Annotated in this window: 61 protein-coding genes (1 of these 61 cut by a window edge); 17 read left to right on the forward strand and 44 right to left on the reverse strand. The window is 48.8% G+C overall.

All coding sequences use genetic code 11. The annotated features are described in order from the left end of the window. The 6 genes in view from B5F34_RS05155 to B5F34_RS05180 are tightly spaced (at most 56 nt apart) and all read left to right on the forward strand, a layout consistent with a single transcriptional unit that may run on beyond the window. On the forward strand, positions 1-515 hold the 3' portion of the coding sequence (locus B5F34_RS05155; protein ID WP_239448812.1) for a hypothetical protein. Its footprint begins 67 nt before the window's first position; only the last 515 of its 582 coding nucleotides appear in the window; the start codon falls outside the window, past its left edge; the stop codon is at positions 513-515. Between the two features lie 56 nt (positions 516-571). After that, positions 572-1,897, forward strand: a complete 1,326-nt coding sequence (locus B5F34_RS05160) for a hypothetical protein (protein ID WP_140392959.1) — start codon at positions 572-574, stop codon at positions 1,895-1,897. A gap of 31 nt (positions 1,898-1,928) precedes the next feature. Further along, positions 1,929-2,678 carry a hypothetical protein gene (locus tag B5F34_RS05165; RefSeq protein ID WP_204245585.1) on the forward strand — a complete coding sequence of 250 codons (750 nt, stop codon included), beginning with the start codon at positions 1,929-1,931 and terminating at the stop codon, positions 2,676-2,678. A 14-nt stretch (positions 2,679-2,692) separates the two neighbouring features. Then, the gene (locus tag B5F34_RS05170) at positions 2,693-3,760 is read left to right on the forward strand and encodes a hypothetical protein (protein ID WP_087335777.1); all 1,068 of its coding nucleotides are present in this window, start codon (positions 2,693-2,695) and stop codon (positions 3,758-3,760) included. An 8-nt stretch (positions 3,761-3,768) separates the two neighbouring features. After that, positions 3,769-4,824 carry a DUF1848 domain-containing protein gene (locus tag B5F34_RS05175; RefSeq protein WP_087335779.1) on the forward strand — a complete coding sequence of 352 codons (1,056 nt, stop codon included), beginning with the start codon at positions 3,769-3,771 and terminating at the stop codon, positions 4,822-4,824. Positions 4,825-4,830: 6 nt separating this feature from the next. Continuing rightward, on the forward strand, positions 4,831-5,052 hold the full coding sequence (locus B5F34_RS05180) for an ADP-ribosylglycohydrolase family protein (protein ID WP_162609290.1): 222 nt from the start codon (positions 4,831-4,833) through the stop codon (positions 5,050-5,052). A gap of 126 nt (positions 5,053-5,178) precedes the next feature. On the opposite strand, the gene B5F34_RS05185 is transcribed toward B5F34_RS05180, so the two are convergent. The 29 genes from B5F34_RS05185 to dxs form a co-directional block, all read right to left on the reverse strand. After that, positions 5,179-8,562, reverse strand: coding sequence for an efflux RND transporter permease subunit (locus tag B5F34_RS05185; protein WP_087335783.1), 3,384 nt, complete (start codon positions 8,560-8,562; stop codon positions 5,179-5,181). Positions 8,563-8,583: 21 nt separating this feature from the next. Beyond that, positions 8,584-10,062 (reverse strand): TolC family protein, encoded by a 1,479-nt coding sequence (locus B5F34_RS05190; RefSeq protein WP_087335904.1) that lies wholly within the window; start codon positions 10,060-10,062, stop codon positions 8,584-8,586. Positions 10,063-10,156: 94 nt separating this feature from the next. Next, positions 10,157-13,273 carry an efflux RND transporter permease subunit gene (locus B5F34_RS05195; RefSeq protein WP_087335785.1) on the reverse strand — a complete coding sequence of 1,039 codons (3,117 nt, stop codon included), beginning with the start codon at positions 13,271-13,273 and terminating at the stop codon, positions 10,157-10,159. 63 nt (positions 13,274-13,336) lie between these two features. Beyond that, on the reverse strand, positions 13,337-14,434 hold the full coding sequence (locus B5F34_RS05200) for an efflux RND transporter periplasmic adaptor subunit (protein ID WP_087335906.1): 1,098 nt from the start codon (positions 14,432-14,434) through the stop codon (positions 13,337-13,339). Positions 14,435-14,878: 444 nt separating this feature from the next. Further along, positions 14,879-16,471 carry an O-antigen ligase family protein gene (locus tag B5F34_RS05205; RefSeq protein ID WP_087335787.1) on the reverse strand — a complete coding sequence of 531 codons (1,593 nt, stop codon included), beginning with the start codon at positions 16,469-16,471 and terminating at the stop codon, positions 14,879-14,881. Positions 16,472-16,514: 43 nt separating this feature from the next. Then, the gene (locus B5F34_RS05210; RefSeq protein ID WP_162609291.1) at positions 16,515-17,753 is read right to left on the reverse strand and encodes a 6-bladed beta-propeller; all 1,239 of its coding nucleotides are present in this window, start codon (positions 17,751-17,753) and stop codon (positions 16,515-16,517) included. A gap of 40 nt (positions 17,754-17,793) precedes the next feature. Further along, on the reverse strand, positions 17,794-18,966 hold the full coding sequence (locus B5F34_RS05215; RefSeq protein ID WP_087335791.1) for a 6-bladed beta-propeller: 1,173 nt from the start codon (positions 18,964-18,966) through the stop codon (positions 17,794-17,796). A 99-nt stretch (positions 18,967-19,065) separates the two neighbouring features. Then, entirely contained in the window at positions 19,066-19,194 is a 129-nt protein-coding gene (locus B5F34_RS18050; protein ID WP_255376948.1) for a hypothetical protein, read from the reverse strand. 38 nt (positions 19,195-19,232) lie between these two features. Beyond that, positions 19,233-20,789: a transglutaminase domain-containing protein gene (locus B5F34_RS05220; protein WP_140392961.1), complete on the reverse strand. Its 1,557-nt coding sequence runs from the start codon at positions 20,787-20,789 to the stop codon at positions 19,233-19,235. Positions 20,790-21,250: 461 nt separating this feature from the next. Beyond that, a complete protein-coding gene (locus tag B5F34_RS05225) occupies positions 21,251-22,132 on the reverse strand; it encodes a DUF1573 domain-containing protein (RefSeq protein ID WP_087335795.1) in 882 nt (293 codons plus the stop codon). A 38-nt stretch (positions 22,133-22,170) separates the two neighbouring features. Next, positions 22,171-23,265 carry a 6-bladed beta-propeller gene (locus B5F34_RS05230; RefSeq protein ID WP_087335797.1) on the reverse strand — a complete coding sequence of 365 codons (1,095 nt, stop codon included), beginning with the start codon at positions 23,263-23,265 and terminating at the stop codon, positions 22,171-22,173. Positions 23,266-23,296: 31 nt separating this feature from the next. Further along, positions 23,297-24,373: a hypothetical protein gene (locus tag B5F34_RS05235; protein WP_140392962.1), complete on the reverse strand. Its 1,077-nt coding sequence runs from the start codon at positions 24,371-24,373 to the stop codon at positions 23,297-23,299. Between the two features lie 81 nt (positions 24,374-24,454). Further along, complete coding sequence (locus B5F34_RS05240; protein WP_239448813.1) at positions 24,455-24,823, reverse strand: NVEALA domain-containing protein; 369 nt, start codon at positions 24,821-24,823, stop codon at positions 24,455-24,457. A gap of 228 nt (positions 24,824-25,051) precedes the next feature. After that, the gene (locus B5F34_RS05245) at positions 25,052-26,014 is read right to left on the reverse strand and encodes a BF3164 family lipoprotein (protein WP_162609292.1); all 963 of its coding nucleotides are present in this window, start codon (positions 26,012-26,014) and stop codon (positions 25,052-25,054) included. An 80-nt stretch (positions 26,015-26,094) separates the two neighbouring features. Then, positions 26,095-26,343, reverse strand: coding sequence for an NVEALA domain-containing protein (locus B5F34_RS05250; protein ID WP_239448814.1), 249 nt, complete (start codon positions 26,341-26,343; stop codon positions 26,095-26,097). Positions 26,344-27,955: 1,612 nt separating this feature from the next. Next, a complete protein-coding gene (locus tag B5F34_RS05255) occupies positions 27,956-29,128 on the reverse strand; it encodes a hypothetical protein (protein ID WP_087335805.1) in 1,173 nt (390 codons plus the stop codon). Between the two features lie 46 nt (positions 29,129-29,174). Then, positions 29,175-31,874: a TonB-dependent receptor gene (locus B5F34_RS05260; protein WP_087335808.1), complete on the reverse strand. Its 2,700-nt coding sequence runs from the start codon at positions 31,872-31,874 to the stop codon at positions 29,175-29,177. A gap of 200 nt (positions 31,875-32,074) precedes the next feature. Then, the gene (locus B5F34_RS05265) at positions 32,075-33,514 is read right to left on the reverse strand and encodes an NADH-quinone oxidoreductase subunit N (RefSeq protein WP_087335809.1); all 1,440 of its coding nucleotides are present in this window, start codon (positions 33,512-33,514) and stop codon (positions 32,075-32,077) included. Positions 33,515-33,541: 27 nt separating this feature from the next. Beyond that, positions 33,542-35,032 carry an NADH-quinone oxidoreductase subunit M gene (locus tag B5F34_RS05270; protein ID WP_087335811.1) on the reverse strand — a complete coding sequence of 497 codons (1,491 nt, stop codon included), beginning with the start codon at positions 35,030-35,032 and terminating at the stop codon, positions 33,542-33,544. Between the two features lie 52 nt (positions 35,033-35,084). Next, positions 35,085-36,983 carry an NADH-quinone oxidoreductase subunit L gene (nuoL, locus tag B5F34_RS05275; protein ID WP_087335813.1) on the reverse strand — a complete coding sequence of 633 codons (1,899 nt, stop codon included), beginning with the start codon at positions 36,981-36,983 and terminating at the stop codon, positions 35,085-35,087. Between the two features lie 39 nt (positions 36,984-37,022). Next, on the reverse strand, positions 37,023-37,331 hold the full coding sequence (gene nuoK, locus B5F34_RS05280; protein WP_087335815.1) for an NADH-quinone oxidoreductase subunit NuoK: 309 nt from the start codon (positions 37,329-37,331) through the stop codon (positions 37,023-37,025). 5 nt (positions 37,332-37,336) lie between these two features. Continuing rightward, positions 37,337-37,849, reverse strand: a complete 513-nt coding sequence (locus B5F34_RS05285) for an NADH-quinone oxidoreductase subunit J (RefSeq protein ID WP_087335817.1) — start codon at positions 37,847-37,849, stop codon at positions 37,337-37,339. Between the two features lie 29 nt (positions 37,850-37,878). Continuing rightward, positions 37,879-38,355: an NADH-quinone oxidoreductase subunit I gene (locus tag B5F34_RS05290; protein WP_087335820.1), complete on the reverse strand. Its 477-nt coding sequence runs from the start codon at positions 38,353-38,355 to the stop codon at positions 37,879-37,881. Positions 38,356-38,376: 21 nt separating this feature from the next. Next, positions 38,377-39,453: an NADH-quinone oxidoreductase subunit NuoH gene (gene nuoH, locus B5F34_RS05295; RefSeq protein WP_087335823.1), complete on the reverse strand. Its 1,077-nt coding sequence runs from the start codon at positions 39,451-39,453 to the stop codon at positions 38,377-38,379. Between the two features lie 40 nt (positions 39,454-39,493). Beyond that, on the reverse strand, positions 39,494-41,086 hold the full coding sequence (locus tag B5F34_RS05300) for an NADH-quinone oxidoreductase subunit D (RefSeq protein WP_087335826.1): 1,593 nt from the start codon (positions 41,084-41,086) through the stop codon (positions 39,494-39,496). Between the two features lie 3 nt (positions 41,087-41,089). Beyond that, positions 41,090-41,677, reverse strand: coding sequence for an NADH-quinone oxidoreductase subunit B (locus B5F34_RS05305; protein ID WP_087335827.1), 588 nt, complete (start codon positions 41,675-41,677; stop codon positions 41,090-41,092). Next, positions 41,668-42,018, reverse strand: a complete 351-nt coding sequence (locus B5F34_RS05310) for an NADH-quinone oxidoreductase subunit A (RefSeq protein ID WP_087335829.1) — start codon at positions 42,016-42,018, stop codon at positions 41,668-41,670. The genes B5F34_RS05305 and B5F34_RS05310 overlap by 10 nt, the downstream gene beginning before the upstream one ends. 131 nt (positions 42,019-42,149) lie before the next feature. Further along, complete coding sequence (trkA, locus tag B5F34_RS05315) at positions 42,150-43,490, reverse strand: Trk system potassium transporter TrkA (RefSeq protein WP_087335831.1); 1,341 nt, start codon at positions 43,488-43,490, stop codon at positions 42,150-42,152. 6 nt (positions 43,491-43,496) lie between these two features. After that, positions 43,497-45,392 (reverse strand): 1-deoxy-D-xylulose-5-phosphate synthase, encoded by a 1,896-nt coding sequence (gene dxs, locus B5F34_RS05320; protein WP_087335833.1) that lies wholly within the window; start codon positions 45,390-45,392, stop codon positions 43,497-43,499. Positions 45,393-45,831: 439 nt separating this feature from the next. Here dxs and B5F34_RS05325 point away from each other — a divergent pair, with 439 nt between their 5' ends. The 5 genes from B5F34_RS05325 (at position 45,832) to B5F34_RS05345 (ending at position 53,878) form a co-directional block, all read left to right on the forward strand. Next, the gene (locus B5F34_RS05325) at positions 45,832-46,839 is read left to right on the forward strand and encodes a GSCFA domain-containing protein (RefSeq protein WP_087335835.1); all 1,008 of its coding nucleotides are present in this window, start codon (positions 45,832-45,834) and stop codon (positions 46,837-46,839) included. Then, the gene (locus B5F34_RS05330) at positions 46,803-49,298 is read left to right on the forward strand and encodes a bifunctional UDP-N-acetylmuramoyl-tripeptide:D-alanyl-D-alanine ligase/alanine racemase (protein WP_087335837.1); all 2,496 of its coding nucleotides are present in this window, start codon (positions 46,803-46,805) and stop codon (positions 49,296-49,298) included. The genes B5F34_RS05325 and B5F34_RS05330 overlap by 37 nt, the downstream gene beginning before the upstream one ends. Before the next feature lie 144 nt (positions 49,299-49,442). After that, on the forward strand, positions 49,443-49,658 hold the full coding sequence (gene tatA, locus B5F34_RS05335; RefSeq protein WP_087335839.1) for a twin-arginine translocase TatA/TatE family subunit: 216 nt from the start codon (positions 49,443-49,445) through the stop codon (positions 49,656-49,658). A gap of 10 nt (positions 49,659-49,668) precedes the next feature. Then, positions 49,669-50,490, forward strand: coding sequence for a twin-arginine translocase subunit TatC (tatC, locus tag B5F34_RS05340; protein WP_087335842.1), 822 nt, complete (start codon positions 49,669-49,671; stop codon positions 50,488-50,490). Further along, positions 50,477-53,878 carry an AAA domain-containing protein gene (locus B5F34_RS05345; RefSeq protein ID WP_087335846.1) on the forward strand — a complete coding sequence of 1,134 codons (3,402 nt, stop codon included), beginning with the start codon at positions 50,477-50,479 and terminating at the stop codon, positions 53,876-53,878. The genes tatC and B5F34_RS05345 overlap by 14 nt, the downstream gene beginning before the upstream one ends. 203 nt (positions 53,879-54,081) lie before the next feature. On the opposite strand, the gene dinB is transcribed toward B5F34_RS05345, so the two are convergent. Beyond that, positions 54,082-55,164 carry a DNA polymerase IV gene (dinB, locus tag B5F34_RS05350; RefSeq protein WP_087335910.1) on the reverse strand — a complete coding sequence of 361 codons (1,083 nt, stop codon included), beginning with the start codon at positions 55,162-55,164 and terminating at the stop codon, positions 54,082-54,084. A gap of 14 nt (positions 55,165-55,178) precedes the next feature. Further along, complete coding sequence (locus tag B5F34_RS05355) at positions 55,179-56,522, reverse strand: MATE family efflux transporter (protein WP_087335848.1); 1,344 nt, start codon at positions 56,520-56,522, stop codon at positions 55,179-55,181. 632 nt (positions 56,523-57,154) lie between these two features. Here B5F34_RS05355 and B5F34_RS05360 point away from each other — a divergent pair. Both B5F34_RS05360 and nhaD read left to right on the forward strand, forming a co-directional pair. Next, on the forward strand, positions 57,155-58,108 hold the full coding sequence (locus B5F34_RS05360; RefSeq protein ID WP_087335850.1) for an acetylornithine carbamoyltransferase: 954 nt from the start codon (positions 57,155-57,157) through the stop codon (positions 58,106-58,108). A gap of 246 nt (positions 58,109-58,354) precedes the next feature. Next, positions 58,355-59,701 carry a sodium:proton antiporter NhaD gene (gene nhaD / locus B5F34_RS05365; RefSeq protein WP_087335853.1) on the forward strand — a complete coding sequence of 449 codons (1,347 nt, stop codon included), beginning with the start codon at positions 58,355-58,357 and terminating at the stop codon, positions 59,699-59,701. 68 nt (positions 59,702-59,769) lie between these two features. Here nhaD and B5F34_RS05370 read toward each other — a convergent pair whose 3' ends face one another. From B5F34_RS05370 to B5F34_RS05380, 3 genes are all read right to left on the reverse strand, one after another. Further along, positions 59,770-60,198, reverse strand: a complete 429-nt coding sequence (locus tag B5F34_RS05370; RefSeq protein WP_087335855.1) for a transcriptional repressor — start codon at positions 60,196-60,198, stop codon at positions 59,770-59,772. Positions 60,199-60,203: 5 nt separating this feature from the next. Next, the gene (locus B5F34_RS05375; RefSeq protein WP_239448820.1) at positions 60,204-62,063 is read right to left on the reverse strand and encodes a heavy metal translocating P-type ATPase; all 1,860 of its coding nucleotides are present in this window, start codon (positions 62,061-62,063) and stop codon (positions 60,204-60,206) included. Positions 62,064-62,426: 363 nt separating this feature from the next. Next, a complete protein-coding gene (locus B5F34_RS05380) occupies positions 62,427-63,308 on the reverse strand; it encodes a hypothetical protein (protein WP_087335858.1) in 882 nt (293 codons plus the stop codon). Between the two features lie 204 nt (positions 63,309-63,512). Between B5F34_RS05380 and phnX the strand changes: the two genes are divergently transcribed. Further along, complete coding sequence (phnX, locus tag B5F34_RS05385; protein ID WP_087335860.1) at positions 63,513-64,307, forward strand: phosphonoacetaldehyde hydrolase; 795 nt, start codon at positions 63,513-63,515, stop codon at positions 64,305-64,307. A gap of 12 nt (positions 64,308-64,319) precedes the next feature. After that, on the forward strand, positions 64,320-65,405 hold the full coding sequence (phnW, locus tag B5F34_RS05390; protein ID WP_087335863.1) for a 2-aminoethylphosphonate--pyruvate transaminase: 1,086 nt from the start codon (positions 64,320-64,322) through the stop codon (positions 65,403-65,405). A 132-nt stretch (positions 65,406-65,537) separates the two neighbouring features. Here phnW and B5F34_RS05395 read toward each other — a convergent pair whose 3' ends face one another. From B5F34_RS05395 to B5F34_RS05435, 9 genes are all read right to left on the reverse strand, one after another. Beyond that, on the reverse strand, positions 65,538-66,290 hold the full coding sequence (locus B5F34_RS05395) for an EFR1 family ferrodoxin (RefSeq protein ID WP_087335865.1): 753 nt from the start codon (positions 66,288-66,290) through the stop codon (positions 65,538-65,540). Positions 66,291-66,341: 51 nt separating this feature from the next. Then, positions 66,342-66,500, reverse strand: a complete 159-nt coding sequence (locus tag B5F34_RS17715; protein WP_204245586.1) for a hypothetical protein — start codon at positions 66,498-66,500, stop codon at positions 66,342-66,344. Between the two features lie 139 nt (positions 66,501-66,639). Beyond that, the gene (gene hisS / locus B5F34_RS05400) at positions 66,640-68,004 is read right to left on the reverse strand and encodes a histidine--tRNA ligase (protein WP_087335867.1); all 1,365 of its coding nucleotides are present in this window, start codon (positions 68,002-68,004) and stop codon (positions 66,640-66,642) included. A 287-nt stretch (positions 68,005-68,291) separates the two neighbouring features. Beyond that, positions 68,292-69,110, reverse strand: coding sequence for a carboxymuconolactone decarboxylase family protein (locus tag B5F34_RS05405; protein WP_087335869.1), 819 nt, complete (start codon positions 69,108-69,110; stop codon positions 68,292-68,294). Positions 69,111-69,610: 500 nt separating this feature from the next. Further along, positions 69,611-71,317, reverse strand: a complete 1,707-nt coding sequence (locus tag B5F34_RS05410) for an acyl-CoA dehydrogenase family protein (RefSeq protein ID WP_087335871.1) — start codon at positions 71,315-71,317, stop codon at positions 69,611-69,613. 19 nt (positions 71,318-71,336) lie between these two features. Beyond that, positions 71,337-72,191 (reverse strand): hypothetical protein, encoded by an 855-nt coding sequence (locus B5F34_RS05415; RefSeq protein WP_087335872.1) that lies wholly within the window; start codon positions 72,189-72,191, stop codon positions 71,337-71,339. An 18-nt stretch (positions 72,192-72,209) separates the two neighbouring features. Further along, positions 72,210-73,229: an electron transfer flavoprotein subunit alpha/FixB family protein gene (locus B5F34_RS05420; protein ID WP_087335873.1), complete on the reverse strand. Its 1,020-nt coding sequence runs from the start codon at positions 73,227-73,229 to the stop codon at positions 72,210-72,212. Between the two features lie 90 nt (positions 73,230-73,319). Continuing rightward, complete coding sequence (locus B5F34_RS05425; protein WP_087335875.1) at positions 73,320-74,213, reverse strand: electron transfer flavoprotein subunit beta/FixA family protein; 894 nt, start codon at positions 74,211-74,213, stop codon at positions 73,320-73,322. 410 nt (positions 74,214-74,623) lie between these two features. Then, complete coding sequence (locus tag B5F34_RS05435; RefSeq protein WP_087335912.1) at positions 74,624-75,808, reverse strand: C1 family peptidase; 1,185 nt, start codon at positions 75,806-75,808, stop codon at positions 74,624-74,626. A 569-nt stretch (positions 75,809-76,377) separates the two neighbouring features. Between B5F34_RS05435 and B5F34_RS05440 the strand changes: the two genes are divergently transcribed. After that, positions 76,378-77,259, forward strand: a complete 882-nt coding sequence (locus B5F34_RS05440; RefSeq protein WP_087335879.1) for a carbohydrate kinase — start codon at positions 76,378-76,380, stop codon at positions 77,257-77,259. A 24-nt stretch (positions 77,260-77,283) separates the two neighbouring features. Here B5F34_RS05440 and B5F34_RS05445 read toward each other — a convergent pair whose 3' ends face one another. After that, positions 77,284-80,256, reverse strand: coding sequence for an AsmA-like C-terminal region-containing protein (locus B5F34_RS05445; RefSeq protein WP_087335882.1), 2,973 nt, complete (start codon positions 80,254-80,256; stop codon positions 77,284-77,286). 261 nt (positions 80,257-80,517) lie between these two features. On the opposite strand from B5F34_RS05445, the gene galE reads away from it, so the two are divergent. After that, the gene (gene galE, locus B5F34_RS05450; RefSeq protein WP_087335885.1) at positions 80,518-81,552 is read left to right on the forward strand and encodes a UDP-glucose 4-epimerase GalE; all 1,035 of its coding nucleotides are present in this window, start codon (positions 80,518-80,520) and stop codon (positions 81,550-81,552) included. The last annotated feature ends 699 nt before the right edge of the window (positions 81,553-82,251 follow it).

Here is an 82,251-nt window from a genome sequence, read left to right on the forward strand (position 1 = left end):
ATCAGTTGAAGAAACAGAATAAAGCCTATCAGGCTATTCAGACTATGAGATATGATTCTAAGATGTTGAGAGGGTGGGGGGATTATCAAATTACGGCTTTTTTCAACCGGGTGGATAAAATGCAGGCTGTTGTTGATGTATATGAAGAGTTGTTAAGAACGATTGCAGGATATAATTCGGCAGGAATAGAGGGACCTGAAATGGAAATATTATTAGAACCTTTGCTTTTAGATAGCGGCTGGTATAAAAAGAAATTGGATGTTGCTTGTGAACATGCTTATTTTGTGGAATATGGATTCGGCGATTTCAAAATGATGTTCATTAAAAGCATACTTCCCGCTAACGATTATCGAAATATGAAATATAACAATATTGAGGTGACGTTCACATATGAAGGCTATGCAGGTGGAGGTAGCTGGTATGTAGGAGGAAATAAATATCGGATGATACAGTTTAAGGATGATGAGAACACTCAATATTATCGTGTGGTAAAAGCGAAATCTGAGAAAAAATAGTTGTTAATGTTGCATGCTGTTTTTACGGTAGTCAATGATCTTATATATTTACTATCATGAAGAAGATTCCATTTAATTTTGCTTTATTTTATGTCTCCTTATTATCAGTTATTTCGACTGCCTGTGAGAATCAATCCATTGAAAAAATGAATTTTGAAGAAGATGGTCTGAAAGTTGTGTATAAGGGTAAACAATCAGGTGCTTCTATAGATTATATTATTAGCTATGAAGGGATAATATTACATTCAGAAAATGTCTTTTTAGTGAGTGAGGAGGAAAAAACCTTGCCTTTGCTGAAAAAGCAAGAAGCTTTTGATAAAGTAGATACAATAGCATATACTTGTGCTTATACAGGTGTTTTAGATTTTCATTATATATTGAAGTCTAAGGATGGAATTTTGGCTGATAGTGCTAAGGTATTAGCTATTCCTAATTTGTTCAGTAAGAATGATTCAAATTCAAAGTTTGCACAGCTTCTAACAAATGGATATGGAACGATTAAGCATGGGGATTATTTTCAATATTTCCCACGAGCTAAGTCTTTTTTAGTTCGCAATAAGATTAGGAAAGACGATGATTTCATAGAACGAATGGCTTATATAATGTATATAATTTTAAATAATGGCCATGAAAATCTTTATGAGTTGAGTGAAGTTAGAAAAGTAAAAGAGATGCCTAATGAGCCTATTGTAGTTCATACAAATATGGATTATGACTATTTTTATTTATTGGCAGTGGATAAAGAAAATAACTTGAAGACTTTTGCTGAATCAGAAATTGTGAATGGTTTTAAACAAGGTAAAAGAAATCAAGCTGTTGGTGATAAATATCTTACTCTTGTTCCTATATTGCATAATCCTTATGCTTCTGGAGAGATTTCTTTGTTCCTGTTAGGGATAAATGAAAACTGGGATTATGATTATTATCCAGTAGGAGGAATCGTTATTGATAATGTAGCGCCTATATTATTGTGGGAAAATCCTGCTCTGCAATTATTTTCTGTTAATGCATATCCAGTACATGGTGCCCTTGAAAAGTTTAAAGACTATTATGTCAAATTTCCAGTGAGTTTATATCAATCTCAAATTAAAAATGTAACATGGGGGAACTTTGAGGGGAATAATTATTGGGGGTATCCAATAGTGTTTACTGTTAATATAGCAGAGATCGGAGATTTGAGTTCTGTGATTTTGCAAGGGAATCGGTATAGAATAGATTTGTCAGAGGCATTTCGTAAAAATGCTTTTGTTTTTGAGCATCGTTTGCCACGGTTAAATGTGGGCGATAATTATATAACAATTCAGTTTGAAGATAGAATGGGAAATGTTTCTTCTGGAGAAATTAATATAAGAACCGAGTCTATTCGCAATGAAGAAATGTAAACTAAAAATACATTTAGCAAAAGCACAAGAGATGAAAAGAATTGATAATATGAAGTTTATAAAGATGGAGGAACTTGCTTGTATTATGTTGTTTCTATTATGTAGCAATGGAGGACAGGCGAAAGTATTTGAGAAAAGTAGGATAGATGTTTGTTGTTTCAATAATACGTTTGAAGATGACGTAAGAAGCAATACAAGAGAATATTCAGTTAAAGAGTGGATAAATTATGAGCTTGCTAATGCTTTTACTTTAAGTGTCCCTAATACAGTAGAGCTTAGAAATAAGAATGATTTATATTCGCAGGAGGTAAGGGATATTAGATGGCATGGTTATAGAATCAACTTGGATAATATTGTATTTCAACAAAAAGGGCTTGCTATGAATTCGCCTGAAGCATTTGAAACGTATTGTAGGATTTTGGTGAATTATGAAAAAGGAAATACAGGAGATTTTTATAAGGCAACAGAATATGAAGAATTTGGGGCAGAAGGAATTTTTTATTTACAGAAGTCTGTAAAGCAAGGTAATGAAGCTGCAGGAAATAAGATTATAGGAGAACCAGGGGTTTGTTGGATAAAGATTGGTAATATCTATGCACTGGAAATTGAATATGTGAGGAGTGGGACAGAAGATAATCCTGTTCAAGTATATACATATTCTTTTTTCAATAATGATGAAACTGTCACCTTAACATTGTCTTATTGGGTGGAGGATAGAGAGAAATGGGAAAAGGATTTTCAGAACCTTGTTCGTACATTCGCTTGGAATAAATTGAAATGAAAAATGAGTGACTGATGATGGATAATACGATTTTATTATACAACAATGCTTTGAATCTGAATTTGAAGCAGGCAATGAATGACACCAATGACGTGCTTTATAATATGCAAAGCTTAAAGCAGTTTCAATGGAATATAAATCAGATTCAGAAGATGAAAGATGGAGCACAAATGCAGGTTAATATGGCGGCATTGGCTTTATGGAGGAATTTTGTATTAGGTGAAGGTAGCATTGGAATAACATTATTTCGGAATATTGTTAGGAAATATTATAGTCTAAAAGATAGTGATATAATTAAATATGAAACTTTTCGCGAATGGATTAATAATAAAAAGCAATGGTTTTATATTACTAACTTGAATGTTATAAAGCGAAAAGGAGAATGTTTCTCAATAGAGGGTGTAAGTGTGCCATATTGTATTGATTATGATTCTAGGCGCATAAGAAATGTTAAGGATATACCAGAGTTAAAAGATGTTTTTTACGATGCAATGGCATTTAACGATATATCATATTTTGAAAGATGCTCTGCTTATGTTTATCAATATTCCTGCTATATTGATTTCTTAAAAGAAGCTGATCGTCCTAATTTCATTTATGTAGTACAAAATGAATTCACGACCTGGAGTTGGAATTTAGTGAATTTATTGAATGGGCGGCAAATAAATAAGTTGTTGCAAAATGATGGTTTCTTTGCACAAATGGGAATCAACAACATTAGAGAGACGTTGAATCACCTGCAAGAAATAGTCGGCACATCTTTTGAAATAACAGAGGAAATGAGAAATGAAGTGATAACGAGATTGGAACGGAAAGGCATCTCTTTGTATTCGTACCTTCCTATGACAAAAGATTTCATTTTTCAACACCAAAATGAATTGGATTGGAAAGTTATCCAAAAAAATCCGCGTATTCAATGGGATTGGGAACTGATTAATTTGTATCTTCGTAAAGTGAAAGAAACCGTCAGTGAGGATAGGAGAAACGAATACTTGTTGGGCTCAAAGGCTATGTATGAGGCAGTTGAGGGTTATCTGAATGACGAGATTTTAAGCGACATAGAAAAATTGTACGATATCTGACAGTATATGTGATAAGCAATAAACTGCAAATATGGACAGATAGAAACGAGTGTGTAGAAGCCACCGCTCCCGTCATCATCTCTGCCAGTCGTTCTACGGACATCCCGGCCTTTTACGCCAAATGGTTCTTCAACCGGCTGGAGAAAGGCTATTGCGTCTGGTACAATCCTTTTAATCGGCAGCAGAAGATGTATGTATCGTTTGCCCGATGCAAAGTCATTGTCTTTTGGACAAAGAATCCGAAGCCGATACTTCCTTATCTGCGTGAGTTGGACGAGCGGGGCATTCATTATTATTTCCAAGTGACGCTGAACGACTATGTACAGGAGGGCTTTGAACCAAATGTGCCTGGTGTGGAGGAAAGGATAGAGACATTCCGTGCGCTGTCGGAGAGGATAGGGCATGAGCGGGTGATTTGGCGGTTTGACCCGTTGATGCTGGCGCCCGGCATGACACCGCGCACCTTGCTTAGCCGCATCTGGAAGATTGGCAACCGGTTGAAGGGCTGCACGGACAAACTGGTGTTCAGCTTTGTGGATGTAAGAGCCTACCGCAAAGTGCAAAGCAATCTGGTGAAGGAAACCGGGGTGTTTACGAAAGAAGATGTGGAATCGGCAGAGATGGATGCAGTGCAGAGGGTGGAAATCGTAGATGGTTTGGCGAAGATGCGGGATATCTGGGCTTCGGAAGGATGGAATATCCGTCTGGCTACTTGCGCGGAAGAAATAGACCTTGACAGATATGATATAGAGCACAACCGTTGCATAGACGGTGAACTGATGGAGCGTATTTGGAGCGATGACCGGGAGCTGGTGTACTACCTGCATACGGGCAAGCTGCCCGAACCGGATTTGTTTGGTGGGATTCCGGATATACCGATTGAAAGGAAGAACCTGAAGGACAAAGGGCAACGCAAGGCCTGCGGTTGCATGGTGAGCAAAGACATCGGTATGTATGATACTTGTCGGCATTTTTGTGTGTATTGCTATGCTAACACAAGCAGGGAGTGTGTGAAGAAGAATGCTGCAAGACATTCGGATGAAAGTGAAAGTTTAATAGATTGATGTATTTTGGATAAGAACCTATTTAAAAATTGCTTTAAGAACCGTTTGAAAGGTGTGCTCTTCGGCCAAGTTGTTGGGGATGCTTTGGGTCTGGGTACAGAATTTATGTCCCGTAAAGATTTGTCTGAAGAAACAGGTGACGGGGATAGAAGTAAAGGAAGAGAAGGTACTGCTGAAGTATCATTGTGGAATTCGGTATTAAAGACGGTTGGGAGAGTGAAGGCTTGATAGATTAATGTATCATTCTGTCTTCTTCCTTTGCTTTTTCCGTTGTCGGAAGAGTACAAGGTTGGGATGACAGAATGATACCGTATTCCTGATATATATCCTTCTTAGTTGGCTGACAAACTTCTGTTAACGGGGCGTAGTGGAGGATTTTCTTATCCGGGCGAATTTGGGAAGCAGACGTTTCCTTTTCTGCTTTTTCTTTTCTCCTACGTCCTTGCGTCTCAGCACTAACAAAGGCAGGAAGAAGAAGATACCCACTACCGACATGAGCAGTCCTCCGATGGTACCTGCGGCCAATGGGAACCAGAAAGCTTCTTTGTCTGTGCCCATCATGAAGGGAATAAAGCCCAAGATGGTAGATACTACCGTCAGGAAGATAGGCACTACCTTTCCATTCCAAGCTTTGGTGTAGGCATGGAGAGGAGTGAGTTTCGGGAAACGGCGGCGCAGACTGTTGTATTCGTTCATGATGTATATGCTGGCGTTTACAGTGATTCCACATAACAGAACGAACGAAGCAAAGCCTCCCTGATCGAAATTAAGCCGGAAAAGGTAGAACGTGAGGAACACTCCGATATAGGAAACCGGTATGACGGAAATAATGGCCAGCGGCTGTTTCAGTGAGTTGAACAGTATGCCGGTGATAAGAAAGATGATGGCAATGACCAGTAGCAACAACAGGTATTGCTTGCTGTTGTCTTTGCCCCAATACCAATAACTCCTTTCCGACTTGGCGGTGTAGCCCATAGGCAACAGTTTGTTGAACTCTTCCAGGTCTTTTTCCAGCAGGCGGCGTCCCATTTCGCCCGAACCGATGTATTCATACTGCAGGCAGAGGCGGTATTGTTGGTCTTCTTTGGCTATCTGCTGGGGCATCTGTCCCTTTTCTACCTCAGCCAAGTCGGACAACTTGTAATGTTTGTCATTGTCTGTGCCATAGGGATAGAATTGCATGGCCCAGATGTCGTATTCGTTGGACTGGCGCGAGGATAGTTTGATGTTTTCTGTCCCGTCTTTTGTTACTACTGTACCTATATTTATATCACGTCCGAAAATGGGCTGGACAGCAGCAAAAAGGGGAGTGGCACTAATGTCCTCTTGTGCCATACGTTGTTTGTTCAGGTTGAAATAATATTCCTGATAATCGTCTTTCCAATACGAGAATTCTGAGTTGATAAGAACCTCTTTAATACGGCGGTGGGTTAAGAGCTTGGATTTCAACCGTTCGGCCCATTCATACAGTTCGTCGTAGTTGTAGCCGAACATGACCACACGGTAAGAACCGGCACTTTCGCGTACATCGTTGCTGAACCCTTGGTCTTGCAAGCCGTAAACCCCCCAGCTGCCTCCACCTAACTGCAGAGCCTTGCTGATGATGTTGGCCTTCAAGGTATAGGGGAAACTGGTGTGTTGGTATTCTTTCTTGAAGTACACATTTATGCCGCCTCGGCGGGCGTTGTAGACTGATGTATGGAACTGACGTATTTCTTTGAATTGGCTTAAATAAGTCTCCATGCGTTTCATCAGTGTGTTCATTTGCTCCAGCGTACTGCCATTGGGTAAGGTGGCAGTGGCAATCAGCACCACTTCTTCGTTGCGGGTGAAATAGCTGCCGTTGTACACTTTTTCCACAAAGAGGCGGAGTGTTCCTCCTAAGGCTTTGTCTATGATGGGCTTGATGTTTTCTTTGTAAGTTGAGGTTCCCACAGTCTTGTTGTAAAGTTCTGCCCACCGGCTGTCGTCTTCTATTTTCTCCGGCAGCAGGAAGACCGGCAGTCCGAAGGCCAGTATCAGCACTACCCATACCGCCCAGCGGCGACGGCGCAACAAACATATCAGCCGTTCATAGAAACGGGTGAAATATACGGTGGGACGTTTGCCTGATAGGTAACGTGAACGGAACTGTTGCCAACGGGCATGCCGATAATTTTCCTTATCAGAGCCGAGGCTTTTTCTTTTGTGTCGGCGCAGCACCTTCCAGATACCTTTCAGGGAGAAGGGACGGCTTTTTACCAATCCTAATTTTTCGATAAGAGAGGGTACGAAAAATAGCGAAACAAACAGTGATACTCCCAAGTTGATGATAACCACGGCAGCAAAATCCTGCAGGTTCAGTCTGATTTCTTCTTTCAGGAAGAAGATAATGACCAATGCTCCCATTGTGGTAAGCGTGGCGGCAAGCACAGAAAGATAGGCTTTGAGATTGTGGCGGTGCAGAATATGGTCAGTCATTACGATGGTGGCATCGATGACCAGATTGAGTGACACCGTGATACCTGCCAGCGAGTAAAGCTGCATTTCAAGTCCGAAAAGGTAGTAAAAGATACCTGCCACACAGATATTCACCGCAAGGCTGACAACAATAAGAAACAGATAACGCAAACGTCGTGTGATGAGCCAAACAAATGCCAGCAGAATGAGTACGGTGAGTCCTGTACGATAATATATTTTATCAAGTTCTTCGCTGATATACTCCGTCGCATCGTAGCTGATGTGGATTTCATAGCCTACCGGCAGTATTGATTTCATGGCTTCCATTTCATCCATTACGGTTGTAGCCAGGCGCAATTGGTTGGCAGTTTCCTCGGCTGTAACAGACAGGTAAATTGAATTCAACCCGTTTATGCGGTAATAGCTTTGTGGAGCGGCTTCTATATGGGTTACCTTGACCAGTTCGTCCAGCCGGAGAATCTTACCATCAGCAGTGGTGACAGGAATAGTGGCCGCATCAAAGTGAGAGGCACTGCCTTCGGGCACCAGGGCAAGGCGAATCCATTGTCTGCCACCTTTCCCGTCGCTGACATCGTTGGTTCCTAAAAATTCCCGTCGGTAATGATTCTCTACAGCTTGGGTAATGTCCTGGATGGTGACCCCTAAACGACGTAATTGTTCGCTGTCGTATTCCAGTTGCCATTCCATAGGAGTAGCACCGTTAATCTCTACTTTATAGACTCCATCTAAGCGGGCTAAACGGGGCTTGATATGTTCTTCGGCATATTGCTGGATAAGGATAGGTGTAGAAGGTGCATTGAGAGTAAAAGAAAGGAAAGGCCGTTGCGCGTCTCTTTCGGGCACTTTCATTTGAATAACCGGATAAGACACACCATCGGGCAGCTCAGACCATGTCTGGCGTATGATGGTGGAAGCTTCGAAACGTACGGCATCCACGTCAGTATGTTTGTCCAGGTCGATGGTAATGCTCCCATAACCGTTGCCCGATGTAGAACTCATCTTCTCTACCCCCCGGATGCGGGCCAGCATGGCTTCCAGTCGGCTGGTTACCTCCATCTCAATCACGCGTGATGAGGCATTAGGCATCGAATAGCTCACAGTGAATCCCGGTAAACTGCGCGAAGGATTCAGTTTGACAGGCAGCATGGGAATCAGTGCCAGTCCGACTAAAGCCAGGCAGATAAAGGATACGATGAGTGTGAACGACGACAGCCCGCCTACTACTACACGCTGATGGTCGGTCTGGATGGCAGATGGATGAGGACGTTTTTGGGTCATAATAAGTCTACATTCCTTTGTTTACATATCACTCACATTCCAATCGAACTTATCAGACAGCGAGAATCCGCTGGCAAAATCGAATAAAGTCAGACGACGTATCTTGTAATAGTTCAGCCAGTAACTCTGTAGGGCAGAGATGTAATTGCGTTGCGCCTCTTGTTGCCGGTTGAGTGAAAGGGTCAGGCTGTTGATGTCGGCCTGCCCTATGATGTATCGCTGGCGTGTCTCTTCGTAGGCCATGTCGGCCAGGTCGAGTGCGCGCGAAGCACTTTGCACCAGGCTTTGCTGGATATTAAAGTCGTTTACTGTCATGATGACTTCTTCTTCTATGCTGATTTCGCTTTGTCTGGAAGAGATTTTGACTACGTTCAGATTGTTGCGTGCCATATTATACTTTCCTTTGCGCACTCCCCAGTCTACGAGTGGAATGCTGACAGAAACGGATACCATGTCCTGCTGCTGAGGATGACGGTAGGCCCCGCCCAAATCTTCGGCCACCTGGTTGAAACCTATACTGGCATTGATACTGGCATTGAAGCGCGATTCTTTCTTAGTCCGGTCCACTTCTTGCTCAGCTTCCAGAATATCCTGGCGCACTTGTAGGAAGTCCGGGTTGTTTTCGCGTGCCATGGTTAGGGCTTTATCTACTGGAATATTGAAGTTTTGTGGCGGACCGGGCAGGACGAGACGGATTTGTGTGTCTTTGGGCAAATCGAGGAATGATGCCAAAGTAAACATGGCGCGTTTCAGACTGCTGGCGGCTGTCTGAAGGGTATTGCCTGCATTGACGTGGTCCAGTTCCAATGTCAGCAAGTCGGCACGGCTGATGCCTGCAATTTTAAAGCGTTCTTGTCCGATGCGGTAAAGGGTGTCAGTGCTGGCTGCATTGTCCCGTGCCAAGTCGTATTCGGCTTGCGCCATGGCCAGTTCGAAGAAGTATGTAGTGGCTTGTTCGGCTACCTGTTCTGTGTTGTAAAGATATTGTTTCTTTACTTTTTCATATTTCAGAGGCTCAATTTTACGTTCCCAGCGGAAGGCGTTGTAGCCAATCAGTTCTTGCGTATAACCTATCTGAAAAGGTACGCTGGTGTACTGTGTGTATTTGTTGGAACCAAAGTTACGCATATATCCCAACGATGTATTGGCATAGAATGTACCGCCTGTCAGGTCTAAATTCTGTTGGATGGACAAGCTGCCATACGCGTAGAATGATTGCTGTGAGCGGTAGACATCAATGTCTGCTTCTGAGTCGTATCGGCGTGTAATATCGCGATAATATTGTGCGGGCGTCAGGTCCAGTGTCAGGCTGGGCAGGCGGTTGGCACGGTAGCTGCGATATTCCCAATATCCGCTGAGGTACATGTTTTGTGCGCGGAAAGATTCCAGCGAACTGTCGTTTGCCAGGCGGATTGTCTGTTGGAGGTCCAAGGTTAGCTTTTGTTGGGCATGTAGGACCGTTGGCAGAAGCAGAAGTGTAAGTATCAGTATCTTTTTCATTATATTATTTGTCTTTACAAGGTGGATAATGTAGATAGAGGCTTTTTCATTGTTTGACAATATCTTGTATTTAGTAAATATGTCGGTAAGCTTTTCATGATGCATGGTCAGCCTCCTTTCCCAACATAGACAAGCGCTTGGCTTCTCCCTTGCGATAGATATACCAGTAGATGAGTGGTATGATGAAGAGACTGACAGCCGTACCAATGACCATAGCTCCAATCATGCCGATGACAAAGGGATGCTGCAGTTCAGAACCCATATCAAAGGCAAACAATAAAGGAATCATACCGCACATGGAGGTTAGAGCTGTCATGATAATGGGGCGCAGGCGTCGTCTTCCGGCTTCATGGATAGCTTCTATCAAAGGCCATCCTTGCTTTCGCAATTCGTTGATGGCATCCAACTTCAGGATGGAGTCGTTGATAATGACGCCGCAGGTTACAATAAGACCGATGGCTGACATCAGATTCAGGGTATGCCCGCACACCCAAAGCAGCACCAGGGCAAAAGCGATGTCGATAGGTATCTCAAGCAGCACGATGAGCGGCTGCAGAAAACTTTCGAATTGGGCTGCCAGAATGAAGTACATCAGCAAGATGGAGATAAATAGGATTACCACCAGCGAATTAAGCATCTCGCGGTTGGAGAAGAAGCTGCCGCTGAAGGATGTGTCCCAGTGCCCGTCGGAGTCTGCTTCCTGTTTCACATTTTTCATCAGCGTTTCGGGATGTGGCACGTGATAGAAGCTGAAAGGAATGTATTCACCGTTTCTACCGGCTGTGATAGTCTTCAGGTCTTCGGCCGGTGATATGCGGATAAGTTGACTCAGAGGGAGGTATTCTATTTCACCTTGCTCGTCGGGTAGGGTACGGACCAGCGTATTCTGCAGTATTTCATTTACCGTACGATCCTGTCCTACGATACTGATAGGCAGGTATTGTTGATAAGAATGCAGCATTGCCACTTCATTCTCCTTGAAAGCAGTGCGAAGAGTCCGGTAAACTTCATCGTAGCTGACGTTGTAGAGCAGCAGCCGTTCTTGCAGGATGAGAATGTTCAGCTGGTCTTCAAAAGCCAGTCCCACAGGCGCTGTTTCTGCCACATCGGTCAGGCGTTGTTCCAGCGTGCGTAATTCCTCAGGAGAAGGTGTAGCCTGCTTGTTGCGGGCATAAAGTTCGGCCACGATGTCTGCCTCGCCCGTGTTGAACAGCTTTTCAAATACGGTTTCAGGCGGTGAGAAAGACACGACAGCCAAAGGATAACCGGTCTTCAGCAAATTATATATTTTATCCTGCAAAGGAGCGATTTCTTCGGGACTTTCGGTTTTGAAGTACAGTTCGGCTTCCGATGAAGACAGCGGTTGTTCGCGGTTCAGCAGGTAGTCTTGTTGTGCCACATCGGCAGTTTGTTCCACCACGTCGTCTTTCAGTTGTCGCATCAGGTTGTCTATGCGGTTGCGGTTTTCGTCCACATGGATGTTTTCATTCCATTCTACGCGCACCAGCAGTTCGTTTTGGTCTATCTGAGGCATACGCTCTTTGTCGATGAAGTAGAACATGAATACGCACAAAGGTACAGAAATGATGCAGAAAATGATGCTTGTTTTCTTGTGTGCAAATACCCAGTCTACACCGGCATCATAAAAGCGGTCCATCGTGTGCGCTTTCAGCGGGTTGTTGATGCGGATTCGGGAAATCCATGACTTCTTCCGGCGGATGCCTGTGCGGTAAACCAAGTAATAGAGCACGGGCAACAGCATGATGCCGGTGAAGTAGGAGGTGATTTGTCCGACTGTCACCGAGAAAGCTTCGTCGTAAAACAAGGCACCGCCGATACCGCTCATGAAAATCAGGGGGACGAACACGGCGATGGTGGTGAGTGAAGAGCTTATCATGGGGGTAAGCACTTCGTTGGTGCCTGCCACACATGCCCGTCGCAAGGAGTAGCCCCGTTCGCGATATTGCGAGATATTTTCCGTCACAATGATGCTGTTGTCTATCATCATACCCAGTGCCATGATAAGACCGGACAGGGAGATGATATTCATTGACATGTCAAGCAGGTAGAAGAATATGAAGCCTGTCACGAGTGACACTACCATGCTCAGTCCGATGATGAACGGCGATTTCAGGTCACCCAAAAACAGCATGGCCACTATGCAGATAAAGAGAAAACCTTGCGAAAGGTTCTGCTGCAGGTTTGTGATGGTATAGTCCAGAAGTTCTGTTTGATTGCGGCTGATATTGAAGTCGATATCTGGATACATTTGCCGGAAGTAGTCCATCGTTTCGTTTACGGCCTGCTTCAGGTCGTCCATCGTTTCATCCGCTTGCTTGATGACAGCCAAGGCTATGGCTCGTTTGCCGTTGCTCAGCACGACACCCCGTTCTTCGGCGGGTACTACATTGATGTGGCAGAAATCTCCCAGCCGGATAATGCGGTCTTCTTTGCGCAGCAGGATGTTGCGTACATCATCTTCGGTGCGCAGCAGGGTAGAGAACTTGATGTTGTATTCATAATATCCGTCGCGCACGGTCATGCTGCCAGGTTCCACATTGTTCTGTGTCAGTGTATTTTCAATATCTTCCACAGACAGCCCCAGCACGGCCAGTTTATCCGGGTCAGGCACAATCTGTACTTCCCGGTCCAGCAGACCTGTTACGTCCACCATGGCTACTTCGGGCAGCTGCTCGATGCGTCTTTTGATAACGTTCTCGCCAAACTCACATAAATTCAGGAAGGCTTTCTCGTCTGTGGCGGCATAAGCACTGTCGTTTTTCAAGGTCAGGTAGAGGTAGAACACCGGTATGTCTGTCGCACTGGCTTTTACTACCTTGGGACGGTCGGCCTCCTTGGGCAGGTAGTTCATGGCGGCATCAATTTTTTCGTTCACTTCAATGAACGCCAGGTCTGTATTGGTGCCATAGTCGAAATTCAGGCGGATAAGTCCGGCACCGTCGCGTGTTTCGCTGTGCATGTCCTCCAGTTTGGCCACTTGGATGAGCTGCTGGCGCAGAGGCTTTATCATTGTATTCTCCAATTCACGTGCCGACGTGTTTTCTGCTGTCACCTGTACCGTTATTTCCGGGATGGCAATGTCCGGTAACAGCGATACGGGCAATGTGAAATATGTCACCAAGCCTATGATGAAACAGGCAGTGAATGCCATCAGCACGGCAATGGGCCGTTGTATGAGGAAACGAATCATAGATACTGGTTGATGATTAATGATAGATGCTGGGTGAAAAGCGTAAGTAGTAATGTCTCATGCTCAATTCTCGATTACTTTGACTGGTGCTTCATGGGCCAGGTTTACGTTGCCTGTCACAATCACTACGTCACCTTCTTTCAGTCCGTCTGCGGTTTCTACCAGGCTGTAGCTGTCGGAATTTTCCAATCCGGTTTGAACGTAGTGCCACATAGCTTTGCCGTCTTGCAGGGTGAAGACCACCTGTTTGCCCGACCGTAGTACCACGGCACTTTTAGGAATAACCAGTTGCTTGCCCAAAGAACGGTGTACGCTTATCCGGACATTCATGCCGCTGAACAGTTTGCCTTGGCCGTTGACTATAGCCTTGACGCGCACCATCCCTTTGTCGTCTACCAGCGGATTGATTTCGCTGATGCGTCCCGTATAATGCGAGGTAGCATCCGAATAAGGGGTGACTTCCACCCGGTCACCCGCCTTAATCAAAGGCAATTCGTTTTCCAGTACCGTGAAGTCTGCCTCCATGCCTTGTGTACCTACCACCGTGCAGAACGGCTCGGAAGAATCTGGCTCATTGAATGGTTTGCTGAACAAGTTGGCTATTACGCCATCGAACGGAGCTTTCAGAGTGGCGTTTTCTTCTTCGCGTTTGGCCAGTTCATAGTCGGCCACACTGCGGTCGTATCCGCTCTTTACCCGTGCCAGGCGCACGATGTCGGCCGGTGCGTGGGTTGTATCGCCTGCGGCATATCCTTGTCCTATCAGCACATCCTGCATTTGCAGCCGTGCTTCTTCCATGGCGTCGCGTGCCTGTATGGTTTTGCGTGTCAGGCTGTATTTGTCCAGTTCGGCCAGCTTTTGCCCTTTACGTACCAATTGGCCGTTCTTTACATAGACAGCGGCCACTACTCCTTGTGTTTCAAACTTCAGGTTTGCCTGCTGGCCTGCGGTCAGTTTGCCGTTACTTACCAGTTCGTGTTCAAAGTCTTTGCGTTCCAGCACTTGCACGGTCACTTCGTTTTGTTCATCAGGCAGTACGGTGTTTACCCCTTCTTCTTCGCCGACGGTGTCTGTTTTGCTTTCAGAGCAGGCTACGGTCAGCACTGCCAATGCCACACAAAACCATTGGCAGAGTCTTTTCGGATTCTTTCTTATAAACATATCGTGGTGCTTATGTTTTTTCTTCATGGCTGTTTTTTTTCTTTTTGGAAATATGTGACAAAGTAAGGAAATAAAAATGAGAATTGCTATATTGGCTCTGTTAAAAACTTTAAATTGGTAATTCGTTAATATCATTAATTTTAGTTCTCATCATATAGGGGGATAAAGGAGGAGATGGCATATATGTGTTATTTATTGTAAAAGACAGCGCCTCCCCATTCTTTTTGTTGCTTTCAGAATATCAGCCTGTTTGTTCCAAGCGATAAGAAGGATACTGCCGAGCGCTACGGAGCCGCCTTCTTAGCTATAAGGAATTTGCTTCTATCGTATAAGCATTTAGAGGGGGCTGCCTGGCATTGCGGGCTTATCGGTATTCTTACTTATCTTGGGGGGAAAATACAGGGTTATCCGGCACGAAACATAAAACTCATTCTTGCCGTTTGTCTATTCTAAGCGATTCACCTCTTCACGCATTTGCCGGATAGCTGTGGAGTTCACCTTGGGTTCTTTGGTCAGTACGATGTGTTTCATTTCCTTTAGCTTCTCCGGGTTCCGGTATGTTGCGGAGGCATAAAGCTTGGCCAAGAGATAATAAGGATAAATCCGTCCGGGCAACAAATGTACGGCATGCAGGAAATAAGTCTCCGCGCGTGTTCCGTCACCCAAAGCCTGGTAATTCTTTCCCATGATGTTCCATATCATCGGGTCGCAACTGTGCAATGCAGCTTCTTCCAATATCTGGTTGGATTCCGAGTATTTCTCTTGACGGTGCAGTCCGTGCCCGTATTCAAACAGAAACGCTGCCCGGTCTTTCAGCACCGGATACAATTGCCTGTATGCCTTTCCGGCGCTGTCATAGGCACCATTTTGGTATAACAGGCGGGCATTCATCCACTCTTTGCATGCCTTTACGGCTTCCCGGTCTGCTGCAAACTGCCCGATACCGATGCCTCCTGTCAGCACTGCCACCGCTATCCATCCTTTCCGGCTGTTGCCTGTCACGCTTGCCGCCAAGAGGCAGCAGCCCGTCACCACAAACACCGGCAATTGCAACGGATAGGAAGAGAAGGCGAAGATACCCAGCGACAGCAGGGCACCACAGCACCCGTAACGTTTTTTCTTCCGTCCGGCCTGCCAGCATACTGTCACTCCTGCCAGCAACAGCAGGGTCGTTGGTATGCCATATTCCACCGTGGCCTGCAGGTATTCGTTGAACGCATATTCCGGACTGCCCGCCACGCGCTCTTCCCATGCTTCATAGTCTCCTGCCGCAAAGTAGGTTTCCTGCGCCTTGCCGTAGGCCGCGGCAAAATTGCCGGTTCCGTGTCCGGTCCAAGGCTTTTCGCAGATTGCCCGTCCGGTCATCCGCCACATAAAGAGACGGCCCCTGGCAGAATCCGGCTTTAGCCAGAACAGTCCCGCGCCTGCCAGACACACCACGCAGATGGATATTCCCGCCACAGCCAGCACTTTGTTCCGTTTCGTCTGCCACGCCTGCTGCAACCGCTGCCCCCAGCCTGCATGGCAACCATATACCCACAGGCACGACACACCGGCTGCCAGCCATGCCGAGCGGCTCATGGCGGCAGGCAGCACGCACAACATCAGCAGAGCGGCTCCACCTGCTACGTAGCGAACCGGTGTTTTCAGTCTCAGGTATTCGTGCAGGCATACCGGCAGAACCATACCCAAATAGCCGGAGTAGGGGCCGGGGTTGAAGAAACTGCCTGTCAGTGCATATAGGGCATGTCCCGATGCCGAGAAACCATACAGTTGACGCAGGCCCATGACTGCCTGTACCACAGCCCAGCCTATCAATGACCAAGACACGGCAGCAGAGAAGTCCGGACAAGCTGTTTTCCGGAATAGCACGGTTCCTACGACGATGCACATCGCTGCGCACAAGGCAGAGCGGTCGAACCACCACCATTGTCCCACTGTCTCTCCGGCAGGCAAATGGTTGTCAGAGGCACATACCAGGCTCAGCAGCAGTGCTGTTGCCAGTCCACCTATCGCTATGACAATCCATTTCTTCATCCCCGACTTTCAATGTTCAATTCTTTATTTTCTAACAGCAACCCTATTCGTCGTCTTTTATTGTTTTCAGCGCGAACGACACCAATACGGGATTGTCATCTTCCTGCAGTTGCAAGAGGGCGCGTTTCTCTTCTGCCGAAAGCAAAGGGCTGGCCTGCAGACACGAATCATTCGGATTCGGATAATGTAGTGAGACAAAACAATCTCCATATACAGCTGTCGGAAAAGCAATGGGTGGGATTACGTTTTTGTCAAAGTTGGCATTCGAGCCGCCGGTCATCTCGCCGGTACGCTTGTCACGGTAAATCACTGTACGCTGATTCCGATAGTCGTTACGCAGGAAAAACACCTGGTGCGTATTGTTTTCTAAGTATTCACCGACAAAATAGTAATAATCGTTTTGGGTAATTGCATCCATGAACTTGTTGCTGTTTGTATCCAAACAATAGGAATACGGCAGCTTCTTGTCCGAATAGTCCAGCGCATAAGCTGCTTCCAACTCTCCGCGCAAGGGTTTGTATGTGTACACTGTGTCGCAGAATTTGGCCGTCACCTGCACCTCCGACGTTTTATACAGATAGTGATACCCTCCGAAACCTACCAGCCTGGGAGAGGGGAGTGCCGCCTGTTTCAACCGGAAGGTCGTGTCCGTCACCAGCAACGTATAATCCTTTTTCGTACCCAGATGTTCGTTCCCGTATCCGTCCATAGTCTTAAAGGCATAGCCGCCGGGTATGGCGCAGAAATTATAGAAGCCGAACGGCAGTTTCTTCTGGCGCAGGTATTGGCCGTCTGGTGTATAATACATCAGGTACGGATGCTGGTAAGCCAGCAGGTACTGATTTTCGCGGTCAAAATCAATATCATACAGACGATAAAGTTCACCCGGTCCTCCTCCATGCGAGATTCTCCGTACAAATTTGCCATCGGCTGTAAAGATAATGAGACCGCCTCTCTTGAAATCATCATGGATGTAGATATACTTGTCGGTCAACAGGACTTTATAGATATTGGCTACTAAACTGTTGTCGTTCGTTTCCAAAGGGATGAGGCGCATGGAATTCACCAGACTGCCGAAATCAAATTCCCGGTTTCCCAAAAACGGATTCAAATTGACGCGTACTACAGCCGAATCGATTGCCGGTAAGACTTGGGTCGAATCCAAATGCAACGAGGCTATATCCGCTTCCGTGAATCTGACATCTCCGCGGAAAGCACCGCCACAGGCAGATAAACAGCAGCAGCTTGCCGCCCCCACACCTATTTTAGTCAAATAGTTCATGATTCCTTTTGTAAAAACTCTCATTGGTAACTTCATTCAATCAGTTTTTCATTTTAAGAAGCATCAGCACCGGATTGTCGTCTTCCGCAAGGGTTGCAGCGATCTGTTTCAGTTTCTCGCCTACAATATCTCCGTTGCGGTAGGCCTCCACCAAGTTTGCTGGGTTGAGCAGGACCAAAGCATAGCCATAAGGCACGGAAGACAGGTCAATGTATGAAACGTCCTGCGTATCGGTAGCCAGGTCCCGGTTGCGGTAGACCGGCTCACACCACGTCCTACTGTTCCGGTCATACATATACACCGGATTTCTCTCCCTCATCCCGGCCTGCATGTCGCTCATGCGGACAGTCACATTACGCGGTGTCCAACTGAGCCAGACAAAGCGGTCACTCATGCCTCGAAAATACAACAGCGGCGTTTCATCATCCGTTGTCGGAGCATGGCGGGGAACGAGTACAGGTTCGGTCCTTTGGTCGGGATGAAGTCGGAAAACGGTGTCCAGTGCCACAGCAGTCAACCATACCCTGTCTTCACACCCGGACAGCAATGGCATGAAGCCATAGGCCATGTTCATGCTTCCATCGTCCCACAGCACTTTCCGGTTGCTTGCCAGGAAGCGGGGAACTGTCACGGTCAGTGTATCTGCTTTGCCGTCTTCCTTGGAGAGTCTGAAATAAGGGCGATAAGGCTGCGTAGCATCTTTCTGTTCGCGGGCGCAAAGTAAGTGGCGGGAGTCCAAGTCGTGCAAAATCAGTGCCGTCATGTCCGCATCGCGCAGCAGCGTACGTCGGTAAGTTCCGTCAAAGCCATAAACTTTCAGAGAGGTAAAGTCGGCAATGAACACTTCGCGCCGCTGCCAGTCCATTATGCAAGATACGATTGAAGTGTACTCCTCCGGCCCTTGTCCGCAGCGGTTGATGTATCCCTGCAACTGCTGTCCCGTACGATCGAACAGGTAAATGTCTTTGAATTGGCTGCCCTTCACCGCAATGCCTTCATCGGACACGGATTCGGGAAGCATGTCTCCAAGCAATACCGAGTCGGAAGTCATCAGCGGAACATATTCCACTTCAGCAATGTCTTGTAAACAGATTTCACGTTTCGGAAAGCTGGTGTCATCATCGACCGTCAGCACAGACGTTTCCGGTTGCCTGCTTTCTCCGCAGGACATGCAAAACACAGCTGGCAATAGCCAGCAAACCAGTCGTTTCATATAAGTTTTTTTGTAGAATGCGGCATGGTGCGCCGCATCCCCGTTACACTTCGCAAATTTAGATAAAAAATCCGGATTTTGCCTCGGCAGAATAAAAAATTAGGTCGAAGCCTTGTTCCCGGCTTCCTCCGGAATTTCATCAAGCAGCTGTCTTCCAACTGCATCTACCGACTCCCACCCCCGCCAGGTACGGCCCACCACTGCAGCCCAATGGATAAGTGTCTTCATCTGAAACGGTAGCTTCAACACAAATGGAACCTTCCTCATCAAAACTCATTACTCTTTTTGAATGTCCCCTCCACAATCATCCCGATGCGGTCGTCTTGGACAGTCTTTTCATGCACATACCACAGCAGGGCATTCCGGGGAATGTTGTCATACTCCTGTGTGGAATCGGTCAGTGACCGGTAGGGCAGAAACCTGAAAGTTCCCTCTCCGCTGTCCCAATAATAAAGCGAATAAGGAGATCCATCGGTTTCCCGTCGGAAAATCTGGCAAACAGGCTGCCCGGCATCTTCCAACAAACGATGATAGGTGCCGTCACCGCGGGTCAGAAAAGGGGCTCCGACATACCTCAGCCGATGCTTACCTTCCGCTACTGCCAGCAAAAAGAAATTTCTGCCTGCCACGTTGGTGAAGCGGCAAGTGTCTCCCTCGCATCGCCCCATAGCGACCGGCAGCCACTTGCCTGCATTATAAGCACACAGATAAGCCAATCTTCCGGAGCTTGCCTCCTTATGGCTTACTGGGATATACAAGTCATATACAGGCAATTCCCCCTCATCTGTCACATCGCTGAAAAGGGGATTCTTCAATACGGTCACATAGCCGTCATCATCGACCGGGAAGCCGGACAAGTCAGCATCAAAATGCAGTTGATACATCTTGGCTGGCTGCAGGTAACGTACCGTTGCCAGCCGGTGCCTGTATGCACCGAACGGCATCTCGCCTGGTCCGAAGTCGCAAGACTTTCCATCCTGCCGGACAGCACACCAGACATGTCCCCGCGCCATGCGTGTCCAGGTGGTACGACGCACCGCCACCGGGATACCCGCTGCCCGCATCACTAAGGTGACATAGTTGCACAACGCCTCACACGTCCCGATACCTGCCCGATACGTTTCCTCAATGGTGGGCCGTAGCGGATTGCCGGTCTCTCGATAAGTAATCTCTCCATGCAGGCAGTCGTTCAGCAGGCGGCAGGCATCCAACGGATGCTGTACGCGGGCAGAGTCCAGCAGCGGCACATACTTCCGCATCAGTTCTTCCCGCAAACCGGTCAGGGGTTCGTTCTGCACCCGGTAGGGCAACACGTAGCGGCAAAAGTCCGCCCACGTCACTTCCTTTGCCCAAGGTTTCTTTTTCACCTCGAAGGCAAGGTCGATATTCCGAATCAGGAAATCGGCACGCACCGTATTCAAATCCCACTGTTTCTCTTGCCGGATGCTCCAACCACTGGCGCGCAGGGAATCGCAATGGCGACTTACGTCTTCTTGATCCGCAAAGTGGGTAATGTCCGGATAATAATGTTCGCCCGTACCTGTATGGACAAAGTAGTCTTCGATGGAGAAGTGATACATCATGTTCCGTATCAGGAAACTGGCAGCCTCCAACTTTTCAGGTTCACCGGCATAATGCTTCAACACCTGTTCCAGTTCCGCACGGTTGTCACCCGCCCGCTCCAAGGCCTGCTCCAGTTGGCTATCGTCTGCCCGGCCGCACGAAACCATTCCACAGACAATGATGCTTATCCAAAAGATGATGAAGATTGATTTTGCCGACAGGAAATGAATGCCGGTACCTCTTGATAGCAAGTAGCTCATAAGCAATAAGTAATTAATTTTGCACATTTACTTATCATAAGTAAACAGATATACGGATTCTTCTTGCCCTGTAGCATGTCCGATAGCCAATAACAAGTCATCGTCGGGCATTACAGTCATAGCAGAAATTCTACGGTCCAACTGATAGAGGCACAAAGGCCGTCCTTCCATGTCGAACGAGCAAACCGTGCAGGTTTCCTTCGCCTGCTATCCACAGCGAATCATCGCCTGCAGCCAGATATAGCGGAGAGAGTACCCCGTAAGTTTCCAGATTTACAGAATCGCAAGCCGTGACTTGTCGTGATTCCGGGAAATCCTTTGCCAAACTCTTGTCGGCTGTGTGATTCCGACAGGAATATAATACAAGCGGAATCATCCCAATGAGTAAAAGATTATGAAGATTCATTATTGACCAGGGTATTGATTTTTGCGTTTGTCTACTAATTGTCTATTGCCTACTTTCATCTTACCGCATTGCCCCGCACCCGCAGTTTCATCGGTGCATCCCCTGCATTGGTGTACACCGTGATGCTTTTGTTGAAGTAGCCGGGATTGTCGGCTTTGTAGGTGGCGTGCACCTCAGCCTCGTTGCCCGGGAGTACCGGCTGTTGCGTGAAACTCACGTGCAGACAGCCGCACGAGGTCACCGCGTCCTGAATCACCAAGGGCTTGTCGCCCGTGTTCTTCAGTGTAAAGACTGCAGTCTGTTCTTCCTGCCAGGGGAAGTCACCCATCGAAATTTCTGTGGATGGGATGGAAACGGTGGTCTGTACCGCTTTCTCGGTTTCGTCAACGTTCAAAGGCTTGCCACGGATGATTCTCAGGTACAGCTCTTTCACTTTGGGGTTAAGAACAGGACTGCCTATGGCGAGTACTTTGTTGTCTTTGTCCAATAAAAAAGTTTGTAGCGACATATCGGTAGGGAATCCATTCAATGAGTTGAGGGAGTCGCCTGGATCCATACAAACGGGATGCCTGAAATGGGACATGCGTATGGTTCGATAGACGTCTTTCTCTTTCGGGGTGCCGAAAACAAACAGATAAGCATAGGGAGAAGATGCCACAGAATCGACCGTCTGGATAAAGGCATTCCATTCCGGTAATTTCAACTTGCAGCTGATGCACCCCACGGAATCGACATAGACGAGGATTTTAGGCTGATTCCGGTAATCAAGATCCACCGTGTCTCCTTCATAATCGATAAACACCATCTTTTCCGGAAAAGTGATTTCCTTGCCTACCCAAGCATTCACCAATTCATACTGATCTTCTCTTGAGTTGGAGTGGCAGGCAGTGAATGCCAATGCCACTGACAACAATACATAAGGATAGAATCTTCTCATCTCATACGAATTAAAAATCGTTTTCCCCCCTTCCTCTCTTACTTTAAAAGAGCCTTGCCTACCGTATATTCTCCATCCTTGCCGCGTAGAATAGCATATAGGCACGAATCGTCGGCAGTTACACAAATATTCAGGATGGTGGGATCCACCTCGTAAACTGTGTCCAATTCTCCCTTGGCTGTAAAGCGTATTACATAAATATGATTGCCTTTGACCAGTTCTTCTCCGACTCTTCCTTCTTGGGTAACAGAGAACGCACGCCCTTCATATAGAATGTAAAAGTATTGGTCGGATGCGCAGGCATCGATGCTGCGATGGATATCATCCTTTTTAAGTTCCCAATTACCTTCCATTCCCCTTTGTTCGATTCTTTTATCACCCAGAGTGAAAGAACTAACCTCTTTCCAATGGCCGTTTTCAAGCCCGAAGCATAGGAAATCTGAGGCAAAAATTGGAGCATACATCACATAGCCGCTGCTTTCGTTGAAGGCGATATGACCTTGTAATAAACGGTACTTTCCGATAGGGTCCTGGGGCCACTCCGGATGCAAGTCAATAGAATCAGTCATTTCCCCGCTTTCCTTATAGAAGTGCAGGATGCCATCCTGATAATGCCCGGAGAGTACATAGCCTTCGGACGTGCATGAGGCACGGTCTCCTCCAAATTTATCCTTGAGTCTCCGAGGTGTCTTTATAGAATCATTCCATAAATCCTGCAAATAGTATGACCTCAATTCACCGGTCCTACGTTGGAGAATGATGATGCGCTTATCAGAGTGCGACACGCTGATATCAAGTGGTGTACTTTGTATGTCATCAGGTCCGGGACCCATGCGTAGCACCCGACGGTAAGAACCATTGTTCAAATTATAAAGCAGAAGCGCCATCCCGTCTATTTCGTCTGCACATATCAATATGCTGTCCACAACGGCAATCTGGTGTGGCATGCCAATAAAAGGTTCCGACTCTTCATGTTCAGCAGGGTGGAAGATGTTCACAAACTCCAAAGGGGTGGATGGATAGTCTTGAACGTCCTTGGCTTTCTCTCCACCCGTACAAGAAAACAGGATGAATGCTGAAAAGGAAAGTGCCAACTTGGAGGCATGCACAAAATGGAAAATGTTTTTTTTCATAACCGGTTGGATTTATAAAAATACAATTTTCTCATCTCAAACCTTCCGGCATGTCAAATTCCACAATCGTAGGTTCCGGCAGGTTTGCGATGCCATACAGTGTGCGGCTGTCCTTGGATAATGCCATATTACTAAGCCGACAATCCAGATTCAAGACGGCCACTCCGTTTCCTTCATAGTCAAATACCAGTATCTTGTTGGCCAATGATTTCTCTGTCTTCGTCCCGTCATATTCACTCAGCAGTTGGTCTAAGTACAACAGATAAACATACTGCCCATCCGTGTCCAAATCTTTCACTCGACCAAACGTTTTATCCCGGTCATAAAGCAGGTCATTGTTTCTTACCGCGTAATGGGCTTCGTTATAATAGAAACTCCATTGTTCCTGCATCTGTCCGGACTCCAAACGGTAACAGGCCAGATAAGGCAAGTTGTTGAGCGCGTAAAACATCGTTCCCTCATGGGCAACAATTCGGCCAACTAAACGACTTGACGCAGCAAAAGGTGGGAGCTTCTCCGGAATAGGTGGTTCGCCAAACCGGACAACAGGCTGCAAGGAATCGTCAAGCAACGTATAGAAATCATTATTAAGTCCCCGATGCGGAGAAACGTAGTGCTTGTCATCCAAGCGGTAATATTCGTAATCCGGTAACACCAACTCCCCTTTTTTCATTTTATAAGGTGTTTTCAAACGCTTCCTTTCGGAAACGGACAAATTCCCGTTTTCATAAGAAATATCCAAACGTACCAGTTCATGCTTGTTTACCTCGCTCAACCCGATAGTGCTGCCATAAACATAAGTTAATGAAGGTTGAAGAAATTCCCCCGGTCCATTTCCGAAACTGCCGTAGCCGCCTATTTCTTTCATTCCGTCCGGTATGGAATAGAACGTGCAGAGTGATTCGCTGTTGTAAGAAAACACCCCCAACAAGGTATCTATCACAAATAGAGCCCCCCCATCTGTCATTATTTCCGTGTTGTTCCCCTTGTGTCTCAAGTCGTAAGATTGTTTAAAATCCACAGTCCCCACTTGATGAACCATATCACTACAGCTTGTAACTAAAAGCAAGCCGATAATCCAACCGACACACCAATTTAAACATTTCATATTTCTTAATCTTTCTATTAAACAGTCAAACGGTGGCTGACCTGAAACAAAGCAGGCAGCCACCCATGTCATCAGGATTTGTTATCCCCAACCGTCTTTCTTTCTATGGTTCTTAAGAACATCCAATCCCCAATTCCCGTCCGCATAAATTACGAACATCTGACAGTCTTCATTTACTTCGTACTCACAATCAGGGCGGTCTACTTCATAAGAGGCTAACGCTTCCACGTTTTCCATGATGAGATCCGACACATAGTTTACTTCTCTCGCTTGGCTGGTGTAAATACCATAACCCGCTGCAGCTACCACTGTGGATGCCAACAGCATCTTGATTTGTTTTTTCATTTTGTATTTTTTTAGTTCCGGTTGTTTGATTTCACCGTCCTTCCCCAGAAACCGGCACAGGTCAGAACGTTTTTCTTCGCTATTCGACTTTGTAGTCAATGCCACTCTGTTTGTTGTTACGTGTTCTTTCTACTACAAATAATACCGATTCATAATTTTGTTATTGTATCTCCGTAACTCAACAGATTGGGCAATCAATCGCATTGCCCCATCAAAAATTTTTCGTACCTTTGGCGCACCTCCTTTCTTTTTTAGGTGGGTCACGGAGCACCCGGTTGTCATTTGCGTCCAAACAAATAAACAGCTGCCGGGTGTCTCCTTCTTTCGCCTACTTTACTCATTGATATCATAAGTAAACAGATATACGGATTCTTCTTGCTCTGTAGCATGTCCGATAGCCAATAACAAGTCTTCGTCGGGCATTACAGTCATAGCAGAAATTCTACGGTCCAACTGATAGAGGCACAAAGGCCGTCCTTCCATGTCGAACGAGCAAACCGTGCAGGTTTCCTTCGTCGGGTTGTCAACAGCCAGTTCTTCCGAATACAGAACATAATACCGCCGTGTGGAGACAGCCGGATCTGAAAAGCCTACACGGGTTGTAGGTGACAGGGTAGGGACCTGTTGGCCGACATCCAGCACGTCATAATCCATGCCGAACCGTTCATACCGGGAAATATGGCACAAGCGCCCATTGTCTACGCCAAAGAAGTCTATTCCGCCGTCATAAGCCAATGCTCGGGCAAAATGTTTTCCGTTTTCTTCCACTGCCAACGTGCCGACACAAGCTAAGGCATGGGTAAAATCGGACACGCCGTCCGGCTTGGCAGGATAATAAGAAAGCGAATCGGTCAGTTTCCCGTTTTTATCTGCCAGGGCGTAACTGTATGCTTGAGTCACAGGAAGCACAAGGTAGGCATTGTCTGACAAAGGAATCAGATCGTCACACAGACGTTTCTGCATATCGAGCGGCACCGCATAGAGCACGGTATCCCTGCGCTGCACCTCGCAGACCTTCCCACCTCTGCCGTCATAAAGATAAGTCCGGTTCCTCACCCGGTGCAGTGAAGTAACTTCCAACACTTCGCCTGGACCGTTCCCAATATGCACGCCTTTAGCCACAAGTTCTCCCCGGTCCGTCAGTAAGAAAAGCATGGACGACGAAGTTCCTTCGCCTGCTATCCACAGCGAATCATCGCCTGCAGCCAGATACAGCGGAGAGAGTATCCCGTAGGTTTCCAGATTTACAGAATCGCAAGCCGTGACTTGTCGTGATTCCGGGGAATCCTTTGCCAAACTCTTGTCGGCTGTGTGATTCCGACAAGAATATAATACAAGCGGAATCATCCCAATGAGTAAAAGATTATGAAGATTCATTATTGACCAGGGTATTGGTTTTTGCGTTTGTCGACTAATTGGCCATTACCGTCGAAAATATAGCATGTAGCCCCATCATAAGGTTTGCAACCCAATGAGGTAGGTCCTTCTCCTGTTGCCAATGCTTCTACATTAGCCAATGTCATTTCCGACAGAGCAATCTCATTTGCCTGAGTTTGATAAACTCCATATCCTGCCACTGCTGCAACTACGGCAAACAAGGCCATTATTAAATGTTTCTTATGCATATAATTTCTTTTTTATTGTTGTTTTTATTATTCCTGTATTTATCCTTTCAAAGGAACGGACAATCGCATTGCCCCATCAAAAACTTTTCGTACCTTTGGTGCACCTCCTTTCTTTTTTAAGTGGGTCACGGAGCACCCGGTTGTCATTTGCGTCCAAACAAATAAACAACTGCCGGGTGTCTCCCTTTCCCATTGATTGTTATTACGGTATGGTTCACAGTGAAAACGCTCCTTCGTAGGTTGCCGTTTTCGTTTCTATTCTTAATTCGACAATGCAAAAATAGGGAAAATGATAGAGATACTACTATTTTTTATCTTACAATTCATAACCATTCTGTAAGATGCATATAATCAACTGAATATGCTATCAATTGTAAGACTCTGTAAGATCATTGTAAGATGTTGTAAGGTAATTGTAAGGTTCTGTAAGGCCATTGTAAGATGCTGTAAGGTCATTGTAAGATGTTGTAAGTTCAATATTATATCCTGGGCATACCAGACATAGCGTTTCGTAAGGTTGTTGTAAGATACGGTCAGGACACCATTTGTAACCCTTCATATTAGCGGCGTAACCCTTTATTTTATACTTTGCGCGGGTTAGAATTGTGCATTTCCACATTCCTGCCCTGCATGCACTCGGCAACCTCTTCGAGGTTGCCGAGTGTGCGGGGCAGGAAAGGGTCAGACGTGCGAGGTTCAACCTCTATGAGATTGTCAACGCAAGCAAAAATGTGGCGATATGCACCATTCTAACCCGCGCAAAATATAGCACCATAACCCTTCATATTAGCGGCGTAACTTTCTATTTTAGCGACGTAACTCTTCATATTAGCATCGTAATCCTTCATTTGAGCGCCGTAACCTTGTATTTGAGGGGAACTTTCAGTTTTTTATCAGTCATTGATGCCGGAAATTTGTGTTTCACCCGGGGCAATCTGTGTCGGCAGATGTTTCATCTTCCTCCTCCATGTTCTTTTCAGAAAAATGCTTTCACGCCTTCACCGGGTTTCAACCTGTTGTTAATAAACGATTTGCTGTGAAACATAGAGCCTTCACGCATCTTTCACACACCGTTCACGCATCATGATTTGCTTCCTATAGAGGGGAAGCCTCTCTCTAAGCGATAAGGACTTTACTTCTACGGGCAGACCACGTTGCTTTCAAACTATTAGGAATAACCGGGTTGGTACCTGCCGGACCGTCTGCTCTGTGGGGCAGAATCTTTTGCGCGCGTGATGTGTGAAAGATGCGTGAAGACTGTATCTTTCACAATATCTTATTTATATACAGCGGTTTAAACGAGGGTGAAAGCGTGAAGGATGTTTGGAGAAGAAATAACAGGTAGCGGTTTGCTTTCACAGAAAAGTCCGGAATCATGTCATTCCCCGTTTATAAAAAATGGAAGGTTTTAATTTGTCAAACTACTGTATAATAGCATATTGCTGTGAAACATGCCGATTTTTCATTTATATTTTTTGCCTGAATGCACGATTGGACGCATCTGAGGTTACGGATTGTTATTTCACCTTAATTGCGTGTGCGAAAAGAGGGTGTGTCAAAATAGGTAATATCTATTTCGGCACACCCTCCCGGAAAATATAAGTCAGCTAAATTAGTCAACCTTCACCCAGCTGCCTTCAATCCAGGTGCAGGCATTGATGACATCGTCGAGCGAAGCGAAGCTCAAAGTGGCATCGACTGTATTGCCTTCGCCTGCCAGGAAGCTGTCGTTGGTGTAGATGCCTTCGTTGCTCACCAGGTCGGCGCTGATGGTGATGTTGGTCAATACAGAAGTACCATCGGTCAGCGCATTTTCAGTCAGCTCAGTTTCCACAGTCAGCGGCATGGTCTTTCCGCAGATTTGGGCATTGTCCATGCTTACCTCGGTACCTTCACGCAGACGCACGCCACGGCCTTCGGCACCGTTGCCCACGAGCACCAGGTTGCTCAGGTCGGGGTGTGCCACCGGTGTTGCGGCATTGTTGTCGCCGTTGTTGTCGGCCTCGATGAGGCAGTCGCAGGCATAGCCCAGGGTACTTTCCGCTTCCTGGTAGGCCATCAGGTTGGTGCCGGTGCCGTTCCAGCCTTCCGTCCAGTCGAAAGAGTCGTCGCTGCAGCTTACCACCACCATGTTGCTTACGTTGACCGAACCGCCGAAGAACTCAAAACCATCGTCCGAGCCTTTGTAGGCCTGGCAGTGGTCCACGGTCGTACCGTTTCCTACGCCATAGAAGGAGATGCCGTTTGCCTCGTGTTCCTCGTCGAAGGCATAGCCCGTGTATTCCACACGTACATAGCGCAGTGTGCCGGAGTTGTCGGCATCGTCGTTGCCGCCGTAGGTGGCATTGCCGATTTCCGAGCTGCCCGTGCCGCCCTCGGCATTGGTGTGTGCGCGGCCGCAGATGTGTATGCCGCCCCATGCGCCCGGCTCTTCGTGGTCAGAGGTCATCACGATGGGGTTGGAGGCTGTGCCTTCTGCATTGATGCGTGCGCCCTGTTCCACCAGGATGTAGTCCACCTGGTCGTCATACTGTGCGATGATGGTCACGCCCGGTTCGATGTTCAGCGTGGCGCCTTCTTTCACTCTATAGACACCGTTCAGGGTGTAGGTCTGTCCGCTGGCCAGGGTCACGTCTTCTGTGATTTCACCGGTCAGCAGGTTTTCCTGATTGTTGTTGTCACCGTTGTCGCCGTTGTTGCCGTTTTCATCGTCGCTGCATGCAGCAAAAAGTGTCATGCCTGCCAAAAAGGCCATCGAAAAAAGAGTTCTGTTCATTGTTTTCATAATTCTCAGTTTTTTGATTAAATGAATGGTTATTAGTTAGTATAATTTACAGTTTGTAGCTGAATCCCACCTCGAAGCTGGTCCCCTTGCGGTATCTCTCCACTTCCACGGTTTCGCCGGTTTGGGGCACATCCTGTTTGAACAGGACATCGCGGTTCAGCAGGTCGTTGACCTGCAGCTTCAGGGCGAAATGCCTGTTCAGGTCGAAACTGGCGTTGAAGTTGAGCGTGTGCACAGCCTGTTGCATGATGTCGCCCAGTTGCGATACTCCCACGGCATGTATGCGTTTGCCTTGCAAGTTGTAGAGCAGTGCTAGGTTCAGGGCACGTTCTTCGCCGAAGCGGGGCGAATAAGTGATGTCTGCGTTGAGCAATATGGGCGAAGCGCCTTGCAGGGAACGTTCCTTGTTGGTGTAGGCACCGCTTTCGGGCAGCTTCACGTTGGTGTACATGTAAGATACGTTGGCGCCTAAGCGGAAATCCTTGAACAGGAGTTTCCTGAATTCTGCCTCGATGCCGGCTGCCATGCCCTGGTCGGCATTCTGGAACGAGTGCAGGGTGGCGCCGCCCTGCAGGCGCTGGATGCGCTCGATGGGCTTGTCCAGGTGCTTGTAGTAGCCGGTGATGGAGAACATGTCGCCGTTCTCGCCGAAGCGTTCGTAGCGCAGGTCAAAGTTATAGTTGTAACTGTTCTGCAAGTCTTCGTTACCGCGGATTTGTGCCGAGCCATAGGATTCCTGGTAGAGGAACGGAGCCATTTCGATGAACGACGGGCGGGTGATGGTGCGCGAGAGCGAGAAGCGCAGGTTGTTCCGTTCGTTGAAGCTGTACTTCAGGTTCACGGTGGGGAAGAGGTCGTGCTTGTTCAGGTCGCGTCGGCGCTGGTACTTGCTTTCGCCCTCTATGGCATATTCCACCCACTGCTTGGCATACTCGTAGCGCAGGCCCACATTGACCAGGAGGGAAGGCAGCGGGTAGAAGTCGGTCTGCGCATAGGCGGCATAGATGTTCATGCCGGCGCGGTAGGTGTCGTGGGGCTGCATGCGCCGTTCCACCACGATGTTGCCGTTGGCAATGTTCTCCTGGTTGAGGTAGCCGCTGGTCTGGTAGATGTCGTCGATGACGGGGTTCAGCCGGTTCACGTTGTAGTAGAAGCGGGTACCCATATAGTCGCGGTTCTTGTCTTTGTAGCTGAATCCGATGCGGGCATTGTTCTGTTCGCTCCACTTGTATTTCAGGGCGAGGTTGCCCACCCATTCGTCTTCGTTCAGTTCACCGTAGTAGCGCATGGTTTCCTGCCGGTTCAGCTTGAAGAGGCTGAGTGAACCGTCGTCGGCTTTCTGGAACATCACCTGGCGGCGGTCGGGTTCCTCACTGCCGGTTTTGCCGTAGGAGCCTCCCCAGGCCAGTTCCCACTGCGTGCCGAAGTGGTGCATCCCGTTCAGCTGGTGGTTCTGCAGGGTATAGATGTGTGTGATGTCGTTGCTGCCGATGAGCCGGTGGTCTTCGGCGTCCACGCCTTCGCGGCGCTGGTAGGAGTCGCTGGCGTTGCGTGCATAGAAGAAGGTGTAGCCGATGCGGTCTTCCTTGCGCAGGGTGATGCCTGCCGAGGCGAGTGCCGCTATCTTCAGCGTGGCGGTGTATTCGTCGTAATCGAAGTCATTCTGTATGTTGCCTGTGGCCTCCATCGTTTTATAGAAAGCATCGTTCAGGATTTCCGTTTCGTTGCTGAGGCTGAACGAGCCCAGCAGGCTGAGTGTCTGGTTGCCGATGGCGATGTTGCGCCCGACGCCGATGTTTCCGCCAAATTCGGGCAGGGCAGTTTTACGTTCCACGTCGAAAGTGGTGTGGAAGATGTTGTTCTGCAGCACGTAGTCTTCAAAATCTCCTAAGCTCATGTTGTAGATGCTCTGGTCCATGGAGGGCGTCTTGAAGAGCGAGCCGCGGTCCATCTGGTAGAAGTCCTTGCCCAGGGCATTGAAGTGTCCGCCTGCATTGAAGCTGACGTTGAAGAAGTTGTCTGTGGTATTCTCTTTGGTGCTGATGTCGATGTGGGCACCGCTGTAGTCGGCAAAGGTGGCGGCATCGTACACCTTGCTGACGGTGATGTTCTGTACGGTGCTCGAAGGGAAGAGGTCGAGGGGGATAAGCTTGTTGTCCGGGTTGGGTGACGCGATGGGCAGTCCGTTCAGCGTGGTGGTGCTGTAGCGGTCGCCCAGTCCGCGCACGATGAGCTGTCCGGCGTCGGCAATGGAGATACCGGTGATTTGCTTCACACCTTCCTGCACGCTGCTGATGCCTTTCAGGCTCATTTCCTTGGCGCCTAAGTTCTCGATGGCCAGGGTTGCTTTCCGGCGTTCCATCTGCAGGGCGCGTTCGCCCTCCAGGTTCTTGCGTGCCACCACCTGTACTTCGCCCAGTACCTCGGCGTCCGGGGCCAGTTCGAAGTTCATGACCATGTCTGTATCGCCTATCCGGAGGTTTTCCACCGTTTCGGTCTTATATCCTATGTACGACACTTGCAGGGAATACGTTCCCGGCTTCAGATTCAGCTGGTAATTGCCGTCCAGGTCGGTTATGGCGCCCTGGGTGGTTCCAGTCACTTGCACCGTGGCGCCGGTCAGCGGTTCACGGGTCTCTTTGTCAATGATGTTGCCTTTGAGATTTCCTGCCATGACAGCCATGCAGGAAAGGGAGAGCAGTAAAATAAGGAAGAGAATCCTTCCCAAATCAAGTCTTGTACTCATCTTTTTTGCTTGTTTCTTTTTCCGTTGCAAAGATGAGGCTTTCGTGTTACATCGTGGCTACAAAGGAGGTACGTTCGTTTTGCAGGTGTGTTAAGAATGTGTTGCAAGTTTGTGGGTCGTGTGAACGGGAAGAGCTAAAAAAAGATGCCAAGACGCTCACGCGTCCTGGCATCAAAGTTGTCCATAATATTAATTGCCATTTACAAGCCAAAACTAAATTGGTCGATGCTCTCGTACACTACGCTTGCGATGCTCAACACAATGATGCCTGCCGTGCAGATGAGCAGGCTGGCCCGTGTGTAGTTATCGCTGCGGAAGGCAGCAATCGGTTCGTCGCTCTTGTTGATGTACATGGATTTCACCACGCGCAGGTAGTAGTAGAGCGAGAGTACCGTGTTGACCAAGGCGATGAACACCAGCAGGTGGAAGCCGCTGTGGAAGGCTGCCGCGAAGATGAAGAACTTCGAGAAGAAGCCTGCGAACGGAGGGATACCTGCCAGTGAGAACAGGGCCAGCGTCATCAGGAAAGCCAGACGCGGGTTGGTGGTGTACAGACCGTTGTAGTCGGTCAGCGTCACCTTGCCCGAACGCTGCATGACAATGTTGATGACAGTGAAGACACCTAAATTGGCGAACAGGTAAATCAGTACGTAGTAAATCAGCGAAGTCATACCCATCGGCGTGCCGGCAATGACACCCAGCATGATGTAGCCTGCCTGCGAGATGCTGGAGAATGCCATCAGGCGCTGCAGGTTCTGCTGGCGCAGGGCAAACAGGTTGGCCAAGGTGATGGACAGGATGATAATCCAGTAGAGCACCGTCTGCCATTCTGTCACCATCGGAGCAAACACCTTGATGAGGACAATCATCAGCACGAAGGCTGCCGAGCCTTTGGAGATGACGCTCAGATAAGCCGTCACGGTGCTGGGCGAACCTTCATAAACATCGGCTGTCCACAAGTGGAACGGAACCAGCGAAATCTTGAAGCCCATGCCCGAGAAGAAGAACACGAAAGCCATCACCTGCAAGGCATTGCCGTCGAGGGCGGCGGGTATGTCCTCAAAATACAGCGTTCCTGTCGTGCCGTATATCAGCGAGAGGCCGAAGAGCAGCAGGGCACTGGAGAACATGGCGGTCAGGATGTACTTGGCACCAGCCTCGGCCGACTGTTGGCGGTATTTGTCGAAAGCTACCAGGGCAGCCATCGGGATGCTGGCCGTTTCCAGTCCGATGAAGAACATCAGGAAGTGACCGGCAGAAATCATGAAATACATACCCAGCAGCGTGGAGAGCGTCAGTACGTAGAACTCACCCTGTTTGATGTGGTTCTCCTCGCGGCGCATCCATACATGGGCCATCAGGAAGACGATGAGCGTGCCCACACTGAGAATGGATTTCACGATGCTCTGCACCGGCGAGTTGATGTACATGCCGCCGAAAGCCGAAACTTCCGGACCCGGCACGATGGTAATGATGGTATGTATGAGGAGCAGGGCGATGGGAAGGAAGGTGTTGAGCACCGGTTTCCCGTCGCGCTTGTGGTTGTCAGGACTCATAAAGAGGTCTGCGATGAAGAGAATGACGATGACGGCAATCAGCGAAAGCTCATCTCTCATCAGTAGGAATTGACTGTAATCCATATTTGTACAATTAGTTGGGGTTAATGGTTATTGAACTACTGCCAGATGATTGATTATCGGCAATACGCTGTCGCCAATCATATTGCTGATCCACCACGGTGCCAGACCGAGAGCAGCTACACAGGCAATGAGGATGATGACTGCCGTGCGTTCGTCCCACGTGGCATCTGTCAAGGCCAGGTGGTGCTTGTTGGTGCAGGTACCATACAGAATCTTGCCTACTACACGCAGGATGTAGACGGCGGTGATAACGATGGATGTCGTGGCCAGGATGGTCCAGACACGGTGGAAGGTGTCAGCATGCTGGAACGAACCGGTAAAGATGGTCATTTCGGCCACAAATCCGCTCAGACCCGGCAGACCCAAGTTGGCCAGACCGGCAATGACGTAGCACACCGACAGGAAAGGCATGATTTTCATCAGGCCGTTCAACTCGCGGATGTCACGGGTATGGGTGCGTCCGTAAATCATACCGATGAGGGCGAAGAACAAGGCCGTCATCAGTCCGTGTGACAGCATCTGGAGCACGGCACCCGTGCTGGCCGTCGTGTTCATCATCAGGATGGCGAAAAGCACCAGGCCGCAGTGCGACACCGAAGAGTAGGCGTTGATGTACTTCAGGTCGGTCTGTACGCAAGCCGAGAAGGCACCGTAAACCACCGAGATACCGGTCAGGATGAGGAATATCCAAGACAGTTCGTTGGCTGCTTCAGGCATCAGGAACATGGCGATACGGAAGCAACCGTAGCCTCCTAATTTCATCAGCACGCCGGCGTGCAGCATAGATACGGCCGTAGGCGCCGAGGCATGACCGTCGGGGCTCCATGTATGGAACGGGAACAAGGCACCCAATACGCCGAAACCGATGAAGGTCAGCGGGAACCAGATGCGCTGTTGTTCGATGGGGATGTTGTGCAGGCCGGCAATCTCCAGCAGGTTCATCGTCGTGGCACCCGAACCGAAGTAGATGCCCAGGATACCGATGAGCAGGAAAGCCGAACCGCCCATCAGCATCAGCGTCAGCTTCATGGCGGAGTATTCCTTGTGTCCGGAACCCCATACACCAATCAGCAGGTACATCGGAATCAGGGCAACCTCGTAGAACATGAACATGGTAAACAAGTCGATCGAGATGAAGAAACCGAATACACCCAGCGAAAGGAAGGTGAACCAGAGGAAGTATTCTTTCGTGAGCGGCTGCAGACGCCAGGAGGCGAACGTGCCGGTAAATACGATGATGGCAGAAAGCAGCAGCATCACGACGGAGATGCCGTCTACACCCACCGAATAATGTATGTTAAGTGCCGGATACCAGACCATGTCGGCGCAGAACAGCATTTCGTCTGTGGCGCCTCCCTGACGTGCCTGGAGGTACATCACGGTCAGCGCGACGGACAATACCAGCAACGCCGAGGCTCCGGTCACCATCACCGTGCGTATCTGTGAGATGTTGCGGCTCAACCAGAGACCCAGCAACATCAGCAGGGGAATGAGAACAAATAATGATAAGAAATTCATCTTATGTGGTATTTAATATTTAGACTTCATTGTTAATTAATAGCTTTCTGCTTTACAGCAACAGTATAAGTATCAGGGCCAGCACACCCAGCAGGAACACCAGCGCATATTGCTGGATGCGTCCGCTCTGCAGGGTACGGATGGAATCGCTGCCTGCATTCGAACTCCATGCCAGGAAGTTGAAGAAGCCGTCAACCACGTGGCGGTCCCACCAGGCAATGGGGGTAGAGATGCGGCGGAAGATAATCCGGTGTGTGATGTACTGATAAATCTCGTCGATGTAGAAGCGGTGGTAAGCGGCTGTCCACAGACCACGGAACCGGCGTGCCAGGGCATCGGCCACAGGCTGTTTCTCCTTGGCATAGATAAATGTGGCCAGGGCGATGGCGATGATGGCGATGACTACGCTGGTAATGGCGATGGTCGGGTCGAGGTGAATGTCATAGGCATGGCCGTTGGAACTGATGAAGTGTCCGAACGGCAGGATGAACTGCCAGCCTCCCACTACCGTAACGGCAGCCAGGAACATCAACGGGAAAGTCATGGTCAGCGGACTCTCGTGCGGCGTGTGGGCTGCATGAAGTTCTTTGTTCTCTTTTCCCCAGAAAATGCCATAATACAAACGGAACATGTAGAAAGCGGTCATGGCGGCAATGACAGTCATAATCCATCCCATTACCGGGCTGAACTGGAAGCAGGCAGCCAGGATTTCGTCTTTCGAGAAGAATCCGGTGAACGGAGGAATACCGGCAATGGCCAGACAGGCAATGAGGAACGTGATGTGCGTGATGGGCATGTACTTGCGCAGACCTCCCATTGCCGACATCTCGTTGCTGTGTACCGCATGGATGATGCTACCGGCACCCAGGAAGAGCAGGGCTTTGAACATGGCGTGTGTAAACAGGTGATACATACTTGCCATGTAACCCAAACCGCCTTCGTGCGGGTCGCTGGCTGTGCAGACACCCAGGGCTACCATCATGAAACCAATCTGGGAAATGGTAGAGAAGGCAAGCACGCGCTTGATGTCGGTCTGCACGCAGGCGATACTTGCGGCAAAGAAAGCGGTGAATGCGCCTACGTAAGCCACGATGTGCAGCGTGGAAGGAGCATATTCGATGAACAGCGGGAACATGCGGGCTACCAGATAAACACCGGCTACCACCATGGTTGCGGCGTGGATCAGGGCGCTGACAGGTGTCGGGCCTTCCATGGCATCCGGCAACCAGATGTGCAACGGGAACATGGCACTCTTACCGGCACCACCGATAAACATCAGGCCTAATGCCAGCGGCAACATGGCAGCACCGCCTTTGGCCAGAGCCATCTGGTCGGGAGTGAACGTGTAAGTCTCGGCAAAGTAACCGTAAATCAGGATACCAATCAGGAAGCCCAAGTCGGCAAAACGGGTAACGATGAATGCCTTCTTGGAAGCGGCAATGGCCGAAGGCTTGGTGTAGTAAAAGCCAATCAGCAGATAGGAAGATACGCCCACCAACTCCCAGAACAGATACATTTGGAAAATGTTGGTTGCTACCACCAGGCCCAACATGGACATGGTGAACAGCGAAAGGAAGGCGTAATAACGCTGGAATCCTACCTCTCCCTTCATATAGCCGAAAGAGTAAATATGTACCATGAATGATACCGTGCTGATAACGATAAGCATCATGACAGAAATCGGATCGAGCAGGATACCCATGTCAATGCTCAGCTTGTCTGTAAAAGGCAGCCAGGTAAAGTTGTAGGGCATCAGTGTTTCAAAAGTGCCGTCCGCCAGACGGGGACTGCTGAAGTAGATGGCAGCCGTCGCATAGGAAAGCACTGTCACCGCACCCAGCACCACCGTACCGATGAGACCTGCCGTGCGATGTGACATCCATTTGCCTCCCAGCCCGAGAATCAGAAACGAGAGGAACGGAAGCAGCAGAATCAGAATTGTATATTCCATATTAATTTTTCAGTTATTAGTTTTTCACTTCAATCGATATTACCACTTCAACTCCTCCAAGCGGTTCACCTGGATGCTGCGTATGTTCCGGTAGATGTTAATCATGATGGCAATGGCGATGGCTGTTTCGGCTGCCGCAATGGCGATGGCGAACAGGGCGAAGAAGTAGCCTTCCAGCATGTCGGGGAACAAATAGCGGTTGAACACAGCAAAGTTGATGTCCGTAGCATTCAGAATCAACTCAACGGATATAAGCATGGCCAGTGTGTTGCGTCGGGTAAAGAATCCGTAGGCACCGGCAAAAAGCATGATAGTAGAAACTATCAGATAATATTCCAAATGTACCATATCTCTTATCTTTTACGTGCAATTAACAATCCGCCGATGATACATGCCAGCAACAGGATGCTGACTGCTTCGAACGGCAATAAATATCCATATTTGTCACTGCTCAGCATGTGGAAGCCTATCTCTTTGAATCCTGTCTCAACATATTCAATGTCGGCAGGTGCCAGGAACTTATGCTTCAGCAGGACGAACAGTACGATGATGCCTCCCACTAAGGTCGTGCCCAGTGCAGCCAGGAAACGGCTTCGTTTCAGCTTCTGGAATTTTACGCCCTCGCCGCTGGTCAGGAAGATGGAGAATACGTAAAGCACGACCACGCCTCCGGCATATACCATGATTTGTACGGAACCGAGGAATGTATATCCCAGCAGGAAGTAGAAGCCTGCCGTGCCGAACAGTACAAACAGCAGGTAAGTGGCCGCACGCACGATGCGGTCGGTGGTCACCGTCAGGATGGAAAATACGGCAATGAAAGCCGCAAGGAAGTAGAAAACTACTGTTTCGAGTGTTATTTCCATTGTTTATAAGTGCTATTGCTTAATGTTAATCATTCTTTTTTCTTCTCAGCCACGTGACTGCCCGGGTGGTTCAGTGTCATGATCAGCTTAGAACGGTCGAATACGGCATGTTCGAATACCTGGTCGAAGGTGATGGCATTGTGCGGACAAGCGTTGACGCACAATTGGCAGAAAATGCACGATCCCAGGTTGTATTCGTATTTGGCCAGTATCTTTTTCTTTTTCCCGTCCTCTGTCGTAATGGTCTCGCTGGTAACCTTGATGGTTCCGTTGGGGCAGGCCATCTGGCACAGTCCGCAGGCGATGCAGTGGTGCTCGTTGTTCTCGTTGTGAGGCATGGTCAGTGTCCCGCGGAAACGGTCGAACATTTTCAGCTCTTTTCTGTTTTCGGGATACTGTTCCGTAATCTTCTTCGTGAAGAATTCACGCATGGTCGTTTTCAAGCCGATGCCCAAGCTGCGCACCGCCTTGAACAAACCTCCAAAATATGTATCTTTTTCTTCCATAATCGTTGCTAACTATTGGGGTTAAAAGTGTAATCCGAAGGAGGCTACCAATGCCATGAGCAGCAGGTTGACCATCGAAATCGGTACTAAATATTTCCATTCCAGTTTCAGAATCTGGTCAATTCGTAAGCGAGGGAATGTCCAACGCATCCACATCATCAGGAACACAACAAAGAATGCCTTGGCAAAGAACCAGATGACACCGGGAATGTAATCCATCACCATGTTGAATCCGTCCAGGCCCGGAATGTGCAGCGGCATCCATCCTCCCAGGAAGACGGTGGCGGCGATGGCCGAAACGATAAACAGGTTCAGGTATTCTGCCAGGTAGAAGAAACCGAAGTGCATACCACTGTATTCGGTGTGATAACCGGCCGTCAATTCACTCTCTGCTTCGGGCAGGTCGAACGGGCCACGGTTACACTCGGCATTACCGGCAATCAGGTAAATGATGAAAGCAATGATGGCAGGAATGTGCCCTTTGAAAATCAGCCATCCGTCAGCTTGGCCGGCCACGATTTCGGAAATCTGCATGGTGCCGGTCAGTACGACCATCGTCAGGATGCTTAGGCCGACAGACAGTTCATAACTGATGATCTGTGCACCGCTACGCATGGCACCGATGAGGGAATATTTGCTGTCTGAACTCCATCCGGCCAACAGGATACCTACCACGCCGATGCTGGAGGCTGCCAACAGGAAGAATACGCCCACGTTGAAGTCGAGCACTTCCAGCCCCTTGTTGATGGGCAGGCAGGCGAATGTCAGGAATGAAGCGAGCAACACCATGTAGGGTGCCAGGTTGTACAGAAACTTATCGACGGTCTTCGGTGTGAAGATTTCCTTGGTCAGCATCTTCAGCACGTCGCTGATAACCTGGATTGTTCCATAAGGACCCACACGGGTCGGACCGAGACGGCACTGGAAGAAACCGCATATCTTGCGCTCCATGTAAATCAAGAGGATGGCAAGGATGGCATACATCAGCACGATGCATACTCCTACTACTACACACTCAATGAAGATGGCCAGCCCTTCGGGCATTACGGACGTCAGCATCTGGTGTATCCAGTTTGTTACAATACTAAAATCGAACATCTTTTAATGTATTAATATGATTAAAGTGCTAATGTATTCATTATCTGTCAATATCGGGGATGATATAGTCCAACGTACCACTGATGGCTATCAGGTCGGCAATCTTTCCTCCGCGGCAAAGCGTGTCCAAAGTGCCTACGAGAGGCAGGCCCGTCGAACGATAGTGCAGGCGGTAGGGATACTTGTCTCCTTTGCTCTCCAGATATACGCCGAACTCACCGCGGCTTCCTTCTACGGCAGCATAATACGAGCCTTCCGGTACGCGGATAATAGGTTTCATCTTTTCCTGGTACGGACCTTCCGGAATGTTGTCTATCAGCTGTTCGATGATGTGGAGGCTTTCCAGAATCTCGTCCATACGTACCATGAGGCGGGCAAAGCAGTCGCCTTCTGTATAGGTGATTTCCTTGAAGTCCACTTTGTCGTACACGCCATAAGGAATACGTTTGCGCACGTCGCAGGCCCAGCCGCAGGCACGTCCCGTACCTCCGGTCGCACCGAAAGCAATGGCATCTTCACGGCTCAGTACACCTACTCCTTTCAGGCGTTGCTGGACAATGACATTGTTGATAAACACGTCGAAATATTCCTGGAGATTGTGCCGCATGTAGGGGATGAATTCTTTCACGCGGTTTACGAAGTTGGGGTGCAGGTCGGCCTGAACACCGCCAATGGTGTTATAATTCAGGATAAGGCGTCCGCCGCAGGTCTCCTCAAAAATGTCGAGGATCTTTTCACGGTCGCGGAAACCGTACAGGAAGGCGGTCGTGGCACCCATGTCCTGGCAAAGGCAGGCAAAGTACAGAATGTGTGAGTCGATACGCTGCAACTCATCCATGATGGTACGGATGACTTTCACACGGTCGCTTACTTCCACGCCCATGGCCTGTTCGATGCACATACACAGAGCATGGCGGCTCTGCATGGCGCCTAAGTAATCCAGACGGTCGGTCAGTGCCAGTGTTTGCGGGTAGGTCAGGCTTTCGTTCATCTTCTCGATGCCGCGGTGAATGTATCCGCAATTCGCATCTACCTTTTTGATGATTTCACCTTCCAGAGATACGCGTAGGCGCAACACACCATGCGTAGAAGGGTGTTGCGGACCAATGTTCACTACATAGTCTTCGCCGGTGAAGATTTCGTTGGATTTTTCTTTGAGCTGACCGTCTGACGTCTCGTCTACTTCACAAGTCACGTCGATGGTTTCTTCATTGTCCATGCGCAGCGGGTTGTCTTTGGCAGGATCATTGTCCTTGCGCATCGGGTAACCCACCCAGTCGTTGCGCAGGAACAACCGGCGCATGTCGGGATGACCGACGAAGACGATGCCGAAGAAGTCATAAACCTCGCGTTCGGGCAGGTTGGCACCTTTCCAGATGTCCCATACGGTAGGCAACTCGGGATGTTCACGATCCAGCGTGGATGTTTTCACCACCATTCTTTCGCCGGTTGTGGTCGATTCCAGGTGGTAAACCACGCCCAACCCCCGCAGGGTATCCTCTGTATCTTTTTCATCAGGGGTCCCCCAGTCCATGCCGGTCAGGCTTCTCAGAAAATCCATTTGCTTTTCCTTACGCAGACGCAGCATGGTGCTGTGCAGGTCTTCCGGCTTTACATATATCGTATTTTCCATAATTTATTCTTCTGTTTCCTTTTCTTTTCTGTTAACTCCTCCGAAAAACTTCTCGATTTTGACTTTGCGCTGCAATTGCATCATGCCATACAGAAAAGCTTCGGGACGTGGCGGGCAACCGGGCACATATACGTCTACCGGAAGAATCTGGTCTACCCCCTGCACTACATGGTAAGATTTACGGAAAGGACCGCCACTTACGGCACATCCACCCACGGCTACTACATATTTCGGGTCGGCCATCTGGTCGTACAGACGTTTCAACACAGGAGCCATCTTGTAGGTAATCGTACCGTTTACCAGGATGACGTCGGCCTGGCGGGGACTGTTACGGGTTACTTCGAAACCGAAACGGGCCATGTCATAGCGTGCAGAAGCCACGGCCATAAATTCGATACCGCAGCAACTGGTGGCGAAAGTCAACGGCCAGAGTGAATTACTGCGTCCCCAGTCAATGAGGTCATCCAATGCGCCGACCAAGACGTTGGCTCCACCGGCATTCAGTTCCTGTATGAGCTTTTCCAGTGTTTCGTTGTCCTGGAAGTCCTCGTAAGGAATAGACTTGATTTTGGGTCTTTTGGTTATTTCCATTCCAATGCTCCTTTCTTCCAGGCGTATGCAAGACCCAGAACTAAGATAAACAAGAAAAACAATACGCTGCACAATCCGGCAACTCCCAATTCACTGGTAATGACCGCCCACGGAAAGAGGAACACGGTCTCCACCTCGAACATCAGGAACAGGATGGCAAACAAGTAGTAGCCTACGTGGAATTGCATCCAAGTTTTACCACGCGTAGGAATACCACACTCGTAAGGCTCCATCTTTTGCGGGTTGTATGAACGCGGGGCGATGGCGTTGGCAATCACCACCACGAGTCCTACAAAGATAAGAGCCGTCAGCACGACGGTTACTAATAAAGTAAAATTCATAAACCTATCAGATTTTGTACATATATATAATGTGTTATAGATGCATGATTTCAAGTTGCAAAGATACAACTTCTAAATGTCCGTTTGCTATCTCCAGATAACAAAAGGCTTAAATTTTACACTATTTTGTTTTAATTAAAAAACTTTTCTATCTTCTTTATCATCATGCTCAGGCAGAAAACCACTACATGGTCGCCTGGCTGAATCAGTGTGTTACCCATTACGACAACGCCTTCGCCATTGCGTATCAGGCCTCCGATGGTCACTCCTTTGGGGAATCCCAGATCTTTTACGGGGTGTTTTGTGATAAGGGATCCTTCTTTTACCGTAAATTCTGCCACATCTGCATTGGCGAAGGTCAGACACTTTACGTTGCTTACATCTGCGTCCAGCATCATCTGGTATATGTGGCTGGCTGTTATCATTTTTTTGTTGATGACCGATCCGATGTCTAAGCTTTCGGCCATACCGATGTAGTCAATGTTTTCTACTTCGGCCACAGTTTTGCTTACTCCCATGCGTTTGGCAGCCAGGCAGGCCAGGATGTTTGTCTCTGAGTTGCCGGTCAGGGCTACGAAAGCCTCCGTATTTTTCAGTCCTTCTTCCACCAACAGGTCCATGTCGCGGCCATCGCCGTTGATAATCATGGTTCTGTCGTCCAGCAGTTCTGTCAGGCGGTTGCACCGGTTCAGGTCGTTATCTACTATTTTTACCTGCATATAGTCGGGTACATATTGCGCGGTGCGCACGGCAATGCGGCTTCCTCCCATAATCATGACGTTTCGCACATCTACGTAATCTTCTTTACCGGTGATTTTACGTACGTAGGGCAGGAATTTGCGGGTGGTGGTAAAATATACGATGTCGTTCAGCCGGATGGCATCATCGCCTCGGGGTATCAGTGTTTCGTTGCCCCGTTTGATGGCTACTACGTGGTAGGGCAAGTTGGGACCTCCCAGTTTGTAGAGCGGCACGTCCAGTATTTCGGCTTTTTCGCGCATTTTGGTACCAATCAGGATAAGTGCGCCCCCATAGAATTCCCACCATTGCCGTACCCAGCTCATGCGGATAGACGATACGATTTCTTTGGCGGCCAGCATCTCCGGATAGATGAGCGAGTCTACGCCCAGTTTGTGGAAAAACTCCTTGTTGCGGGGGAGCAGGTATTCATAATTATCTATGCGTGCCACTGTCTTTTTGGCTCCCAGGTTACTGGCCAACATACACGCTGTCATGTTACGGCTTTCGTCGGGAGTAACGGCAATGAAGAGGTCGGCGTCTTTGGTGCCTACCTCTTCCAGCCCTTTGATGGAAGTGGGCGAAGCCACTATAGTCATCAGGTCGAAGTTGGAACTGAGCGCGCTGAGTCTCTCCTCGTTGTCGTCCATCAGAGTGATGTTCTGTTTTTCGCGCGACAGCAGCTTTGCCAGATGGGTGCCTACTGCTCCGGCACCTGCGATGATGATTTTCACGTCGTTTTATTCTAATTGTTTCACAATGTCGTCTTCATCCATGTGGCAGATGTGATACAGCTCCTGCACCGTGCCGTGTTCCACGAACATGTCGGGCACTCCGATGCGTTTGACCTGCGGGGTGTATCCGTGGTCTGCCATAAACTCCAGTATGGCACTACCCATACCTCCTTTGCGTACTCCGTCTTCTATGGTGACGATGCGTTGGAAGCGGCGGCCTATTTCGTGCAGCATTTCCTCGTCCAGCGGTTTGAGGAAACGCAAGTCGTAGTGGGCTATGGAAAGTCCTTTCTCGGTCTCGGCCCGAGCAATAGCGAGTGCGGCCGTATTGCCTATGGGGCCTATGCTGATGACTGCCAGATCGGTTCCGTCTTTCAGTTTCCGTCCTTTCCCGATAGGAATTTCTTCCAGCGGGCAGCGCCAGTCGGTCAGCACCCCCCGTCCGCGCGGATAGCGGATGACGAAAGGCCCCTTGTCGGGCAATTGTGCCGTGTACATCAGCCGACGCAGCTCATGTTCGTTCATGGGCGAGGCGATGGTCAGGTTGGGGATGGGGCGGAAGTAAGCCAAGTCGAACACACCGTGGTGCGTAGGCCCGTCTTCGCCCACCAGTCCTGCCCGGTCTAAGCAGAGCACTACAGGAAGGCGCAGCAGGGCGATGTCGTGTATCACGTTGTCGTAGGCCCGTTGCATGAACGAGGAATAGATGTTGCAGAAAGGTTGCAGGCCTTCCTTGGCCATGCCTCCGGAGAAAGTGGCGGCATGCCCTTCGGCGATGCCTACGTCGAAGGCCCGGTCGGGCATGGTTTCCATCAGCTTGTTCATGGAGCAACCGGTAGGCATGGCAGGAGTTACGCCTACGATACGTGGATTTTGCTGCGCCAGTTCCACCAAGGTTTCGCCGAATACGTCCTGATAGAGTGGGGGAAGTCCGTCATCGTCAGTCGTATATCGTTCTCCGGTTTCGGGATTGAAGCGTCCGGGCGCATGCCATGTGCCGGGGTCTTTTTCGGCGGGAGCGTAGCCTTTGCCTTTTATGGTATGCAGGTGCAGCAGTTTGGGACCTTCCAAGTCTTTGATGTCGTGCAGCACCCGTGCCAAGTTTTTCACATTGTGTCCGTCGATGGGGCCGAAATAGCGTATATTCATCCCCTCGAAGATGTTCTGTTGCTGGGCTGCCATTGATTTCACGCTGTTGGTAAAGCGGATAAGGGCCTTGCGCCGTTCTTCGTTGAGTATGCCGGTTTTGAAGAGCAGGCGTTCCAGCTTGAACCTCAGCTGGTTGTAGCGGTTGCTGGTGTTGAGGTTGAACAGATATTGGCGCATGCCACCCACGCTGCGGTCGATGGACATGTCGTTGTCGTTGAGTATGATGAGCAGGTTGTTGGGGGTGGAAGAAGCGTTGTTGAGCCCTTCAAAGGCCAGTCCTCCGCTCATGCTCCCGTCGCCGATTACTGCCACCACGTGCCGGTCGTTTTCGCCTTTGCGTGCAGCAGCCACAGCCATGCCGAGTGCTGCCGAGATGGAGTTGGAAGCATGTCCGCAGGCAAACGTGTCGTATTCGCTTTCGCAGGGCGAAGGGAAGGGACGTATGCCTTTCAGCTTCCGGTTGGTGCAGAAAGTATCCCGCCGTCCCGTAAGTATTTTGTGCCCGTATGCCTGGTGCCCTACATCCCATACGATGCGGTCGTAAGGGGTATTGAACACATAGTGCAGAGCCACGGTCAGCTCCACCGTGCCCAAGCTGGCAGCAAAGTGCCCGGGGTTGCGCGACACCTCTTCGATGATGTCTTCCCGCAGTTCGCGGCACACCTCAGGCAATTGGTCGGGTGCCAGTTGCCGCAGGTCGGCGGGCGAGTTTATGGTATTCAGCAGGCTGTATTTTGTTGGTTCTATTCCCATGTTTCTTATTCCTTAACAGAGCGCAAAAATAGCAAAAAGAAATAGGATGCGCGCCCATTAGACCAAAAAAATGACCGCAGGACCTCTCTTTCTTGGGTAATGAGGAAGAAGAGTGGAGAAGCAGAATGAGCTATGTATCTCTTAGAGAAAGGGTTGTCTCGTATATAGATGAAGTCTGCTGCTAAAGTATAAGGATGCTGCTGCTAAAGTATAAGGAATCTGCCTCCAAAGTATAGGCAAGGAATCTGTGGGCTTGCCTGTAAAAAAGGATAACCTGCCATCTTGAACAGATTCCTGTACTCTGCATCGTCTGTATCTGAATAGTTTCCGTTTACACTTTGCCGGTTGATGGCAGCATTTATGTTTCATTCTTCTTTTTTTCCATTCTTTATTTTTCCTTTTTGCGTATCTTTGCATCCCGTTAGAACTTGTGTACATTATGCTCAAACTCACCACTTCTGTCGAACGTCCTGCCCATTGCCCGTGCATCGACTACCGTCATACCCTCTTGCTTCTCGGGTCCTGTTTTGCCACCCACATCGGTGAGCGGTTGGAAGAAGCCAAGTTCCGGTGCGATGTCAATCCTTACGGCGTGCTCTACAACCCCTTGTCCATAGCTACTGCCCTGCGCGAGATGGTGGCCCGAAAAGTCTATATTGAAGCTGACCTCTATGAACACCAGGGGCTCTGGCACAGTCCCATGCACCACGGCGACTTCTCGGCGCCCACCCATGACGAAGCATTGGCGCGCATCAATGGCAGGCTTGCCCAAGCGTCGGACGAACTGGACCGGTTGGATTTCCTGCTGCTAACGTGGGGCACAGCCTGGGTGTATGAAGACCGCAAGACGGGGCGTGTGGCAGGCAATTGCCACAAGCTGCCCGAATCGTGCTTCCGGCGAAGACGCCTGTCGGTCGACGAGATTGTTGCCGATACCGTATCGCTGCTCTCAGGACTGGTAGCACGCAGCAACGGACGCCTGAGGGTGGTGCTCACAATCAGCCCCATCCGTCATGTGCGCGATGGCCTGCATGCCAACCAACTTAGCAAGGCCACCCTGCTGCTGGCGGCAGAGCAAGTGGCAGAGGCATTTCCGGACCATGTGTTTTATTTCCCTGCCTACGAGTTGCTGATTGATGAATTGCGTGACTACCGTTTCTTTGCCGACGACCTGGTGCATCCCTCACTCTTGGCCGTGCAATACGTCTGGGAACATTTTGCCGACTGGTGTCTTGCTCCCGAAACTGCCTCTGTCCGACAAGAATGTGAAGAAATACGTAAGGCGCTGTCACATAGACCGCTACGACCCAAATCGGAACAGTATAAGCGTTTTTTAGGACAAATAGTGTTAAAAATAGAGCGACTTAACGGAAAATATCCGTACTTAGACTTCAAAAACGAAAAAGAAACATGTCATATTCTATTGAACAAATCAGCGAAATCATAGGTGCGCAGCGTGTGGGAGACGCGCCTGCTACCATCGACTGGCTGCTTACCGACAGCCGCTCACTCAGTTTTCCCGAAGCCACTCTTTTCTTTGCCTTGTCTTCCAAGCGCAATGACGGGGCGCGCTATATACCGGACCTCTACATCCGTGAGGTGCGCAATTTTGTCATCAGTCGCGAAACTTATAGCCAGATGGAAGAAGAAGGCGCATTCGGTGGCATTCATCCCGATGCCAACTACCTGGTGGTGCCCCATCCGCTGAAGGCATTGCAGAAACTTGCCGAACAACACCGCTCCCGTTTCCAGATTCCCGTCATCGGCATTACGGGCAGCAACGGCAAGACAGTTGTGAAAGAATGGCTCTACCAATTGCTGGGACCGGACAGGCCCACCGTGCGCTCCCCCCGCAGCTACAACTCGCAGATAGGTGTACCTCTTTCCGTGTGGCGTCTCGATGAAGGAGCCGAACTGGCTATCTTTGAGGCTGGAATCTCCGAACCGGGAGAGATGAAGGCGTTGGAGAGCATCATTAAGCCTACTATCGGCATACTGACCAATATCGGCGGGGCGCACCAGGAAAACTTCTTTTCTTTGCAGGACAAGTGTCAGGAGAAGTTGTCGCTCTTCAGAGACTGTGACGTGCTGATATATAACGGTGATGACGAGTTTATCAGCAGTTGTGTGGCAAGGTCTCTGCTTTCTGCCCGTGAGATAGCCTGGAGCAGGAAAGATGTGGATAAGCCGCTTTTCATCAGCAAGGTGGAGAAGAAAGATGACTGTACCCTGATTAATTACCGCTATCTGGATATGGACCATTCATATACCCTGCCGTTTATTGATGATGCTTCTATCGAAAACTCGCTCAACTGCCTGGCAGCATGTCTTTATCTGATGCTGCCCCCCGAACGCATCAGCGAGCGTATGGCACACCTGGAACCGGTGGGGATGCGTCTGGAGGTGAAGGAAGGCAGGAACGGTTGCCTGCTGATTAACGACAGCTACAACTCGGACCTCGTGTCGCTGGACATTGCCCTTGACTTTCTCTACCGCCGCTCGCTGACAACCAGCCTGAAGCGTACGCTGATTCTTTCTGATATTCTCGAAACCGGGCAGAATGCGGCGATGCTTTACCGTCAGGTGGCACAATTGTTGGAGAGCCGCCATGTGGAACGCATCATCGGGGTAGGGAAGGAATTGTGCGAACATGCCGGACGTTTTGGTATAGAGAAAGCTTTTTATGCCGATACCGATGCTCTGCTGCGTGCTTTGCAGAAGGGAGAACTGCGTCTGGAAAACGAGATTGTCCTGATAAAGGGGGCACGCAGGTTTGGTTTCGATGACCTGGCCGAGGTGTTGGAGAAGAAGGTGCATGAAACTATTCTGGAAGTCAATTTAGGTGCGATGGTAGAGAACCTCAACTGGTATCGTTCCCTTCTGAATCCCGGTGTGAAGATGACGTGCATGGTGAAGGCTTCGGCTTATGGGGCTGGTTCTTATGAAATAGCAAAGACCCTGCAGGAACACCGGGTGGACTATCTGGCAGTGGCTGTGGCCGACGAAGGTTCGGAGTTGCGTAAGGCGGGTATCACTACCAACATTCTTATCATGAATCCGGAGATGACGGCTTTCAAAACCATGTTCGATTACCATTTGGAACCGGAAGTATACAGTTTCGGGCTGCTCGATGCGCTGGTGCGTGAGGCCGAGAAGCAGGGTATCACCAATTATCCCATTCACATCAAGATAGACACAGGTATGCACCGCTTGGGCTTTTTGCCCGAAGAAATTCCTGCTCTGACAGAGTGTCTCAAAGGACAGGATGCGGTGATAGTCCGTTCTGTCTTTTCTCATTTGGTTGGAAGCGATTCGGTGCAGTTCGACGATTTCACCCGGCAGCAGATAGCCATATTCGAGGATGCCTCTGCCCGGTTGCAGGCTGCATTTCCTCATAAGATATTGCGTCATATTTGCAATTCCGCAGGCATCGAGCGTTTTCCCGAAGCACAGTTTGATATGGTGCGCCTGGGCATCGGTCTCTATGGCATTAACCCCATTACCAATGCCGTCATGCACAATGTCAGTTCGCTCTACACCACTATTTTGCAGATACATGAGGTGCCGCAGGTGGATACGGTGGGGTATAGCCGCCGAGGACGTCTGACAAGGCCTTCACGCATTGCTGCCCTGCCTATCGGATATGCCGACGGCTTAAACCGTCACTTGGGCAACGGTCATGCCTATTGCCTGGTGAATGGTAAAAAGGCCCCTTATGTGGGCAACATCTGTATGGATGTCTGCATGATAGATGTGACCGACATTGACTGCAAGGAAGGAGACAGGGTGGAAATCTTCGGCGACCACTTGCCGGTGACCATACTTTCCGATGCCCTGGATACTATTCCCTACGAGGTGCTGACCAGTGTTTCCACGCGGGTAAAGCGCGTATATTATCAGGATTAGGCGATTTTTTTGTACCTTTGCATCTGTTACAGTTGCAGCAGACGAACTGCTGGTTGAAGAGAATAGGCTGTAGCTCGTTTTTCAGGGTGTCTTGCCTGTAAATTCATAGCTAATGATGTTATATTAAAAAACTGTTGTGTGATTATGTCTGAGTTATTGTTAATGAATTTATTGCCCAGTGGTTCCGAGTGGCTTATCATTCTGGTAGTTTTTCTGCTGCTTTTCGGCGGTAAGAAGATTCCCGAACTGATGCGCGGGCTGGGCAAGGGAGTGAAAAGCTTCAAGGAAGGAGTAAATGAGGCCAAGGAGGAAATAGAAAAGGCCAAGGATGAGGTAAACGAACCGTCGGACAAAAAGTGAACAGACGGACGTGGCAGACAAGGATTTGACATTTTGGGACCACTTGGATGTGTTGCGGCATGCGCTGATTCGCATCCTGGTGGTGTGGTTCATCCTGGCGGTGGGCTATTTTGCAGCTATGCCTTATCTGTTCGATAAGGTAGTGATGGCACCTTGCACGGACGACTTCGTATTTTATGAACTGCTACGCCGGATAGGAGAGACGTTGCATTTGCATGGCGACTTCTTTACGGAAGAGTTTCGCGTCAGGTTGGTGAATATCAATTTGGCTGCGCCTTTTTTCATCCACATGTCTACGGCTTTCTGGATGTCGGTGGTCACGGCTGCGCCCTACCTGTTTTACGAAGTCTGGCGTTTCGTCAGCCCGGCACTCTATCCGGGTGAGATGCGGGGCGTGCGCAAAGCCTTGTGCGTGGGCACGGTAATGTTTTTTGTTGGTGTGTTGTTAGGCTATTTTATGGTTTGGCCGCTCACGTTGCGTTTCCTCTCCACTTATCAGCTGAGCACGTTGATAGAAAACCAGATATCTCTTAATTCCTACATAGACAACTTTATGATGTTGGTTCTGTGTATGGGATTGGCGTTTGAGTTGCCTTTGGTTACTTGGCTGCTCTCTTTGTTGGGGGTGGTCAACCGGGCTTTCCTACGTAGATACCGTCGCCATGCGGCTGTTGTCATCGTAATATTGGCAGCCGTTATTACCCCTACGGGAGACCCTTTCACGCTTTCGGTCGTGGCCATTCCCCTGTACTTGCTTTATGAACTGAGTATCCTGATGGTAAAAGACAAGCCCCAAGACACGGAAGAAAGGAGAGAGAATGCAGATAGATGAGGCGGTAGAAGCCCGTGAATGCTATGACCTGTTGACAGCAGTGTGTAGCGAAGGCGTGTTGCCTCTGGCAGCTGCTTACCGCCGTATGCGCGAGATGTTGGAGCATTTGTGTCAGGCAAAGGCCCAAGACGGTTCTTTTTTGCAGATGACCGACTTGGCTGCCCGTATCAACTACGTGTCAGCTCAACTGAGCCTTTCCGTGGTGGAGCAAAACCGTTTGCACACTTTCCGCTTGGCATCCAACGACATCCTGAACCGTCGTGCCGAGCCTACAAAGGAACATCTGTTGCGTGATGCCAAGACACTGGCTTTTTTTGTCAGGCGCTTGACAGGGCAGACTATTCCCGAAAGCTTGTACCGGCTTCTTCCCCAGGCAGATGCTACCTACATCGTTTCTCCTCCCGCCAAGGGACACCGAAAACGATTGCGGGTTACTTATCAATATGCCCAAGGAGGTTTTCTCTATGTGCTTCCTTCCGATGTGCCGGTCGACGGACCGTTGCGTGTGCGTTGTCATGTGCCCCAGGTGAATGATGAATTCGATGAAACCTGCCGTTGCCTCTGGCAGGGGGCACAACTCAACTTGTTGGATGTCAACGTGGATGAGTCTGGTGTACTGACTCCTTCTTTCCTTATTCTGGAACCCGATTATCTGATTGACATCAGTACACTGGCCGAATGCTTTAAAGATTATGGACATCATCCGGCCAATTATCTCTTGATGCGTCTCCAACCGGTAGGGAATACCCGGCCTTTGCTGTTGGGTAACATTGTGAACCTTTTTCTGGATGAATGGATTCATGCGCAGGACGAACCCGATTACATGGCGTGCATGAAAAAGGCTTTCCGTCGATACCCCATAGAATTGGCTGCTTGTACCGATTTGCGCGACAGAGATGTGGAGCGTACCTTTTTCGAGGATTGTAAGAAGCATTTTGAGCATCTCCGTACGATTGTGCGCGAAACTTTTCAGGCATCCGGCTATGAGTTAGACCGTACGGATGCTGTCTTGGAACCTTCGTACATCTGCGAGGCATTAGGGCTACAGGGACGGCTGGATTATATGCAGCGCGACTTGAGTTCGTTTATTGAGATGAAGTCGGGCAAAGCGGATGAGTACAAAATCAGCGGCAAAATAACTCCGAAGGAGAATAATCTGGTGCAGATGCTGCTCTATCAGGCAGTGCTGGAGTATTCTTTGGGGAAAGACCACCGACAAGTAAGGCCTTATCTGCTTTATACGCGTTATCCGTTGCTTTATCCTGCACGGGCATCGTGGGCCATGTTGCGCCGGGTGATGGATGTGCGTAACCGCATTGTGGCTACCGAATATGGCATACAGTTGCATAATGATCCTCGTTACACTGCCGACCGGTTGAAGGACATCAATTCGGGAACACTGAACCAGGGTGCTTTGGACGGAGTATTGTGGAAACGTTACCTGGCTCCGGGCATTGATGCTATCAGAAAGCGGCTGGATGACTTGTCGCCATTGGAAGCCGATTATTTTTATTCTCTCTACAATTTCATTACCAAAGAACTTTATACCTCTAAATCGGGCGATGTGGAGTATGAAGGGCGTACGGGTGCCTCTTCACTTTGGCAGTCTACATTGGCAGAGAAGATAGAAGGGGGTGAAATACTCTACAATCTCAGCATTTGCAGGAATCATGCGGCCGATGCCCATAAGCCATACTTGTGTCTGAAGCGTGAAAGTGGTTCTGGAATGGGCGAGGCGCCCTTGCCAAACTTCCGGCAAGGAGATGCTGTCGTGTTGTATGAGCGCAATGAAGATGCCGATGATGTGACCAACAGGTTAGTTTTCAAAGGTAATATTGAGCAAATATCCGATACGGAGGTCCGTATGCGCCTGCGGGCCACTCAGCAGAATGCAGGTGTTTTGCCGGCAGGTAGCCTGTATGCCATGGAGCATGATTACATGGATACTTCTTTCCGTAGCATGTATAACGGTTTGGCCACTTTCCTGACGGCTACCCGGCGTCGGCGCGATTTGTTGCTAGGACAACGTATGCCTGAGTTTGATACGGTTTATGATGAGGCCATAGCTGCGGCTGAGGATGATTTTCAGCGTATCGTGCTAAAGGTACGTGCTGCCCGAGACTATTTCTTGCTGATAGGTCCTCCCGGTACAGGTAAAACCTCCCGCGCATTGCGGGGCATGGTCGAGTCCTTTCATGCTGAGGGCAGGCAGATTTTGCTATTGTCTTATACCAACCGGGCTGTGGATGAGATTTGTAAAATGTTGACCTCCATCCAGCCAGCCATCGATTTCATACGCATTGGAAGTGAGTTGTCGTGTGAGGAACTTTACAGACCCTATCTGATAGAAAATGTGTTGGCAGATTGTCCGAATCGTCGGACCGTGCAAGAGTGCATTGCCCGTTGTCGTATATTTGTAGGCACGGTGGCTACGCTCTCTTCCAAGACAGAACTATTTCGACTGAAAACTTTTGATGTTGCTTTGGTGGATGAGGCTACCCAGATTCTGGAGCCGCAGTTGCTGGGACTGTTGTGTTTGCGCAATGAGGAGGGAACCGATGCCATCGGCAAATTTGTTCTGATAGGAGACCACAAACAGTTGCCAGCCGTGGTGTTGCAGTCGTCTGCCCAGTCGGAGATACACTCGGAAAGGCTGCGTGCCATCGGACTGACGAATTGGAAGGACTCGTTGTTTGAGCGGCTCTACCGTACCGTATCGCAGACTGATAGCGAGAAACGTTCGTACGATATGTTGTGTAGGCAGGGGCGTATGAATGAAGAAGTAGCTATGTTTCCTAATCAGGCATTTTATGGAGGCTTGCTGCAGACCTGCGGTCTGTCGCATCAGAGTGGCACGTTGACACTGGCTCCTCAACTGGCTGGCAGCGAATATGCCAGCCTGATAACCCGGCGTGTTGCTTTTCTGCCTTCTTGTGCAGAGCCGATAGCCCAATCAGCCAAGGTAAATCATTCGGAAGCCCGCTTGGTGGCGCGGTTATCTGCTGCAGTTTATGCACAGTATGCAGGAACAGAGGGATTCGATTCTCTGAAAACCTTAGGCATTATTACTCCTTATCGCAGTCAGATAGCTTTGATAAAGAAAGAACTGGCAGCTTTGCATATTCCGGCTTTGGAAGATGTGCTGATTGATACGGTAGAGCGCTTTCAGGGAAGCGAGCGTGATGTTATTATCTATTCTTTTTGTGTCAATCGTCCTTCACAGCTCAAATTCTTAGCCAATCTGACCGAGGACAATGGTGTGCTTATCGACCGTAAGCTGAATGTGGCACTGACCCGTGCCCGCAAGCAGATGTTTATGACCGGAGTGCCCGAATTGTTGAATTTGAATCCGATTTATAGGCAGTTGCTGCAAGCTTGTGGCTGCTAAGAATGAGGAAATGAGTTAATTTTAGCAAATATTAAGTCGCTGTTTCATCTTTATAACATTGCAATATCGCTTATCCCAATGAGAATGTGTACTTTTGTACACGTTTTTTTCATAGAGATTTAGATTTAAGGTTAGAAAAATTGTGGAAGTCGGGAGACTTCCACTTTTTTATGTCCCTCTCAGTCTGATGTTCTTACCGTTCCCTAATCTTTAAATTCCAACCATAATTGTTCCCACACCCCCCGGCGGTCTTCTTCTTCGTGCGGATTGGATACGGAGAGTCCGATGAGGCGGATGGGATGTTCTGCATAATCCACTTCTTTCAAAAGTTGTTTGGCGAGGGGGAGGATGGTATCGAGGGTAGTCAGCTCACGATTTTGCGTCAGGCTGCGGGTAATTTGTCGGAAGTCATGGAATTTGATTTTAAGAGTCAGCGTGTTGCCGCGGAAGTCTTTGTTTTCCAGACGGTGTACCAGTTCGACAGCTACATGATAAAGCTCAATGATGACCGAAGCGCGGTTGGAGATGTCTTTTTCCAGTGTGCGTTCACAACCGATGGATTTACGGATACGCACTGCCTCGACGAGACGGTTGTCTATGCCGCGGGCAAACTGGTAGTAAAGAATACCTGCCTTGCCGAACTCGCGGGTGAGGTACTCTTGGGAGCAGGCACGGAGTTGTTGGCCGTTGTGTATGCCGAGAGCATGCATACGTTTGGCTGTCACAGGGCCTACGCCCCAGAAACTTTCAATAGGCAGACGGGCGATAAACTCCAGAGCCTGGTCGGGATGGATGGTGCATAGCCCGTCGGGTTTCCGGTAGTCTGAAGCGATTTTGGCCAGAAACTTGTTGTAGGACACACCGGCGGAGGCAACCAAGTGGAGACGTTCGCGGATTTTCTGTTTGATTTCCTTTGCGATGTCCACGGCAAGAGCGATACCCGGCTTGTTTTCGGTGACATCGAGAAAGGCCTCATCCAGCGAAATAGGTTCGATGAGGTCGGTATATTCATGGAAGATGTCGTGTATCTGGCGCGATACCTCCTTGTAAACTTCCATCCGTCCATGCACGAAAATAAGTGAAGGACAAAGACGCTTGGCTTTCTGCGACGACATGGCGGAGCGCACGCCATAGCGTCGGGCTTCGTAGCTGGCAGCTGCTACCACCCCCCGCTCTTCGGCATGTCCCACAGCGATGGGCTTTCCTCTCAGTTCGGGATGGTCGCGTTGTTCTACCGAGGCATAGAAGGCGTCCATGTCGATGTGGATGATTTTCCGTTCTGTCAGCAGCCGGTCTTCCATCAGCGTCTCACTAATTTGATTTTCTTGTAAACATACAAGAAGGCAGGGATGAGGAAAGCATCAGCAAAAATCCATGCCGTAGAGTCACCGCAACACACAGCCACGTAGCCGAAAGCCGGAACTGCCCATACGCTGACCAGCACACGGGCTATCATCTCGGATACACCGGAAAGCATGGCCAAGTTGGTGAATCCGGCTCCCTGGATGGTATAACGCAGGATGCAGAGCAAGCCCAATACCGGAAAGAAGGAAACCGAAATATGCAGGAATAAGGCTGTATCTTTCAATATCTCCGTCTCTGAAGCATCGACAAAGAGCAGAGCCAGTTCGCGGGAGCCGAACATCAGCACGCAGAAGGTGAAAACCCAGTAGACCAGAGCCATTGCCGCAGCTGCCTTGACGCCCTGCATGATGCGTTCGGGACGTCCGGCACCGTAGTTCTGTCCGGCAAAGGTGGCCATGGCGATGCCCAGGCTTTCGAAGGGACACATGAAGAACATCTTGATGCGCATGGCGGCGGTGAAGGCTGCCACGCAAGCTGTGCCCAGGGCATTGTTGGCACTCTGTAACATGATGCTGCCGATGGCGGTGATGGAAAACTGCAATCCCATCGGGACGCCTATACCCAGCAGGGTGCGGGCGATGGGACGGCTGAAGCGCCGTTCGTCGGGTGTGGTACGAAGGATGTCGAAACGGCGCATCATATAAAGGTAACACAACAAGGCAGAAACGCCCTGCGAGAAAACGGTTGCAATGGAAGCACCGGCCACGCCCCAGCCGAGCACCAGAATGCAGAACAGGTCGAGCACGATGTTGAGTACGGCTGCCAGCAGGAGAAACCAAAAAGGCGTCTTGCTGTCGCCCAGCGCACGGATGATGCTGGACAGTAGATTGTAGAAGAAAGTACAGGGGATGCCGATGAAGGTGATAAGCAGGTAGGCGTATGCTTCGTCGAAGATGTTTTCGGGCGTACGCATCAGCCGCAGGATGTCGTCGCACCAGATTCCTGTGATAAGCGCAAGCACCACAGACATGACTGCCGCCAGTTGTAGGCTGACTATCACGCAGCGGCGCATCGTGCTGTAGTCGCGGGCACCGAACTTCTGCGCTACCGGGATGCCGAAACCTCCGCAGCAGCCGTTGCAGAACCCCAGTATCAGAAATACTACCGATGAACTGGCTCCCACCGCAGCCAGCGAATTAATGCCCAGAAACTTGCCGACAATGGCGGCATCTACCAGCGAATAGGTCTGCTGCAACAGGTTTCCCATCAACAGGGGCAGCGTGAAATAGAATATTTGCGGAAATATCCGTCCTTCGGTCATTTCCTTTATGACAGCCATGTGTTATCCTCCTTGTTTATAAAAACTGCGCAAAAGTAAGAAAAAAACATGAATGCCCGCAACATGCCTGCCGAAAGATTAGTTACGTTTGGGTACACCGGAAGATATTCTTCATCAGCATCCCTGCTGCCTCCCAAGCTATAAGGGGGAAATCTCCAAGCTATAAGAAGCAGCCTTTTAAGCTATATGGAGCGGCTTTCCAAGGTATAAGAGGCAAACGCGTGGTTGTCAGTGAGATATGGGACGGGTTGTGTCGGTAGAATGTCTGCGGGGAAGGGGGTGAAGCACTTCTTTATGCCAATCTCATATTTTTCTTGTCTGCAACAGATTCATATTTCATTAATTAACCGTATCTTTGACCCAGCATTGGCATGTTGGAGCAGATGAACGCATGTACGGCGTTAGGGGGCATGCTGGATTCAGACAGGGAAAGACGGAGGATAGGGCATTGGTCTGGAGACAGACAGAAAGTCGCGCTCTTACCGCCACTGACAGTGGTTCTCCTTCTTCCTCTCAAGGCAGTTCCCTTGTTGGAGAAAGAGGAATGATTTCTATGCTTGGTGCTTGATATGTGCTCGGTGCAGATAGAATTTGTCAGATGATTTAATTAACAAAGATACATTAGTAATATTATGAAGAATTTTACTTGCGTGCAGGACATTGGCAACCTGAAGACTGCACTGGACGAAGCTTTTGAAATAAAGAAAGACCGTTTCAAATACGTTGACCTGGGGCGTAACAAGACGCTCCTGATGATATTCTTCAATTCCAGCTTGCGTACGCGGCTCAGCACCCAGAAAGCCGCCATTAACTTAGGCATGAATGTCATCGTGCTCGACATCAATCAGGGAGCTTGGAAATTGGAAACTGAGCGCGGTGTTATTATGGACGGCGACAAACCCGAACATTTGCTGGAGGCCATCCCGGTGATGGGATGCTATTGCGACATTATCGGTGTACGTTCGTTTGCCCGTTTCGAAAATCGAGAGTATGACTATAATGAAGTCATCCTCAACCAGTTTATCAAGTACTCTGGTCGTCCGGTCTTTTCGATGGAGGCTGCTACACGCCATCCGCTGCAAAGCTTTGCCGACCTTATCACCATTGAGGAGTATAAGAAGAAACCTCGGCCCAAAGTGGTCATGTCGTGGGCGCCGCATCCTCGTCCACTGCCACAAGCTGTGCCCAATTCATTTGCCGAATGGATGAATGCCACAGATTATGAGTTTGTCATCACCCATCCCGAAGGGTATGAGCTCGACCCTCAGTTCGTGGGACATGCCCATGTGGAATATGACCAGATGAAAGCTTTTGAAGGGGCTGACTTTGTTTATGCCAAGAGCTGGGCTGCCTATACGGGCGATAACTACGGACAAGTGCTCAGCAAAGACCGCTCGTGGACAGTGAGTGACCGTCAGATGGCGGTTACCAACAATGCCTATTTTATGCACTGTCTGCCGGTACGGCGCAACATGATTGTGACGGATGATGTGATAGAAAGCCCTCAATCTATTGTCATTCCCGAAGCAGCTAACCGTGAGATTTCGGCTACGGTCGTATTGAAACGGATGCTGGAAGATTTATAAGAAGGTATGTAATCTGTTTTTCTCTGTTTTTCAATAACGTAAGGGTATGCCGACGTACATGGTGGTTTGTTGGCATGCCCTTTTTGTTTTTGCCCGCCTGCCTCATTTGTGTGGAGACTTCTCGGAAAACGCGAAAATGATGAAACTTCACAGGAAATTCTTGGTGGAAAACCTTTAAATATCGGAAATGATTATTATTTTTGCGAATCAGAAAACACAATTTATTAATCTTAAAAACTAAGTTACATGTCAACAATTACACTCGCAATCATTATTGTGTTCGTGATAGGATACATGTGTATTGCTTTGGAAACATTAACAAAGGTCAACAAAGCTGCCATTGCTTTGCTGATGCTGGTTGCCTGCTGGACACTTTATATGTTCGACCCTGGCAATTTCCCTGCAGGAATTACTTCATCCGGTATTGCTTCGGTGGCAGGTGGAGTCATTGAAGGGCATTTGGGCAGTACTGCCACCACGCTGTTTTTCCTGATGGGCGCCATGACCATTGTAGAAACCGTAGACCAGTACGGCGGCTTCAATTTTGTGCGCAACATGCTGAAGACCCAAAGTAAACGGGGACTCTTGTGGCGTATTACCATTATGACTTTCTTCCTTTCGGCCATTCTGGACAACATGACTACCGCTATTGTGATGGTCATGATTCTGCGCAAGTTGGTGTCCGACCACAAAGACCGGCTGATTTATGCTTCGCTGGTTATCATCGCAGCCAATTCCGGTGGTGCGTTTTCTCCTATTGGCGATGTGACAACCATCATGCTTTGGAATAAGAGCCTTGTTACGGCAGCAGGAGTCATCAAGGAACTGTTCATCCCCTCGCTCGTTTCGATTGCCATACCGGCCTATATCCTGTCTTTGTCGCTCAAGGGAAACTTGGCGGCAGATACCGGTGAAAGCACAGAAATAGTTAACAATGGGCTGACGGAAAGCCAGCGCAAGATTGTATTCTGGGTAGGTGTAGGCGGACTTATCTTTGTGCCTATTTTTAAGTCTATCACGCATGTGCCTCCTTTTGTAGGCATTTTGTTGGTACTGGGAGCCTTGTGGCTGGTGACAGAACTGTTTTACCGTAGCCAGGGCGAACATGCCGAAGGCAGCAGCACACAGAAAAGAATCAGCAATATCATCTCACGCATCGACATGAGTACCATTCTTTTCTTCTTAGGTATTCTGATGGCTGTTTCCTGCCTGCAGGAGATAGGTGTGCTGGCTACGTTGGGCGAAGGCTTGAATGACATCTTCGACGGCAATCATTACCTTATTACAGGCATTATCGGTGTATTGTCCAGTATTATTGACAATGTTCCTCTGGTAGCCGGCTGTATGGGTATGTATCCGTTGGCCGAGGTAGGTGACATGGCACAAGACGGCATTTTCTGGCAGTTATTGGCTTATTGTGCTGGTGTGGGTGGCTCTATGCTCATCATTGGTTCGGCAGCTGGCGTAGTAGTCATGGGACTGGAGAAAATCACTTTCGGCTGGTACATGAAGCGCATTACTTGGATTGCTTTCGTCGGCTACGTGGCTGGTATATTGGTTTACTGGGTAGAGAAGTCTGTTCTGGGACTGTAAAGTGCCCTTGATGAATAAAGCGGGAAATCCCTGGGGATGTAGGTAATCATCCCTGGGGATTTCTCTATTTAACCCTTTCGGGCCGCACATTCCGGGCAGATACCCTTTAATACGTAATTAATGCTTTCGATGGTGAATCCCTCTGGCAGTTTGACCATTGGAGCCGGAAGATTGGTGAAACAGAATGTGCGGTTGCAGCATTCGCAGTGAAAATGCGTATGCAGGTCGGCTACATCACACGAGCAGGTATCACCACAGACTGCATACTTAAATGAGCCGGTACCATCGTCAATGCTGTGAATTAGATGATGTCCCAGAAAAAGAGTCAATGTACGGTAGATTGTCGATTTGTCTACCGTGTCGAGCATATTGTCCAAGTCGGCTAATGACACAGACTGCTTGGCCTGCATCATGGCATCCAACACCAGCAGACGGATAGCCGTGGGCGGTATGTCGCGTCGGGCCAGCATATCCAAGTATTTTTTTTCATCTTTCATAAGCGCTATTTTATGATTCTTTGCAGCCGTATGGCGTTCAGAATAGCCAGTACAGCCACTCCTACGTCGGCAAATACAGCTTCCCACAAAGTAGCCATGCCGCAAGCTCCCAGCAAGAGTACCGCCAGTTTGATGCCCAGTGCCATTGCGATGTTTTGCCAGATGATGCGCCGTGTCAGTCGTCCGGCGCGAATGGCAGTGGCAATTTTCGATGGCTGGTCGGTCTGTAAGACTACGTCGGCCGTTTCAATGGCAGCGTCACTGCCCAGTCCTCCCATGGCTATGCCCACATGACTTAGAGCCAGCGAAGGCGCATCGTTGATACCGTCGCCTACAAAGGCAATGCAGCGTGACGGGTCTTTTTTCAATTCTTCGAGGTGCTGCATTTTGCCATCGGGCAACAGGTCACCGTAGGCTTGCGTGATGCCCAATCGGGCAGCAAAGTTACTCACAATTTCCTGTTTGTCGCCCGAAAGTATCTGAATATTTTGAATGTCCAGTGCTTTCAAGGCAGTAATGGCTTGCGGGGCATCTGCTTTCAGTGTGTCTGCCAATAGTAGCGTGCCCGCATATTGCCCGTTGACAGCACAAACTACCCGTGTGCCCATGTCCGTCTGAAGGGAAGAAGGGCAGGGTATGTGGTATTTTTCCAGCAGCCGTTGATTGCCAACCAGTATGTGTTGTCCGTTGATGTCTGCTTCCAGTCCGTAGCCGGCGGTTTCTTTTACCTCGCTTAGGGGATAAGGAGTAATGCCGCACTGTGCGGTGTAAGCCGTCACGGCTTTGGCTATGGGGTGCGTACTGTTTTGTTCCATACTGGCCACCAGTTTCAGCAATTGCTTTTCATCCATGCCTTCGGCTGGTTCGCACCGTTGCACATCGAAGGTGCCTCGCGTCAGCGTACCGGTTTTGTCGAATACTACGGTGTTGATGTGTGTAATGGCATCCAGGTAATTACCTCCCTTGAAGAGAATGCCCAACCTGGAAGCTGCTCCAATGCCGCTGAAGTATCCCAACGGAATGCTGACCACCAGCGCACAGGGGCAGGAGATGACGAGGAATACCAGTCCTCGGTACAGCCAGTCACTGAAGATATAGGAAAAGGAGGGATGTATGAACGACCAGAGATAAGGCAACAATACAATAAGTATAGCCAGTCCCGTTACGGTCGGTGTATAGATGCGGGCAAAACGGCGGATAAAGAGTTCGGCAGGTGCCTTGCGTTCGCTGGCATCCTGCACCATTTTTAGAATGCGCGATAGGGCGCTTTGCTCGAAAGGCCTGGTCACTACAAGTTTCACTACGCGGTCGGTTGCTATCATGCCAGCCAGTACCTCTCCGTCTTGGTGGATATTGCGGGGCAAGCTTTCTCCGGTCAGTGCCGAAGTGTTGAAAGCAGCCGTTTCGTTCAGCAGGATACCGTCCAAAGGAACGCGTTCGCCTGTTTTTACTTCAATCACTTCTCCCGTTTGTACTTCTCGCGGATTGACTTTGCTTTCTTTCCCGTTGCGGATGACAGTTGCTGTTTCGGGCCGCACGTCCAGCAATGCACGAATGTTGTGCTTAGCTTGATGGACAGCCTTATCCTGGAACCATTCTCCCAATGAATAGAACAGCATGACTGCCACTCCTTCGGGATATTCCCCGATGTAGAATGCGCCGATGGTGGCAAGTGTCATCAGCGTAAATTCGTTGAATACACTTCCTTTCTTCAGATTCTCCCATACTTCTTTCATTACCGGCAGCCCCACGGGCAGGTAGGCAGCCAGATACCATAGTAAGCGGATGTGCAGGTCTTGAAAGAAAGTCGTGTCGGCTCCTCCCAATCCGATGCCTGTGAAGAGCAATAAGGCAGAAACTCCCATGCGGAAATAGGCCCGACGGTTTGCTGCCTCCTCGCCGTGGCTGTGTCCTTGGCATTCCGAGGAGGTCTCATCATGATTGCAACAACAATGTGCCATATCTTTTGATTGTTTATTGTTTTTTCCTGGGGCAAAGATACGGCATATCGGTTGCAACCTGGTTGCAAAGCGCGCGGGTATATGTATATATGTCTGGAAAAAGAGCCAGCTTTGTTTGCATGATGCATGTTTTCAGCATGTTACGTCTAATATATAACAAGCCGGCTTCTGATATACAACGAGCCGGCTGCTAATATATACGCACTTCGTTCTTCATATATTAGCAGCCGGTCCGTTGTATGCAGATAGCAAAAGGGGGAATGATTTCTATATTTCCAGCAGTCTTTTTTCTTTCTCCAAGTCGTGTTCATTCAGTTGAGGCGAAGGCACAGTACACGTCTTGATGCAGTCTTCTGGCTGACAGGTATAGTTGTAATAGGGCAGCAGTTCTTCTGTCAGTTCTTCTTGAGGCACCAACCGTCCCTTCATTTCCAGGAAATCTTCCATCGAACAACTGTCCGAATGCTTGATGAAGACGATGCGGCGGGCTATGGGATTGCGGTTGTAATCCAGGCTGAGATATAGCCCTTTCAGCAAATGTGGAAAGTCATACATGGGCAGTTGCAAGTAGATGGTAAACAAGGCCATTTGCGGCATTTCGCGTTCGTTGAACATCAGGTAGGCCGTCTGGTGGTTGTTGAAGAGGGCGATGCCTGTATGGGTTGTGTTGTAAGCGCTCATGTGAATCACTTTCACATAATCGTTCTTTTCGGAAGCCGTGATGAGGTAAGGTTCTACTTTCAGGGTGTTGGAAGACGAAGAGAGGCTATAACTGATGTAGATGCCATTGTAGTTATAGGCTTCTTGGGCTGAGCGTGGCATCTCTTCGTTCAGCATGTTCAGGAGGGGATTGTCCTTCAGGCCGACAGCAGGAACGGGCTCCAGCTCGAACAATTTTTCTTTCAGTTCGCTCAGCGAACCCAGCAGCCGTTTTTTCGATACGTTGTTCACTTGAGCGAGGGCATAATCCAGGGCCTCTTCCCGGTTGCTCCCTTTTTTCAGGCTGCTGATGTAGTTGGGCAACACGTTGGAATATAAAGATGAAAGTACGCTGGCTGCCATGTTGGTGTAGTCGGCCATTTCTTTCATTTTCACACCGTTGTTGCGTAAGTATTCAATGCGTCTGTAAATTTCCAGTAAATCTTCCATACTATTCGATTGCTTCTTTTCTTAAAATTCCAAAGAAACAGCCTTTTTGTTGCATCGTCATGGCATTAATATTTCATTAATGTTACATTATAAAAGTCTATCCCCAAAAAGGCTTATTAATAATGGAAATTCATTTTTCCAGTCGTGGTATGGCCTTATCTTTGCCACCAGAAATCAGAAACACAATATACAATAGAAGAATCAATGAAAAAGATTGAATGCATCATTATGGATTGGGCGGGCACCGCGGTAGATTATGGCTGTTTTGCTCCCGTGGCCGCCTTTGTAGAGAGCTTTAAGGCAGCCGGTGTCGAAGTTACGCCGGCCGAGACGCGCACTTATATGGGACTCACCAAGATTGAGGAGGTGCGTGCCTTGTTTGAGATTCCTCGTGTCAAAGAAGAATTCCGTGCCCGTTATGGACGCGACTATAACGATGCTGATGTGCAGGCGCGCTATGCCGAATTCCAGCGTGTACTCTTTGCTACGCTGGAAGACTATGCCGCTCCCATTCCCGGTGTGCCCGAAGTTATTGCCCGGTTGCGTGCCCAGGGCATCAAGGTGGGCTCCACCACGGGTTATACCCGCGAGATGATGGACGTCGTGATTCCTGCTGCCGAACGTATGGGCTATAAGATTGATGCTTGTGTGACCTCAGATTGCTTGCCCGCCGGTCGTCCTTATCCTTATATGATATATCAGAATATGATAGAATTGGCCATTCCTTCGGTGGATTGCGTAGTGAAGTACGGTGATACGATAGCCGATATAAAGGAAGGTGTCAATGCCAAAGTCTGGACGGTAGGTGTCATTCTGGGCAGCAATGAACTGGGGCTGACGGAAGAAGAAACTGCAGCTTTGCCTGCCGAGGAACTGGAGAAACGTAAGGCTGACGTGCGTCGTCGTATGCTGGAGGCTGGTGCGCATTATGTGGTAGACAGCATCGAGCAGTTGCCTGAAGTCATTGAAGATATTAACCAAAAATTAGCTAACGCATAAATTCAATTCATCATGAGACCTTATTTGTTACTTACCCCCGGTCCTTTGACTACGACAGACACAGTAAAACAAGCCATGCTGATGGACTGGTGCACTTGGGATGAAGATTATAACGTACACATTGTGCAGGAAATACGTCGCCAACTCGTAGAACTGGCTACGCAGCATCCTGACGAATATACCTCTATCCTGCTGCAAGGAAGCGGTACCTATTGTGTAGAGTCGGTTATCGGCTGTGCCATCAAGCCGACCGATAAGCTCCTCATACTGAGCAACGGCGCATATGGCGACCGCATGGGGCATATTGCCGAATACTACCACCTCAACTACGATATATTGTCTTTTGACGAGACGGAGCAGGTGTCTTTGAGTTATGTAGATGATTACTTGGCCCATAATGCTGACATTACTCACGTGGCCATTGTGCATTGCGAAACTACAACCGGCATTCTCAACCCGTTGAAAGATGTCGCTCATTTGGTAAAGATGTACGGCAAACGTCTCATCGTCGATGCCATGAGCAGCTTCGGTGGCATTCCGCTGGATGTGTACGACTTGGGCGTTGACTTCCTTATCAGCAGTGCTAATAAATGTATTCAAGGGGTTCCTGGTTTCGGCTTTATTATTGCCCGCCGTTCCGAACTGATGCGTTGCAAAGGTGTGGCACGTTCCCTCTCTTTGGATATCTACGACCAGTGGGAAACAATGGAAAAGGGACATGGCAAATGGCGTTTTACTTCGCCCACACATGTGGTACGTGCTTTTAAACAAGCATTGGAGGAGTTGGATGCCGAAGGAGGCGTTGAAGCTCGCCACGCGCGCTACTGCAAGAACCACGATACGCTGGTGTCTGGCATGCGTTCGCTGGGTTTCCAAACCCTGTTGCCAGATGACGTACAGTCGCCTATCATTACTTCCTTCCTTTATCCGGAAGAAGGCTTCAATTTCAAAGATTTCTACGGAAAGCTGAAAGAACGCGGCTTTGTCATCTATCCGGGTAAAATCTCACAGGCTGATACTTTCCGTATCGGTAACATCGGTGATGTTCATCCGCAGGATTTCGAAAAGCTGATTGAGGCAGTGCGGGAAATCCGCTGAAGATAGAGCATGCAGTCAAGCTGTTGATAGATAAAGGGTGCAGTTAAGATCCCAGACGTTTCTCTTGGTTTTATATTATAATGTGTGATTTTTACGTCTGAGTATGCTTGTCTGCACCCTTGTCATGGAGCATTATCTTTCATCGTTTATATAGTCCTCCAGATGATACTGCCCTTTTCCCTTTGTTCCTTTACCGTAGCATATAGCATGAGTGGGGCAGCCATGCAGGCAAGCCATGCAATGAATGCAGGCATTGTTCCATGTGGGATGCCCGTTTACCAGCCGGATGGCAGAAACAGGACAATGTTGCTCACAGCGTCCGCAGGAAATGCATGTATCATCGGTTTGGAAGGCTTTGATACTGATGCAGAAGTTCTTAAAAAGAGGATAGACCACGTAAGTTTTGCACCACGGCCAGCTTCCTTCATGCACCTCCCACACATGTTCTTTGCGTTTCACAGCCGAAGCAATACGGGGTAATTGTTGTTGGGCAGTCTCCACCTTTTGCTGGGCTAAAGCAGGTGGATCGAGTTTAAACATCGGTACATAGGTATTGGGCATCTGTATCGACCAGGCTGCGTCTAACGGGAAATGACGAGAAAGACGGGATAAACCTTTGCCCACATCGTCACCACAAGTGCAGATAGCATAGCGATAGGCAGAAGCAGGAATTGCAAGTTGAGAAAGAAACTGCAAGACAGGAGCCGGGACATACCAAGAGTGGATGGGAAATACAAAGCCCACCCGTGCAGTACCAGTCGGTAAGGCAGGCACAGACTTGTTCTTTATAAAGTCTGTGATGGAACACGCTTCATCGCCCGTCAACGAAGCTAATTGCAAAGCTATCCACTGGGAATTGCCCGTTGCACTGAAATAGAATAGCATAGTTATCTTTCTGTCTTCTGTTATTGGGCGACAAAGATAGTGAATTTATTGTCATTTCAGCAACTGTTCGATATAGCTGCTACGGAATTCACGCGTAGAGTCAACCATGGAATCGCCCATATAGAGAATGAACAGAATGGCTATCACCAGCATTACAATGCCTATGACGGCGTTATGCAAGTTCTGATTGTTATACTGAATGGAAAACATACCTACCTCCTCTTTTTAAATTGATGAACAAATGTAGCGGTGTATGGTTACATTCCCTTTACATCGGCGTTACAAATATAACAAAAAAGGAAACACAATGGTTTCCTTTTAAAAGTATTTTTCAGAAAATCTTTACCAATTAACGCGTAAGAGCCGTTATTACCTCTTCGGGAGTAAGTAAATGCTGTTCGCCGGTGTTCATGTCTTTCAATGTCACCTTGCCTTCGCTCAGTTCGTTGTCGCCCACCAAGGCCACATAGGGTACTTTTTTAGCATTGGCGTAGCTCATTTGTTTCTTCATCTTGCAGCAGTCGGGATAAAGCTCGGCGCGGATGCCTGCGGCACGAACTTTGGAGAGTACTTGCATGGAGAAGGCTGCTTCTTGTTCGCCGAAGTTGATGAAAAGCAGTTGTGTGCCCTTCACCGCTTCCTTGGGGTAAAGGTCGAGTTGGTTGAGCACATCGAAGATACGGTCGGCACCGAAAGAGATGCCTACCCCGCTCAGCCCCGGCATACCGAACACGCCTGTCAGGTTGTCATAGCGTCCGCCTCCTGTGATGCTGCCTATCTGCACGTCCAATGCCTTTACTTCGAAGATGGCACCGGTGTAATAGTTCAGTCCTCGGGCCAAAGTGAGGTCAAGCTCCACTTCGTTTTTCAGCCCCAGACTTTCAAGGGTATTGAGGATGAAAGCTGTTTCTTCTACGCCTTTCAGGCCTGTCTCGCTCGTGGCAAGTACTTGGCGGAGAGTGGCCAATTTATCAGTGTTGGTGCCGTTCAGCAGAATAATGGGTTGCAATTTGGCTATGGCTTCCTCGGAGATGCCTTTGTCGCGTAGTTCGGCGTTTACATTGTCCAGACCTATCTTGTCCAGTTTGTCGATAGCCACGGTGATGTCTACAATCTTGTCGGCCTCGCCAATGATTTCGGCCATACCGGTCAGTATCTTGCGGTTGTTTATCTTGATGCAGACACGGATGCCGAAACGGGAAAATACGGTGTCGACAATCTGCATCAGTTCGACTTCATTCAGCAGGGAATCGCTGCCCACCACGTCGGCATCACACTGGTAGAACTCGCGATAACGGCCCTTCTGCGGACGGTCGGCACGCCACACGGGTTGTATCTGGTAGCGCTTGAAGGGGAAGGTCAGCTCGTCGCGGTGCATCACCACGTAGCGGGCAAAGGGCACAGTGAGGTCGTAGCGCAGACCTTTTTCGCAGAACTTGCAGGCTAATCGAGTTGCGTTGCGGCTCAGGAGTTCCTCGTCGGTGAGACCAGAAAAGTAGTCGCCGGAGTTCTGAATCTTGAAGAGAAGCTTGTCGCCCTCCTCGCCATACTTGCCCATCAGGGTAGAAAGCATCTCCATGGCTGGCGTCTCAATCTGCTGGAAACCATAGAGGTGATAGACACTGCGGATGGTGTCGAATATGTAGTTGCGCTTCGCCATCTCTGTGGGCGAGAAGTCGCGCGTTCCTTTCGGAATACAGGGTTTTGCTGCCATAATCTTATTATATCTTATTTTTGCGGGCAAAGGTACAGAATTTATTCGGGTTAAGGAAGAAGCAGTGAGATAAAGACTGCAAAGACTTGTGTGTGGCAGGCTGTTTTTGCAACTCTTCGTACCACTCGCTCTTGGGTGTTCGGATTTATCATCACTCCTTGCTCAATGCTGCGGGAGGAAAAGGAGTCCGCGTTAAAAAAAAAGAGGGCATGCTTTTTTTGACTGCATGCCCTCTCGATTTATGAGAAATGATGAAGAGAATCCGATATTCTACATGAGTTGGTTCTTTACTTCAGTTTGTTGTATTCCTCATCACTCACAGCTTCCAGCCATTCGTTAGAAGTATTTTCGCCGGGGATTTCAAAGGCCAGATGGGCAAACCAACTGTCGGCAGCGGCACCATGCCAGTGCTTTACGTTGGCGGGGATGTGTATGACATCGCCCGGTAACATCTGAACGGCGGGTTTCCCTTCTTCCTGATACCAGCCGCGACCGGCTACGCATACGAGCATCTGACCACCTCCCTTGGTAGCGTGGTGGATATGCCAGTTATTGCGGCAACGTGGTTCGAAGGTGACATTGCTGAAAGCCACTTGTTCGCGGGAGATGGGAGCCAGGTAGCTGTTTCCGATGAAGTACTTGGCGTATGCCGTGTTGGGTTCGCCGATGGGGAAAATCATCTCACGTTGGAAAGCGGCTTTGCCGTTGTCGGCTGTGGAATCATCTGCCCAGACGTCCTTGGCAAGGCGGAAGGCGCCCCAGGCATTGGGCCATCCGGCATAAAACGCAATGTGAGTCAGTATTTCCGAAATTTCGGTTCGTGTCACTCCGTTTTGTTTGGCAAATTGCAGGTGGTGGGTCAGCGAAGAGTCAATGATACCTTTGCCCACCAGCGTGGCAATGGTGATCATACTGCGGTCGTGCGGGCTGAGTCCCGGCCGGTTCCATACTTCTCCAAACAATACATCGTCATTTACTTTTGCAAATTCGGGAGCAAACTCGCCCAGTTGCGTGCGACCGGCTGTTTGCGTGATTTTTTCTTGTGCCATAATCTGTTGAATATTTACAATGAACAAAATCAGTGATACAAATAATACTTTTTTCATACTCGGAATGTTTTGAGGGTTACAGATATTGTTTCCGATGCAAAAATAGCCTTTCGCGGGTATGATGGCACTACCCGAATTGCAGGTTATTGTATCATTTTTACAGATTGACTACGCTACTACGACCGTTTGTAGACAATGTGTTTGTGCAGTAGTCTTCAAACTTTTCTCTGTTCGTTAAACCGCTATGAATAAATGAAATATCATCGGCTGTCCTGCTTGTATGTACCGCTTGCACTTTGGTATCCTTGTAGCCGTGCCTGGCCGGAACTCTACGTTATACTTAAGCAGAAACCGGCTTGTATATTAGAAGCCGGAAGCAAAAGGCTTTGAAGCGTGCTTCATCTATAGATGAAATGCAGGGGGATGGTCAGTGGTTGAAGGCAAAAAAACTTCAGGCGCAAATTGCGCAAGGCTTCCGGCATGTTGGTCCGTAAATCTTGTACAATCTGCGCCCGAAATATTAGGGTGCAACGTGGCTCCCTTCCGCTGTTCTTATTTTACTTGCGGTAGGCGGCCAAGTCGTCTGCGTTGAACTTGGTGATGAAAGCGTTGTGCTTCTCTACCTCTGCTTCGGCATAGTTTACATATACTTTGGCAGACTGGACGAACAGTTCCGGTGCACGGGTAGCGTCCTGGATGATGAGGTGAGACATGACACATACGGCTGCCATTTCGTAGAGGCGGCGTGCCATCAGGTCGTGCAATTCCTGGTTGCCGGTTTCCTTTACCAAATTGGTGCACGCCTCGAATCTGTCGGTCATGACTTTTACGCGCTCCAGCAGTGGCTTCATCTCTTCCGAGCAGGCCACTTGTTCATAGTCGCGCAGTGTAGACAGGTACGAACCGTTGGTGACGTAGCGGATGGCAGCTACTACCTGCAACTGTGTTGTTCCTTCGTAAATGCTGGTGATACGGGCATCACGGTAGATACGCTGGCAGGCATATTCCAACATGAAACCACTGCCACCGTGCACCTGGATGCAGTCGTAGGCGTTCTGGTTGGCATATTCGGAGTTCATGCCCTTAGCCAACGGCGTGAACGAGTCGGCCAGTTTGGCGTATTTCTTCTGCTCCTGGCGTTCTTCGGGAGTCAGTTTGCGTTCGCGGGCAATATCGTCCAGAGCTTTGTAGATGTCTACGTAGCGTGCTGTCTGATAGAGCAGGGCACGTCCGGCATCCAACTTAGCTTTGATGGTGCTGAGCATGTCGGCTACGGCAGGGAATTCGATGATGGCTTTGCCGAACTGTTTGCGGTCTTTGGCATAGGCCAGTGCTTCGTTGTAGGAGGCCTGGCTGAGTCCGACAGATTGGGCAGCAATGCCCAAGCGGGCGCCGTTCATCAGGGCCATCACATACTTAATCAAGCCCAGCTTGCGGTCGCCGCAAAGTTCGGCGCGGGCGTTTTTATACACCAGTTCGCACGTGGGCGATCCGTGGATACCCAGTTTATTCTCAATGCGGCGTACGTTCACACCGCCGTCTCTCTTGTCGTAGATGAACATGGAGAGACCGCGTCCGTCACGTGTACCCTCTTCAGAACGGGCCAGTACCAAGTGCAGGTCGGCATCGCCGTTGGTGATGAAGCGTTTTACACCGTTCAGCCGCCAGCAGTTGTTGGCTTCGTCGTAAGTGGCCTTCAACATCACGCTTTGCAGGTCAGAACCGGCATCGGGCTCTGTCAGGTCCATGGACATGGTTTCTCCGGCACAGATGCGGGGGATGAAACGGCTGTGCTGGTCTTCGTTGCCAAATTCGTAGAGTGTTTCAATGCAATCCTGCAGCGACCAGATGTTGCCGAAACCGGCATCAGCGGCAGCTACAATTTCGGCGCACATGGTGTAGGGCGTGATGGGGAAGTTCAGTCCGCCGAAACGGCGCGGCATGGTCATGCCGTTCAGTCCGGCCTTTACCATGGCATCAAGGTTCTGTTTCGTGCCACTGGCATATTCCACACGTCCGTTGGCGCAGTGAGGACCTTCTTCGTCCACGCCTTCTGCATTGGCGGCAATGACTTCACCGGTGATTTCGCCGGTTATCTCCAGTACTTTGTCGTAAGAGTCTATGGCATCGGCATAATCTTGCGGCGCATAGTCGAACTCGTCTTTATCTCTATAGTTCCGTTCTTTTAGTTCGCAGATGCGCTCCATCATCGGATTATTCAGATGATAGCGCAACTCGGGATGTTCTGTATAAAAGTTTGGCATAATTTTTCTTTTTAAGGGTTTATCTTGAAATAAGCACACACTTGACATTTTTGATGCAAAGGAGCGATTCGACAGGCCTTCCATCTATCAGACAGGGAGTGAAAACCTTCCCCTGGAGAGCTGTCAGTACCTGTCGGAAACATTCGTCGGAGAACAAGGGGGAATCAGTGCGGCGTATAGTCAGGCTCTTTGTTTCGCCGAGCGCGTTGATTCGCAGACAAATGTCAGCACTTACTTGTTCCTTGCCGTTTTCCATCAAGTTGTTCAGCAGCTCGTTTGTCAGGATGATGTTTTGGTTGATAACTTTCATCAGGGCTTCCTCTCCGGCCTTGAAAGCAACTTTTTGGTAGAACGGAATAAAATCGAGCGAAGTACTGTCGGTAGACAGATAGAATCCACCTTGTGATATATCTTTCTTGTAGGTTTCTTTCCGCTTGACTGCACCGTTTTCATAATATTGTGTCAGTGGTCCGTCCAGCATGTCATCTTTGTACTGTCCTCGGGCCATGACGGTTCCGCTCGGATAATAAAAGATAACTTCTCCGTTGCGTCGATTACGGGTGTAATGCACCATCAGGCTGTCCTGTTCACTCTGCTGGAATTTGTAGCGGGTAATGCCATTCAATGTGCGTTGAGAGGCTTTCCTCTTGAATTGACTGTATTCGCAGCTTCGTGTCAATTTGCCATCAAGTGTATAGAAACAGATTTCAAACTGCTTTTTACCTCTTTTGTGTATTATCGCATATTCTGTAGCGCTGGCTTTATCATCTACTACATTGGCGTTAATATCTAAGTAGACAGTGTCCTGCTGTGCTTGTACGGTAGACCCTGTCATGAGAACAAGCACAAGCAAAGAAAGTAGAATCTGTTTCATGGCTTCAAGTATAAAGAGTTATTTACTATGTGATTTATAATACTTGATCATCTTCGGAATCACTTCTTCTACCGTGCCGTTGATGACATAATCGGCAATGGTGTTGATTGGTGCATTCGGGTCGCTGTTGATAGAGATGATAATGCCGCTTTCCTGCATACCTGCGATGTGCTGAATTTGTCCGCTAATGCCACACGCAATGTAGAGTTTGGGGCGTACAGTCACTCCGGTCTGGCCAATCTGGCGGTCGTGGTCGGCAAATCCTGCATCTACGGCGGCACGGCTGGCACCTACCTCAGCGTGCAGTTCCTTGGCCAGTTCAAACAACTGGTCGAATCCTTCTTTTGATCCCATGCCGTAGCCACCGGCAACAACAATAGAAGCTCCTTTCAGGTTGTGTTTGGCTTTCTCCACGTGGCGGTCGATGACCTTTACTACATAGTCTGTATCGGGTACATACTTGGCTACGTCGTGGTTAATGACTTCACCTTGGTAGTTCTCGTCCAGAATTTCTTTTTTCATCACTCCTTCGCGGACAGTAGCCATTTGCGGGCGATGTTCGGGGTTGACGATGGTGGCTACGATGTTGCCGCCGAAAGCGGGACGTATCTGGTAGAGCAGGTTCTCATATACTTTGCCTTCTTTCTTGTCTTCGTGATTGCCGATTTCCAGAGCTGTGCAGTCGGCAGTCAGACCGCTGGTCAGTGCTGATGATACACGCGGACCCAGGTCGCGGCCGATGACAGTAGCACCCATCAGGCAGATTTGCGGCTTTTCTTCTTTGAACAGATTGATGAGGACAGACGAGTGGGGGAGCGACGTGTAAGGGAACAATCCCGGTGCGTCGAACACATGTAACTTATCCACGCCGTAGGGCATCACTTGCTTTTCGATGCCTGCCAGGCCCGAGCCTGCGGCGATGGCTTCCAGTTGGCAGCCCAGTTGGTTGGCCAGTTTGCGGCCTTTTGTCAGCAGTTCCAGGCTGACATCGGCAACCGTAGTGCCTTCTATTTCGAGATATACGAATACGTTGTTCATTGTTCTTTAGTTAAGAGCTACGGACTACGAGCTACGGGTGATAGTTGTTAAGACTGTCCTATAGCTTGTAGTTGTTAACCTGTAGCTGGATTATCCGATGGTATGGTTTTCTAACAGTTCGACAATCAGGTTCTCTACGTCATTGTCGCTGCCAGTCATTGTCTTGCTTTCCTTGGCCTGGAACGAAATGTTCTGAATGGTTTTCACCTTGGTGGGCGAACCGCTGAGGCCGCATTGTGCCAAGTCGGCATTCACGTCGGCAGTGCTCCATTCCGTGATGTTCAGGTAGGGTCGCTGTTCATACTGTTCTGCATAAGGCAGAGCGGCGCCTTCTTTTGTAATGGCAGCTTTTTCTTGTGCACCTAAAGCACGTTTGTACTTCTGCACCAGTTTGGCATTGCGGGGGCGGCAAGGGGCTGCGCTTCCGTTGACAGTGATAACTAAGGGCAGGGGAGCTTCTACGGTTTCTACACCGCCGTCGATGTGGCGCTTGATGGTTACCTTTTTGTTTTGCTCATCTACGTTCAGGATTTCCTCGGCATACGTCACCTGAGCCAGTCCCAGTTTTTCGGCCACCTGCGGACCTACCTGTGCTGTATCGCCGTCGATAGCCTGTCGTCCTCCGATGATGAGGTCGTATTCGCCTATCTTGCGGATGGCAGTGGCCAGGGCATACGAGGTGGCCAGCGTGTCGGCGCCGGCAAAGGCGCGGTCGGTTAGCAAGTAGCCGCCGTCGGCACCGCGGTACAGTCCTTCACGAATGATTTCTGCCGCACGTCCCGGTCCCATAGTCAGAAGGGTCACGGTAGAACCCGGGTGCATTTCTTTCAGGCAGAGAGCCTGTTCCAGTGCATTGAGATCCTCCGGGTTGAAGATGGCGGGGAGAGCCGCACGGTTGATGGTTCCGTCGGCTTTCATGGCATCCTTCCCGACGTTGCGTGTGTCGGGAACCTGTTTTGCCAATACTACGATTTTCAAACTCATGTTGTTACTTTTATATTAGTATTAGGATTGTTATCTGTCTTTTTCGCAGGGATAATCCCTATGTCATGCAGAGAAAAAGGCAAGCGGACTCTCGGTATCGCCTGGAGGGTATCTTGCATTTATTTCTGTTACATATCGGTGTGCAAATTTACGGAAAGTGTTTGTATTGGCAAGAAAACGAGGAAGAAAATGCACAAATACAAGCATTTTGCGCAAAGGAGGAGATTGGAGGCTGCGGGGGGGGGTGCAGCGGGCTGTTACTTTCTTTATGATAGAGTTCCAAGGCAAATCATGTAAAATACATCCATAGGTGGAAAACATTATTCGTGATATTTTCCTGATTTGCGGCAAAAAGAAAGAGGATATATCCATTTGATATACCCTCTTTCCTGAACAAAAGCAACTAAAGATTATTTTAATCCGAGTTTTTTCTTGATGTCTTTAGGCAGTGCATCCTTGTGAACCAGGATGTTCATGGTTTTATAGGCAACGAAAGCTTTCGAGGCATACCATATACCGTTGTATTTACCGCTCAGCCCCCAAGAGTTTTTCACCATAAAGTATTCCTTGCCGCTCTGGTCTTTGGCAATACCATAGATAACCATACCATGATCGTCGGTTGTCTCCCAGTTGTCGAAAGCTGTCTGACGCATTTCCTGCGTGATTTCCATTTCGGGCAGAGGCTTGTTTGTCAGTTCCTTGCGCTTGTCGGCAGCTGTCAGGCCAGTCCAACGGGCCATGTCGCTTCCTGTCAGTTCGGCGCCGCGGGTAGCATCGGGCATAACGGCGATACCATCGCGCGTGAAACCTTGTTCGCTTACGTCACTGCCCCAAGCGAAGGTGTAGCCGGTTTTGATGGCATTGTCCATTACAGCCATCAACTCATCGATGGGCAGGTTGTAAGAAAGTGCGTTGCGCCAGTTGTCCTGAATTTCGATGGCAAACTGGGTGTAGAAAGGATGGTGTGTGTATGAAGTGAGAGATACATAGTCGTCCGGATTGATGCCCAGCGATTCGGCAAAGCTCTTCGGTGTGTATTCCTTGCCTTCATAGGTGAATGTTTCGGGGCATTTGCCCAGATAGGTGTCGTAGATAGCACTGATGCCGTTTTTCCATACGGGAGTCAGTTTGCCGAAGTTGCCCTTGCCGATGGCACGTACATAGGCACCGGCTACAGCGTCCAGTTCGTTGTGTACGGGCAGTGAGTCGCCATACATGATGCCCGGCATGGCAGTTTGGGGCACCAGACCGTAATTTTTCATGCAATACATGATGTCGTAGAAGCTGCCGCCCGGTGAGAAGGAAGCATCTCCGTGATAGCGAACATAGTTGACTGCACGGTCTACCATAGTGTGATGAACGACAAACATTTCAGAGAGGTCGTACGTCCCTTTGCCCAAACGGAGCAATTCGGCTTCCAGGAAACCAAGGCTGGAGAAACTCCAACAAGTGCTGGAACGATGTTGGTCTTTGACACTGGTAATAGGATTCTCTTTCACAGTAGTGAAAACGAAGCCCTCTTCTTTCGGGGCATCTTGCGCGGCTGCTTGCAGAGTCATCAGACCCAAAGCGGCGATGAGTACGGATTTCTTCATCATAAATATGAATATAGCTTTAATAAAAATGTTTTTTGTTACAATGGGGGCAAAGGTAATAAAAAAAGTAAGAGAATGGTACTTTTAGGTAAAAAAGCATTCTCTTTTTTGTCTTATAACGCAGATTTCTGTAGTAACAGCCTGAGTTGACAGGATTTCTTCTTCATAATCCAGAGCCGCCGGATTGTGGAGTACCTTTGTGGTAAGTGTCTGTTTTTTTGCAAGATGTGGCATATCCAGATGCAATATGTCTATTTGTCGGCGGCTTGTGCACATGCGAAGCTTCCTACAATCCTTAATCTTAATATGTATCAAATTCGCAATAAAATTGATATTTGTTATTGTCACATAGTAATTTACTCCTTATTTTTGTTCTCGGTAATGAAAACAATTCCAGCTTTCCGTCCCGCATAAGGATGTCCGGGAGGTTGAGGGTGTCGGCAGGCTCTTTCGGAGAGGTTTCCTTTTAAGGTATAAGAAGCGGATTCTTAAGCGATAGGGAGTTTGCTGCCAAGCGCTAAGAACTGAGCTTATTATAAGTGGAAGTTGAATACTTATATAAATATGTTATGAACCAAATCGTAGTAGGAATGGGCGAAGTACTGTGGGATGTGCTGCCCGAAGGTAGAAAATTGGGCGGTGCGCCCGCGAACTTTGCTTTTCATGTGTCGCAGTTTGGCCTGGACAGCCGTGTGGTCAGTGCTGTGGGTGCGGATGAACTCGGCTCTGAGATTGTGGAGAATTTCCGCGAAAAAGGCCTGAACGCCATGTTAGAGATTGTGCCTTATCCGACAGGCACCGTTCAGATTGTATTGGACAACCTGGGTGTACCGTGTTACGAAATAAAAGAAGGCGTAGCCTGGGATAATATTCCTTACACCGCTTCGCTGGACATTCTGGCCCGTCAGACTCGTGCCGTATGTTTTGGTTCGCTGGCCCAGCGCAGTGCAGTGTCGCGTGCGACGGTTAACCGTTTTCTCGACACCATGCCCGACGGCGAAGGTCAGTGGAAGATATTCGATATTAACTTGCGTCAGAACTTTTATACCAGGGAGGTGTTGTCTGCTTCTATGCAAAAGTGCAATGTCTTGAAGATTAATGATGAGGAGTTGGACACCGTCGGCCGTATGTTGGGATGTTCGGACATCAGTCTGCAAGACAAGTGCCGGATGCTGTTGGAGAAATATGACCTGAAGATACTTATTCTTACCTGTGGGGTGAACGGCAGCTATGTCTTTACTCCCGGCCAGGTGTGTTTCCAAGAAACTCCCAAGGTGGAAGTGGCCGATACAGTGGGGGCAGGCGACTCGTTTACTGCCGCTTTTGTTTCAGCTGTTTTGAAAAGCATGCCTGTTGAAGATGCCCATCGGCTGGCTGTGCGTACCTCTGCTTATGTGTGCACACAGAATGGAGCCATGCCGATGCTGCCGGCAGAACTGACAAATATCTGACAGGGGCGGGCAGGGCATCTGTTTTTATCTTTCCCGTCTCCTTAGCCTCTTCCGGAAGTCTTCCACTATTTGCTGGCCCATCGTTACAATAGTGCTGTCTACCTTGTGTATTTCTACGGGTGTGACAGCATTTTTGTATTTGGCTTTACCTATGCTGAATTTCATGTCATCCAGATTGCCCCGTATGTTCAGACCAAACTTGATGGGGATAGGCGACTTCAGGATGGAGATGTGGTAATCGAAGTTCATGTTCAGGTCTTGTGTGCCTCCTACTGCAGCCCGGTAGCGGTCCATCTGCACAACAAAAGGATAAACGGTGACGTTGCCGTCTTTTACACTGATGTTGACGGCAATACTGTCTATCATGTTTTTCTCTTTGTTTTTAAAGAAGAACTTTTTCGATATTTCCGCGAAAGTCTCGCCGTCCATCAGTACCAGACTGTCGCCTTTTAATTGGATGGCTGAACGTAGGGAAGGGATCTGCAGGTTGAGGCATGAGTCAAGGTCGCTTTCGGCTGCCACGTTAAAGTCTACTACCCCTTCGAATGAACGCAGCATGGGTACGATACTGTCCAGCGAGGGTATGAAGTCCACCAGCCGTCCAATGTCTACCCTGTGCAGCTTGAAGTCAAAACCTGCATAGCCCCGTTCGGGACGGCTGGCTCGGTAGAGCAAGGTAGTGTTCATGGTAGCTCCCAGTCCCGTCATGCTCAGTTCCTGCAAGTGTACGGTCTGGTTGCGTATGTCTATTGCACCATGTACGTTCTCGAACAACATTTTTCCGTAGCGCACCCGCTTTAGGTTTGTCTGCAGTTGGAAATCGATGTTCTTGGGAATAACAAACAGTTTTAAATCGGTAGCTGTTGTATCTGTTTCAGCCTCCAAAGTGTCTTGTGGAAACGATATGGAGCGGATCAGTTGGTTACAGTTCAGATTCCTCGAAGTAAGAGACAGTTCCGCCCGGAGTGTCTTGTGGTGTTTCATGGCCCCGTAGAGGTCGTGTACCGAACCGCTGGCTGTCAGGTCTGAACGTCCGATACGCATGGTGGCATTACGCAATGTAATGGCTCGGTTGCCCACTGTGAGCGAAGTCTTCTGCATCCGGACAGGTAGGGCGAACAAAGGTGTGCGTACCGACATCCGGTTGAATCCGACAATGCCTTTGGGTATCCAGAGTGAGTCGCGTATTTTTTCGGCTGTAACCCCGATACCGGCCTTGTCCATGCCCATCCGTGTGTCGCCCATTCGGCAGAACAGCGTGTCTGCCTGCAAACTTAATCCTATTTGCGGCTTCTCCGGATTGTGTTCGCCGGGTTGTAGTTTTACGGTTGCAGTACTCTTTCCGCAGAACACGTTTATTGAGTCAGACATCGATGCCTTCAGCCGTTGCATATTCAGTTTGCATTCCATGTGTGCAATGCGGGTGGTGTCTTGTGGGTTGGTAGTTTTCACAGTAGCAGTCAGGCTTTGCAGGTCGGAGTTGATCCGGCGTGAATGCAATGCCATGTTTTTGATTTCGGCTTTTGCTCCCAGAATGTCGTTGCCGGCAAAGGCCAATGAGGCATCTGCACTAAAGTCGAATTTTTTGTTTGTATCATGCAGGAAAAGTCCGGTCATGGTCAGTTTTCCTCCGGCTCTGATGCGTCCAATGTCTTTTTTCTTCAAGGCAGAGAGCCGTGTATGTACCTTCAGTTTTGCTTCCAGATTTCCACCCATGCTTACTCCTTCCTGCAGTGGGAAGGTCTGCGCCAAAGCAGTGAGGTCGGCTGTCGTTTCTGTGTGAAAGTCGATGACGGGATCGCCCAGCAAGTCGGTGACTTTGGCATCGGCCAGAATATCGGTATGGGCACCTTTGAATTGCAGAATCTTCAGTTCAGCGTATGACGGATGTTGTTTCATCAGGTCTATTTGGCTGTAAAAGTCTGCTTTAAAGTTATCTACTCCATACGGAAGCCGGTTGTATTGGGCTGTTACATTATTTATTTGTATTTTGAGTGTGGCCATTGGCATTTTCTTTTTCCCATAAAGCCCTTTCAGGGTTCCTTCCATCCGTATTTCGCCATCGGCCTTTACCTTTTCTTTTTTTAATATGCTTTCTGGAATCATGTGCAATAGAGTTTCAACGGATGGAGCATGGAGGGCATAATCCAAATCCACTTGCAGGGCACGTGCAATGGAGTCACGCTGTAACCTGCCTTTCAGGTCCAGTTCTACTCCGTTAACATCCAACCGGGCATCTTTCAGTGCAAAAGTATGGGTGGCACGGTTCAGTTCAATGTCGGTGCGCAGCCGGGTAGTTATGCGGTTGGCAAGCAATTCACCGTCTTGCCAGAACAACACATTCTTATTATACCAGTCCAGTGCCAGCAGGGAATGACCTTTGCGTAGGTTGGCTTTCAGTCCCAGGTTAACATCCCACAGATTAGCGAAGACCTTTGTCTCGCGGTCATCGAAAGTCAGTGAGGCATGGCGCAGCACAATCCGCCGGACATCTATTTCGCGGATGGTGAGTGCTGTGTCTGTAGCGGTTGTGTCGGTCCTGATTTTTGTCGTATCAGTCGGGACTATATCCCAGTTGGCTCGTCCGTCGTCGTGTTTATAAGCATAAATCTTGGCACTGTCCAACGCCAGGCGATAGATGGTGACCTTTTGTTTTTTCAGATAATCTATAGGATTGATGACAAGCAGAGCCTTGTGGAAGGAGGCCAATGTGTCAGACCGCTGCCAAAGTGTGTCCCGGATGGCGTTTGATACCAGCGTGCCGTCTGTTAGCTTCAGACCGAAGCGTGGGAAAGTAGAGAAAAAAGTTAGTTCAACACTGCCCATGTCCAGTTTGGCCTTCAGGTTCCGGTTGGCAGCTTCCACTACCACAGGCGTCAACTTTTCGGGAGTAAATATAAAATGGATAGCCAGACCAATGGCTGCTGACAGCAGAGCAATCAGCGAACCAAGTACAAGGCTGCTGATACAAAGTGTTTTTTTTACGTTTCTTTTCATAAGCCATGAAGAATATACTCGGCAAAAATAGCGATTCTTTTTTAGAAAAGCAGGGTATGGTTGTAATCTTTTAGGGTGCTTCGATGGAGGCGAGATAGAATCATCACGAAAAAAATCTTTTTTTCTGCATTATTTTTTGCTTATTGGTGGTTTTATTAATTTTAATCCTTACATTTGTAGCGTGTTTTAAGCGAGAAAGGACTGAATTTCTTAGTTCTTTGGATATTTTAAACACCGGAATTTCTTATAAAACACATAGATATGAAAGATAGAATATTGGTAACAGGAGGTACGGGCTATATAGGTTCGCACACTGTAGTAGAACTTCAGAATGCAGGTTATGAAGTTGTCATTGTGGATAACCTCTCCAATTCGAGTGCTGATGTAGTTGATAATATTGAGGCGGTATCAGGCATTCGTCCGGCTTTTGAAAAACTGGATTGTTTGGATTTTGCCGGATTGGACGGTGTATTTGCAAAATATCCGGGCATAAAGGCTATTATTCACTTTGCAGCCAGCAAGGCGGTGGGTGAATCTGTTCAAAAGCCTTTGCTCTATTATCGCAATAACCTGGTTTCTTTGATCAACCTCCTTGAGCTGATGCCCAAATATAATGTGCAAGGTATAGTGTTCTCTTCTTCCTGCACAGTTTACGGTCAGCCCGATAAGTTGCCCGTTACCGAAGAGGCTCCTATCAAGAAAGCTGAATCGCCTTATGGTAACACAAAGCAGATTAACGAGGAAATCATCCGTGATACAGTAGCTTCGGGTGCTCCTGTAAGTGCTATCCTTTTGCGCTATTTCAATCCTATTGGAGCTCATCCGTCTGCTTTGTTGGGCGAACTTCCGAATGGCGTCCCCCAGAATCTGGTGCCCTACATCGTTCAGACAGCTATTGGCATCCGCGAGAAATTAAGTATCTTCGGCGATGATTACAATACGCCTGATGGTACATGTATCCGCGACTATATCAATGTGGTCGATTTGGCCAAAGCGCACGTGGTGGCTATTGCTCGCATATTGGAGAAAAAGCAGAAAGAAAAAGTAGAAGTCTTCAATATTGGTACTGGTCATGGGCTTTCCGTACTCCAGTTGGTACATGCGTTTGAGAAGGCTACAGGAGTTAAACTGAACTATCAGATTGCTCCACGTCGTGCAGGCGATATTGAACAAGTATGGGCTGATCCGGCTTTGGCTAATAAGGAGCTGGGTTGGAAAGCTGAAACGAATATAGAAGACACGCTCCGTTCTGCCTGGAATTGGCAATTGAAGTTGCGTGAAAGAGGCATACAGTAAAGAAATTTCCCCTTTTTAGGGAAAACCGTGAACAAATGCTCTCTGCATTTGTTTGTTTGAATGCAAGCCTGAAGGTAGAAGTTTTAGTATGTGAATATTCTGACTTCTGCGTCTGTAATTAGTTCAGACAGGCTTATGCATAGTAGTTTTGTCGTGTTTTATTTTGTGTTTGTGTTGTGGATAAGCTTTGTCGGGAGACAAGGCTTATTTTTTTGTATGCTCGGTATGAGTATTAGCTAACGGGTGCAAGTCCCCAATAAGCCCTAATAGCGGGAATCATACAGCCAATAACAAGGATATCCATCGCGAGTTGGAATCTGAAACCAGGGAAAGCGAAGCAGGCAACTGCACCGACGTATGCACGTGGTCTTGTGTGGTTCGACCCCTTCGGTCGCCGAGCGTGCGAAGCTAAAAAGACTCAGACGGGCGAGGTTCAACCTCTATGAGATTGTCAGCGCAAGCAAAAATGTGGCGATATGCACAATTCTAACCCACACAAAGTAAAGAAGAGAAAAATTCAAACAGAAATTAAATAGAAAATAAAAACAGAGAGGACTTTGAAGAGATAAAAAGCACTCCCTCTCTTCGTAGGAGATGTACCGCGGTGCAAAGTTAGGCAAAATATTGATTAGAGCAACTTCCAGGACATTTAAAAATCAAATTCTGTTTATTTTTTTGTTTAGCATTGTTGGTCTTGTT

Origin of the sequence: Mediterranea sp. An20 (assembly GCF_002160055.1) — a bacterium.
GTDB classification, from domain to species: Bacteria; Bacteroidota; Bacteroidia; order Bacteroidales; family Bacteroidaceae; genus Bacteroides; species Bacteroides avicola.

What these genes read in the sequence shown, in the direction of transcription:
- B5F34_RS05160 (WP_140392959.1), top strand. Translation starts at nt 572, where the DNA reads ATGAAGAAGATTCCATTTAATTTTGCTTTATTTTATGTCTCCTTATTA.
- B5F34_RS05165 (WP_204245585.1), top strand. Translation starts at nt 1,929, where the DNA reads ATGAAAAGAATTGATAATATGAAGTTTATAAAGATGGAGGAACTTGCT.
- B5F34_RS05170 (WP_087335777.1), top strand. Translation starts at nt 2,693, where the DNA reads ATGATGGATAATACGATTTTATTATACAACAATGCTTTGAATCTGAAT.
- B5F34_RS05185 (WP_087335783.1), bottom strand. Translation starts at nt 8,562, where the DNA reads ATGACCCAAAAACGTCCTCATCCATCTGCCATCCAGACCGACCATCAG.
- B5F34_RS05190 (WP_087335904.1), bottom strand. Translation starts at nt 10,062, where the DNA reads ATGAAAAAGATACTGATACTTACACTTCTGCTTCTGCCAACGGTCCTA.
- B5F34_RS05195 (WP_087335785.1), bottom strand. Translation starts at nt 13,273, where the DNA reads ATGATTCGTTTCCTCATACAACGGCCCATTGCCGTGCTGATGGCATTC.
- B5F34_RS05200 (WP_087335906.1), bottom strand. Translation starts at nt 14,434, where the DNA reads ATGTTTATAAGAAAGAATCCGAAAAGACTCTGCCAATGGTTTTGTGTG.
- B5F34_RS05205 (WP_087335787.1), bottom strand. Translation starts at nt 16,471, where the DNA reads ATGAAGAAATGGATTGTCATAGCGATAGGTGGACTGGCAACAGCACTG.
- B5F34_RS05210 (WP_162609291.1), bottom strand. Translation starts at nt 17,753, where the DNA reads ATGAACTATTTGACTAAAATAGGTGTGGGGGCGGCAAGCTGCTGCTGT.
- B5F34_RS05215 (WP_087335791.1), bottom strand. Translation starts at nt 18,966, where the DNA reads ATGAAACGACTGGTTTGCTGGCTATTGCCAGCTGTGTTTTGCATGTCC.
- B5F34_RS18050 (WP_255376948.1), bottom strand. Translation starts at nt 19,194, where the DNA reads ATGAAGACACTTATCCATTGGGCTGCAGTGGTGGGCCGTACCTGGCGG.
- B5F34_RS05220 (WP_140392961.1), bottom strand. Translation starts at nt 20,789, where the DNA reads ATGAGCTACTTGCTATCAAGAGGTACCGGCATTCATTTCCTGTCGGCA.
- B5F34_RS05225 (WP_087335795.1), bottom strand. Translation starts at nt 22,132, where the DNA reads ATGAGAAGATTCTATCCTTATGTATTGTTGTCAGTGGCATTGGCATTC.
- B5F34_RS05230 (WP_087335797.1), bottom strand. Translation starts at nt 23,265, where the DNA reads ATGAAAAAAAACATTTTCCATTTTGTGCATGCCTCCAAGTTGGCACTT.
- B5F34_RS05235 (WP_140392962.1), bottom strand. Translation starts at nt 24,373, where the DNA reads ATGAAATGTTTAAATTGGTGTGTCGGTTGGATTATCGGCTTGCTTTTA.
- B5F34_RS05250 (WP_239448814.1), bottom strand. Translation starts at nt 26,343, where the DNA reads ATGCATAAGAAACATTTAATAATGGCCTTGTTTGCCGTAGTTGCAGCA.
- B5F34_RS05255 (WP_087335805.1), bottom strand. Translation starts at nt 29,128, where the DNA reads ATGAAAACAATGAACAGAACTCTTTTTTCGATGGCCTTTTTGGCAGGC.
- B5F34_RS05260 (WP_087335808.1), bottom strand. Translation starts at nt 31,874, where the DNA reads ATGAGTACAAGACTTGATTTGGGAAGGATTCTCTTCCTTATTTTACTG.
- B5F34_RS05265 (WP_087335809.1), bottom strand. Translation starts at nt 33,514, where the DNA reads ATGGATTACAGTCAATTCCTACTGATGAGAGATGAGCTTTCGCTGATT.
- B5F34_RS05270 (WP_087335811.1), bottom strand. Translation starts at nt 35,032, where the DNA reads ATGAATTTCTTATCATTATTTGTTCTCATTCCCCTGCTGATGTTGCTG.
- nuoL (WP_087335813.1), bottom strand. Translation starts at nt 36,983, where the DNA reads ATGGAATATACAATTCTGATTCTGCTGCTTCCGTTCCTCTCGTTTCTG.
- nuoK (WP_087335815.1), bottom strand. Translation starts at nt 37,331, where the DNA reads ATGGTACATTTGGAATATTATCTGATAGTTTCTACTATCATGCTTTTT.
- B5F34_RS05285 (WP_087335817.1), bottom strand. Translation starts at nt 37,849, where the DNA reads ATGGAAATAACACTCGAAACAGTAGTTTTCTACTTCCTTGCGGCTTTC.
- B5F34_RS05290 (WP_087335820.1), bottom strand. Translation starts at nt 38,355, where the DNA reads ATGGAAGAAAAAGATACATATTTTGGAGGTTTGTTCAAGGCGGTGCGC.
- nuoH (WP_087335823.1), bottom strand. Translation starts at nt 39,453, where the DNA reads ATGTTCGATTTTAGTATTGTAACAAACTGGATACACCAGATGCTGACG.
- B5F34_RS05300 (WP_087335826.1), bottom strand. Translation starts at nt 41,086, where the DNA reads ATGGAAAATACGATATATGTAAAGCCGGAAGACCTGCACAGCACCATG.
- B5F34_RS05305 (WP_087335827.1), bottom strand. Translation starts at nt 41,677, where the DNA reads ATGGAAATAACCAAAAGACCCAAAATCAAGTCTATTCCTTACGAGGAC.
- B5F34_RS05310 (WP_087335829.1), bottom strand. Translation starts at nt 42,018, where the DNA reads ATGAATTTTACTTTATTAGTAACCGTCGTGCTGACGGCTCTTATCTTT.
- dxs (WP_087335833.1), bottom strand. Translation starts at nt 45,392, where the DNA reads ATGGGAATAGAACCAACAAAATACAGCCTGCTGAATACCATAAACTCG.
- B5F34_RS05325 (WP_087335835.1), top strand. Translation starts at nt 45,832, where the DNA reads ATGCTCAAACTCACCACTTCTGTCGAACGTCCTGCCCATTGCCCGTGC.
- B5F34_RS05330 (WP_087335837.1), top strand. Translation starts at nt 46,803, where the DNA reads ATGTCATATTCTATTGAACAAATCAGCGAAATCATAGGTGCGCAGCGT.
- tatA (WP_087335839.1), top strand. Translation starts at nt 49,443, where the DNA reads ATGTCTGAGTTATTGTTAATGAATTTATTGCCCAGTGGTTCCGAGTGG.
- B5F34_RS05345 (WP_087335846.1), top strand. Translation starts at nt 50,477, where the DNA reads ATGCAGATAGATGAGGCGGTAGAAGCCCGTGAATGCTATGACCTGTTG.
- B5F34_RS05355 (WP_087335848.1), bottom strand. Translation starts at nt 56,522, where the DNA reads ATGGCTGTCATAAAGGAAATGACCGAAGGACGGATATTTCCGCAAATA.
- B5F34_RS05360 (WP_087335850.1), top strand. Translation starts at nt 57,155, where the DNA reads ATGAAGAATTTTACTTGCGTGCAGGACATTGGCAACCTGAAGACTGCA.
- nhaD (WP_087335853.1), top strand. Translation starts at nt 58,355, where the DNA reads ATGTCAACAATTACACTCGCAATCATTATTGTGTTCGTGATAGGATAC.
- B5F34_RS05370 (WP_087335855.1), bottom strand. Translation starts at nt 60,198, where the DNA reads ATGAAAGATGAAAAAAAATACTTGGATATGCTGGCCCGACGCGACATA.
- B5F34_RS05375 (WP_239448820.1), bottom strand. Translation starts at nt 62,063, where the DNA reads ATGGGAGTTTCTGCCTTATTGCTCTTCACAGGCATCGGATTGGGAGGA.
- B5F34_RS05380 (WP_087335858.1), bottom strand. Translation starts at nt 63,308, where the DNA reads ATGGAAGATTTACTGGAAATTTACAGACGCATTGAATACTTACGCAAC.
- phnX (WP_087335860.1), top strand. Translation starts at nt 63,513, where the DNA reads ATGAAAAAGATTGAATGCATCATTATGGATTGGGCGGGCACCGCGGTA.
- phnW (WP_087335863.1), top strand. Translation starts at nt 64,320, where the DNA reads ATGAGACCTTATTTGTTACTTACCCCCGGTCCTTTGACTACGACAGAC.
- B5F34_RS05395 (WP_087335865.1), bottom strand. Translation starts at nt 66,290, where the DNA reads ATGCTATTCTATTTCAGTGCAACGGGCAATTCCCAGTGGATAGCTTTG.
- B5F34_RS17715 (WP_204245586.1), bottom strand. Translation starts at nt 66,500, where the DNA reads ATGTTTTCCATTCAGTATAACAATCAGAACTTGCATAACGCCGTCATA.
- hisS (WP_087335867.1), bottom strand. Translation starts at nt 68,004, where the DNA reads ATGGCAGCAAAACCCTGTATTCCGAAAGGAACGCGCGACTTCTCGCCC.
- B5F34_RS05405 (WP_087335869.1), bottom strand. Translation starts at nt 69,110, where the DNA reads ATGAAAAAAGTATTATTTGTATCACTGATTTTGTTCATTGTAAATATT.
- B5F34_RS05410 (WP_087335871.1), bottom strand. Translation starts at nt 71,317, where the DNA reads ATGCCAAACTTTTATACAGAACATCCCGAGTTGCGCTATCATCTGAAT.
- B5F34_RS05415 (WP_087335872.1), bottom strand. Translation starts at nt 72,191, where the DNA reads ATGAAACAGATTCTACTTTCTTTGCTTGTGCTTGTTCTCATGACAGGG.
- B5F34_RS05420 (WP_087335873.1), bottom strand. Translation starts at nt 73,229, where the DNA reads ATGAACAACGTATTCGTATATCTCGAAATAGAAGGCACTACGGTTGCC.
- B5F34_RS05425 (WP_087335875.1), bottom strand. Translation starts at nt 74,213, where the DNA reads ATGAGTTTGAAAATCGTAGTATTGGCAAAACAGGTTCCCGACACACGC.
- B5F34_RS05435 (WP_087335912.1), bottom strand. Translation starts at nt 75,808, where the DNA reads ATGAAGAAATCCGTACTCATCGCCGCTTTGGGTCTGATGACTCTGCAA.
- B5F34_RS05440 (WP_087335879.1), top strand. Translation starts at nt 76,378, where the DNA reads ATGAACCAAATCGTAGTAGGAATGGGCGAAGTACTGTGGGATGTGCTG.
- B5F34_RS05445 (WP_087335882.1), bottom strand. Translation starts at nt 80,256, where the DNA reads ATGAAAAGAAACGTAAAAAAAACACTTTGTATCAGCAGCCTTGTACTT.
- galE (WP_087335885.1), top strand. Translation starts at nt 80,518, where the DNA reads ATGAAAGATAGAATATTGGTAACAGGAGGTACGGGCTATATAGGTTCG.